Raw genomic sequence first — 113,513 nt, forward strand, 5'->3', positions numbered from 1 at the left:
TCGTCAAGGAAGCCCAGGCCGCCGTCGGCCGCTACTTCCCGACCATCAAGGACAATCCCGACTACACGGCCGTGGTCGCCCAGCGCCACTACGACCGGGTGAAGGGCTATGTCGATGACGCCCGGGCCAAGGGCGCGCGGATCGTCGAGATCAATCCCGGCGGCGAGGACCTGTCGCAGCAGGAGCATCGCAAGATCGCCCCGACCCTGATCCTGGACCCCACCGACGATATGACGGTGATGCAGGAAGAAATCTTCGGCCCGGTGCTGCCTGTGAAGGGCTACAAGACCGTCGACGAGGCCGTGGCCTATGTGAACGCCCACGACCGGCCGTTGGCCCTCTACTGGTTCGGCACCGACGAGGCCGAGAAGGATCGGGTGCTGGCGAACACCACCAGCGGCGGCGTCACGGTCAATGACGTGATCTTCCACGTCGCCCAGGAGGACCTGCCGTTCGGCGGCGTCGGTCCGGCCGGCATGGGCGCCTATCACGGCCACGACGGCTTCCGCGAGTTCAGCCACCGCAAGGCGGTGTTCCAGCAGCTGAAGAAGGACATCGCCCCGATGCTAGGCCTGCGTCCGCCCTACGGCGAGGGTATCCGCAAGTACTTGGCCGGGCAGATCAAGAAGTAGCTTCAACAGAACGGCGCGGCATGCTCCAAGCGGCGCATGACCGCGCCGCTTTCCCTGCGCCCCATCGTCGAGGCCAGCGACCTGCCGCCCATGCTGGCGGCGGAGCTGCGCGAGCGGTTCGCGCGGGGCGAGACGGGGGTGGCCTTCGCGCCGGAGCATGACGCCTCGGTCGGCGCGCCGTGGGGCGCTCTGGCCGGTCCGGAAACCACCGCTTGGCCTTACGACATCTCAGCGCCCCTGCCGGTCAACGTGCCGGCGCTGTGCGCGATCGGCGAGAGCTGGTGGTTCCCGCGCTTCGGCGGGCTGATCGGCACGGACGGGGCGCTCTACAACGCCACGATCGGCGAGGCGCGGCATGGGTCGCAGGACCTGTCGGCGATGCTCGGCGTGCAGGGCGACCGCTTCACCCCGCCGGCCTCCGCGCCCGAAATCGAGGCCGGGGCGGTGTTCCTGCCCTGGGGCGCGACCTTCAACTACGGCCACTTCGTCATCGACGCCCTGCCGTCGCTGCTGGCGTTGGAGCAGGCGGGGCTGCTGGACGGCGTCCCGGTCCTGGCCCCGAAGCTGACGGCCTGGCAACGCGACCTGATCGCCATGGCCTTCCCGGGGATCGATCTGCGCGAGGTCGAGGCGCCGGTCGTGCGGGTCAAGCGGGCGGTGTTCGCCACCAGCATGGACCACTTCCTGCACCACCCGGACGGCCTCGTCGCCGACGTGGCGGCGCGGGTGCTGGAGCGGGCGCCAGCGGGGCGCGGCGCAAAGCGCGTCTACCTCTCGCGGCGCGGCCAGTCGATGCGGGTGATGGTCGGCGAGGCGGCGTTCGAGAAGGCGCTGGCGGCGCGCGGCTTCGCGATCGTGCGGCCCGAGGCCCTGGGCGCGGCCGAGCAGGTCGCACTGATGCGCGAGGCAGAGGTGCTGGTCGGCGCCAGCGGCGCGGCGCTGGCTAACGCCGTCTTCCTGCCCAAGGGCGCGCGGGTCGTGGAGATTCAGCCGCTGAACTTCACCAGCCAGTGGGTGCGGGCGGCCTGTCGCCAGGTCGGTGTGGACTGGCGCGGCTATGTCTGCGCGTCACCAGCTCCGGCGCGGCAGGCGCCGGTGCTGGCCAGGCTTCGCAGAGGCTTCAAGTTCGCCTTCAAGCCGCCGCTGGACGACCTGCTGAAGGTCGTCGATCAGGCGCTCTAGAGGATGCCCTTGCGGCCCGGCGCCCAGGGATCGAGCGACTGCTCTTCCTCGCGCTTGACCATGCCGTAGTAGCCAGCGAACCAGACGACCAGGAAGGTGACGAGGCCACCCCAGAAGCCGCCGGGCGTGGCGAACCACACCGTCAGGGCGCTGATGCTGGAGGCCAGGCCCAGCATCGCCCAGCGCAGCAGCACGGCGAAGGCGTGGTAGGTCTTCTCGTGCGCGATCAGCACGGCTTGCTTGTCGAGTTCGGGTTCGATGGCGGCCATGTCTAAGTCCTCCCATTCTTGTTGGGCGCGACCGGCCTACTCGGCGCGATCGAGCCGAAAACGCCATGACGATAACAGCGTTCCGCGAGCTAGGCCATGGCCGCGGCCCCGTCGCGGACCGTGTCGATGAAGGCGCGCAGGGCCGGGCTCATCTGCCGCTGCTGGGGAAAGCACAGGTGGTGGCCCGGGAACGTCCCGCACCAGGGCTCCAGCATGGGGATAAGCCGGCCCTCGGCGATGGCCTGGCGCGCGGTGCGCTCGACCGGGAAGGCGATGCCGACGCCGTCGAGCGCGGCCTTCAACGCCATCGCCTTGCTGTTGACGATTAGCGGCCCGTCGACCTCGACCTCGAACCAGGCGCCGTCCTCGAGGAACTCCCAGCGATAGGGTTGGGTGCGGCCCGGCCAGCGCCAGCGGATGCAGTCGTGGCTGAGGAGATCGCGCGGATGGGCCGGCAGGCCGCGTTCGGCGACGTAGCTTGGTGCGGCGACGGGCACCTGCCGCAGCGGCGGCTCCAGCGACACGGCGATCATGTCGCGCTCGATTACCTCGCCGATGCGGATGGCGGCGTCGAAGCCGCCGGCCACGGTGTCGACCACCTCGTCGTCGATCGTCACATCCAGCACGACCTTGGGGAACGCGCGGCGGAACGCTGGCAGGATGGGCTGGATGAAGCGCTCGGCCGCGGAGTGGAAGGCGTGGACGCGGACCGTCCCTGAAGGAAGGTCCTGATGCAGGCGCGCCTGGCCGACGGCCTGGCTGAGTTCGGCCACGGCCGGCGCGACGCGGCGCAGCAGGGTCTCGCCGGCCTCGGTCAGGGAGACGCTGCGCGTGGTGCGGTTCAGCAGGCGGACGCCGATCCGATCCTCGAAGACGCGCACGATCTGGCTCAAGGCCGACGGCGTGACGCCCAGCGTCTCGGCCGCGCGCGTGAAGCTTAGCGCCTGAGCCACGGCCACGAAAGCGCGCAGGTGGGCGAAGTCGCCGCCCGTCAGCATCGCGTCCGCTGTCGCCTGGGTCATTCTTTAGCCAGTCTTACAAACTCGATCAGAATTGGCTGTATTCTGAAGGGCCTTGCGAGGGCGCACAAGACGCGCCGCACAAGGAGCATGCGATGACGAAGCATTGGTTCATCACGGGGATTTCGCGCGGGCTGGGTCTCGCGCTCGCCAAGGCGGCGCTGGCGCGGGGCGACACCGTGATCGGCACGGTCCGCTCGGGGACGCCGCCGATCGATACCGGACCGGGCGCGCTGCACGTCCTGACGCTGGACGTCACGGATGGCGCGGCGATCGACCGAGCGGTGGACGAGGCCTTCCGCCTGGCCGGCGGGCGGCTGGACGTCATCGTCAACAACGCAGGCTACGGCCTGCTGGGCGCGTTGGAGGACGCCACCGACGCCGAGGCCGAGCGTCTGTTCGCCACCGACGTCTTCGGCCCATTCAAGGTGATCCGCGCGGCTCTGCCCCGGCTGCGCACGCAAGGAGAGGCGCGCATCCTCAACATCACCTCGATCGCCGGCCGTGCGCCGGGGGCGGCCTCGGGCCTCTACGCGGCGGCCAAGTTCGCGCTGGAGGGCATGACGGTGTCACTGAGCCAGGAGGTCGCGCCGCTGGGGATCAAGCTGACCGCCGTCGCGCCGGGGGCCTTCCGGACGGACTTCCTGTCGGCCCATTCGATCCGCCTGAGCGAGACGCGCGCCGAGGACTACGAGGCGACGGTCGGCAAGGCGAGCGAGGCGTTCTCGTCGATGGCCGGTCAGCAGCTGGGCGATCCGGACCGCGCCGCCCAGGCCCTGCTGCGCATCGTCGATGCGCCGGATCCGCCGCTGCATCTGCTGCTCGGGTCCGACGCCCTGCGCCGGGCGCGCGCCAAGCTGGAGGCGGTCCAGGTCGAGATGGCGGCCTGGGAGGCGCTGACAGTCAGCACCGACTTCCCACAGACCTGAACGAAAAAACGCCGGACGAGCGATCGTCCGGCGCTTCTGCATTGTGGGTCGGTCGAGGCTTACTTGCCGCGCGGCGGGCGCACCAGGAAGGCCGGGACGTCGTTGCCGAAGCCGACCACGCGACGGTCGTCGTCGTCGCGGTCGCGGACCGGCTGGACGCCGCGCACCGGGCGCTCAGGGCGTTCCGGACGGTCGCTACGTTCAGGGCGATCAGCGCGCTCCGGACGGTCGGCGCGTTCGGCACGCTCCGGACGCTCGGCGCGAGCGGGGCGTTCCGCGCGTTCGGGACGCTCGGTTTCAGCAACCGGAGCGGCTTCGGCGCGGGGCGCGCGCTCACCACGGGGCTCGCGTTCGCGGCGCGGACGGCGTTCGCGGGCGGGACGTTCCTCGGCGACGGCGGCTTCAGGAGCCTCGGCGGCCACGACAGTTTCCGCCGGCGCTTCAGCAGCGGCTTCCTCGGTGCGACGGCCACGGGCGCGGGGCGACGGACGCTCGCTGCGCTCACCGCGTTCGCCACCACGATCGCGGTCACGGCTGCCGCGCTTGCGATCGCGATCGCCTTCGCGCTTCACCGTCACGGCGTTCGAGTAGTCGAGCTCGAGCTTCTCTTCGTCCGGGGTCGAGCCGATCAGCTTGACGACCTTGTCGAAGCCCTTGTCGTCGGCCGGGGTCACCAGCATGTAGGTGATGCCCGTGCGCCCGGCGCGGCCGGTGCGGCCGATGCGGTGGACATAGTCGTCGGCGTGGTGCGGGACGTCGTAGTTGAAGACGTGGCTGACAGCCGGGATGTCCAGGCCGCGCGCGGCGACGTCCGAGGCCACCAGGATCTTCAGCGAACCGTCGCGGAAGGCCGCCAGGGTCTTGGTGCGCTGGCTCTGGTCCAGGTCGCCGTGGATGGCGGCGGCGTCGAAGCCATGCACCTTCAGCGACTTGGCGACGATGTCGACTTCGGTCTTGCGGTTGCAGAACACGATGCCGGTTTCGATCTGGGCCTTCTCGATCAGCGCGCGCAGCGCCAGGCGCTTGGCCTTGGGATCGGAGGAGGGGACCTTGACCAGCAGCTGGGTGATGTTGGCGTTGGTCGTCGCCGGCTTGGCCACCTCGATCCGGACCGGATCCTTGAGGAACTGCTTGGTCAGGCGAGTGATTTCCGGCGGCATGGTCGCCGAGAAGAACAAGGTCTGCTTCTTGGGCGGCGTCATCTTGAAGATGCGCTCGATGTCCGGGATGAAGCCCATGTCCAGCATGCGGTCGGCTTCGTCGACGACCAGGAACTGCACGCCGGTCATCAGCAGCTTGCCGCGCTCGAAGTGGTCGAGCAGGCGGCCCGGCGTGGCGATCAGCACGTCGACGCCGCGGTCCAGCTTCTTCTCCTGGTCGCCGAACGACACGCCGCCGATCAGCAGCGCCCACGAGAGCTTGGTGCCCTTGGCGTACTTCTCGAAGCTGGAGGCGACCTGGTCGGCCAGCTCGCGGGTCGGGGCGATGACCAGGGCGCGCGGCATGCGGGCCTTGGCGCGGCCCGACTGCAGCTTGTCGATCAGCGGGAGGGTGAAGGCGGCGGTCTTGCCGGTGCCCGTCTGGGCGATGCCGAGGACGTCCTGGCCGGCGAGGGCGACGGGGATGGCCTGGGCTTGAATGGGGGTCGCAGTCGTGTAGCCGGTATCGGCGACAGCCTGCAGGGTCGTGGGCGAAAGCCCGAGGTCGGAAAATTCGGTCATTTACACGCTGGTCTGAAACCCGGAGCCGCCCGTGCTTGGGCGAGCGGGCAGCGCGGATTCGCCAGACCTGCTCCGAAGTTGGGGATAAATAGGCCGAAAGCCGGCAAAGTCAATGCTGACAAGGCGATAGGAAGTGTTCGGAAGATGAGCGACGGCGGTTGGAGACGTTCCGCGAAAGCCTGGATCGCCGACATGGGCGATACCGGTGACTATGGCCGCCAGTACGTGCTCGACGCGCCGATGATCGCGCGGCTGCGGCTGTTGACGCCCGGCAAGGCCCTGGATGTCGGCTGCGGGGAGGGGCGGTTCTGCCGGATCCTGCGCGCCGAAGGCTTCGAGCCCGTGGGCCTGGACCCGACGCCGGAGCTGCTGGACGCCGCGCGGGCCAAGGACCCGGACGGCGCCTATGTCGACGGTCGCGCCGAGGCGCTGGACTTCGCGGACGCCAGCTTCGACCTCGTGGTCAGCTATCTGTCCCTGATCGACATCGAGCCAGCCGGCGAAGCGATCGCCGAGATGGTCCGAGTGCTGAAGCCCGGCGGGACCTTGCTGGTCGCCAACCTGACCAGCTTCTCGACCGCTCGCGCGGGCGGCGGCTGGCAGCGGAACCTGCTGGGCCGGCGCACGCACTTCGCCATCGACCGCTATCTGGAGCCGCGCGCCAGCTGGGACGCGTGGCGCGGCATCCGGGTGCTCAACTGGCACCGTCCGCTCAAGGACTACATGCAGTGGTTCTTGATCCAGGGCCTGATCCTGACTCATTTCGACGAACCGGCGCCGAACGGCGGGCCACCCGACCGTGCTGACAGATACCGGCGCGCGCCTTGGTACGTCATCATGGAGTGGCGCAAGCCCTGAGGCCGCTCTATATCCGCGAACACATGACCATCGACCATGACTCCCGCCTTCGGCGCCTTCGTTTCCGCGCCTGGCATCGCGGCTTCCGGGAAGCGGACCTCATTCTGGGCCCGTTCGCGGACGTCCATGGCCCGAACCTGACCCCAGAGCAGATCGACACGCTGGAAACCCTGCTCGAAGAGTCGGACCGCGAGATCTACGCCTGGATCGTCGGCCAGGAGCCGACGCCGGAAAAGTTCGAGACCGACGTCCTGGCGATGATCCGCGCGTTCAGGTTCGAGGCGCACGCTTCGCGCCCGACGGGGGACGGCGCTTAACAGCATGGCCTACGACTTAAAGCAGATCGCCAAGGCCGCCGGCGGCCTGACTCTCGCCGGCGCGCCGGAAGGCTTCGACGCGCTGGTGATGGCCGATATCGCCCGGGCGCGCGGCGGCCTGACCGCCTTCGTGGCCCGCGACACCGCCCGTGCCGGCGCGTTCGTCGACGCCCTAAAGTTCTTCGCCCCCGAGATCGAGGCGGTGCTGCTGCCCTCGTGGGACTGCCTGCCCTACGACCGCATCGGTCCGTCCTCGGGCGTCTCGGCCACGCGGATGGCGACCCTGTCGCGCCTGGCCCGGGGCCTGGGCGACAAGAAGCCGGCCATCTTGGTCATCGCCGCGCCGGCCCTGCTACAGCGCGTGCCGACCAAGGACGTGCTGCTGCGCGCCAGCTACTCGGCCAAGGTCGGCAATGTCGTCGATATCAAGGACCTGGAGCGCTATTTCGCCGTCAACGGCTACGCCCGCGCCTCCACCGTCTCCGAGCGCGGCGAGTTCGCGATCCGAGGCGGCGTCATCGACGTCTATCCGCCGGCCGCCGAAGAGCCGGTGCGCCTCGATCTCTTCGGCGACACGCTGGAAAGCATCCGCGCCTTCGATCCCGAGACCCAACGCTCGACCAAGCAGCTGAAGGAGATCGATCTCCTGCCGGTCAGCGAGGCCTTGCTGGACGCCGAGGGCATCTCGCGGTTCCGCAAGGGCTATGTCGCCGAGTTTGGCGCGCCGGGCGATGACCCGCTCTACGCCGCCGTTAGCGAGGGCGGCCGCCGCGCGGGCCTGGAGCACTGGCTGCCGCTGTTCTACGAGCGGATGGCGACCCTGTTCGACTATCTGCCCGATGGCAGCCTGATCGGCGTGGACCACCAGGCCGCCGAGGCTCGCGACGAGCGCCTGGCGATGATCGCCGACGCCTATGACGCCCGCGCCAGCGCCGACCGCAAGTCAGCCTACCGCCCGCTGGCGCCGCAGGCCCTGTACCTGACCGCCGCCGAATGGGACCGCGAGCTCACCGACCGCACGCACCGCCTGTTCACGCCGTTCCAGCCCCAGGGCCTGGACGTCGTCGACATGGGCGCGAAGCTCGGTCGCGTCTTCGCCGCCGAGCGGGCCCAGGACAGCGTCAACCTGTTCGAGGCCACCGCCGACCACGCCAAGAAACTGGCCGCCGACGGCAAGCGCGTGCTGTTCGCCTCCTGGTCCGAGGGCTCGTCCGAGCGCCTGGGGACCATGCTGGCCGACCACGGCCTGAAGAGGGTCCCGTTCGCCGGCTACTGGCAGGCAGCCAAGGCCAATGATCCGAAGACCCCGCAGCGCGTCGTGCTGCCGCTGGACCACGGCTTCGAGACCGAAAACCTGGCGGTCATTTCCGAGACCGACATCCTGGGTGACCGTCTGGCTCGCCCGCGCAAGAAGCGTCGCGCCGCCAATTTCCTGGCCGAGGCGTCCGCGCTGACGCCGGGCGACCTGGTCGTCCACATCGACCACGGCATCGGCCGCTACGAGGGCCTCAAGACCCTCGACGTGCAGGGCGCGCCGCACGACTGCCTGGACCTGATGTACGGCGGCGAGGCCAAGCTCTATCTGCCGGTCGAGAACATCGACCTGCTGACCCGCTACGGCGCCTCGGATCCCGACAGCGTCCAGCTGGACAAGCTGGGCGGCGCGGCCTGGCAGGGTCGCAAGGCCAAGGCCAAGGAACGCCTACGGGTCATGGCCGAGGGCCTGATCCAGATCGCCGCCGCCCGTCAGTTGAAGTCCGTCGAGGAAACCGACGCGCCGCAGGGCGTGTTCGACGAGTTCTGCGCCCGCTTCCCCTACGAGGAGACGGACGACCAGCTCAGCGCCATCCACGACGTGCTGGAGGATCTGGCGTCCGGCAAGCCCATGGACCGCCTGATCTGCGGCGACGTCGGTTTCGGCAAGACCGAGGTCGCCCTGCGCGCGGCGTTCGTGGTGGCGATGAGCGGCAAGCAGGTGGCCATCGTCTGCCCGACGACGCTGTTGGCCCGCCAGCACTACAAGACCTTCAAGGAGCGCTTCCAGGGCTGGCCGATCAAGGTCACGCGCCTGTCGCGCCTGGTCACCGGCAAGGAAGCCGCCGAGGCCCGCGAGGGCCTGGCCGACGGCACGATCGAGATCGTGGTCGGCACCCACGCGGTGCTGTCCAAGCAGGTCTCGTTCAAGGACCTGGGCATGGTCATCGTCGACGAGGAGCAGCACTTCGGGGTCAAGCACAAGGAGAAGCTCAAGGAGCTTCGCGCCGACGTGCACATGCTGACCCTGACCGCCACGCCGATCCCGCGCACCCTGCAGATGGCGCTGTCGGGCATCCGCGAGATGTCGATCATCGCCACCCCGCCGGTCGATCGCCTGGCGGTGCGGACCTATATCAGTCCGTTCGATCCGGTGACCCTGCGCGAGGCCCTGCTGCGCGAGAAGTACCGCGGCGGCCAGTCCTACTATGTCGTGCCGCGCATCAAGGACCTGGAGGACATCGAGAAGTTCCTCCGCACCCAGGTGCCCGAGGTGAAGTACGTCGTCGGCCACGGCCAGATGGCGGCCACCCAGCTGGAAGACGTGATGACGGCCTTCTACGAGGGCCAGTACGACGTGCTGCTGGCGACGACGATCGTCGAGAGCGGCCTCGACATCCCGTCGGCCAACACCCTGATCGTCCACCGCGCCGACATGTTCGGCCTGGCCCAGCTCTATCAGATCCGGGGCCGCGTCGGCCGCTCCAAGGCCCGCGCCTACGCCTATCTGACCACGCCGGTCGAGAAGTCGCTGACCCTGTCGGCGGAGAAGCGCCTGCAGGTGCTGCAGTCGCTGGACAGCCTGGGGGCCGGCTTCCAGCTGGCCAGCCACGACCTGGACCAGCGCGGCGGCGGCAACCTGCTGGGCGACGAGCAGAGCGGCCACATCAAGGAGATCGGCGTCGAGCTCTACCAGCAGATGCTGGAGGACGCCGTCGCCGAGCTGCGCCAACGCCAGGGCCAGGAAGCCCTGCTGGAAGACCGGGGCTGGTCGCCGCAGATCAATACCGGCGCGGCCGTGATGATTCCGGACGAATACGTGCCGGACCTGAACGTGCGCCTGTCGCTCTATCGCCGCCTGTCCGACGCCGAGCAGGCCGCCGATCGCGAAGCCCTGGCCGCCGAGATGATCGACCGCTTCGGCCCGCTGCCGCCCGAGACCGGCAGCTTGCTCAAGGTCGTCGCCATCAAGGGCCTGTGCCGCGAAGCCAATGTCGCCAAGATCGACGTGGGGCCCAAGGGCGCGGTGGCCAGCTTCCGCAACGACACCTACGCCAACCCGCTGGGGCTGATGCAGTATGTCGGCAAGAACAGCGTGATCTGGAAGGTGCGGCCGGACCAGAAGGTCGTGGTCAAGGGCGAGTGGGACACCCCGGCTCAGCGCCTCGACGCGGCCGAAAAGATCCTCACCGTCCTGGCTAAGCTCGCCAAGGAGTAGGCCATTTCGGTCAGGCGCCGAGTAGGCTGGCGGCGGACGCGCTGACGCTCGGCGCGGCGCAGCTGGTGATGCGCGCTCTGCCGGGCGGTGATCAGCGTCGGTCAGTCGGCGAAATAGGCCACGTGGATGTGCATGTGGCCGATGTCCTTGCCCAGGAAGACCAGGCCGCGATCCGGCTTGGTCTTCACGTGCTCCACGATCTCGTCGCGTGAGCAGACGATGGTGTCGCCGTTGCGCGTGTCGGTCAGCTTGACGATCTCGGGCACGCTGGTGGCCGGCATCAGGGCGGAGATGCCGTTGGCGGTCATGACGCCGAACTGACGCCACTTCTGGGGGCGCGGTTCCTTGCCGTTCCAGTTCTCGCCCAGGCGGGTGCTGGCCAGGTGCCGCACGGGGATGTCGCTGATGCCGAACAGGTTGTCCCGGCGCCATTGCTGATAGAACCAGCTGTCGACGCTGCCGGCCGAGCAGAAGCTCTCGCTGACGATGTTGGGCCAGCTGTCGCGGATGGCCGAGGCGCGGGCGTTGAACAGCTGGAAATAGCCATTCGGTTCGAAGTTGGTCGCTTCGCTGTCCTTGCCCTCGACCTTCTGGCTGTCGATGCGGGCGGTGAAGTACAGGCACCCCGGGTTCCACGAGTGCGACATGAAGAGCTCGTAGAAGCCCTCGTGCATGGTGATGTCGGCGTCGGTGAAGACGATCCAGTCGGCGTCCTTCAGGACCTTCAGGCCGTCATTGAGCATCTTGCCCTTGTTGAAGGCGTGGTCGTCCTCGAAGCAGCGATCCGAGATCACCAGGGTCGCGCCGTTCTCCTTGACCACCTCCTGGGTGCGGCGATCGTCGGTCGAGGTGACGACGATGATCTCGTCGAATTCGCGCATGTTGATCGGCAAGGTCTGGGCCAGGTCATCGCCGTAGCCGACCGAGGTCAGGACGCAGGCCACCTTGCGGGGCTTGGTCGAGTTGTGGCCAATGCCGACACGGCGGCCCGAGCTGGCGTCGCCGACATAGTTGTCGCGCGTCTCGACCTGGCGCTTCTGCATGTGCAGATCGGGGTCGAACATCTCATAGGCGCGCTTGCGGATCGCCGGGCTGCCCAGCTTCTTGAGGATCTGCTTGTGCTCGGCCGAGATGATGTCGCGGTCCAGCAGGTCCAGCTGCGACGGACCCGGCTGGGCCAGGCCGCAATAGTTGCAGAGGTCCAGCTGGTCCTTGAAGTCTTCCGGCGTGCGCTGCCACCAGCCGTGCTCGATCGGCCAGGCGCGTTCGCCGTTGAAATAGAGCCGGTCGATCGCGCCGGCCACTTCGCAGAAATAGGCGCCCTTGTCGTTGATCGTCGCCGACCAGAGCTTCTGAACCCAGCAGTTGTCGCGGTTATATTCCCACTCGGCGTCCGACATGCCGGTGGCCTGGGTGTAGTCCTTGCGCGAGATCAGCAGCGCCTGGTGCTGGCCGGCCGTCTCGTGCGTGTTGGTGTTGAAGTGGCTGTAGACCTCCATGATGGTCTCGTAGTTCTTGTAGAACCCGTTCCCGAGGCTGGTCCAAAGCCCGCGGCCGTTCGAACGGTCGAACAGGCGCTGGGTGGCGAAGTCGTTGAAGTCCTTGATCGGCGCCTTGCCGTTCGAGGTGTTCTCACCACCCCACAGGTCGGCAAAGCGACGCGAGATCTGCTCGAAATTGCCGTGCAGGGTCGGCTCGCCGGCGATGACGCCGATCACCTTGTTGGGGGCGTTCCAGCCTTCCATGCTCCTGACCGAGCGCTCGAAGGTCTCCAGCTCCATGTCGCGGCGCTGTGTCTGGTGCGGGATCAGGCGCGTGCAGTTGCTGCAGGCCAGGTGGCACTTGGTGCTGATGTCGATCTGGACGATGTCCATGTCGGCGGGCGAGCGCATCGGGATCTCCGTTCCGGTCGCGGCCGATTCGAGGCGCGATGGTTAACAGGGAAGATGCCTGCGTTAACTTTCGCGGTCGATAATACTGATCGCCGCACCCCTTTATTTAAATCCGCATCTAGAGCTGAAGCCCGTAGAGCCGGCGATCGCGCCGCTCGCCGTCGCGGTGCACGGCGCCCTTCAGATAGCCCTCGGCCTTGAAGCCCAGCTTCTCCAGCAGGCGCTCGGCGCGATTGTCGCCGACGTGGATGCTGGCCACCAGGCTCTTGAGGCCCTTGGCGGCGGCGTGGGCGAGGAGGGCGCTGACGGCTTCCGCGCCGAAGCCCTGGCCCCAGCCCTTGCGGTCGACCACGAAGCGAATCTCGGCCCGCTCGTGGCGCTTGTCGATGTCGATGAAGTCGCAATAGCCCAGATACGCCCCGCTCAGCGTGTGGCGGATGCTCCAGTAGGCGGCGTCGCCAGCCGTCATCTCGTCGACCTGGGCGGCGACGCGGCTGGCCACCTCGTCCGGATCCTCGATCGGCTCCTGGTCGAGGTTGGACATCACCTCCGCGTCACTCAGGAACGGATAGATCAGGGGCGCGTCGTCGACCTTCAGCGGAGCGAGGGTCAGGCGTTCGGTCTCGAGGATCATACGGTCCGACGGTCTAGCTTCAGGGGTTGCGTTCGGGAGCACGCTTCCCAGCTATGGCGCGGAGCGCTCGCTAGTGGTAGAGGGGCCGCTTCGTTTTTAACGCGGCATTTCGCCCGCGCCCGGATCGAGAATACATTCCACATGCTTATCGGCGTCCTGCTGGCCATCAATATCGTCGTCTGCCTCGGTCTGATCGGGGTGGTGCTGCTGCAGCGCTCCGAAGGCGGCGCGCTGGGCATGGGCGGCGGCAACACCGGCTTCATGACCGCCCGCGGCGCCGGTGATTTGCTGACCCGCATCACCTGGATTCTGTTCTCGGTCTTCCTCCTGATCAGCCTGACGCTGACCATCCTGACGGGCCGCGCCAACAGCGGCGGTTCGGTGGCCGACCAGGTCAAGGGCCTGGACGCCAAGACCCTGAACGCGGCTCCCGCCCCGGTGGCTCCGGCGCCGGGTTCGCTGAACTCGCTGCCGGCTTCGCCTGACAGCCAGCCGGGCGCCATCCAGGCCCCGACCCCGCAGATCAACACGCCGGCCCCGGCCGCCGCGCAGCCTTCGCTGCTGGCGCCGACCCCGGCTCCGAAGACCGAAGCCAAGAAGCCGGCCCCCGCCGCCAAGGCTCCGGCGGCCGCCCCGACCCCGACGGTCGCGGCCCCGCCGGCGGAACAGCCCAAGCAATAACCGTCCCAAGACGGCCTTCCACTGACCCCCGAGGGCAACCTCGGGGGTTTAATCTTGTTGATGAACGCAGGTCTTTTTCCGGCGTCGTCGAATCACGGGTAAGCTGATCGCCCATGACGCGGTACATTTTCATCACCGGCGGCGTGGTTTCCTCGCTTGGCAAGGGTTTGGCCTCGGCGGCGCTCGGCGCGCTGCTGCAAGCGCGCGGCTACACGGTCCGTCTTCGTAAGCTCGATCCCTATCTCAACGTCGATCCGGGCACGATGAGCCCGTATCAGCACGGCGAGGTCTTCGTGACCGACGACGGGGCGGAAACCGACCTCGACCTGGGCCACTACGAGCGCTTCACCGGTGTCTCGGCCAAGAAGGCCGACAACATCACCACGGGCCAGATCTACAAGACGATCATCGAGAAGGAGCGCCGCGGCGACTATCTCGGCGCGACCGTCCAGGTGATTCCGCACGTCACCAACGAGATCAAGGACTTCGTCCTGTCGCCCGCCATGGACGAGACGGGCAAGAAGCCGGTCGACTTCGTGCTGGTCGAGATCGGCGGCACGGTCGGCGACATCGAGGGCCTTCCGTTCTTCGAGGCCATCCGCCAGCTGCGCCAGGACCTGCCGCGCGGCCAGAGCTGCTACCTGCACCTGACCTTGCTGCCGTTCATCAAGACGGCCGGCGAGATGAAGACCAAGCCGACCCAGCACTCGGTCAAGGAACTGCGCTCGATCGGCATCCAGCCGGACATCCTGCTGTGCCGCTGCGAGCAGGAAATTCCGGCCGAGGAAAAGCGCAAGATCGCCCAGTTCTGCAATGTCCGCCCCAGCGCGGTCATTCAGGCGATGGACTCGGCCTCGATCTACGCCGTGCCGATCGACTATCACGAGCAGGGCCTGGACGCTGAAGTGCTGGACGTCTTCGGCATGAACGATGCGCCGGCCCCGGACCTGACGCGCTGGAAGACCATCGACAACACCGTCCAGCACCCCGACGGCGAGGTCACCATCGCCGTCGTCGGCAAATACACCGTCCTGAAGGACGCCTATAAGTCGCTGATCGAGGCCCTTCACCACGGCGGCCTGGCCAACAAGGTCAAGGTCAACCTGGACTGGGTAGAGAGCGAGACCTTCGAGGGCGACGAGGGGGCCGCTGCCGCCCGTCTCGAGAACGCCCACGCCATCATGGTGCCCGGCGGCTTCGGCGAGCGGGGCGCGGAGGGCAAGATCCGCGCGGCCCAGTTCGCCCGCGAACGGAAGGTGCCGTACTTCGGCATCTGCTTCGGCATGCAGATGGCGGTTATCGAGACCCTGCGGAACGTCGCGGGGATCAAGGACGCCAGCTCGTCCGAATTCGGCCCCACGGAGCGTCCGGTGGTCGGCATCATGACCGAGTGGATCAAGGGCAACGAGACGGTCCAGCGCCGCTCCAACGACGATCTGGGCGGCACCATGCGCCTGGGGGCCTACGACGCCGTCCTGACCGCCGGTTCGAAGGTCGCGGAGATCTATGGCTCCACCGACATCAGCGAGCGCCACCGCCACCGCTACGAGGTCAATATCGGCTACGTCCACCTGATGGAGGACGCCGGCCTGAAACTGACCGGCCGCTCGCCCAACGGCGTGCTGCCCGAGATCGTCGAGCGGGACGACCATCCGTGGTTCATCGGGGTGCAATATCACCCGGAACTGAAGAGCCGCCCGTTCGCCCCGCACCCCTTGTTCGCCAGCTTTATCGCTGCGGCCAAGGAGCACGGACGCCTCGTCTAAAGCCCTTTTCCCCAGGTGCTTGCATCTGGGGAGAGATTCGGGCATAAGCCCCCGCTCACGCGGCGGCCTGGGTCGAACCCTAGTCGCCGCTTCCGATTTTCACGCTCAGCGAGCAGAGTCACTTCGATGGCCGTTCCCAAAAGAAAAACTTCGCCTTCTCGCCGGAACATGCGCCGGTCGCACCACGCCCTGGGCGCTAACTCGTTCATCGAGGACAAGGACACCGGCGAGCTGCGCCGTCCGCACCATGTCGATCTGAAGACCGGCATGTACAACGGCAAGCAGATCCTGACCCCGAAGGAAGACTAAGGTCTCCTTTCGTCAGTGACGATTTCGAAAACGCCGCCTGGGTATCCCGGGCGGCGTTTTTCGTCGTATTTTCGTCGTACGCTCAAAAAACGGTGTTAGCCTTCCGTACAGGGAGGTACGCCCATGCTCACACGCCGAAATCTAACGGCGGGACTGGGGATTTCACTGGCTGCGACATCGGCGATGGCCGAGGCCGTGACCCCCGTTTCCGTGAACCAGACGCCGCCGCTAACGGCCGCGACACCGCCGCCGCCTGACGAACCCGTCCTGATCCTGGATGCATCCATGGATGGCGACGACAGGCTCACGGTCGAGGTGGTGATCAACGGGCAGGGGCCCTTCAACTTCGTCGTGGATACGGGAGCAGGGCGCAGTGTTCTGACGCCCAGCATCGCCGAGAAGCTGAACCTGCCGGCCGGTCCGAACATCCTCATCCACGGTATTTCCAGCGCCATCACCAGCCCGACGGCTCGCATCGAGAGCATGCAGGCCGGAGAGGCGAGGCTGGGCAGCGCGACCCTGCCGGTGCTGCCGTACGAACGGGTCGGCGCCGACGGTCTGCTGGGCGTCGACATCTTGGATCGCCGCAACGTGGTCATGGACTTCAAGAAGCGCCAGCTTCTGATCCGCCGCAGCCGATACTTCTCGGAACTGAACCGCCGAGCGGACGAGATCTCGGTGCCCGCCGACGCCCGTTTCGGGCGGCTGACCCTGACGGACGTGCGCATCGGCGGCAGCCGCGCGACAGCCTTCATCGATTCCGGTGGCGGGGTGTCGATCGGCAACATGGCGCTTCAACGCGCGATCGCGGCCCGGCGGCGTCGCTCGGCCGACTTCGTCAAGCAGGCGCGGCTTTTGACCGCCGGCGGTGAAATCTATCTCGGCGAGTTCCGCGTCGTGCCGTCGATCAGCATGGGCAATCTGCAGCTGACCAACATCCCGATGGCTTTCGCCGACGTGCACATCTTCGACGTCTGGGGGCTGAACGACCGGCCCGCGGCGCTGATCGGAGCCGACGTGCTGAAGCTGTTCGCCAAGGTCGAGCTGGACTTCGGCTCGGACCGGGTCCTGTTCAAGCTGGGCCAGAAGAACGGACTGACGCCGATCTACAACGTCTGAGGCCTACTGGGAGCGGCCGCGCGCCATGACCTGGCGGCGGCGTTCCTCGACCTTCTCGGGCGTGACCTCGCGATTGTGGCCGCTGGACCGGGCGTGCTCGGTCTTCAGCCCGTCGCCGAAGGACTGGGCGTAGCCATCGTCGATCAGCGACTTGTAGAAGGCCAGGGTCTCGACCGGGATCGTCGCCATGTCCTGCGCCAGCTTCAGAGCGGTCGGCAGGAGGTCGGCCGCCGGGACGACGCGATTGACCAGGCCCCAGTCGGCGGCGGTGGCGGCGTCCAGGAAGTTGCCGGTCAGGGACAGCTCCTTGGCGCGGTAGAGACCGATGAGTCGCGACAACTTCTGCGACAGACCCCAGCCCGGCATGATCCCGACCCGGGCGTGGGTGTCGGCGAAGCGGGCGTTCTCCGAGGCGATCAGCACGTCGCAGGCCAGGGCCAGCTCGAAGCCGCCGGTGATGGCCACCCCGTTGATCGCGCCGATGACGGGCTTGCGGCAGGTCTCGACCGCACGGACCGGATTGGAGCGGGCGTCCTGATCATTGGCCGCGCCCATGGCGCTGGCGTCGCCGCCCAGTTCCTTCAAGTCCAGGCCCGCCGTGAAGGCCTTCTCGCCCGCGCCGGTCAGGATCACGACGCTGACGTCGGGATCGGCGTCCAGGGCGACCATGGTGTCGTACAGCGCCTTCCTCAGGGCCTTGGAGAGGGCGTTCATCGCCTCGGGGCGATTGAGGGTGACGATGGCGATCGGGCCGTGGCGTTCGACGTCCAGCATGGGATCCTCCCTTTGTGAGCGATGATCAGTCGGCCGCCCGAAGGGAAGTCAAGTTGCGCCCGAAGCGCATGGCGGCTAAAGCCACCGCGCCTTTTGGCCTTGAGGAGCAGTCCATGACCGAGATCGTCGACATCATCGCCCGCGAAATTCTCGACAGCCGGGGCAACCCGACCGTCGAAGTCGATGTGATCCTGGACGACGGCGCGTTCGGCCGCGCGGCAGTGCCGTCGGGCGCCTCGACGGGCGCCCACGAAGCCAACGAAAAGCGTGACGGCGACACGACCCGCTACGGCGGCAAGGGCGTTCTGCAGGCCGTGGACGCGGTCAATGGCGAGATCTTCGACGCCCTGTCGGGCGTGGACGCCGAGGACCAGCGCCGCGTCGACAACCTGCTGATCGAACTGGACGGCACGCCGAACAAGGCCCGCCTGGGCGCCAACGCCATCCTGGGCGTCTCGCTGGCCACCGCCAAGGCCGCCGCCGAGTCGGCCGGCCTGCCGCTCTACAAGTACGTCGGCGGCGTGAACGCCCGCGTGCTGCCGACCCCGATGATGAACATCATCAACGGCGGCGCCCACGCCGACAACCCGATCGACATCCAGGAATTCATGATCCTGCCGACCGGCGCGCTGAGCTTCCGCGAAGGCCTGCGCATGGGCGCCGAGATCTTCCACAGCCTGAAGAAGGCCCTGAAGGACGCTGGCCACAACACCAACGTCGGCGACGAGGGCGGCTTCGCCCCGAACCTGGCGTCGGCCGAAGCCGCGCTCGACTTCATCGTCAAGGCTGGCGAGAAGGCCGGCTACAAGGCCGGTGACGACTTCGTCCTGGGCCTGGACGTCGCCTCGACCGAGTTCTTCAAGAACGGCAAGTACGAGCTGGAAGGCGAAGGCAAGTCGCTGGATCCGGCCCAGATGGTCGACTACCTGGCCGGCCTGGCCGCCAAGTTCCCGATCCTGTCGATCGAGGACGGCATGGCCGAGGACGACTTCGAAGGCTGGAAGCTGCTGACCGACACCCTGGGCAAGAAGGTCCAGCTGGTCGGCGACGACCTGTTCGTCACCAACCCCAAGCGCCTGCAGCTGGGCCTGGACCAAGGCCTAGCCAACTCGATCCTGGTCAAGGTGAACCAGATCGGCACGCTGTCGGAAACCATCGACGCCGTCGATCTGGCCCACCGTCACGGCTACACCAGCGTCATGAGCCACCGCTCGGGCGAGACCGAGGACTCGACGATCGCCGACCTGGCCGTCGCCCTGAACTGCGGTCAGATCAAGACCGGCTCGCTGGCCCGCTCGGACCGTACGGCCAAGTACAACCAGCTGCTCCGCATCGAGGAAATGCTGGACGATCAAGGCGTCTATGCCGGCCGCAAGGCGCTGAAGGTCCGCTAGGACGCTTCAACCCCGCTGAACACGTCGAGGGCGCGGTTTCCGAAAGGGAGCCGCGCCCTTTGCTTTGCGCGCTGCGGGGAAGGCGAGGGGGCTCGGTGATGGCGATTCTGCGCCTCCCGAGACCTTGGATCGGGTCACCAGAAGGGTTAGCGCGCCGGTTAACCCACAAATTTTCTAAAAGCCTGGCAGTGGTTTCAAACGAGACCATTTCCGCGCTGTTCGCGGTCGCGAAATGGCTTCGCCCATGCAGTATCTAGATGCGCGTGAAACGATCTCACGTGAAAGCATCGCTCGCCTGACCGGCGAACTAGCAAAGACCCTTCTCAAAGCCCGGATTTAGAAGGCGTTAAGCACGATCGGCGATCCTGCGACTCCCTCTCTGGGACCCTGAGATGTTCGCCCGACTGCAACCCTTCCTGCCGACTGCGGCGATCTTTTTCCTGATTTTCTACTTCGCCTTTCACGCTTTGACGGGTGATCGAGGCCTGCTGTCCATTTCGCAGCGCAATGCGGACCTCGCAGCAAAAACAAAGGAACTCAGGAAGATACGCGCGGAGAGGATGGACCTTGAGGCCCGTGCTCGTCTATTACGCAGCGGCAGTCTGTCGGCTGATCTCCTGGAGGAGCGCGCGCGTTCCCTCCTAGGATATGCCGACCCGAGGGACTATGTGATCCGGGTCAAGCGTCCAAGCTGACGGGTCGCCTATTCCTGGAATCGGCTGCTGGTTGGTTCGCGGATCACCCCGATCCCGGATTGATCTTGGCAAGACACCAGGGCGTTTCCTACGCGGAACCGACGATTTTTCGGCGGGTGGCGCTCTCAGGACGAAGGCCGCGATGAAGATTGGCCAGGGAGATTTGAATGGCGCGTACGCGCAAGGCTGAGGCCTCTGAGGCGAAGGGCGTAGACACCGGTGTCAACGCTTTCGTCGGCAAGGACGAACTCCTGAAATTCTATCAGGACATGCTGCTGATCCGCCGCTTCGAGGAGCGCGCTGGCCAGCTGTACGGCATGGGCCTGATCGGCGGCTTCTGCCACCTGTACATCGGTCAGGAAGCCATCGCGGTCGGCATGCAGTCGATCTCGCAGAAGGGCGACCAGATCATCACGGGCTACCGTGACCACGGCCACATGCTGGCCGCCGGCATGGATCCCCGCGAAGTGATGGCCGAGCTGACCGGTCGCGCCGGCGGTTCGTCGCGCGGCAAGGGCGGCTCGATGCACATGTTCGACATCGAGACCGGCTTCTACGGCGGCCACGGCATCGTCGGCGCGCAAGTCGCGCTCGGCACCGGCCTGGCGCTGGCCAACAGCTACAAGGGCAATGGCAACGTCAGCTACGCCTATATGGGCGACGGTGCGGCCAACCAGGGCCAGGTCTACGAGAGCTTCAACATGGCCCAGCTGTGGAAGCTGCCGGTCGTGTACGTGATCGAGAACAACCAGTACGCCATGGGCACCAGCGTCGAGCGCGCCGCCTCGGAAACCGCGTTCCACAAGCGCGGCGTCTCGTTCCGGATCCCGGGCGAGGAAGTCGATGGCATGGACATCGTCGCCGTCCGTGAAGCCGGCGCGCGCGCCACCGAGCACGCCCGTAGCGGCGCGGGTCCGTACATCCTCGAGATGAAGACCTATCGCTATCGCGGTCACTCGATGTCTGACCCGGCCAAGTACCGCACCAAGGAAGAGGTCGACGAGGTCAAGACGACCCGCGACCCGATCGACCACATCAAGGAACGCCTGGCCAAGGCCGGCGTCACCGAAGACGACCTGAAGGGCGTCGACGCGGAAGTGAAGCGCATCGTCGCCGAGGCCGCCGAGTTCGCCCGCACGAGCCCCGAGCCTGATCCCTCGGAACTGTATACCGACGTCTACCTGGAGGCCGCCGAGTGACGGACATCCTGATGCCCGCGCTTTCCCCCACGATGGAGGAAGGCACCCTGGCCAAGTGGCTCGTCAAGGAAGGCGACACCATCAAGGCCGGCGACGTGATCGCCGAGATCGAGACCGACAAGGCGACGATGGAAGTCGAAGCCGTGGACGAAGGCGTGGTGGAAGCCATCCTGGTTCCGGCCGGCAGCGAGAACGTCAAGGTCAACACCCTGATCGCCCGCCTGAAGGGCGAGGGCGAAGCCGCGGCCCCGGCCGCTCCGGCTGCTGCTCCCGTCGCTGAAGCCGCTCCGGCTCCGGTCGCCGCTGCTCCGGCCGCGGCTGGCCCGATCTCGGCCGCCTCGACCTTCGCCGACCCGGAAATCCCGGCCGGCACGCCGATGAAGAAGATCACGGTCCGCGACGCCCTGCGCGACGCCATGGCCGAGGAAATGCGCAAGGACGATCGCGTCTTCCTGATGGGCGAGGAAGTCGCCCAGTACCAAGGCGCCTACAAGGTCAGCCGTGAGCTGCTGCAAGAGTTTGGCGACAAGCGCGTCATCGACACCCCGATCACCGAGCACGGCTTCGCCGGCATGGGCGTCGGCGCGGCGATGGCCGGCCTGAAGCCGATCGTCGAGTTCATGACCTGGAACTTCGCCATGCAGGCGATCGACCACATCATCAACTCGGCCGCCAAGACGCTGTACATGTCGGGCGGCCAGATCAAGTCGTCGATCGTGTTCCGCGGCCCGAACGGCGCGGCCTCGCGCGTCGGCGCCCAGCACAGCCAGGACTACGCCGCCTGGTACGGCAATGTCCCGGGCCTGAAGGTCGTCGCGCCGTATGACGCGGCCGACGCCAAGGGCCTGCTCAAGGCCGCCATCCGCGATCCGAACCCCGTCGTCTTCCTCGAACACGAGATGATGTACGGCCACGAGTTCGACATCCCGGACGTCGAGGACTGGGTCGTGCCGATCGGCAAGGCCAAGGTCCGTCGCGAAGGCACTGACGTCACCCTGGTGGCCTACAGCCGCATGGTGGGCTTCGCCCTGAAGGCGGCCGAAGAACTGGAAAAGGAAGGCATTTCGGCCGAGGTCGTCGACCTGCGCACGATCCGCCCGATGGACCACGCCACCGTCCTGGAAAGCGTCAAGAAGACCAACCGTCTGGTCACGGTCGAGGAAGGCTGGGGCCCGATGGGCATCGGCGCCGAGGTCGTTGCGCGCATCACGGAGTTCGGCTTCGACTATCTGGACGCCCCGCCGCTGCGGGTCCACCAGGAAGACGTGCCGCTCCCGTACGCGGCCAACCTGGAAGCCCTGTCGCTGCCCTCGGTCGAGAAGATCGTGAAAGCCGCCAAGACGGTCAGCTACCGCTAAGAACGGCGCGGCCCTTGCTCCCGACGAGCAGGGGCCGCATCGTCTCGGCCAACGAATTCATCCCGCTTCAAAGCGGGGTATCGCGGACAACGGCCCGGCCGATGCAGTCCCGAACGCTTGAGGAAATAGCTCAATGTCGATCGACATCCTTATGCCCGCCCTGTCGCCCACCATGGAGGAGGGGACCCTCGCCAAGTGGCACGTCAAGGTCGGCGACACCGTCAAGGCCGGCGACGTCATCGCCGAGATCGAGACCGACAAGGCGACGATGGAAGTCGAAGCCGTCGACGAAGGCGTGGTCGAGGCCATCCTGGTCGACGCCGGGACCGAGAACGTCAAGGTCAACGCCCTGATCGCCAAGCTGGCGGGCGAGGGCGAAAGCCCCGCGCCGGCCCCGAAGGCTGAAGCGCCCAAGGCCGCCGTCGCCGCGCCGGCCGCTGCTCCGGCTCCGGCCGCTGTGGCTCCGGCCGCGCCCGCGCCGGCCGCTCCGGTCGCCGCTGATGGCTCGCGCGTCTTCGCCTCGCCGCTGGCCCGCCGCCTGGCCTCGGCCGCCGGCCTGGACCTGAAGGCCATCAAGGGCACCGGCCCGCACGGCCGCGTGGTCAAGACCGACGTCGAAGCCGCCAAGTCGGGCGCTCCGGCTGCCAAGGCTGCTCCGGCTTCGGCGCCCGCCGCTGCCGCTCCGGCCGCCGCCGAGCCGCGCAAGGTCCAGTCGCTGGAGCACCAAGGCATCCCCGCCGGCTCGTACGACCTGATCCCGCTGGACGGCATGCGCAAGACCATCGCGCGTCGCCTGACCGACAGCTTCCGCGACGTGCCGCACTTCCCGCTGGTCATCGATCTGGAGATCGACGCCCTGTTGGCCGCGCGCGCCAAGATCAACCACCTGCTGGAAGGCCAGGGCGTGAAGGTGTCGGTCAACGACATCATCATCAAGGCCGTGGCCGTGGCCCTGAAGCGCGTGCCGGAGGCCAACGCCTCCTACACGCCGGAAGGCATCGCCATGCACAAGCATGCCGACATCGCCGTGGCCGTGGCCATCGATGGCGGCCTGATCACCCCGATCGTCCGCGCCGCCGAGACCAAGGGCCTGGCCCAGATCTCGGCCGAGGTGAAGGACCTGGCCGCCCGCGCCAAGTCCAAGAAGCTGAAGCCCGAGGAATTCCAGGGCGGCACCTTCTCGGTTTCCAACCTCGGCATGTTTGGCATCAAGCAGTTCGCCTCGATCATCAACGAGCCGCAGGGCGCGATCATGAGCGTGGGCGCCGGCGAGCAGCGTCCGGTGGTCAAGGACGGCCAACTGGCCGTGGCCACCGTGATGACCGTGACCCTGACCTGCGATCACCGCGTGGTCGACGGGGCCATCGGCGCCAAGTTCCTGGCGGCCTTCAAGCCGCTGATCGAAGAGCCGCTGACCCTGATCGTCTGATCAAGGCGCGGTAAGGGGACGGCTATGTCGGTCTACGACTATTCGGCCAAGACGCTGGACGGCCAGGACGTGAGCCTGGCCGACTATCGCGGCCAGGTGCTGCTGATCGTGAACACCGCCAGCAAGTGCGGGTTCACGCCTCAGTACGAAGGCCTCGAGGCGCTCTACAAGGCCCACAAGGATCGTGGCTTCACGGTCCTGGCCTTCCCCTGCAACCAGTTCGGCGCTCAGGAGCCGGGAAACGCCGAGGAGATCGCGAACTTCTGCTCGCTGACCTACGACGTGACCTTCCCGGTGATGAGCAAGATCGACGTCAACGGCGCCGACGCCCACCCGCTCTACAAGTTCCTCAAGAAGGAACAGAAGGGCCTGCTGGGCACCGAGGCGATCAAATGGAACTTCACCAAGTTCCTGATCGGCAAGGACGGCGAGGTCGTCGAACGTTTCGCGCCCACGGTTAAGCCCGAGGACCTCAAGGTCGCGGTCGAGGCGCTGCTTTAGTTTCTCCCGGATCGGCCCGCGGGCCGATCGATCTAGGCCGTCCGGCTCCTCCCGGGCGACGTCCAAGCTAGGGTTAGATGAACATGTCCACGGAATTCGATGTCGTCGTCGTCGGCGCCGGTCCTGGCGGCTATGTGGCCGCGATCCGCGCCAGCCAGCTGGGTTTGAAGACGGCCATCGTCGAGCGCGAGAACCTGGGCGGCATCTGCCTGAACTGGGGCTGCATCCCCACCAAGGCCCTGCTGAAGTCGGGCGAGATCTACGAGCAGCTGTCGCATCTCGCCGACTACGGCCTGTCGGTCGAGAAGCCCGGCTTCGACTTCCCCAAGATCGTCGAGCGTTCGCGCGGGATCGCCAAGCAGATGTCGTCGGGCATCGCGTTCCTGATGAAGAAGCACAAGATCGAAGTGATCGAGGGCGAAGCCAAGCTGGAGAAGGGCAATCCGGCTCCGAAGCTCGTCATCGCCCTTAAGGCCGGCGGCAGTCGCACGGTCCAGGCCAAGAACGTCATCCTGGCCAGCGGCGCCCGCGCCCGCGAGATCCCGGCCATCGGCGCGGTCTCGGACGGCGACAAGATCTGGACCTATCGTGACGCCTTGGCCCCCAAGACCATGCCCAAGTCGCTGGTCGTGATCGGCTCGGGCGCCATTGGCATCGAGTTCGCCAGCTTCTACCGCGCCCTGGGCGCCGAGGTGACCGTCGTCGAGGCCCTGGACCGCATCATGCCGGTCGAGGACGCCGAGGTCTCCAAGGCCGCTCAGAAGGCCTTCGAGAAGCGCGGCATCGCCTTCCGCATCGGCGCCAAGGTCAGCAAGGTCGAGAAGACCAAGGACGGCGTCTCGGTCACCGTCGACGTGGGCGGCAAGATCGAGCAGCTGACCGCCGAGAAGTGCATCGTCGCCGTCGGCATCGCCCCGAACAGCGAAGGCCTGGACGCCGTCGGCCTGAACCTGGACCGCGGCCACGCCGTGACCGACAAGCACTGCAAGACCAACGTCGCCGGCCTCTACGCCATCGGCGACATCGCCGGCGGCCCGTGGCTCGCCCACAAGGCCAGCCACGAGGGCATCCACGCCGCCGAGGCCATCGCCGGCTACAAGACCCCGAACGTCAACTCGCCGATCCCGGGCTGCACCTACGCCAACCCGCAGGTCGCCTCGGTCGGCTATACCGAGGCCGGCGCCAAGGCGGCGGGCATCGAGGTCAAGGCGGGCCGCTTCCCGTTCCGCGTCAACGGCAAGGCCGTGGCCGCGGGCGAGACCGAGGGCTTCGTGAAGACCGTGTTCGACGCCAAGACCGGCGCCCTGATCGGCGCCCACATGATCGGCCACGAAGTGACCGAGATGATCCAGGGCTTCGTCACCGCCATCACCCTGGAAGCCACCGAGGAAGACCTGCACGGCATCGTCTACGCTCACCCGACCATGTCGGAAGCCATGCACGAAGCCGCGCTGGACGCCTACGGACGAGTCCTGCACATCTAGGCCTCGTTGAGGACACTGGATGGCGCGCAAGGCCGCGACGACGACGGACGACGCCCTAAACGAGGCGGGGCCGGACAAGGTGAAGCCAGCCAAGGCGCGGAAAGGGTCCAAGACGACCCTTTCCGAGGCCAATCTGGTCGACCTGGGTCCCGAGCGCCTGGCCGCTATCCTGCTCGACCTCTCCAGCGACAGCCACGTCAAGCGCGTGCTGCGGCTGGAGCTGTTCGCCGAGTCCAACGCCGAAGGCCTGGCGGTGGAGATCAGCAAGCGCCTGGCGACGGTGGGAAAGTCCTCGTCGCGCATCAACTGGCGTAAGCGCGCCGCCTTCGCCAAGGACCTCGACCTGCATCGCGGGATGATCGAGCGGCTGGCGCAGGACGACGCCAACGCCGCCCTCGATCTCATGCTGGACCTGCTGGATCTGGCGACGCCGACCCTGGATCGCCTCAGCCAGGCCGAGGGGCCGATCGGCGACGTCTTCCTGGCCGCCCGCGACGGCATCGGCGCGATCGCCGCCGGAGCTCTGCCCGATCCCATCGCCCTGGCTGACCGGATCGCCAACCTGCTGCGCCGCGACGATTACGCCCAGTTCGGCCCCGTGGTGAACGCCCTGGGCCCCTTGCTTGGCAAGAAGGGACAGGCCCACCTCCGCGAGACGCTGGAGAAGCTGTTGGCGGCCCGCTCGATCCGCGACGCCCGCAGCGCGATCTATCGTGACGCCTTGCGCCGCCTGGCCGACGCCAGCGGCGATGTCGACGCCTTCGAAGCGACCTTCGCGCCGGAGCTGCGCAAGACGCCCCTGGTCTCGGCCGAGATCGCCCGCCGCCTGCTGGAGGCGGGACGCCCCGAGGACGCGCTGGCGACCCTGCACGCCGGTGCGCCGAGCGAGAAGGGCGGCCGCCACCAGAGCTCGCTGGAAGAGCGCTCGGCCTGGGAAGAGGCGATGCTGGAGGCTCTGGAGGCCACCGGCCATCACGACGAGGCTCAGAAGCGTCGCTGGGCGGAGTTCGAGCGGACGCTGTCGATCCCGCGCCTGCGGAGCTATCTCAAAGGCCTGCCGGACTTCGACGACGTCGAGGCCGAGGACCAGGCCAAGGCGGTCGCCAAGCGCTTCCCGCAGTTCGACACGGCCCTGGCGTTCCTGGTCTCCTGGCCCGACCTGCCGGCCGCCTCGCGCCTGGTGCGGGATCGCGCCGGCGAGATCAACGGCGCCGACGACACCCTGATGGCCGAGGCCGCCCGCCGGCTGGAAGGCGCCTATCCGATGGCCGCGACCCTGCTGCTGAGAGCCTCGATCCAGTACGTGCTGACTTACGGCGTCGCCACCCGCTACGCCGAGGCGGCGCGGCAGCTACTGGAGGCGGAGTCGCTGTCGGTGATGATCGGCGACTTCGGCGAATATCCCGACCACCAAGCCTTCGTGGCGGACTTACGCGCTATGCACAGCCGCAAGCAGGGCTTCCGCACCGAGCTGGAAGCCCTTGGTAGCGTGTTTTAGGGGCGCGACCTTCTAGGGACGCTTGCGGACCAGCGCGTCCACGCTCCATTCCCCGGGCCCTTCGAGCGCCAGGTACAGGAACACGAAGCTGAACAGGATCGCCGCCTCGCCGCCGTTCAGCGCGGGCCAGAAGCCCTTGCTGCCGTGGGCCAGGAAATAGGCCACCGCCATCTGGCCCGACAGGATGAAGGCGACCGGGCGCGTGAACAGCCCCACGACCAGCAGCGCGCCGCCGACCACCTCGAGCCACGCCGCCGCCATCAGGATCGGCGGGAGCGGGTCAGGCACGCCGGGTTGGGCGGCCGGGAAGTGAACCAGCTTCATCAGGCCGTGCTCCATGAAGAGCAGGGCGGTCATGATCCGGAGCAGGCTGAGCACGCGCGGCGCCCAGACATTGAGACGTTCCATTGTTCTTTCCCTCCTTGATGCGAACGCGGGTGAGCCCGGAAGCTCGACGCTTACTCAAAGACCTGAAAACAAGAACGTTCCGGCGAAGCTTGATCAGCTTCGCCGGATTTGGACCTACGCGGCGCGCGTGTCGGTCTCGGCCATCCGCTGGATGGCGACATAGTCGGTCTTACCGCTGCCCAGCACGGGCACCTCGGTGACCTTGAGGATCTTGCGCGGTACGGCCAGTTCGGGCGCTCCAATCGTCTGGGCGTGGGCGACCAGCGGACCGACATCGGCGTCGGGACGGTCTGTGACCAGGACCAGCTTCTCGCCCTTCTTCTTGTCAGGCATCGAGATCACGGCGTGACGGCCGTTGGGCCACACGGCCGAGGCCAGGTCCTCTGCGGCAGTCAGGGAGACCATCTCGCCGCCGATCTTGGCGAAGCGCTTCACGCGGCCCTTGATGGTGATCCACAGGTCGTCGGTGACCGTGACCACGTCGCCGGTGTCGTGCCAGCCGCCTTCAGGGGCGTCGACGCCGCCGTCCTCGCGTAGATAGCCGGCCATGATGTTGGGGCCGCGCACCAGCAGGCGACCGCCCTCGGGGATGCCCTCGACGGGCTCGACCTTCCAGTCCTGGCCCGGCAACAGGCCGCCGACCGTGCCGCGGCGGTTGTCGTCGGGCTTGTTGACCGCGATCACCGGCGAGGCCTCGGTCGCGCCGTAGCCTTCCAGCACCGGCACGCCGCCGAACTTCTCGCCGATCAGATTGTGCGTCTCCTCGCGGACCTTCTCGGCGCCGCAGACGATGAACCTCAGGCCCGACAGCTCGTCGCTCTCGGCCGAGCGGGCGTACTGGTTGACGAAGGTGTCGGTCGCCAGCAGCACCGACGCGCCCGTGTCCTTGATCAGCGGTGGGATCTGCTTGGTGTGCAGGGGCGAAGGGTACTGGAACGCCTTCATGCCGCTGAGGATGGGCAGGATCACACCGGCGGTCAGGCCAAAGCAGTGGAACACCGGCAGCGGGTTGAAGAACACCCAGGACGGGTCCAGTGCGATATGGGCGGCGATCTGCTGGGCGTTCGAGACCAGATTGGCCTGGGTCAGGACCACGCCGCGCGGCGCGCCGAAGCTGCCCGAGGTGAACAGCACCACGCCGGTGCTCGACGGCTTGGCCGGGGCGCGGAACTGACGCGGGAAGAGGCCGGCGGCGGCGGCGAACAGCTTGTCGCTGAGACCGATCGTGCCGCGCACGTCCTCAAGATAGGTGATCTCGGCCTGCGCGCTGATCGCATCGACGATGTCGTGCAACTTGCCCAGCTCGATGAACTTGTGGGCGGTCAGCACGCGCTTGACCTTGGCCAGCTTGCAGGCGGCCTTGATGTTCCGCAGGCCCGCCGTGAAGTTCAGCATGGTCGGCACGCGGCCGAAGGCGTGCAGGGCGAAGAAGGTCACCACCGAGCCCGCGCCCGACGGCAGCAGGACGCCGACGTTCTCGCCCGGCTTGGTCATGGCCGCGATCTTGCGGCCCAGCGCGAAGCTGGCCCGGATCAGGTCCGTATAGGACAACGGATTGCGGTCCTGGTCCTCCAGGATCGGTTTCTTGGCGCCGTACTTGTCGCGGGCGTCGATGAGGGCGTCGAAGATGGCCTTTTGACCAGCTTGCGCGTCGTAAGCTACCGCCATACCGGCGAAACCTCCCCGAAGAGCGAAAGCGCGCTCCCGTTCTTAAACGTCGAGTCTGCCGGGGAAGGTCCAGCTTTGCAAGAAAGAGTCACAAAGCGTGAGGCTCACCCCTTGCGGCGCAAGGCTTTGTCGGGCGCCCGAGCCTTGGTGAAATCGACGATCGCGGCCAGCCAGGGCTGGCGGACGGCTTCCGATTCCATGTGCAGGGCGTGTCCCGCATTCGGGTAGCGGGTCTCCTGGCAGTTGGTCATCGCCGCGCAGAGCTGGGTCTGGGGTGAGGCCGAGACGGTTTTGTCCTGGCCGGCGGTCAGCATCAGCGTCGGCACGTGCGTCCGGCGGATGTCCTGGGCGGCGGCCTCCGAGGCGTCGAAGAAGGCCGCGAACCAGCCCAGGCTCCGTCCGCCCATGCGTAGGTCCGGATTGGCCAGCATCCAGGCCGCCTGGACCTTGCCGCGCTCCGCATCGTGGGTCTGGGCGCTGTCGGACGCGTCGCGTCGCCAGCCGGCCTGGTCGGGGGTCTTGATCCAGCCCAGGCGCAGGAACCGCATAGCCGGCGTGAAGCGGGCGAAGTCCGAACGGGGGCGGGGCAGGGCGGTGAGGCCGAAGGCGGGCGAGGAGAGGACCAGGCCGTCCATGGCCAGGCCCTGCTCGGCGGCGCGCAGGGCGACGAGGCCGCCTTCGGACTGGCCCACCACCACCAGCGGCGTATAGGGGCTGGGCCGGATCACGCCCTTGACCAGGGCGCGGACGGCCGCGACGTCCGGATCGAAGCTGTCGACGTGTCCGAGATCGCGCCAAGGCGTCTCACGCTCTGAGCCACCTTGGCCCTGGCGCTCCAGCACCCAGACCGAGAAGCCCTGATTGGTCAGCTCCGTGACCGTCTCGAACCAGGCTTCGGCGCTTTCGCCATAGCCGGTCAGGATCAGGATCGAGGCCTTGGGCGCGACGGGCGGCGAGGCGACGCCGTAGCGCTGGACCAGGCCCTGGCCGCTGCGGACATAGCCCCAGGCCCAGCCTTGCGGCGGATAGAAACGCGAACTCAGCGACGGCGGCGTCCGGCTATCGGCGAAAGGCGCGCGCAAACCCCCGTCTCCGCAGGCGGAAACGGCCAGGATCGGGACCAACGCCAGGGCGATAGCGGTAAGGCGGCGACGCATATCCGGACACTCATTTCGCGCGTCGCCGACTTAAGCAAGATCAAGCGCTTGATCCGCGAGCCAAGAAGACCGATTTAGGCGCCATGGCCACGGTGATCGACACCCTCAAGGCTCGCGGCTCGGATGACCGAGCGGTGCGCCACCCCGAAAAGCAGAACCGCCCGGACACGCCGGTTCTCCGCAAACCGGACTGGCTGCGCGTGCGCGCCCCCGGCTCGGGTCAATACAACGAGACCAAGGGCATCGTGCGCGAGCACAAGCTGACCACGGTCTGCGAAGAGGCGGCCTGCCCGAACATCGGCGAGTGCTGGAGCCAGAAGCACGCGACCATGATGATCATGGGCGAGATCTGCACCCGCGCCTGCGCCTTCTGCAACGTCACCACCGGCCTGCCGACTCAGCTGGACCCCGACGAGCCGCGCCGCGTGGCCGAGGCCGTCGCCAAGATGGGCCTCAAGCACGTGGTCATCACCTCGGTGGACCGCGACGACCTGCTGGACGGCGGCGCCCGCCACTTCGCCGAGGTGGTCACCGCCATCCGCGCGGCGGCCCCGGGCACGACTATCGAGATCCTGACCCCGGACTTCCTGCGCAAGGACAGCGCCGAGAACGTGGTGATCGACTCCAAGCCTGACGTCTTCAACCACAATCTCGAGACCGTGCCGCGGCTCTATCTGAAGATCCGCCCGGGCGCCCGCTACTACAACTCGCTGCGCCTGCTGGACCGCGTGAAGCAGCGCGATCCCTCCCAGTTCACCAAGTCCGGCCTGATGGTCGGCCTGGGCGAGACCAAGGAGGAGGTCATGCAGGTGATGGACGACATGCGCTCGGCCGGCGTCGACTTCATCACCATCGGCCAGTACCTGCAGCCGACCCGCAAGCACGCCGCCATCGACCGCTTCGTGACGCCGGAAGAGTTCAAGGCCTATGAGGCGATCGCCCGGGCCAAGGGCTTCCTGATGGTGTCGTCCAGCCCGCTGACCCGCTCGTCGCACCACGCGGGCGAGGACTTCGCCAAGCTGCAGGCGGCCCGCCGGGCCCTCGACGCCCGGACCGCCTAAAGCCGTGCACCGACACGTCGTCACGCGCGTGCTGCCGTACGCGCCGGAGCAGCTGTTCGAGCTCGTCGGAGACGTCGAGGCCTATCCGAAGTTCGTGCCGTGGATCACCGGCATGCGCACCTGGAACGGTCGCGTCGATGGCGCGGTCAGCACGGTCGACGCCGAGGCCCAGGTCGGCTTCTCGTTCCTGAAAGAGAAGTTCGCTACACGCGTGCGCCGTGACCGCGACGCGTTGAGCATTGACGTCAGCCTGCTCTATGGCCCGTTCAAGCGCCTCTCGAACGGCTGGCGGTTCGTGCCGGAGGGCGAGGTCACGCGCGTCGAGTTCGTGATCGACTTCGCCTTCAAGGCCGCGCTCCTGGACGGCATGCTGGCAGCCAATATCGACAAGGCCGCCAACAAGCTAATCGCCTGCTTCGAGGATCGCGCCAGGCAGGTCTACGGCGAGAAGACCTAGTCCTTCTTCGCGACAGCCTCCTCGATCCGCTCCTCGAAGTCGCCGAGGTTGCCGAAGAGGTTCTCGATCGCGAAGACCAGGCCGAACACCCGCGCGGCGTCGTCGAACTCCAGCTCGCGGGTCAGGCCCTTTTCCCGCAGGCCTTCGACGCAAGCCTGGAAGCTCTGGTGGACCTCTGCGAAGGCAAGCCGATCCGGACGCGCACCGCCGGCCAGCAGATCGGCCGTGCCGCGTAGGAACTTGGCGCTGGCTTCCAGCATGTCGGCCGCCGCCGGGGCCAGGCCCTCGGCCGGCAAGGGCTCGCGCAGCGTGCGGCCGACCATCACCGTGTCGTTGCGCAGCCGCCAGAGCGTGCGGGGCAGGGCGTCGGACACCGAGCGCTCGCTGAGCTTGGTGGCGTTCTCGCGATCGGCCTCAGTCATCGAGGTCTGCAGCTTGGCCAGCGCCGCACGCAGATCGTCCTGAGCCTTGAGGTAGTCGGTCGGGCCCGGCGTGCCGCGCAGCATCAGGATGTAGCTGTCGAGGATATGCGCCTGCAGGCCGGCGATCTTCTGGACGCTGGTCACCACCGAGGCGTGGGCGCGTGCCGGGAAGATCAGCAGGGTGGCGGCGACGCCGACCAGGCTGCCGACGGTGATCTCGGCGACGCGCAGGCTGGCGGCGATCAGCGGGTCCATGTGGGTCGTCTGGCCGATCAGCATGATCACGGCCGTGACCGGCGCGACCTTCAGCGCCGGCCGCACCGAGACCACGAACGCCAGCAGCGCCACGGTCACGACGAGGATCAGCCCGCCGAACTCCGGCCACTTGCTGTGGAAATAGGCCGCGACGGCGCCGGTCAGCGCCCCGACCACCGTGCCCATGAAGCGCTCCATGGATGCGGTGATGGTCGCGCCCAAGCTGGACTGCACCACGATCACGGCGGTGAACACCGCCCAATAGCCCTGCGGCAGGCGCAGCAAGGTGGCCAGAGCGAAGGCCGCGCCGACGGCGGCCGAGACGCGGATGGCGTGGCGGATCTCGGTCTTGCGGGCGGCCGCGGCCTTCAGCGCCTTCTGCGAGAGGCCGACGCCGGCGAAGCGTCTCCAGTCGCTGGGCGCGGTCTCGGGCACTAGACCACCGCCTCGCGAAGCATTTCCAGCGCCGTCCGCACCGCCGCCAACTGCACGGCTTCGCGGGTCTCGCCGGCGAAGTGCTCGTGCCGGTGGACGACCGAACGGTTGGCGCGGGCGACGGCGAAGTGGACGGTGCCCACGGGCTTCATCGGTGTGCCGCCACCGGGGCCGGCGATGCCGGTGATGGCCACGGCGACATGGCCGTTGCTGGCCTCCAGCGCACCTTCGGCCATCATCCGCGCCACGGGCTCGGACACCGCGCCATTGTCGGCGATGAGGTCGCCCGGGACGCCCAGCATCTCGGACTTGGCCCGGTTGGTGTACGTGACGAAGCCGCGCTCGAAGACGTCGGAGGCGCCGGAGATCGCGCAGATCGCGCCGGCCACCAGGCCGCCGGTGCAGCTCTCGGCCGCGACCAGACGCAGCGACTTGGACCGCGCCTCGTCGATCAGCAGCCGGGCCAGGGTCTCGATTTCCAGCGGGAACATCGGCGTCTCCGGATTCGTCTTTGAGCTTAGCCCGTTCAGGCCGGGGTCTCGACCGCCACGACGGCGGAGGCGGCCAGACCCTCGCCGCGGCCGGTGAAGCCCATCTTCTCGGTCGTGGTCGCCTTGACGCTGACCCGGTCGAGCGGGAGGTCGAGGATCTCGGCCAGCTTCTCGCGCATGGCCAGGCGGTGCGGTTTGATCTTGGGCCGCTCGCAGATCAGGGTCACGTCGACATTGACGATGCTCCCGCCCTTGGCGGCAACCAAGTCGGCGGCGTGCTTGAGGAAGAGGTCCGAGGATGCGCCCTTCCACTTGTCGTCGGTCGGCGGGAAGTGGTCGCCGATGTCGCCTTCGCCGATCGCGCCGAGGATGGCGTCGGTCAGGGCGTGCAGGCCGGCGTCAGCGTCGGAGTGACCGATCAGAGTCTCGTCGTGCTTGATGGCCACGCCGCACAGCCAGACCTCTTCGCCTGGACCCCAGCGGTGAGCGTCGAAGCCTTGGCCGACTCGGGTGATGCGCGCGGCGCCGGCGAGCCGTTCGGCCATGGCGAAGTCCTCGGGATAGGTGAGTTTCATCAAGAGCGGATCGCCCGGCGCGATGGCCACGCGGCCGCCGGCGGCTTCCACCACCTGGGCGTCGTCGGTCGGCTCGCCCTCGGTCCAGGCGGCATAGGCGGCCAGCAGGGTGTCGCGGCGGGCGGCCTGAGGTGTCTGGGCGCGCCAGAGGTGCTCGCGCGAGGTCGTGGTCGGGTTCTGGCCCGGCTCGGCGCGCTTGAGCGTGTCGGCGACGGGCAGGGCAGGGAGCACGGCGTCGGCGGTCTCGAGCGCCTTGAGCACGCCCTCGATCGTCGCGCCGGTCAGGAAGGGGCGGGCGGCGTCGTGGATCAGCACAGGTTCGTCCGCCGGGCGATGGGCGAGGGCGGCCAGACCCGACTGCACCGACAGCGCCCGAGTCGCGCCGCCTGGGGCCGCGCGCCAATCCGGCAGGCCCGCGAGAACCTCGGCGAGCGCTTTTTCGCCGTCCTGTGTCGTTACGATGACAATGTCGCTGGCGCCGCCCGCTAAAAGGGCTTCGACGGACCAGCGCAGCACCGCCTTACCCGCCACGGGCCGCCACTGCTTGGCCTGGCCCGGGCCGGCTCGGCTTCCCGAACCGGCGGCGACGATCACGGCGGAAAAGGTCATGGCGGCTGTTTAGTCCGGTGGCCGCTCTTGTCCAGTCGATTGGGCTTTACTGCGCTGCACAATGTGCCTAAAAAGAATGCTGTGGGGATGATCAGAAAATGAGCAACAAGCTCGAGGTCGGCGGGGTCGCCGTTCCTGGTCGTGTGTGGATCGCACCCATGACCGGGGTGTCGGACCTGCCCTTCAGAGAAACGGCCACGGCGCTCGGCGCGCCTTATGTGGCGACGGAAATGGTGGCCTGCGCCGAGTTCGCGCGAGGACGGCCCGATGTCGTGCGCCGCGCGGCCGTCGGCGAGGGGCTGCCGCTGATGGTGGTCCAACTGGTCGGGCGCGATCCGGGCCTGATGGCCAAGGGCGCGCGCATGGCCGCCGACGCCGGCGCCCAGATCGTCGATCTGAACTTCGGTTGCCCCGCCAAGGAAGTGTCCGCCGGCCAGCAATCGGGATCGGCCATCATGCGCGAGCCTGACTTGGCCGAAGCCTTGGTCAGCGCGGCGGTCGAGGCCGTCGATGTTCCCGTCACCGTCAAGATGCGGCTGGGCTGGGACGACAATCTACGCAACGCCCCCGACATCGCGCGCCGCGCCGTGGCGGCTGGAGCCAAGGCGATCACGGTGCATGGCCGCACGCGCAGCCAGTTCTATAAGGGCGTCGCCGACTGGACCGCCGTCGCGGCGGTGAAGCAAGCCGTCTCGGTGCCGGTGCTGGTCAATGGCGACATCATCGACGGCGAGACTGCTCGCCAGGCTCTGGAGCAGTCCGGCGCCGACGGCGTGATGATCGGCCGGGGCGTCTACGGCCGTCCCTGGATCGCCGGCGCCATCGAGGCCGCGCTCGAGGGGCGGGGTTTCGTCGAGCCGCAGGCCGAGGAACGCCTGGCCATCGCGCTCACCCATTTCCGCCGCAGCCTCGACTTCTATGGCGAGCCGCTGGGCCTGAAGATGTTCCGCAAGCACCTGGCCTCGTACATCGAAGCCGCGCCCTGGCCGGAGACGGCCGAGGAACGCCGGGCCGCTCGCGCCACCCTGTGCCGACTTGAAGATCCCGCCGCCGTGGAGGTCGCCCTGGGCGACCTGTGGCTGGCGGGCGGGAGATTAGCCGCATGACCGACCGCGCCCGCGTCCTGGGTGGTGTCACCCCCGAAGCCTTGAAGGCCGCCGCCTTCGACCTCAGCCCCGAACCCGCGCTCGTCGTGGACCGCGAAGGCGGGCTGGTGGCCGTCAACGAGGCCGCCGAGGCGCTGTTCGGCCACGGCCTGTCGCTGTTGGCGCGCGGTCGCTTCCGCGCCGCCCTGCCGCCGGGCTCGGTGCTGGTCTCGCTGCTGGACCGGGCGATCTTCGAAGGCGCGCTGGTCCGCGAGCATGGCGTCGAGGTCAATCTGTTCGGTCAGCCGCCGTTCGAGGCCGACGGCGCCGCGGCGCCACTGGGTGATGGCTCGGTGCTGCTGACCCTGCACGTCAAGGGCGTGCTGGGCGTCGACAAGGCCGCCGACGCGGCCGGCCTGCGCTCGGTCGTGGGCCTGGGCAAGATGCTGGCCCACGAGATCAAAAACCCGCTGGCCGGCATCCGTGGCGCCGCCCAGCTGCTGAAGACCGGCGCCAGCGCCGTCGACCAGCCGCTGGCCCAGCTGATCGTCGACGAGACCGACCGCATCCGCCGCCTGGTCGACCGCATGGAGGCCTTCTCCGATCAGGCCCCGACCCCGCGTGAGCCGGTCAATATCCACCAGGTGCTGGACCGTATCCGGGCCCTGGTCGTCAACGGCGTCGCCGATGGCCTGACGCTGAAGGAGAGCTACGACCCGTCGCTGCCGCCGGTCTGGGGCGACGAGGACCACCTGATCCAGATCTTCCTGAACCTGACCAAGAACGCCGCCGAGGCCGCCCACATGCGCGGCGACGAGCGTGGCCAGATCTCGATCCACACCGCCTGGCGCCCTGGCGTCCGGGTGCGCGGGGCCGACGGCAAGACCGCCAGTGGCGCGCCGATCGAGGTCAAGATCATCGACAACGGCCCCGGCGTGCCGGCCAGCCTGCGCGACCACCTGTTCCAGCCCTTCGTGACCACCAAGGCCAACGGCACGGGCCTGGGCCTGGCCCTGGTCACCAAGCTCGTCACCGCCCACGGCGGCCTGATCGACTTCGAATCCGAGCCCGGGCGCACCGTGTTCCGCGTGCTGCTGCCCGTTGCGCCCGCCCTTGATACCGCACCCGGAGACGCCCGAGCATGAATGCCGCGAGCAAGAAGATCCTGATCGCCGACGACGACAGCTCGGTGCGGCTCGTCCTGAGCCAGGCCTTCACCCGTCTTGGCTACCAGGTCCGCGCCACCGGCAACGCCACGACCTTGCTGAAGTGGGTCACGGACGGCGAGGGCGACCTGGTCGTCACCGACGTGATGATGCCCGACGAGAACGTGTTCGACGTGCTGCCGCGCATCCGCAAGGAACGGCCAAAGCTGCCGATCATCGTTATGAGCGCGCAGAACACCCTGCTGACGGCGGTCAACGCCGCCGACGCGGGCGCCTTCGAGTACATTTCCAAGCCCTTCGATCTCGACGACGTCACCGCCGCCGCGCGTCGGGCCTTGTCGCGTCCGGCCGACGCCGAGGCCTCCAAGGCCCAGGCCCGCGCCATGCGCGATGAGCGCCTGCCGTTGATCGGCCGCTCGGCGCCGATGCAGGAGGTCTACCGCACCATCGCCCGCCTGGTCGGAGCCGACCTGACCGTCCTGATCCTGGGCGAGAGCGGCACCGGCAAGGAGCTGGTCGCCCGGGCCCTGCACGAGCTGGGTCGCCGCCGCGACGGCAAGTTCGTGGTCATCAACCTGGCCGCCGTGCCGCGCGAGCGGGTCGAGACCGAGCTGTTCGGGCGCGGAGAAGGTGACACCGGCCGCCTGATCGAGGCCGATGGCGGCACGCTCTTCCTGGACGAGATCGGCGACATGCCGTTGGACGCCCAGACCCGTCTGCTGCGCGTGATCGACGGCACCGAGCCGGTGATCAACCCCAAGACCGGCCGCCGTCCGAACGTGCGGATCATCGCCGCCACCAACCGCGACCTGCGCGGCCTGATCCAGCAGGGCCTGTTCCGCGAGGACTTGTTCTTCCGCCTGAACGTCGCCCCCGTGCGCCTGCCGCCGCTGCGCGACCGCGCCGAGGACATCCCGGACCTGGCCCGCACGTTCCTGCTGCGCGCCGCCCGCGAAGGCCTGCCGGCCAAGACCATCGACCAGAGCGCGCTCGATCGCCTGAAGACCCATCCTTGGCCCGGCAATGTCCGCGAGCTCGAGAACCTGATGCGCCGGATGTGCGCCCTCTATGCCGAGGAGCTGATCACCGCCCGCATCGTCGACCGCGAGCTGCAGGACCACACCCCGGCCGTCCGGTCGGAGGAGGGGCCGCTGACCCTGTCGATGCTGGTCGAGCGCCACCTGGCCTCGCACTTCGCCGACCAGCCCGACGGCGTGCCGCCGCCCGGCCTCTACGACCGGATTCTGGAGGAGGTGGAGCGTCCGCTGATCCAGCTGACCCTGTCGGCGACGCGCGGCAACCAGGTGCGGGCCGCCGAGATCCTCGGCCTTAACCGAAACACCCTGCGCAAGAAGATCCAGGACCTGGGCGTGGAGATGACCCGCGGCCGTCGCTAGAGCTCGGCGCTCGCCCTATGAGCGCTGAAGCTTTCTCGGCACATAGCTGTTGAATTTGGGACACACAGTCCTAAACTCGACGGCGATGTCTTCAGTGGCTTACGCGACAGGATCGGAAGACCCGCCGACCCGGTTCAGCCGGGCCTGGTGGCGGGAGCTCCTGCGGTCGCGCTACCTGACCGGCGGGGCCTATGCGCTGGCGGTGATCCTGACCGTCGCCAGCGTCGCCCTGGCCTCGTCGCCGCCCAAGACCGATTCGATCAGCACGGCTTCGACGGTCATTCTGGTCGTGCTGGGCTTCAACCTGGTGCTGATCCTGGGCGTGGCCACCGTGGTGGGCCTGCGCCTCTACGATCTGATCGACGCCCGGGCCAGCGACGCCGGCGCCCGCCTGCACCTGCGCTTCGTGGGCCTGTTCTCGCTGGCGGCCGTGGCCCCGGCGGTGATCGTGGCGCTGTTCTTCGGCGTGCTGGTCAATCGCGGCGTGGACGGCTGGTTCAGCCAGCGCGTCCAGACCGTGGTCGGCAACTCGGCCAAGGTCGCCAACTCGTACGTCGAGCAGCAGACCAAATACATTTCCGAGCATATCGGCCCGATGGCGGCCAACCTGAACGAGGCCGCGCCGGCCCTGGCCCATTCGCCGGTGGCCTTCGGTCACTTCCTGGCCGACGAGACCAAGAACAACGGCTTCGCCGCCGCCTACATCCTGGACCGTGACGGCCGCATCCTGGCGCGGGCCGAGCTGCGCGACGCGCCGCCGTTCCTGGCCCCGCCACCGTCGAGCTATGTCGCCACCGACAGCGGCGAGGTCACCGCCCAGCGCTTCGTCTCGGCGGACCTGTTCCGAGCGCTCTATCGCCTGAACGCCTTCCCGGACGCCTATCTCTATGTCGTCCGGCCGATCGAGAAGGGCATCCTGACCCACTTGATCGAGACCCAGGACGCCCTGGTCTCGTACCGCGACGCCGAGCGCAGCCGCGTGCGAATCCAGGCGATCTTCGGCCTCAGCTATCTGGAAACGGCGCTGCTGGTGCTGGTCGCCGCCATCTGGGTCGGCATCGCCGCCGCCAACTCGATCGCGGGTCCGGTGGCGGGCCTGGTCGAGGCGGCAGGTCGCGTCTCCAGCGGCGATCTCGACGCCCGGGTCGAGGCCGACACCGGCCCCGAGGAAATCCGGGCGCTGTCCAACGCCTTCAACATGATGACCAGCGAGCTGCAACTTCAGCAGGCCGCGCTGAAGGCCGCCAGCCTCGACGCCGAGGGGCGGCGCCAGTTCATCGAGACCGTGCTGTCGGGCGTCAGCGCCGGCGTCATCAGCCTGGACGAGCACGGCAAGGTCTCGGCGGTGAACCGCCGCGCCGTGACCCTGCTGGGCCTGCCCAGTGAGGCGCTGGGCGTCGACCTGATCCAGCTGGCCCCCGAGTTCGAGACGGTGATGGAGGCGCTGCAGGAGAGCCGACCCGACACCGATGTCGAGGTCGACATCCAGCGCGAGGGCGAGACGCGCCGCCTGCGGGTCCGCGCCGCCGGTCACGTGGCGGAGGGCCTGGTCCTGACCTTCGACGACATCACCCGCCTGATGGCCGCCCAGCGCAACGCCGCGTGGAAGGACGTCGCGCGCCGCATCGCCCACGAGATCAAGAACCCGCTGACCCCGATCCAGCTGTCGGCCGAGCGCCTGCGCCGCAAGTACCGCAAGGAGATCGCCAGCGACCTGGAGACCTTCGACCGCTGCACCGAGACCATCATCCGCCAGGTCGGCGACATCGGCCGGATGGTCGACGAGTTCTCCGCCTTCGCCCGGATGCCGGCGCCGCGCTTCGAGCCGGCCAACCTGACCGAGATGCTGCGCCAGGCGGTGTTCGCCCAACGGTTCCAGGACGGCGAGATCGAGGTCAAGCTGCAGGAAGCCAGCGGCGAGGACGTCTGGATCACCTGCGACGAGCGGATGATCGGCCAGGTGCTGACCAACATCCTGAAGAACGCCGGCGAAGCCGTTGGCGCGCGCCGGTTGGCCGCGCCCGACATGACGGGCCGGATCACGGCCAGCCTGAGCTCGGACGCCGACGACCTGTGCGTGACGATCGAGGACAACGGCGTCGGCTTGCCCGCCAAGGACCGCGATCGCCTGACCGAACCCTATGTGACCACCCGCGAGAAGGGCACGGGCCTCGGCCTGGCCATCGTCAAGCGGATCATGGAGGACCACGGCGGCAGCCTGGTCCTGACCGACGCCCGCGAGCTTCCCGGAGCCCGCGTGATCCTGAAATTCCCGACGACCGTACGACTGCACGCCGCTGCCCAAAGCGGTGTTGAGGAGATGATATGAGCGCCGACGTTCTTGTGGTCGATGACGAAGCCGATATCCGCGAGCTGGTGGCCGGCATCCTGGAGGATGAGGGCTATGCGGTGCGCACGGCCGCGGACTCCGACCAGGCCCTGGCCGCGATCCGGGCGCGAAAGCCAGCCCTGCTGGTCCTGGACATCTGGATGCAGGGCGGGGGCATGGACGGCCTCGAACTGCTGGACATGGTCAAGGCGCTGGACGCCGACCTGCCGGTGATCATGATCTCGGGCCACGGCAATATCGAGACCGCCGTCAGCGCCATCAAGCGCGGCGCCTACGAGTTCCTGGAAAAGCCGTTCAAGTCCGATCGCCTGCTGCTGGTTGTCGAGCGCGCGCTGGAGGCGGCCGGCCTGCGCCGCGAAAACCGTCGCCTGCGGACCCAGACCCTGGCTCCCGACGGCCTGATCGGCAAGTCGGCGCCGGCCCAGGCCCTGCGCCAGCTGATCCTGAAGGTGGCTCCGGCCAACAGCCGCATCCTGGTGTCGGGCCCGCCCGGCTCGGGCAAGGAGCTGGTGGCCCGCCTGATCCACGGCGCCAGCACCCGCACCAAGCAGGAGTTCGTCGCGGTCAGCGCCGCCGGCATGGCCCCCGAGCGCCTCGACGTCGAGCTGTTCGGTGAGGAGGGCGAGAACGGTCGTCCGCGCAAGATCGGCGTGTTCGAACGCGCCCACGGCGGCACGCTCTATCTCGACGAAGTGGCCGACATGCCGCGCGAGACCCAAGGCCGCATCCTGCGGGTGCTGGTCGAGCAGCGCTTCCGCCGGGTGGGCGGCGACAACGACGTCCAGGTCGATGTCCGGGTCATCTCGTCCAGCTCCCGCGACCTGCGTGACGAGATTACCAGCGGTCGCTTCCGCGAGGATCTGTTCCACCGGCTGAACGTGGTGCCGGTCCGCGTGCCGGGCTTGGCCGAGCGCCGCGAGGACATCCCCGAGCTGATCGCCTATTTCGTCGACAAGATCAGCGAAGCCACCGGCCTGGCGCGTCGCAAGCTGGGCGAGGACGCCCTGGCCACGCTGCAGGTCCAGACTTGGCCGGGCAATGTCCGCCAGCTGCGCAACAACGTCGAGCGGATGCTAATCCTGGCCTCGGGCGAACCGGGCGAGGTGATCACCGCCGAGATGCTGGCCGGCGCCGACCAGCCCAGCGCCGGCAATGCGGGCGCGATCGGGGCCGAGCGGATCATCGCCCTGCCGCTGCGCGAAGCCCGCGAGCTGTTCGAGCGCGAGTACCTCAATGCGCAGATCCTGCGGTTCGGCGGCAACATCTCGCGCACCGCCAATTTCATCGGCATGGAGCGCTCGGCGCTGCACAGGAAGCTGAAGTCCCTCGGCGTCGCCGGCGCCCGGGCCGAAGAGGAAGAGTAGATGTCGCGTTTCGCCTATGTGAACGGCCGCTTCGTGCGTCACGGCGAGGCCGCCGTCCATATCGAGGATCGCGGCTATCAGCTGGCCGACGGCGTCTACGAGGTCTGGGCCGTGTTCGACGGCAAGCTGGCCGACGCGGAAGGCCACTTCACCCGACTGTGGCGCAGCCTGGACGAGCTGCGCATCGCCCATCCGATGAGCCAGGCCGCGTTGCTGCTGGTCCTGCGCGAGGCCGTGCGTCGCAACAAGGTCAAGGAAGGGCTCTGCTACATCCAGGTCACTCGCGGCGTCGCCAAGCGCGACCACGCCTTCCCGAACCCGGAAGTGCCCCCCGCGATCGTGATCACCGCCAAGTCGCTGGACCGCGCCGCCACCGAGGCCAAGGCCGCCAAGGGCGCGTCGGTGATCTCCGTGCCTGAGAACCGCTGGGGCCGCTGCGACATCAAGTCGATCGGCCTGCTGCCGAACGCCCTGGCCAAGCAGGCCGCCCGCGAGCGCGGCGCGCTGGAGGCCTGGTTCGTCGATGACATGGGCCTGGTGACCGAAGGGGCCTCGTCCAACGCCTGGATCATCGACGCCGAGGGGACCCTTCGGACCCGCGACACCCAGGCCAACATCCTGCGCGGCATCACCCGCTCGACCCTGCTGGAAGTGATCCGCGAGACCGGCCTGCCGTTCAGCGAGAAGCCCTTCACGGTCGCCGAAGCTCAGGCCGCCAAGGAGGCCTTCATCACCGGGGCCGGCTCGCTGGTCACGCCGATCATCGAGGTCGACGGGGTCAAGTTGGGCGACGGCAAGCCGGGTCCGGTGGCGATCGGCCTGCGGCGTTCCTATATTGAGCGGGCGCGTCAAAAAGCCGTCTGAGATCGGAGCAATATTCGGCGAAGACGGCTTTGCACCGCGCGGCTTTGCGGAAATTTTCGCTGCGACCTTGTCGCTTTCAGCGAAAAATCCTCTAGCATGGCCTTGTTGTGTGTGGGGGGCGTGTTGCCCTCCGATAACAAAGAGGGGAACCCCCGATGTCTGCCGAGAAGAAACAAAACCTCCAGGACACGTTCCTGAACAGCGTGCGCAAGTCGAAGACGCCGCTCACCATTTTCCTCGTCAACGGCGTGAAGCTGCAAGGCGTGGTCAGCTGGTTCGACAATTTCTGCGTCCTCCTGCGTCGCGATGGCCAGTCGCAACTGGTCTACAAGCACGCCATTTCCACCATCATGCCGGCTCAGCCTGTCCAGCTCTACGAGCCCAGCGCTGACTCCGACGACTGATCCGAGACTACTTGTCCAAATCTACATCCAGGTCGATTGACCACGCCGCGCCGATCCTGAAGGCGCTTGTCATCCATCCGGCGCGGCAACTGCGCGGCCAGGCGGCCCTCGAAGCCCGGGATCCCAAAGCCCGGCTCGAGGAAGCCGTCGGCCTCGCCGTCGCGCTTGATCTCGAGGTCGTCGAGACGGTGATCGCGCCCCTGCGCGCCGTCACGCCCGCCACCTTGTTCGGCAAGGGCAAGATCGAGGAGTTCGCGGCGATCTGCGAGGTCGAGCACATCGACGTCGCCGTCTTCGACGATCAGCTCACGCCCATCCAGCAGCGCAACCTCGAAAAGGCGCTGAAGGTGAAGGTCGTGGACCGCACCGGGCTGATCCTCGAGATCTTCGCCCGTCGGGCCCGGACCCGTGAAGGCCGTCTGCAGGTCGAGCTGGCCAGGCTTGAGTACGAGCGCTCGCGCCTCGTCCGCACCTGGACCCACCTTGAGCGGCAACGCGGCGGCACCGGCAACACCGGCGGCCCCGGCGAAACCCAGATCGAGCTCGACCGCCGCCTGATCCGCGACAACATCCTGAAGCTCAAGAAAGAGCTGGAGGAAGTGCGTCGCACGCGGACCCTGCACCGCAGCGCCCGCAAGAAGGTGCCGTACCCGACGGTCGCCCTGGTCGGCTACACCAACGCCGGCAAGTCCACGCTGTTCAACCGCCTGACCGAGGCGGAGGTGCTGGCCAAGGACATGCTGTTCGCGACGCTGGACCCGACCCTGCGCACCGTGAAGCTGCCCGATGGGCGGCCGGCGATCATGTCCGACACCGTCGGCTTCATCTCCGACCTGCCGCACGAACTGGTCGAGGCCTTCCGCGCCACCCTCGAGGAGGTGCAGGAGGCCGACGTGGTGCTGCACGTCCGCGACGTGGCCAATCCCGACAGCGAGGCCCAGGCCCGCGACGTCGAGACGGTGCTGGCCGAGCTGGGCGTCACGCTCGACGAGGGCAAGACCGTCGTCGAGGTCTGGAACAAGATCGACCTGCTGGGCGAGGACGATCGCGAGGTCGTCGAGGGCCACGCCCGTCGCAAGGAGGCCTCGACGGTCTCGGCCGTCACTGGCGAGGGCTGCGAGGCCCTGTTGCGCCGAATCAGCGGCCTGATCGACGATTCCGCGCCGGTCGAGATCCAGCTGAAGGCCCAGGACGGCCAAGCGATCGCCTGGATCTACCGCAACGGCCGGGTGCTGAGCCGCTATGACGGTCCGGACGGCGACGTCACGATCGTCACCCGGCTGGACAGCCAGGCGCTGGGCCGGTTCGAGCGCCAGTATCCCGGCGCTCTGGTCGGCACTGTCGACTAGGCTTCTTTCTCCGCCGCCTTGGCGTCGTTCCACAGGCCATCCATTTCCGCCAGATCGGACTGGTCGGGCGTCTTGCCGCGCTCGGCCAGCTTTGCCTCGACGAAGCCGAAACGGCGGGCGAACTTGGCGTTGGTGGCGCGCAGGGCGTCTTCCGGATCGACGTCCAGCTTGCGGGCCAGGTTGGCGCAGACGAACAGGATGTCGCCCAGCTCCTCGCGAGCCTTGGCCATGTCGCCGGCCTCGATCTCGACCTCGATCTCGGCGGTCTCCTCGCGCAGCTTGTCCAGCACCTCGCGGGCCGAGGGCCAGTCGAAGCCGACGCGGGCCGCGCGCTTGGTCAGCTTGACGGCGCGCGTGAGGGCAGGGAGGCCAGCCGGCACGTCGTCCAGCACGCCGGTCTTGGCTTTGGCCTTGCGCTCCTGGGCCTTCAGTTCCTCCCAGCCGGCGACCTGCGCCGACAGGTCGTCATAGGCGTGGTCGCCGAACACGTGCGGATGGCGGCGGATCATCTTGTCCGAGATCGCCGCCGCCACGTCCTTCAGGTCGAACGCGCCCTGTTCCTCGGCCATGCGCGAGTGGAAGACCACCTGCAGCAGGAGGTCGCCCAGCTCGTCGCGCAGCTCCGGCAGGTCGTTGCGCTCGATGGCGTCGGCGACCTCGTAGGCCTCCTCGACCGTGTAGGGCGCGATCGTCGCGAAGGTCTGCTCCAGGTCCCAGGGGCAGCCGCCGTCCGGATCGCGCAGCTTGGCCATGATCTCGACCAGGCGGAAGATTGGATGTTGGTCTTCAGCCGGCAGGGCCAGGGGCGGGGACTTGCTCTGGGACGACATTCGGTTCCGGCTCCGCTGCGGGGGCGTCCGCTTGAGCCGCATCCCGCGCCGAAAGCTGGCGCTGGATCTCGGCGACGCGGGTCGCATCCAGCGGATAGCGCAACATGACGACGGCCACCACCAGTCCCATCGCCGCCGGCACCACGGCGTACATGGCGATCAGGGCGTTGTCGCCCGAGACGGTCGGGACCTTGGGGTCGAAACCCATCCATTGCAGCACGGGGAAGGCCCCGATCGCCAGGGCGTAGCCCAGCTTCACCGTGCCGGTGAGGATGGCGTAGAGCAGGCCGGTGCGGTCGACGCCGCTGGTCAGCCGCTCCTCGTCGCCGATGTCAGCCATCATGGCGCGCACCAGCACCGGGGCGGCCGTGTAGGGGATGCCGGCCAGGATCAGGATCAGCATGCCGACGCCCGAATTGCCCACCGGCGTGAAGACGGCGGCGATCTGGACGAAGGCGTAGATCACGGCGGCGACGGCCAGGGCCCGGTGCTTGCCGATCCGCTTGGCCAGCATCGGCCAGATCGGGGCGCTGACCAGGGCGGCCACGAAATAGACCAGCAGCAAGACGCCCGACTGGGTCTTGTCGAACTGCTTGATGCGCTCGAAGAAGAACAGGAACAGCGCCCCGGCGATGCCTGGGGCCAGACCCATCAGCAGGTCGGCGAACAGCAGCAGCCGCACCGAAGGCCGCCCCAGCAGCGCCAGATATTGCTTGAGGCCAGCCGCGTGCCGCACGAGCGGCGCGGCCGGCTCGCCGACGACGCGCACGGCCGTCAGGATGGTGATCGGCAACAGGGCGATGATGAACCAGCCCATGGCCCGCACGCCCTCGGCATGCTCGGTCTTGAACACGCCCACCAACAGCGGCGGCAGGCACAGCACCAGGATCATGCCGACGACATTGCCCGCTTGCCACCAGCCATAGACGCGCGAGCGCTGCTGATAGTCCGAGGACAGCACCCCGCCCCAGGCGGTATGCGACAACACGACCATGGAGTAGCCCGCATAGGTGACTAGCAGCCAGCCCCACAGATAGAAGGCGCTAGCGCCGGGCTGGCCCATGAACAGGGCCAGCGCCCCGATCCCAACCACCGGCATGCCGGCCAGCAGCCAGGGCCTAAATCGCCCGAGCTTGGTCCGTGTCCGGTCCATGACCCCGCCCAGGAACGGGTCCAGGGTGATGTCGATCAGCCGCACGAACAGGAAGGCCGCGCCGACCGCGGCCAGCGACAGCCCGATGGTGCTGACATAGAATTCCGGCAGATAGACCACCAGCGGCAGGCCCAGGGCCGCGATCGGGATGTTGGGCGAAGCGAAGGCCGCCAGGGCCCACGACGACACCCTCTGGGATGGATGGCGCTCGGACATCGATACTCCTCCCCGCGCTGTTGGTCGCGCTCGGACACTAAGGCCGCTGAACGGCCGTTTGAATGAGTGTGCGAGCATTGTCGGCTGAGCGCCAGCCTCTTCCTGAACCAGCGCGTGCGTTTGCACTTCACGCGGCCGGCCGCTGAAGAGATGGAAAGGGACGCGGAGCGCCGGACAGCGTCCGGAGTGTGAGGAGTGAATACCGTTTCGACGAAGCCTTAGCGCTCCGCGTAGTCCGTTATCCGGAAGCCTTCGCGAGCGCGGGGTCTTAACCCGCTCACGACGTTTGGGCCTCCGACGGGCGGGCCAGGGCGACGAGCCCCGGTCCCGGAATGCGCGGGCGATTTCAGCCCACGCCTGCCGCGTCCGCCAAGCCTTCGCCGCCAGGGCTTCGTCCCGATGTTTCAGGGAACCTGCCGCTGGAGCCGTCGCGAAGGCGAGCCTCCGAAGAGACCCGGCGAGCGCTTCCCGCTCGACCACTCCTGACGGCCGCCCAAGTCGTCGGCCGAACGCCCTTTCCACGCCGTCAGGTGAGATGAGGATAAGGCAGGTTTTGGAGCGGGGTATGGCGGGGCTTGAACGCTCGTAAGTCACCCTTCTCCCCCTGCGGGAGAAGGTGGCCGCCGAAGGCGGTCGGATGAGGGGTCGCGCACACCTAACCTCCTGCTCCGACACGCTAATCCAACAAGCCTATCAACCCCTCATCCGGCCCTGCGGGCCACCTTCTCCCGCAAGGGGAGAAGGAACAATCCCCGCACCCCGGCGGGATTTCGCCCCCTCCAACCCATTTGCCTTCCGCGCAACTTCCGCTATCAGCGTTCCGTCGCGGTGCCCCTAGGGCGTCGCGACAATGACCGTGCTGGCGCCCGAGAGGGCTTAATAGGGAATGCAGTGCGGGGCCTTCGGTCCCCAAATCTGCGGCTGTCCCTGCAACTGTAAGCGGCGAGTTCTAGCGTCACATGCCACTGGGGTTTTCGGACCCTGGGAAGGCGACGCCAAGAGCGATGACCCGTGAGCCAGGAGACCTGCCAGCATGGGTCGCTCTTGCCGTGGCCCAGGGGATGGTCAAGGCGCGGAACCCCGTCTGAGCGACGAGAAGCGGTGAAGAGCCGCCTCGACCGGTACGGCCGGCGCTTCAACGCGTCCGCGCCGCCGGACCATCGACCCGTGGGCGCCGCCTCGGGTGGCTCTTCGCCATGTCGCTTGGACGCACATGGGGGGCTGCATGCCCAGACTGATCTCTCACGCCGCCATCGCGGCCGCTCTGCTTTGCCCGTTCGCTGCCCAGGCGGCCGACAACGATCCGACCACCTCCGTCGACCAGGTGGTGATCACCGCCAAGAGCCTGGAAGAGACCCTGCCGCTGGAGCTGTCGCGCTACGGCAGCGACGTGGCCATTGTCACAGCCGCCCAGATCAAGGACGCCGGCTTCGTCGACACCGTCCAGGCGCTGCAGACCCTGACGCCGGGTCTCTACATCGCGCCCAGCGCCGGGCCGTTCAGCTATGTCGACCTGTCGCTGCAAGGCTCGCGCACCCAGGACGTGCTGTGGACCGTCGACGGCGTGCGGATCAACAACCGCCTCTACAACTCGACCACGCCCGTCGACACCCTGCCGGCCAGCATGATCGAACGGATCGAGGTGCTGAAGGGCGGGCAGGGGCTGTTCTACGGCACCCAGGCCTCGGCCGGCGTGATCAATGTCGTCACCCGCGCCTTCTCCGACACCCCCGGCGGCGAACTGACGATCGGCGGCGGCGAAAACAAGACCGTCCACGCCGACGGCTATGTCCGCGGCGCCTTCGGCCGCCACAAGGTCGTCGCCTACGCCTCCAAGGACGAAAGCGACGGCTTCGAGCAGTATGACGTCTTTCAGCCCAGCGCGACCGACCGCAAGCGCGGCTACGACGTCGTCACCCTGGGCGCCAAGTACGGCTTCGACTTCACCGAGGACCTGCGCCTGCAGGCCAGCTGGCAGCACACCGACGCGCGCCTGGACAACCTGTCGCCGCGCCTCGTCCGCAAGAGCTACAACGACCGAGACGAGGACATTCTCAGCGCCCGCCTGGACTACACCCCCGACGGCCCGGCCCAGTTCTTCCTGAAGGGCTATCTGCACGACTGGGACACGACCTACGAGAACGTCCAGAACGGCGCTGCCGGTCCGGTCGTGGTCTATCCGGCCGGCACGTACTGGGGTTATCGCGACTACGGCGCCAGCGCCCTGGTGAAGCTGAACCTGAACAAGGGCTTCGAGTACGAGCTCGGCTACGACTTCCAGAACTTCAAGGGCCGCGACGAGGTGCTGCTGATCGACGGCAAGACCGAGCAGGTCCACGCCCTGATCGCCCAGGTCCGCACCACGCCCGACCTGATCCAGAACGCCCTGTTCACCGCCGGCGTCCGCTACAACCACGGCCAGGGCTCGGACACCACGGTCTGGACGGTCAGCGGCCGCTATGACGTGACGCCCTCGCTCTATATCGAGGGCGTGGGCGGGACCTCGTTCCTGCTGCCCGACGCCGAGCAGCTGTTCGCCATCGATCCGGACTCCACCCACGGCAATCCGGACCTCAAGGCCGAGCGCAGCAAGAACCTCAACGTCTCGGCCGGCGGCGTGCTGGGCGAAGCGGTGAGCTGGAAGGTGACCGGCTTCGCGCGCCGGATCGATAACCTGATCAGCGACATCTACGACAACCCGGCCTATCCCGAAGGGCTCTATGTCAACGTCGCGGGCCAAGTGCGCGTCTCGGGCGCCGAGGCCGTCGTCCAGGCCCGGCTGAACGACGCCTTCAGCGTCAACGCCAGCTACACCCACACCAAGTCGCGCCAGCAGGGCTCGGACCTGCAACGCGACCGCACGCCGACCGACTTCGCCAAGGCCTCGCTGGATTTCGCCCCAACCGGCAAGCCCTACGGCGCGGACCTGTCGGCCACCTGGACCGGCGTTGTCTGGCAGACGGTCTCGGGCTTTGGCCGCATCAACTACGGCGATGTCGTCGTGGTCGACCTGGCCGGGCACGTGTTCCTGGACGGCGCGGCGCGTCACCATCGCCTGGGCCTGCGACTGCAGAACCTGTTCGACAAGGACTATGCCGCGCGCCTCGGCTCGGCGCCGAGGGACGGATCGACCAGCCGCTTCCTCTACCGGAACCTCGGCGTGCCGCGCACGGCGAGTGTCCGCTACAGCTACGCGTTCTGATCATGGGAGCGATGTTCAACTGGCGGCCCGCCTGGAAGGTCGGCAAGCGCTGGCTCTGGTTCGTCCACCGCTGGCTGGGCGTCGCCGCCTGCCTGCTGTTCGTACTGTGGTTCGTCTCTGGCCTGACCATGATGTACGTGCGCTTCCCGCATCTGGAGGAGGCCGAACGCGCAGCGCATAGCGCGCCGATCGACTGGGGCAGGGTGCGGCTCGATCCGCAGGCCGCTGTCGACAAGGCGGGGACCAAGGCGTTCCCGACCGACCTGACCCTGTCGATGTGGGGCGGCGAGCCGGTCTATCGGGTCGTCGAGGGCCGCAAGCGCGTTGGCGTCTCGGCGATCGATGGCCGGGTGCTCGGCGCGATCGACGCCGAACGGGCCAGGGCCGTGGTCGCGGCCGCTTGGCCGGACGCTTCGCCGCGTCTCCTGCGCACGCTCGAGCGCGACCAGTGGACGGTGGCCCAGAGCTTCAACGCCGCGCGGCCGCTGCACCTGTTCGCCCTGGACGACGCGGCCGGAAGGCAGGTCTATGTCGGCTCGAAGGGCGGCGAGATCGTGCTCGACACCAATCGGACCGAGCGGTTCTGGAACTGGCTGGGGGCGGTGCCGCACTGGCTCTACTTCACCGCCTTGAGGTCCATGCCTCAGGCCTGGACTCAGGTCGTGCTGTGGACCTCGGGCATCGGCATGGTCAGCGCCGTCACGGGGATCTGGATCGGCCTGCTGCGCGTGCGGCTCAAGCGCCGCTACGCCGGCGGGCGGATGTCGCCCTATCGCGGCTGGATGGCCTGGCACCACCTGACCGGCCTGGTCGGCGGGCTCTTCGTCCTGACCTGGGTGTTCAGCGGCTGGATGTCGATGAACCCCAACGACTGGGGCGGGCCGGGCGACGCGGTCATGCTGGGCCGCAAGGCCTGGATGACGGCGCCCGCTGCGACCTATCCGCGGGAGGCCGCGGCGTTGAAGGATCGCCACGGCGACCGGCTGGCGCGATTCTACTGGCTGGGCGAGCGGCCGCTGATGCTGGTCGATGACGGCAAGGCCAAGGCGGTACTGGATCCGGCCAGCGGACGCCGCGTGACCTTCACCGACGGCGAGCTCTTCACTCGCGCTTCGACGCTCGTGCCGGGCGCGCATCTGGTCATGCGCGATCGCCTGACCCAGGACGACGCCTACTGGTACTCGCACCACGACAAGGCGCCGCTGCCTGTGCTGCGCGCTGGCTTCGATGACCCCGCCCACAGCTGGTTCTATATCGACCCGACCAGCGGCCGGATGGTGGGCGTGGCCGACGACTCCCTGCGGCTCTATCGCTGGACGTTCTCGGCCCTGCACAGTCTGGACTTCGGGTTCCTGCTGGCTCACCGGCCGCTGTGGGACATCGTGGTCTGGCTGCTGAGCATCCTCGGCCTGATCGTCTCGGTCAGCGGCGTGGTGATCGGCTGGCGGCGGATCAAGGCCGACCTGACGCGCTCTAGGCCTGCGGCTTGAGGCGCAGCGGCAGGCCGGCGGCGATGAAATAGACCTCGTCCACGGCCTGGGCCAGCCGCTGGTGCAGCCGCCCCGCCTCGTCGCGGAAGCGGCGGCCCAGCGGCGTCTCGGGCACCAGGCCCAGCCCGACCTCGTTGCTGACCAGCCAGAGGCGGGCAGGGCAGGCGGCCACCGTCGCGACCAATTCGGTCGCGGCGGCCGCGACGTCGCGCTCGTCCAGCATCAGGTTCGACAGCCACAGGGTCAGGCAGTCCACGACCGCCACGGCGTCGGCGGGGAGGGCGGCGATGGCCTCGGGCAGCGCCAGCGGCGCCTCGACCGTGGTCCACGATTCGCCGCGCTCGGCCTGGTGACGGACGATGCGCTCGGCCATCTCGTCGTCGAAGGCCTGGCCGGTGGCGATCAGCACCAAACGCCCACCGGTGGCGCTTTCAGCCGCCTTCTGGGCGAAGGCGCTCTTGCCGGAACGGGCTCCGCCCAGCACCAGAGTCGACGTCATAAGAGCTCCACATTGACCGTGTGCGGCGCACCCTATAGGGCTGGCCGCGCGTCAGGCTCCTCGAAAGAGGATTAAAAGGGAACGAGGTTCAAGACCTCGGCTGCCCCCGCAACTGTAAGCGGCGAGTTCTAGCGTCACATGCCACTGGGGTCCTCGGATCCTGGGAAGGCGACGCCAAGAGCATAGACCCGTGAGCCAGGAGACCTGCCCGGCGCAGTCGTTCATCGCTCGGCCGGGGTGCGCCGAACGAACGGGATCTCCCGAGAAGCGACACTACCAAGGGCCGCGTGACGGTCCGGAGCGTACCCGTGGCTTAACCGAGCTTGCGAGTGCGTCCGGGCGTGGCGCGCGGGTCGTTTCAAGAAGGGGATAAGACCATGATCCGCACGTTCCTGTGCTCCACCGCACTCTCCACGCTCGTCGCGAGCGCCGCTCTGGCCGACGAGCAGAAGGCCCCCGAGGCCGACGTCGCCGGCAAGGCTGGCGCCAACGGCGTCGCCGAACTGGTGGTCACCGCCACCCGCACCGCCCAGCCGATCGAGAAGGTCGGCCAGTCGGTCACCGTCCTGACCCAGGCCGCCATCGAGGCCAGCCAGGCGATCTCGGTCACCGAGCTGCTGGCCCAGCAGCCGGGCGTCAGCTTCACCCGCAACGGTGGGCCAGGCACGACGACCAGCCTCAACATCCGCGGTTCCGAGAGCCAGCACACCGTCGTGCTGATCGACGGCGTCAAGCTCAACGACCCGTCCTCGACGCAAGGCGGCTTCAACAGCGGCAACCTGCTGGTCGGCGACATCTCGCGCATCGAGATCCTGCGCGGCGCGCAGTCGACCCTGTGGGGCAGCCAGGCCATCGGCGGCGTGGTCAACATCGTCACCGCCGACCCGACCACGCCGTTCGAGAGCTCGGTGGAAGCCGAAGCCGGCGCGCGCAAGACCGGCTACCTGCGGGCCGCCGCCGGCGGCGCCTCGGACAAGATCACCTGGCGCCTGGCCGGCGGCTACTACACCACCGACGGCTTCTCCTCGTACAAGGTCGGCAAGGAGAAGGACGGCTACCAGAACACCGGCGTCTCGGGCCGCGTGCGCGTGGCGCTGACCGACAACGTCTCGGCCGAGGTCCGCTCGGTCTACTCCAAGGGCAAGAACGACTTCGACGCCTTCAACGGCGACAGCGCCGAATTCGCCCGTACCGAGGAACTGGTCGTCTATACCGGCCTGAACTTCGCCCTGCTGGACGGCCGCTGGAACAACCGCCTCGGCTACGCCTACACCGACACCGATCGCGAGAACCTGAATCCCGCGCGTCCGACCGGCCCGATCACCTTCGACGCCGCCGGCAAGAACAAGCGCTTCGAATATCAGGGCGTGTTCGCGATCTCGGACATCTGGACCGCCACCTTCGGCGGTGAGAGCGAGAAGTCGCGCATGCGCACGCGCTCGCCGACCGCCACCACGCAGAACGCCCCGTTCCGCACGGGCCGCGTCGGCGTCGACAGCGTCTACGGCCAGCTGCAGGTCGAGCCGATCCAGGGCCTGACCCTGACGGGCGGCCTGCGCTACGAGGACCACGACACCTACGGTTCCCACACCCTGGGCCAGGTCGCGGCCGCCTATGCGCTGAACGACGGCGACACCGTCCTGCGCGCCAGCTTCGGCCAGGGCTTCCGCGCTCCGGGCCTCTACGAGCTCTACAGCGAATACGGCAACACCAACCTGGCGCCGGAAGAGTTCGACAGCTGGGACGCCGGGATCGAGCAGCGCTTCTTCGGCGGCAAGGCCCGCGCCTCGGCCACCTGGTTCCACCGCGAGGCCGACAACGAGATCCGCTTCTTCTCGTGCGCCTCGGGCTCGACCGCGGCGCTGTGCAATCCAGGCGGAACGTTCCGCTTCGGCTATTACGACAACGTCCAGAAGACCAAGGCCCAGGGCGTGGAGCTGATCGGCGAGGTCAAGCCGACGACCGCGCTGACGATCACCGCCAACTACACCTACACCGACGCGGAATCGAACTCCGGGACCACCAAGGGCAAGCAGCTGACCCGCCGTCCGAAGAACATGGGCAACCTGTCGGCGACCTATGTCTGGCCGGTGAAGTTGTCGACCACGGTGGCGGTGCGCTACGTGGGCAAGACCTACAACAACGACACCAACACCCAGGTCGTGAAGGACTACACCCTGGTCGACCTGCGGGCGTCCTATCCGATCAACGAGACCCTGGAGGTCTTCGGCCGGGTCGAGAACGCCTTCGACAAGGACTACCAGACCATCCTCAACTACGGCACGCCGGGCCGTGGGGCCTTCGTGGGCCTGCGGGCGCGCTTCTAGGCCGATGACGGCGTCGATACCCACCATCGGCGCCTTCCGGCACGGCGGCCGTCTCCGCGAGGCGATGGCCGCTTTTCCGGACGCGCCGCGTCCCTGGCTCGACCTCTCGACCGGGATCAATCCCGAGCCGTGGTCCGGCCAGCGGGCGCCGGCCGACGCCCTGCGGCGGCTGCCCGATCCGCATGAGCTGGCCGAGCTCGAGACCGTCGCCGCCCGCGCGTTCGGCGTCGCCGATCCCGGCCGCGTCGTCGCGACCTCGGGCGCGGAGGCGGCGCTGCGGCTGCTGCCCGGCCTGATCGGCGGCGGGGAGGTCGCACTGCTGGCTCCGATCTATGGCGGTCATAGTGAGAGCTGGCCGCACGCTCGCGCGATCACCTCCCTGGACGAGGCCGAACATGCCGACGTGCTGGTGCTGGTCAATCCGAACAACCCGGACGGCCGCCGGATCGACCGCGAGGCGCTCGCCGCCCTGGCCGCCGAACGCTCCGACGCGGGCCACTGGACGATCGTCGATGAGTCCTTCGGTGAGATCGCGCCCGAGCTCAGTATCGCCGACCTGGAGATCGACCGACTGGTGACCCTGCGCTCGTTCGGCAAGTTCTACGGCCTGCCCGGCGCGAGACTCGGTTTCCTGATTGGAAACAAGGTCTTCGCGCGGGAATTTCGTGTCCTGCTCGGCGACTGGCCAGTCGGCGCCGACGCGCTGACGATGGGTCTGGCGGCCTATGCCGACGACGCCTGGCGTGTGCGGACTAGGATCTGGCTGGCGACCCAAACCGCCGCCGTCGACGCCGCGCTGACCAATGCAGGCCTCAAGTCGCTCGGTGGCTGCGACCTCTTCCGCTGGGTCGAGGCGCCGGACGCCCACGACCTGTTCACCCGGCTCTGCGCCCAGGGCGTGCTGACCCGGCCGTACGCCGATCGACCGGACCGACTTCGCATCGGCCTGCCTTCGCGTAATGAATTCAAACGCTTCGAGCGTGCTCTTCAGGCGGTGACGTCATGAACCGCCGTGAAGCCATAGCCGGCGCCCTGGCCATGACGGCCGGCGCGCCTCTGCCGCCGCCCAAGCGTATCGTGTCGCTGAACAGCTGCCTGGACGCCATGCTGGTGCACCTGGCCGACCGCGGTCAGATCGCCGCCCTCAGCCACTACGCCCGCGAGGAGCACGGCTCGACCGTCGCGGCACAGGCCAAGACGCTGCCCTATACCTGGGAGAGCGCCGAGGAGGTCATCGACCTGACGCCCGACCTCGTCCTGGCCAGCCAGCACTCGGCTCTGGCGACCCGCAATGCGCTCAAGCGCCTGCACGTGCCGGTCCAGCGCTTCAAGGTGCCCAAGTCGGTCGACGAAAGCCTCGGCCAGGTCCGCAAGATGGCCAAGCTGATCGGCCATCCCGATCGCGGCGAGGCCCTGGTCGCCCGCATCGAGACGGCGATCGCGGCGTCCAAGCCCGCGCCCGGCGCGCGGCGGCTGACGGCGCTGATCTATCAGCCGAACGGCTTCGCGGCCGGTCCTGGCACCCTGGTCGACGAGATGATGGACCATGCCGGCTTCGACAATGTTGCCCGCCGCTTCGGCCTGCGGACCTGGGGCAATGTCGGCCTGGAACGCCTCTTGGCTGATCCGCCGCAGGTGCTGCTGGTCGGCGTCCCGGGACCGGGCGCGCGCAGCTGGGCCGACCGGGTCATGACCCATCCGGCTCTGAAGTCGGCGTCCGGGCGGATGCGTCAGGTGCGCCTGCCTGAAAAACTACTCTATTGCGGTGGCCCGGTCCTGATCGAGACCGCCGCCGCCATGGCCCGGGCGCGAGCCCAAGCGTTGAAGGAGGGAGCATGAAGCTCCGGTCTCCCTGGCTGATCTGTGGCGTCCTGTTGGCGCTGCTGGTCGTGCTGTTCGGCGTCAGCCTGTGCGCCGGACGTGTCTGGGCGCCGTGGAGCGCCTGGACCTCGGGCGGCTCTGATCCGCGCTGGGCCATCGTCTTTGGCCTGCGCCTGCCGCGCACCATCCTGGCCATCCTGGTCGGCGGGGCGCTGGGCCTCTCGGGCGCGGCGCTGCAGGGCTATACCCGCAATCCGCTGGCCGATCCCGCGGCGTTGGGCGTGTCGACCTCGGCGGCGCTGGGCGCGGTGCTGACCCTCTACCTAGGCACGGCGGGGGAAGCGACCTGGATCCTGCCGGTCGCCGCCATGATCGGGGCGGGCCTGGGCGTCGCGGCCCTGATGAGCTTGGCGGGCATCACCTCCAGCATCGTCACCTTCATCCTGGCTGGCTTCGTCATCCAGACCGTCTGCGGCTCGGCCATCGCCCTGGCCCTGAACCTGGCCCCCAACCCGTGGGCGGTGAACGAGATCGTCAACTGGCTGATGGGCTCGCTGGCCGACCGCAGCGTCGACGAGGTCAAGCTGGCCGCGCCGGGCATCCTTCTCGGCGGCCTGCTGCTGCTGACCCTGGGCCGGTCGCTGGACGCCCTGACCCTGGGCGAGCAGGGCGCGCGATCGCTGGGCGTGGATCTGTCGCGCACGCGCTGGCTGATGCTGATCGGCGTCGCCGTGGCGGTCGGGTCCAGCGTGGCGGTGACGGGCGTCATCAGCTTCGTCGGCCTGATCACCCCGCACCTGCTGCGGCCGCTGCTGGGCTCCAAGCCCAGCGCGGTGCTGCTGCCGTCGTTCGTGGGCGGGGCGGTCATGACCCTGGCCGCCGACATCCTGGTGCGCATGACCCCGGCCGCCAGCGAGATCAAGCTGAGCGTCGCCATGGCCATACTGGGCGGGCCGTTCTTCCTGGCCATGCTGATCTCGATGCGACGGAGGCTGGCATGAGCCTGCACGCTGACAACGTCACCCTGGCGCTGGGCGGCCGCCCGGTGCTGGCCGGGATCACCGCCGACTTCGCCAAGGGCGGCGTCATCGCCATCGTCGGTCCCAACGGCGCCGGCAAGTCGACCCTGCTGTCGTGCCTCGCCGGCCTGCTCAAGCCTAACGGCGGCGCGGTCACTCTGGACGGCGCGGCGGTCGCGGCCATGCCCGGTCGTCAGCGCGCCGGCCGCATCGCCTTCCTGGCCCAGACGCCGGAGATCGCCTGGGACGTCGATGTCCGCACCTTCGTGGGCCTGGGGCGTACGCCACACATCGGCGCCTTCGGTCCCAGCGCCGAGGACCATGTGGCCATCAAGGCGGCCATCGCCGCCGCCAGCCTGGAGACGTTCGTCGATCGCCCGGTCACCCGCCTGTCGGGCGGCGAGCGGGCGCGCGCCCTGATCGCCCGGGGCCTGGCCGGCCAGACCGACTGGCTGCTGGCCGACGAGCCGCTGACCGGCCTCGATCCCGGCCACGCCCTGGATGCCCTAGCGCTGTTCCGGCGCATGGCCCACGACGAGGGCAAGGGCGTGATCGTCACCCTGCACGACCTGAACCTGGCCGCGCGCTTCGCCGACCGGGTGCTGGTGCTGAACGAGGGCCGCCTGGTGGTCGACGACGCGCCGGATACGGCCCTGACGCCGGAGACCCTGTCGGACGTCTATGGCGTCGTCGTCCGCCGTCACGCGGGCGAGGGCGGGCCGCTGATCGAAGTGCTGGGCCGTGCCGGCTAGTTCCTGGTCCGCCAGTCCCTGGATCGTCCTGGCCGCGGCCGGGGTCGAGGCCGTCGTCGGTTATCCCGACGCGCTGCATCGGCGCGTGCCGCATCCGGTGGTCTGGGCCGGGGCGCTGATCTCCGTGCTGGAGCGGATGCTGAACCAGTCCGCGTTCGGTGAGCTGCTGCGGCGACTGCTGGGCATCTTCACCCTGCTGAGCCTGGTGGCGGTCAGCGCCGCCGCCGGCTGGCTGATCACGCGCTATGGCGGGCCGTGGGCCGTCGTCGCGGTCGGCTGGCTGGGCCTGGCGCAGCGTAACCTCTGGGACCACGTCCAGGTGGTGGCCAAGCCGCTGGCCGTCGGCGACCTGGAAGGCGCGCGGGCCGCCGTCGGCATGATCGTCGGCCGCGACGTCGATAGTCTCACCGAAAGCGACATCGCCACGGCCGCCATCGAGAGCCTGGCCGAGAGCTTCTGCGACGGCGTCGTCGCGCCGCTATTCTGGTTCGTGGTCGGCGGGCTGCCGGGCCTCTTCGTCTACAAGGCCGTCAACACCGCCGACAGCATGATCGGCCACCGCGAGGCGCGCTGGCGGTCGTTCGGCTGGGCCTCGGCGCGGTTCGACGACCTCTTGAACCTGATCCCGGCGCGGCTGGCGGGCTTGGTCGTCGCCTTGGCGGGCGGCGGAGGCTGGAAGATCATGCTGCGCGACGCCGGCAAGCACGCTTCGCCCAACGCCGGCTGGCCCGAGGCGGCCATGGCTGGGGCGCTGGGCGTAAAGTTGGGCGGTCCGGCCTGGTACGACGGGGCGCTGTCGCAACGTCCGGCGCTGGGCGAGGGCAGGGCGCCGACGCCGGCCGATCTGGCCCGCGCGATGCGGGTCTATCTGGTCGCCTGCGGGATCCTCTGGGCGATACTGGCCGTGGGAGGATTCGCATGGCCGCGTTGATGATCCAGGGCTGCGGCTCCGATGTCGGCAAGTCGGTGCTGGTCGCGGGGCTTTGCCGGCTGTTCGCCAATCGCGGCCTGCGCGTGCGGCCGTTCAAGCCGCAGAACATGTCCAACAACGCCGCCGTAACCGCCGACGGCGGCGAGATCGGCCGCGCCCAGGCCCTGCAGGCCATCGCCTGCCGCGTGGCCCCGACCGTCGACATGAACCCGGTGCTGCTGAAGCCCCAGAGCGATGTCGGCGCCCAGCTGGTGGTGCGCGGCCAGATGGCCGGCACCTGGAAGGCGCGCGGCTATCAAGAGCGCAAGGCGGCGCTGCTGGGCACGGTGCTTGAGAGCTTCCGGACGCTGCAGGCCGAAAGCGATCTCGTCATCGTCGAGGGCGCCGGCAGTCCGGCCGAGATCAACCTGCGGGCCAACGATATCGCCAATATGGGCTTCGCGATCCCAGCCGATGTCCCCGTGGTGCTGGTCGGCGACATCGATCGCGGCCATGTCATCGCCGCCCTGGTTGGAGCCCACGCGGTGCTGAATGAGGTCGACCGGGCGATGATCCGGGGCTTCCTGATCAACAAGTTCCGGGGCGATCCCAGCCTGTTCCAGGACGGCCGCGCCGAGATCGTCCGCCGCACGGGCTGGTCGGACCTGGGCATGGCCCCCTGGCTGGCGGCGGCGCGACGCCTGCCGGCCGAGGACGCCGTGGTGCTGGACCGCGCCGCCTCCGCCGACGGCCGCAAGGTGCGGATCGTGGTGCCAATGCTGTCGCGGATCGCCAATTTCGACGAGTTCGACGCCCTGCGCACCGAGCCGGAAGTCGAGTTCGCCTTCGTCCCGCCGGGGACGCCGCTGCCGGGTGACGCCGACCTCGTGATCCTCCCCGGGACCAAAGCGACGCTGGCCGATCTCGCCTTCCTGCGCGCCCAGGGCTGGGACATCGATCTCGCCGCTCACGTCCGGCGTGGCGGCCGGGTGCTGGGCGTCTGTGGCGGCTATCAGATGCTGGGACGGCGAGTGTCGGATCCGGACGGCATCGAGGGACCGCCGGACTCGGTCGAGGGGCTGGGCCTGCTCGACGTCGAGACCGTGATGACCGGCGACAAGACCCTGCGGCCGGTGACCGGGCAGCTTGCGGGCGGCGCGCGGTTCGAGGGCTACGAAATGCATGTCGGCCGCACGACCGGCGCGGTTTCGCCGATGCTGACGTTCGACGGCGGCGTCACGGACGGCGCGGTGTCGGCCAACGGCCTGGTGCGCGGCTGCTATGTCCATGGGCTGTTCGATCGGGGCGAGGCGAGGGCGGCGCTGCTGGCCGAGCTGGGCGCGGTGTCCGACGCAATCGACCAGGCTGTCCGTGTCGATCAGGCGCTGGACGAGATCGCCGCCGTCCTGGAGCAGGCCTTCGACATCCCCGCCCTGGCCGCCATCGCCGGCCTGGAGAATTTCCAATGAACTTGCCGACCGTCCCGCCGATCGACCTCGCCCATGCAGCCGGCTTGCGCGCCCAGATCGATGGCAAGGCCAAGCCGCCTGGCGCCCTGGGCCGGGTCGAGGACCTGGCCGTGCGCCTGGGGCTGATCGCCGAGGGTACGCCGCCGGCCTTCGACCGCGCGATGCTGCTGGTCTTCGCCGGCGACCATGGCCTGACCGCCGAGGGCGTCTCGGCCTATCCGTCCAGCGTCACCCAGGCCATGGTCGCGACCTTCCTGGCCGGCAAGGCCAGCGCCAACGCCTTCGCCCGCGCGGTCGGGGCCGAGCTGCGCGTGGTGGACGCCGGGGTCGACGCCGAGCTGCCGGCCCATCCGAACCTGCTGGCCGAGAAGGTCCGTCGCGGCACCCGCAACGCCGCCGTCGAGCCGGCCCTGACGGCCGACGAGGTTGCCCTGGCCCTGGAGACCGGCGCGCGCATCGCTCGCGACGCCGTCGCCGAGGGCTTCGAGATCCTGGCCTTGGGCGAGATGGGCATCGGCAACACCGCTTCGGCGGCGCTGCTGATGCACCGCCTGGCCCCCGCGCCGCTGGCCGAATGCGTCGGGCGAGGAACCGGTCATGACGACGCCGGCCTGGCCCGCAAGCTGGCGACGCTGGAGCGCGCGGCGGCGCGGTCCGACGCGACCGAGGCCGCTGACGTCCTCGCCGAATTCGGCGGGCTGGAGATCGCCATGATGGCTGGCGCTGTGATCGGCGCGGCTTCGGTGCGGGTCCCGGTGCTGGTCGACGGCTTCATCGCCTCGGCGGCGGCGCTGGCGGCGATCCGGCTGCTCCCGGCGGTGCAGGACTACTGCATCTTCTGCCATCGCTCGGCCGAACAAGGACATCAGCGGATGCTGGCGGCGCTGGACGCCGAGCCGCTGCTGGACATGGGCCTGCGCCTGGGCGAGGGCACCGGCGCCCTGCTGACCCTGCCGGTCGTCCGCGCCGCCTCGCGCTTGCTCAGCGACGTCGCCAGCCTGGACGACGTCCTGAACGGACGGCTCTAGCGCATGGGTTGGCTCGCGCATCAGGTCCGGCTGCTGGTCTGTGCGGTCCAGTTCCTGACGCGTGTGCCGACGCCGACGCTGAAGACCTTCGAGCCCGACTGGATCACCCGCTCGGCCCGCTATTTCCCGCTGGTCGGGCAGGGCGTCGGCGCGGTCTGCGCCGGGGTGCTGCTGGTCGGCGAGCGGCTGTGGAGCGCGCCGGTCGGGGCGATCCTGGCGCTTGCCATAGGCCTGCTGATCACCGGCGCCTTCCACGAGGACGGCTTGGCCGACACCGCCGACGGCCTGGGCGGCGGCCAGACGCCGGCGCGGCGGCTGGAGATCATGAAGGACAGCCGCATCGGGACTTACGGCGCCTGCGCCCTGGTCGCGGTGCTCGCCCTGAAGGGTGCGGTGTTAGCCTCGACGCCAATTGCCGCTGTCCTACTGCTGGCCGCCCACGGCCTGGGCCGCGCCGCCGCCGTGACGGTCATGCGCCTGACGCCCTACGCGCCCAGCGGCGAGGCGGGCAAGTGGAAGCCTGTGCCGCAGGGGGTGCGGACCGGCGAGGTGCTGGTCGCCCTGCTGATTGCCGCCTGGCCGCTGACCCTGCTGCCACCGGGGGCGATCCTGGTTGGCCTCGCGGGCGGCGCCCTGCTGGCCGCCTTCGTCGCGCTGACCGCCAAGCGCCTGATCGGCGGGCACACCGGCGACGTGCTGGGCGCGGTCGAGCAGGTGTTCGAGGTCGGCTTTCTGCTCGGCGCGGCGGCCCTGGCATGAGGCTGCTGGTCGGACCGATCACGGCGGTCGAACGGCTGGCGGGCGAGGCTGACCACGTCCTGTCGCTGATCTCGCCGGACGCCACGCCGCCGGTCGTCGCGCAGCCGAGAACCCTTCTGCGATTCAACGACATCGTCGAGGAACGTGAAGGCCTCATTGTCCCCTCGACGGCGATGATCGAGACGATCCTGGCGCTACGCGAAACGCCCACGCTGCTAATCCACTGCTTCGCCGGCGTCAGCCGCTCGACAGCGGCCGCCTATGTCCTGGCTTGCGCGACCCAGTCGGGCGAGGAACAGGCGCTGGCCGCCGAGCTCCGCGCGCTCTGCCCGGAAGCCACGCCGAACCCGCTGATGGTCGCCCTGGCCGACACGATTCTGCAGCGCGACGGCGCCATAACCCGCGCCATCGCCGGCATCGGCCGGGGCTGTGACGCCTACGAAGGAACCGTGATCGACTGGCGGCTAGCCTAGTCGAGGCCCGGCAGTTCGATCTTCACCAGCTTCCAGCCGAACACGCCGTGGCGCTTCAGCACGAGGCCGAATGGCTCCTGGTCGCCATTCTTGCGGTCGCGATAGGTAGCGCGGAAGTGGTCGAGGTCCTGGTAGCCGTATTTGACCTCGACATCGGACTTGGCCTTGGGCGTCTTCACCTCGGGCTGCGGCTGCTCGATGACCGGGCCGCCCGGCGTGGCGGTGATGCTCTTGGGCGGCTCGCTGGTCGCGACCATGGTGGCGATGGCGTCCGGGGTCGCATAGGTGTCGACCGCCTTGTCGACCACGCCGACCAGCAGCATCTGGCCGAAGGCGGCGAACGGGTTGTCGCGCAGCTTGGGATCTTCCTCGAACTTGCGGGTCATGCTGGCCTTGAGCTGCAGCTTCAGGCTCTCGCGCACGGCCGGGAAGTCGACGGCGCGCTCCAGCCTGGCCCTGTCGCTGGCCTTGGCCGCCTCGGTCAGGCTCTTCAGGGCGAAGACCGGCGAGGCCAGATAGGCCCCGACCAACACCGCCACGAGCACGAAAACGCCGGCGCCAGTCAGGATACGGTTCGAGCGAGTCATCAAGTCCTCCAGCCCGCGATCAAGGCAGGCGGGAGGACCTGGGTCAACTTATGGCCGCGAGGACCGCAGGATCTCGGCCCACGGCGCCGGTTTCTTGCCGGTGCGCTTCACCAGGTCGTCGCGCAGGGGCAGGTACCTGGCGTCCAGCAGACTGGCCAAGGTGTAGGTGCCGACGCCGTTGGAGACGTCCCAGTCGTGGGCGGCGTATTCCTTCTGGCCGGAATTGGCGCGGTCGCGGTCGAACTGGATCTTGGAATTGACGAACTCGCTGTGCGTCTTCTCGCCCTTCGCATAGGCGGCCAGCCAGTCCAGCGAGTTCGGCAGGCTGGAGCCGCTGGCGCTCTTGAACCCAAACCAGTCCTCGCCGTGCGCCTGGGCCGACAGGGCGGCCATCATCAGCGGATCGAGGTTGTAGGTGACGTAGTGCAGGGCGTCGCGCTCGTGGAAGTCGAAGGTCGAGCCGTCGGCATAGAGATTGACGCCGATCTGCTTGCGGAAGGCCTCACGAGCCCGGGCGATCAGCTTGGCATCGCCGGTCTGGAAGGCGGCCATGGTCGCCATCTTGATGCGGTGGCTCTGCCAGTTGGTCTGGGCGTTCTTCGGCCCCGCATCCATGGCGTCCAGATAGCCGACGGCCATCTTGCGCCAGAAGGCGTCGACCTTGGCGCGGATCGGGGCGGGGAGGTCGGCGTCGGTCAGGTCGGTGGCCATGACCAGGGTGTCGAAGCCCGTCTCGTCGATCGGGTTGAACGAGATCTGGTAGATGTCGGCCCAGTTCTCGAGATAGCGGCCCGTGGCCTCCAGGAACTTGCGATCCCCGGTCAGGCGGTAGGCGAGAGCGAAATTCAGCACGATCGGCTGGTCCTCGCGGGCCTTGATGCTGATCTCGCGGATGCCCTTGCCGGGCAGGGTGCCTTCGGTGTGGGCGTGGGGGATGGCGCCGGGCGGGCGGTCCAGCGTGGCCGTGGCTCGCGCGACGATCGCGTCCTTGAGGGCAGGGGAGACGGCGCCCTTGCCGAAGGTCGGGCCCAGCAGGCCGTAGTCGGCGGCGTGCGCGGCGGGCGCGATGGCGATCAGGACGCCGGCGGCGAGCCATGCGGTCTTCATAGAAGCCTCCCAAGCTTTACTCTTGGGAACGAGATATCTGGCCAGTCCAATTATTGGTCAAGCCACTTTCGGTCTTTTGGTCGGACCGAAACGGGCGGCGCCGAGGGGAGCGACGCCGCCCGACCAGGCTAGAACGAGGCGTCGAGCTTCAGGAAGAAGTAGCGACCGATCGCGTCGTAATAGGCCGGACCGATGTTGCGGCCGTCACCCGTGCCGTGCGGCGAGATCGCGGTGTCCTGGATCGCCGGCGGCACGCCGTAGTCGTCGATGTTCTTCACGCCCAGGGCGATGTCGAAGTTCTTCTTCGCATGCCAGGTGATGTTGATGTCCTTGTAGATGAAGGCCCGAACGTTCGGGAACTCGTTGTACTCGTCCGTCGAGTTGATCGCGTACTTGCTCTTGCTGACGTAGCGGTTGTTCAGACCGAAGGTGAACCGGCCGAGATCATAGCTGGTGGTCAGCGTGGCCTTGTAGGTCGGGTAGTTCCACTGGCCGGCATAGTCGATGCCCGCCTTGCCCTTCTCCGAGATTGTCGTCTGCTCCAGCAGCTTGGTGCCCGCGAAGGTCAGGCGCAGCATGCCGGGGCCGACTTCGGTGCGGTAGCGGGCCGACAGATCGATGCCGCGCACGCGCTGGCCGGCCAGGTTGGCGAACTGGGTGCGGACTTCCTTGACCGAGCCCTCGATCAGCGTGCCGTCGGTGTCGCGCGTCCCGGCCGGGTTGCGGATCACGTACTGGCAGTAGGCCATGTCCGGGCCGCCGGCGGAGTCCACGCAGTTGTTCATCAGCGTGGTGTAGGCCAGCGAGGTGATGACGTTGCCGACCTTGATGTCCCAATAGTCGATCGTCATGTCGAAGTTGCGCAGGAAGCGCGGCTGGATCACGACGCCGTAGGTCAGCGAGTTCGAGGTCTCCGGCTCCAGGTCCGGATTGCCGCCGCTATAGACGATCGGCACGTTGAGGTTGGGGTAGGGGACCGGGAACTTCACGCCCGGCAGGGTCGCCTGGCAGTTGGCCTGACGGTTCGGCTTCAGCGCGATGTAGACGCTGGAGCAGGGGTCATCGATCTTGCCGTAGCTGGAGAAGCTGATCGGCGTGTAGAGCTCGCCGAAGTTGGGCACGCGGATCGAGTGCGACTTGGTCCCGCGGAAGGTCAGGTCGCGAACCGGCTGCCAGGTCAGGCCGGCCTTCCAGGTATCGGTGCTGTCGTTGTCGCTGTAATCGGAATAGCGGTAGGCGCCTTCGACCTGCAGCTTGCGGGCGAAGGGCAGGTTGGCCAGCACCGGCACGACCACTTCGGCGAAAGCTTCGGTCGTCTCGCGCTTGTGGTGGAAGTCGGGGTGCAGGGCGAAGTCGTTGCCCGGCGTGTAGACGATGGTCGACAGCTTGGCCTTGTCCGGATCGTCCTGGGTGTCCAGCTTCTCCTGACGCCATTCGGCGCCGACCGAAGCCTTCACCGCGCCAGCCGGCAGGTTGAAGAGCTCGCCATCGACGCTGACGCCGGCGTTCATCATCGAATTGCGGGTCTTCTCGAAGCGATCGAACATCAGGTAGTCGAGCACGTCCTGCGACGGCCGGGCGGTCGCGAAGAAGTCCAGCGGCTTGCAGCCGGCGGCGCGGGCGGTCGCGTCGCGGCAGACGATGGCGCCGCTGGCGTCCTTGATGCTGTCGCGGGCGAACAGCCACTGGTCGCGGCCGACCATGTTGGTCGTGGTCCAGTCGTCGTCCACCTGGCCGTAGCGGGCGAAGGCGGTCCAGTTCAGCTTGCGCGTCAGCTTGCCGGTGATGTCGCTGCCGATCAGGAAGTTGCGACGGTCGTGGTTCTCCATCGTCTGGGGCAGGTTGTTGTAGCTGCGATCCAGGCCCAGCGAGGTCAGGCCGTTGGCGACCATGTAGTCGCGCATGGCGGCCGGCAGGTACGGGTTGGTCAGGGTGGCGATCTCACCGGTGTTGGCGACGCCGTCCTTGCCCCACCAGATCTTGCCCGTTCGGGCGTCCGAGCGGTACTCGGGGAACTCGCCGGCGCCGCGCGTGGTGCTGCGCGTGAAGCTCAGCGTGCCGTTCCACACCAGGTCGTCGGTGAACTTGTAGTTGGCGTTGGCGTAGACCGACTGGCGGTTGGAGCCGTTGCGGATGAAGTGGTTCTCGTTGCCGTTCAGGCCCGGACCGCCGTTCTGGCCGCCGGTCTCGCCGGCGGTGACGATGCCGTAGCTGTCCTTCGGCACGGCCACGACCTGGCCGTTGACGTACTGGTACCACTGGCCGTTGTTGTTCCCGCAGGCGTTCTTGCCGTTGTACATGCACCAGGTCGGGACCAGCGAGCGGTACATGACGCGGTAGTCGCGATAGAGTAGGCGGTCGGGGATGCCGTCGTTCGGACCGGTATTGGCCGGGTTGGCGCTGTAGACGTCGCGATTGATCCAACGCTCGGTGCTGCGCAGCTTGTCGGTGGTCGAGATGTTGCCGCCGACCACGACGTGGCCGCGCCCTTCGGCGAAGTCGAAGCCGGTCGCCGCCGTGAAGTCCGACTGGCGCGCGTCGCTGTGCGAGGAAATGCCGGTGGTGGCGCTGAGGTGCAGCCCCTTCATCTGCTTCTTCATCACCACGTTGACCGCGCCGGTCACCGCGTCGGCGCCGTAGACAGCCGCGGCGCCGCCGGTGACCACTTCGAAGCGGTCGATCAGGGCCGTGGGAATGGTGTTGACGTCGACGGCCGAGGTGCGCGCGCCGCCCGACACCCAGCGATGGCCGTCGACCAGCACCAGCGAGCGGTTGTTACCCATGTTGCGCAGATTGATGTTGGCGACGCCGGCGTCATATTCCTGGCCCAGCGAGCTGGCTTCGCCCAGGCCCGGGCCCATGGCCGGGTTCTGCATCAGGGCGTCATAGACGGTGATGCGGCCGTAATCCTTGATCTGCTCCATGCTCATCACCGAGATCGGCATGGCCGACTCCAGCTCCGGGCGGGCGATGCGTGAGCCGGTGACGACCACGGTGTCGACCGAGGTGTCGTCCTGGGCGGCGCTGGCCTGTTGGGCGAAGGCGCAAGGCGCGATGAACAGCGGCGCGATGATGGTGCTGGCCAGCGCCAGTTTCTTGATGGTCACGTCGATCCCCCGACCTGGATGGTTGAAACCTGCGGCGACGCCTTGGCGCCGCTAGAGGAGGGGGTCATAACTTTGTCATCCGCCATTTTATTTACGGATATATGAAAGAATAGCGACGCCGGATAACGATCGTACGGCGGAGGAATTATCCGAAATTAGACGAAGTCATTCTGCGATTTGGTGAGAATCGTCGTCAGGACGTGGAAATTAGTCAGAATAATAATTGAGCGTACGATCGTTATTGCACATTGGTACGATCGTTTTCTTTGAAGTCGCGAAAGTAACGCTCCGGCGCAATCAACGTTCAGATCGAGTTGCGCGAGATTGGTCGGGCTGCTTCGAACGGATGGCCGTCGCCGTGCTCGCGGATCAGGCGCCAGGCGCCGCGACACCGTCCACTGACGGCGAGCTCCCACTCACGCCAAACAAGGACCGCTCACGGGCTGGCGCATCACAGCGCCACGATCCGCCGCTGTCGACGCAGGGGCGGCTCCCAATTCCGGCCCACCTGGCCGCGCTGAGATATTTATCGTCTAAGATATATTATCGGAAATATCGATTAGCACTATGAACGGTCCGGTGGTCTTTCTAATATTACAGCTTCGTAATTCGGCACGGCTCATGACCGACACACTGACCCAGAAAGCCTGGTTTCTCATCGACAACGGCGACGCCGCCGAAGCTTCGAGTCTGACACAATTCGCGGCGCAGGCCAGCGGCGCGACGCCGAGCCTGCTGATGGCGCACGCCGCCGCGCTAAAGGCCCTGGGCCGCGTCAGCGACGCCGTGGCGTTCAATCGCCGCGCCGTGATGCGTTCGCCGTCGGATCGCTTCGCCTGGTACAATTTGGCCGCCACGCTGGGCGATCTGAACATCGACGCCGAGGCCGAAGCCGCCGCGCGCCGGACGCTGGCGCTGGGCCTGGACGCGCCCGAGGTCTGGCTGGTGCTGGGCAAGGCGCTGCAAGGCCTGCGGCGGTACGACGACGCCGAAAAGGCCTTCACAACCGCCCTGGCGCGCCGTCCCAACTACGCGGCCGCGCATCTGGACCTGGCCCAACTGCGCTGGATGCGCTCGGGACGCCAGGATCAGGCGCTGGCCGTGCTGGAGGCCGCGCTGCGACAGCATCCAGGCGATGCCGGGCTGTGGCTGATCAAGAGCACGGTGCTGACCTTCGCCGGCGATCACACGGCCGCCGATACGGCGCTGGAAGACGCGCTGCAACGCGCGCCGAACGACGTCCTGCTGCTCCTGGCCGCCGCCCGCGCGGCCGGCGCAGTCGGCGACGCCCAGCGGATGCTGACCCACGTCCAGGTGGCCGAGCGCATGGCGCCCGCCGCGCCCGAGGTGCACGCCGTGCTCTGCGAGGCCCTGCTGGCCACCGGCCAAGCGCAGGCTGCCGCGCAGATCGCCGAGCGGCTGCTCGCGGCCACGCCGCTGGACCAGTACGCTTTGGCGCTGCGCAACACCGCCTGGCGGTTGACGCAGGATCCGCGCCTGGCGCCGTTCAGCGATCACGACCAGCTGGTCCGCGCCTATCGCCTGGAGACGCCGGACGGCTGGCCCGATCTGGAGGCCTTCCTGGAGGCGCTGCGCACGCGGCTGCTGGAGCTGCACGACCTGAAGACCCATCCGCTGCAGCAGTCGCTGCGCGGCGGCACCCAGGTGCCGTCACTGGATCGGTCCGAGGACCCGCTGGTGCGGGCGTTCTTCGCTTCGGCCCGCAAGGCGGTGGCGCGCTACGTCGAGGACCTGGGTCCCGGCGATGATCCGATCCGCGCGCGGCGCTCGGCCGATTTCGAGTTCGCCGGCGGCTGGTCGGTGCGCCTGCGGTCGGACGGCTTCCACGCCGATCACGTCCACCCGAAGGGCTGGATCTCGTCGGCCTTCTATCTGGACCTGCCGCCGGCGGTCGACGACGGCGAGGCCCGTGAGGGCTGGCTGCAGTTCGGTCGGCCGGGGGCGCCGACATCCCCTGCCCTGGCCGCCGAGCACATGGTCAAGCCCGAGCGCGGGACGCTGGTGCTTTTTCCGTCGTGCTTCTGGCACGGCACGCGACCGTTCTCCGACCCCGGCCACCGGTTGACCATGGCCTTCGACATCGTGCCGCGCTGAGCTTCAAGCGGCAAAGAGCTGAAATCAAACACAAAAAGGCCCGCCTCGAGTGATCGAGGCGGGCCTTCTCGCGAGAGGTCCCCTCCCCGGCGCGAACGCCGGAGAGGGTCGTATCTCCTAGTAGCGCAGGCGGGCGTTGATGAAGAACATCCGGCCCAGGACGTCGTAAGCGGCGGGATAACCGCTGTTCGACGGCGAGGCGTTGCCGCCCAGGATCGGATAGGACTCTTGCGTCAGGTTGCGCACGCCGGCCGTGAAGGCGACGTTGTCGTTGATGCTCCAGTCGCCCGACAGATCCCAGTAGTTCTTCGCGCCGATACGCTCGACGGTGTAGACCGTGCCCGGAGCGTCGTCGTTGACGTCGTCCAGGTGGCTCCAAACCAGGTTCACGCCGAACTGGTCCTTGGTCCAGTTCATGGTCGAACGCAGCTTGTGGCGCGGGGTCGGGTTGCCGCAGCGCGTGCCGAACTTGTCGGCGCACTTCACCGGGGCCGAGATCTCGTCCGGCGTCGTGGTCGAGTCCCAGGTGTTGGTGTACAGCGAGCGGAAGGTCAGCGAGCCCCAATCCGGCAGACCCAGGTTTTCCATGGTCGTGCGATAGGTCACGCCGACGTCGAAGCCGGCCGTGGTGATCGTGGCGACGTTCTGCGCGGTGAGCGAAACGAAGTCGATCGAGCCGTTGGCGAGGCGACGGATCGCCTGGCAGTACGGCGAGCTCGGGTTACCGTTGACCAGCGTGCCGTAGCACACGTTCATCACGTTCGACGCGCTGCCGCCGAAGGAGGCGATAGCGTCGTTGATCTTGATGTCGAAGTAGTCGGCGGTCATCGAGAAGCCCGGCAGCCACGACGGCGTGTAGGCGAAGCCGGCCGTGAAGGTCTTGCCTTCTTCCGGACGCAGGTTCGGGTTGCCGCCCGACAGGGTCTGGGTCTGCTGGTTGGCGTTGATCAGACCGACGACGCTGGCCGCGACGCCCGAGTTGATACAGGCCTGACGGATCTGGGCGTTAGGAGCGCCACGGGCCGAGCAGGGGTCGGTAGCGGTCGGGAAGCCGTTCGATTGCGGAGCGTACAGGTCGCCGATCGACGGAGCGCGGATCGCCTTGTTGTACGAAGCGCGCAGCATCAGGTCGTCGAACACCTTCCACGAACCGGCGACCTTCCAGGTCTTAACCGGGTGCGGTTGGCCCGTGTAGTCCGACGTACGGCCGGCCAGTTCCAGGTCCAGCGCCTTGATCAGCGGCAGGTCCTTCAGCAGCGGAACCAGGACTTCGGCGTAGCCTTCGTAGACGTCGAAGCGACCCGAGACCGGCGGGCTGGCGTTGAAGCCCGTCAGGTTGCCGGTGGCCAGATCCTGGCTGGGCAGGAAGGCGAACTCTTCCGCACGGTATTCAGCGCCGACGGCGAAGCCGATCGGGCCGGCCGGCAGCGAGAACATGTTCGCCGTGTCGCCGTTGATGTTAAAGCCGGCGTACTGCTGCTCATAGTCTTGCGACGAGTTGATGCGGGTCTTGATGAATTCCGCAGCAGCCTTCGAGATGTTGCCTTGGCCGAACAGGTTGATCGGCACGCAGCCGCCCGACGGATCCAAGCAGCCGGTGCCGGCGGCGTTCAGCAGCAGGGCTTGCTGGATGCGAGCCAGGCTGGTGTCGCCGATCAGCGAGTTGCTGCCGTGCGTGTTGCCGTACTGGTAGTAGACGTCGAAGCCACCGTTGATGGCCGAGATGTCACCCTTCACGCCCAGCTGCATCTGGTAGCCGAAGAAGTTGAACTTCGAGATACGCGGGCCGACTTCGCTCAGGCGGCGGTTGAACACGCCGGTGACGGTGTCGAAGATGCCGTTGCCGTTCGCGTCGAGGTCGGTGAACGTGCCGGCCGTCCACGAGCTCGAGGCCGGGATGGTGTAGGCGGTCGACGAACCCAGGCTGTTCAGAGCTTGCTTAGCAGCCGCGGTCAGGAAGGGGTTGTTGTCCAGCGAGAAGCGGAACGTACGGCTGCCGACCGGGGTCGCCGCCAGCTGGGTCACGACCTGGCTGTTGACGAAGTTGCCCTTGGCGTAGGCCGTCAGGCCCGGCTTGATTTCGTAGCTAGCCATCGACGTGACCGAGAAGCGCTCTTGCGGCGTCTGGACGTAGTTGGTCGGCGCGAAGTTGTAGGTGTCGGTGGCCGAGTTGTAGAGGCGGACGTTGCCGTCCGTCAGGAACAGCGCGGCGTTGGCGGCGTTGTTGGCCACGCCCGGCAGGGTGATGAACTTGCCGGCGACGAAGGCGCCGACTTGACCCGGCTCGTTCGAACCCGAACCCGACGGCACGAGGCCAGTCTTGGTCGCGTTGTCACCCCAGGCCGTGCTCAGCATGCCGCCGCGCTTGGCTTGGGTCAGGGCTTCACGCTTGTTGTAGCCCAGGCTCAGGACGACGTTGCCCTTACGATCGGCGAAGTTGGCGCCGATGGTCAGGTCCGACGAATAGATCGGGGCTTCGCCCTTGTCGGTGTCCTGATAGCCGGCCGTGAATTCCAGGCCTTCGAAGTCGTTCTTCAGCACGAAGTTCACAACGCCGGCGACGGCGTCCGAACCGTAAACGGCCGAACCGCCGCCCGACACGACGTCGATGCGCTTGATCAGGGCCGGCGGGATCAGGTTCAGGTCGACGCTGCCGCCCTGGGTGGTCGGGGTCTGGCGCTTGCCATCCACCAGCACCAGGGTGCGGTTCGAGCCGAGGCCGCGCAGGTTGACCGTGGCGGTGCCGTTGCTGCCGTTGTTGACGGTCGAGGTGATGCCCGGAACGGCCTGCGGCAGGGTGTTCAGCAGGTTTTCGGTGTTCACCACGCCCGATTGCTTGAGCTCCTGGGCGCCAACCTGGGCGACCGGGCTCGAGGAGGTCAGGTCGGGACGCGCGATGCGCGAACCAGTGACGACGATTTCTTCGACCTGAGCCGACTCATCCGGAGTCGCTTGTTGCGCCCAGGCGCCAGCCGCCGGCAGCATGAAACCGCAAAGGATCGAGGACGCCAGCAGGCGCTTTCTACGGGTCGCTACACTAAACAAATTCCACCTCCAAAACTTATACGCCGCGCCCTGCGGATGGGCATGCGACGCTCCCCCGTCCCCCCTGGAACCGGGATTTGCGAGCAAGAGTGGAATTCGACGACCCTTGGTCAATTAGTCCCAGGGGCGAAATGCCCAGGAAATTTCCACCTGTGACCCAAATGTGACGCACCTGACACAGGGCCAGATGGCCGGTTGGTCAAGTTTGTGTATTTTCAACGAGATGGAGGTGGGTGACTTCGTTGCGACATCGCAATGTCGTATAAAATCTACGAAGTAATCGACCGGTAATCGACGTTTTCGCCCTAATCAAACGACGTTGCCGATACAGATCACCCCCCATGAACAGGCCGGAAAAAGTTACTTCCGAAACTCATTTCGAGGCGATGGTATGCTACGAAGCGCGACCTGAGAACGTCGTTTTGCCGACAATATTCGTCTTTCGACTTGAGACGCACGCATACCTGCGACAAGTCGCCCCAGGTAAATGGCGATTGCGCCACAGGGGCAGTTGCACGGGGACGAAAAGCACCTCTTGAATAAAATCCGAGCAAATCCATGCTCGCGAAGCAGTACCGACGAGTCCGACATGCCCACGCACCCTCCCCTCAGAATCAACGGCGACCTGGCGGTCGAGACGTTCGCGACGCGGTTCGCGCGCGATGGGTTCGTGCAGATCCCGGTCTTCCTGACGCCAGCCGACGCCGAGGATGTCGCCAGGACCATGGAGGGCCTGACCTGGAGCATCGTCGCGCCGGACGAGACCCTGGAAACGCTGGTCATCACGCCTGAGGTCATCAAGAAATTCGGCGAGGCCCAGGTCCGTCAGTTCCTGCAAAGTGCGCTCAAGCGCGCGGCGAAGGGCTTTTCCTTCGTGCACATGTCCTATGCCTTGCAGGACGAATATCTGCGCAGCACCGAGGCGCCGATCCATCGCGCGACGCAGTTTCTGCAGAGCGAGGACTTCCTGGACTTCGGCCGCCGGGTGATCGGCGCGCCGGACGTGATGGGCGTGCGGGCCCAGGCGTCCTATTATCGCGCTGGCGACTTCCTCACCCTGCACGACGACAGCCACCGCAAGGACACGCGTCTGGCCGCCTTCACCCTGGGCTTCACCCGCCAGTGGCGCGCCGACTGGGGCGGCCAGCTGCTGTTCCACGACGCCGAGGGCAACGTGACGCGCGGCTTCAAGCCGGAGTTCAACGTGCTGACCCTGTTCAAGGTGCCCACGGCCCACTCGGTGGCCCAGGTCGCCTCCTATGCCGACGCCAAGCGACTGTCGCTGACCGGATGGCTGCTGGGCGACGCGCCAAAAGCCGCCTAAGCTCGGCCGCGTAAGGAGTCCCGATGACCAAGCTGCTGCTCGCCGCCGCCATGACCCTGATGGCCGCCCCCGCCTTCGCCGCCGAACCCGCCGAGCCGGCGGTGATCGCCGCGCTGAAGGCCTGCCGCGCCATCACCGCCGACGCCGAGCGGCTGGCCTGCTACGACAAGGCCACGCAGTCGGTGACCAAGGCCCAGGAGAGCGGCGAGGTCATCATCATCGACAAGCAGACCGCCCGCGCCGCCCGGCGCCAGGCGTTCGGCCTGGAACTGCCGACGCTGTCGATCCTGGAAAAGGGCGTCGACAAGGCCGAGACCGAGAAGCTGCAGTCCGTGGTCAAGAGCGCCCGCGTCGACGCCGAGCAGCGGCTGGTCGTCACGCTGGAAGACGGCGCGGTCTGGCGCCAGATCGACGATACGCCGGTGGGCAAGCCGCCCAAGGCCGGCGACACGATCGAGGTCAAGAAGGCGTCGATGGGCAGCTACATGATGAAGATCGGCAGCCAGCCAGCCATCCGCGTCCGCCGCAGCTAGGCCCCGTCGTCCACGAAGCGGTAGCCGACGCCCGGCTCGGTCTGCAGCAGCTTGGGCGAGGCCGGGTCGGCCTCCAGCTTCTGACGCAGCTGGCCGACGAAGACGCGCAGGTACTGGGTGTCCTGCGCGTGGGCGGGACCCCAGACGGCCGTCAGCAGCTCCTTGTGGGTCAGCACCTTGCCGTGCCCCTGGGCCAGGCGCACCAGCACGTCGTATTCGCGCGGCGACAGCTTCACGGCCTCGCCGGCGCGGGTGACGCGGCGCTTTTCCAGATCGATCTCGACATCGCCGGCGCGGATCGGACCGCTGGGCGCCTGGGCGCGGCCGGCCTGGCGCATGGCGGCGCGCAGGCGGGCCAGCAGTTCGCCGACCCCGAACGGCTTCTCGACATAGTCGTTGGCGCCCCGGTCTAGAGCCTCGATCTTCTCGATCTCGCGGTCGCGGGCCGACAGGATCAGGATCGGGCCGTCGTAGAACGCCCTCGCCTTCTCCAGCACCTCCTTGCCGTCCATGTCGGGCAGGCCAAGGTCCAGCACCACGGCGTCTGGCGACCACAGAGCGATGCCGCGCAGGCCCTCCTGGCCGCCGTCCGCGCGCAGCGGCTCGTAGCCGGCCGCGTCCAGAGCGGGACCCAGGAAGCGATGGATCTGCGGCTCGTCGTCGATGACGAGGATGCGCTGTCGCGAACTCATGGCGCTGGTCATAGCAGATCACGCGGCGTGGCGATGGTCTTGGGCAGGCTGATCAGCATCCGGGTGCCGCGTCCGTCGTGGATCGGGCTGGCGGCGGCGATCCGGCCGCCCATGGCGTCGACGAAGCCTTTGGCGATGGCCAAGCCCAGGCCGGCGCCCTGGTGGCGGTCGCTAGGCTCCTCCATGCGGCGGAACTTGTCGAAGATCCGCTCCAGCTCGGCGGGCGGCACGCCCCTGCCCTCGTCCTCGACGCTGATCACGACATTGCCGCGATCCTCATAGGCCGCCAGTTCGATCCGACTGCCCGCCTCGCTGTAGGTGATGGCGTTTTCCAGAATATTGACAATGACTTGCTCCAGAAGGCTCGCGTCAGCCTGGACCAAGGTCAGGGAGGTCGGATAGTCCCGCGCCAGGGTCCGCCCGCCGAGGCGACGGGTCACCCGCTCGCCGGCGGCGTTGAGCACGTCGCGCACGTCGACCCAGTCGGTGCGCAGCTTCAAGCCCCCGCCTTCCAGCCGGGTCATGTCCAGCAGGTTGGCGACGTAGCGGCTGAGCCGCTCGGCCTCCTCGCGGATGCTGACCAGCAGGTCGTCGCGCACGGCCTTCTTCATCTTGTCGCCGTAGTCGAGCAGCGTGCTGGACGCGCCCAATACCGTGGACAGCGGCGTGCGTAGGTCGTGGCTGACCGAGTTCATCAGGGCCGAACGGAAGCGGTCGGCGCGGCGCAAAGTCTCCGTCTCCAGCGCCTCGGAGGCCAGTTGCGAGCGCTCCAGCGCCACGGCGCCCTGCTCCAGCAGCGCCAGGACTAGCCGCTCCAGCTCCGAGCCCGGCGGAGCCGCTCCAGCCTCGATCCCCGCCACGCCGGTGCGAGCGCGCACGCCCTGCAGCGGCCAGAAGGTCCAGCGGGCTTGAGGCAGGGTGCCGGTGCCGAAGCCGGCGGCCTCCCCCTTCTCCCAGGCCCAGCGGGCGGCGGCCATCTGGGCGGCGTCGAGCGCCTCCAGGTTGGGCGCGCCGGCGACGGGCGCGAGCTCTTCGCCCTGCGGCAGTAGCACCAGCGAGCGCCCGCCGGCCGCGGCGGCGACCTGCTCGGCCAGGGCCCGCGCGACGGCGTCTTTGCCAGAGGCCGCCGAAAGCGTGCGGCTAGCGGCCAGCAAGGTGGCGACGGCGGCGGCGCGACGCTGCGAGCCCAGGGCCTGGTCGCGGACCCGGCCCGCCAGGCCGCCGGACGCCAGGGCCACGGCCCAGAACACCACTAAGGTGATGAAGTCGGTCGGAGCGCCGATCGCCAGGCTGTAGCGCGGCTCCAGGAACAGGTAGTTGTAGATGAAGAACGCCACGGTCGCGGCGACCAGCGCCGGCCGTAGGCCGTGCAGCACCCCAGCGGCCAGCACGGCGGCCAGGAAGATCATTCCCAGATCGACGTGGTCGAAGACGACGTCCAGGCCCCAGGCGCTCAGCGTGGCGGCCAGGACGAACAGCGCCCCGACCGCATAGCCCTGCCAGGCGCCCAGCCCGAACGGCTTGGCCGGTTTCGGCTCGCGCTCGTGGCTGGCCTCGGTGACCACGTGCACCGCCACGCCGCGCGCCTCGCGCAGCAGGGCCGAGGCCAGCGACCGGCCCAGGCGCTCGCGCCAATAGCTCTCGACCGTCTTGCCGATGACGATCTGGGTGACGTTGCTGCGCCGGGCATAGGCCATGACGGTCGCGACGATGTCGCCGCCGGTCAGGGCCACGGTCGTGCCGCCCAGTTGCTCGGCCAGCCTATAAGCCTCGCCAAGCCGCGCGGCGCTGCCCGCCCCGGCCACCGGCCGGTCGGTGCGCTCGACGTGGGCCACGATCCACGGCGCGTCCATCATCATGTCCGACAGCCGGCGGCCCGCGCGAACCAGCGAGCCAGCCATGGCGTCGCCGCTGACCAGGACGAGGATCCGCTCGCCGGCCGCCCAGGGACCTTCGACACCCTTCTCGCGCATGGCGGCGACCAGCTGGTCATCGACCGTCTGGGCCGCGCGACGCAGGGCCAGTTCGCGCAGGGCGGTGAGGTTCTCGACCTTGAAGAAATTGTCCGCCGCCAGCCGCGCGGTCTCGGGGACATAGACCTTGCCGGCCGCCATCCGCTCGCGCAGTTCCTCGGGCGTGATGTCCACCAGTTCGATGGAGTCGGCGCGCGACAGGGCGCTGTCGGGCACGGTCTCGCGCTGGCGCACGCCGGTGATGCGCAGGATGACCTCGACCAGGCTCTCCAGGTGCTGGACGTTCAGGGTGGTCCAGACATCGACGCCGGCGTCCAGCAACTCCTCGACGTCCTGCCAGCGCTTGGGATGGCGCGAGCCGGGGGCGTTGGAGTGAGCGTACTCATCGACCAGCAGCACCTTGGGCTTGCGCGCCAGGGCCTCGTCGATGTCGAACTCCATCAGCACGTTGCCGCGATGCTCGATCGACTTGCGCGGCAGGACCTCCATGCCGCGCAGCAGGCTCTCGGTCTCGCGGCGGCCGTGGGTCTCGACGACACCGATCAGGACATCGACGCCCTCGGCCTTCCGACGGCGGGCGGCGCGCAGCATCTCGTAGGTCTTGCCCACGCCCGGGGCCATGCCCAGAAACACCTTGAGGCGCCCCCGGCGCGCCTTGTTGGCGGCGGCCAGGAGCGCCTCGGGATCGGGACGCCCAGGTTCGGTTTGGGAGCGATCCTCGGTTGGCAACTAGCCGTCCTTCGGGAAACGCGCGTCGAGCGCCCGGTTGACGGCCAGGACGTTCACCGCCGGCTGGCCGATGAAGCCCAGTAGCGGCGCTTTGGTCTGGGCGTCAATCACGGCCTGGACCTCGCCCACAGGGACCTGACGGGCCTTGGCGATGCGCGGCGCCTGGAAGCGGGCGTTGGCCGGCGAGACGTCCGGATCCAGGCCCGAGCCCGAGGTGGTGACCGCGTCGGCCGGAATGGCCACGCCGGGGTTTTCGGCCCGCAGCGCCTTGGCGTCGGTGGTCTCGCGCTCGATCAGCTTGTCGTTCAGCGGACCCATGTTCGAGCCGCTGGAGGCCGAGGCGTCGTAGCCGTTGCCGGCCGCCGACGGACGCGGATGCAGGTACTCAGGCTTGCTGAAGCCCTGGGCGATCAGGGACGAGCCGATGACCGTCCCCTTGGCGTCGCGGACCAGGCTGCCGTTGGCCTGGGCCGGGAACGCCGCCTGGGCGACGCCGGTCACGGCCAGCGGATAGGCCAGGCCCAGCAGCGCGGTGAAGAGGCCCATGGAAACCAGGGCCGGACGAAGATGCGAAAGCATGGCGGCGTCTCCTTAGAAGGCGGCCTTGAGCGAGATGACGCCGCGGCTGCCGTACAGCTTGCCGAAGGTGTGTTCGCCGGTGTCGTGGTAGCGCAGGTCCAGGGTCAGCTTGTCGCTGATGGCGTAGGCCGCGCCGAGGTTCCAGGTCGTGTAGTCGCCGGTTCCCTTGTAGGTCTGGCGACCGACGGCGGCGGAGACCGACAGCTTGTCCACGATCGGATAGCTGCCGTTCAGCTCGTAATAGACGGCCTCGTCGGCGGCGCCGAAGCTGTCGGGGCTGTAGAACACCGCAGCCCCCAGGGCGCCCTTGCCGGCCGGGATCGAGCCGGCGGCCTTGAACTCGACATTGCCGTAGTCGGCGCCCTTCGGCGCACCGGCATAGCCGTAATAGATCACGCCGAAGTCCAGCGAGGCCGGGCCCAGGGTCGGCTTGTAGCCGGCATAGAGGTCGATCTCCGCATCGGTCTTGTCGCCGAAGTCGACGTTCGAGGCCCAGGTCCCGGCGTAGAACTTGCCGGCGGCCAGGTCGACGCCGCCGAACAGCTGGGCGTTCTCGTTGGTCTGCGAAACACCGCGGAACACGTAGTCCGAGGCGACGCCGACATTGTAGCTCAGCTTCGGGGCGTCCTGAGCCTGCGCGACGCCGGCCGAGAGGGCCAGGGCCGAGGCGGCGGCGAGAACACGGAAAGCGAACTGGGAGGTCATTGGAGGGGTTCTTTCAGAGGAAGATAGTTAGGCGGACCAGGCCGCCAGGAAGAGGATCCCGATCGCGACGACGCCGAAGATCAGGTCTTTCACGATCGGGTCCCGCATCAGGCCAGGCCCAGGGCCGAGATGACCATGTCGATCAGCTTGATGCCGACGAACGGGGCGATCAGGCCGCCCAGGCCGTAGACGGTCAGGTTGCGCGACAGGAGCTTGCCGGCGCCGATGGCGCGGTACTTCACGCCTTTGAGGGCCAGCGGGATCAGCGCCGCGATGATCAGGGCGTTGAAGATCACCGCCGACAGGATGGCGCTCTGCGGGCTGTGCAGATGCATCACGTTCAGCGCGCCCAGGGCCGGCAGCGCCACCACGAACATCGCCGGGATGATGGCGAAGTACTTGGCCACGTCGTTGGCGATCGAGAAGGTCGTCAGCGCGCCGCGGGTGATCAGCATCTGCTTGCCGACCTCGACAATCTCGATGACCTTGGTGGGATCGCTGTCCAGATCGACCATGTTGCCGGCCTCGCGGGCGGCCTGGGCGCCGGTCTGCATGGCCACGCCGACATCGGCCTGAGCCAGGGCCGGGGCGTCGTTGGCGCCGTCGCCGCACATGGCGACCAGACGGCCTTTCGCCTGCTCGTCGCGCATCAGGCGCAGCTTGTCCTCCGGCGTGGCCTCGGCGAGGAAGTCGTCGACGCCGGCTTCCGAAGCAATGGCCGCGGCGGTCACCGGGTTGTCGCCGGTGATCATCACGGTGCGCAGGCCCATGCGGCGCAGGTCGGCGAAGCGGGCCTTCACGCCGGGCTTCACGACGTCCTTCAGGTGGATGACGCCGACCAGGGCGCCGTCCTCGCTGACGGCCAGGGGCGTGCCGCCCGAGCGGGCGATACGATCCACGGCGGCGGCGACCTCGGCCGGGACGGCCTTGGGATCCAGGGCCAGCGAACGGTAGACGGCGTCGACCGCGCCCTTGCGCCAGCTACGGCCATCGGCGTCCAGGCCCGACTGGCGGGTCGTGGCGCTGAAGGCGATGGCGGTGGCGCCGGCCGGAGCCTCGACCACGACGCCCTGGTTGCGGCCCAGCTCGATGATCGAGCGGCCTTCCGGGGTCTCGTCGGCCATGGAGGCCATCAGGGCGGCGCGCAGGGCGACGTCGGGACGGACGCCGGGAGCCGGGATCACTTCGGTGGCCATGCGGTTGCCGAAGGTGATGGTGCCGGTCTTGTCCAGCAGCAGGGTGTCGACGTCGCCGGCCGCTTCCACGGCCCGGCCCGAGGTGGCCAGGACGTTGACCTTCAGCAGGCGGTCCATGCCGGCGATGCCGACTGCGGACAGGAGTCCGCCAATGGTCGTTGGAATAAGCGTGATGAACAGCGCGCCCAGCACGATCGGGTCCAGGTTGACGCCCGAGAACTTACCCAGGCCCAGCAGGGTGACGACCGCGATCAGGAAGATCAGGGTCAGACCCGCCAGCAGCACGGCCAGGGCGATCTCGTTCGGCGTCTTGCGACGGTCCGCGCCCTCGACCATGGCGATCATGCGGTCGAGGAAGGTCGAGCCCGGCGCGGCGGTGACGCGGATCTTCAGCCAGTCCGAGACCACCGTGGTGCCGCCGGTGACGGCCGAGCGGTCGCCGCCGCTTTCGCGGATGACCGGGGCGCTCTCACCGGTGATGGCGGCTTCGTTGACGCTGGCCACGCCCTCGATGATCTCGCCGTCGGTCGGGATGACGTCGCCGGCCTCGACCAGGACGATCTCCCCTACCCCCAGCTTGTGGGCCGGGGTCGGGACCCAGGTCCCGGTCTTCGGGTCGACGATCAGCTTGGCCTTGGTGGTGACGCGGGCGGCGCGCAGGCTGTCGGCCGCGGCCTTGCCCCGCCCTTCGGCGACGCTCTCGGCTAGGTTGGCGAACAGCACCGTGGCCCAGAGCCACAGGGCGACCTGGATGGCGAAGCCCGCCGACTGGTGGGCGGCGATGGCCGCGACCGCCGAGACGGTCGACAGCAGGGCCACGATCCAGGTGGCGAAGATCACCGGGTTGCTGGTCAGCTTGCGCGGATCCAGCTTCACGAAGCTGTCCTTGGCCGCGCGGGCCAGGACCGCCCCGGAGAGGCCGCCGGCGATGGAGCGACGCCCCTCGCCGGCATGGGTTTCAACGGTTGTCATAGGAGTGATCCCTTTGGATCAGTGGCCGGCCACGAAGGCGAGCGCTTGGAAGTGCTCGACGATCGGACCCAGGGCCAGAGCGGGGAAGAATTGCAGGCCGCCGAGGATCAGGATCACCCCGATCAGGAGGCCGACGAAGAGACCGCCGTGCGTGGGCAGCGTGCCGGCCGACGGGGCCAGCTTGGGCTTGGCCGCCAGGGCGCCGGCGATGGCCAGCACCGCGATGATCGGCGGGAAGCGGCCCAGCATCATGGAGACGCCCAGGGTCGTGTCCCACCACGGCGCGTTGGCGGTCAGACCAGCGAACGCCGAGCCGTTGTTGGCCGTGGCCGAGGTGTAGGCGTAGAGGATCTCCGACAGGCCGTGCGGCCCCGAGTGCATCAGGCCCTTCAAGGCTTCCGGCAACACCGCGGCGATGGCGGCGAAGCCCAGGGTCGAGACCGGGATGGCCAGGACCGCCAAGATCGATAGCTTCACTTCGCGAGCCTCGATCTTCTTGCCCATGTATTCGGGCGTGCGGCCCACCATCAGACCGGCGACGAACACGGCCAGGATGGCCATGACCACCATGACGGCGATGCCCGAGCCGATGCCGCCGGGCAGGATCTCGCCCAGGTGCATCAGGAACATCGCCATGCCGCCGCCCAGCGGCATCAGGCTGGAGTGCATGCCGTTGACCGAACCGTTCGAGGCGCCGGTCGTCGCGGCGGCCCAAGCGGCCGTGGCGGGCGCGCCGAAGCGGACCTCCTTGCCTTCCATGTTGACCGTCGTCTCGACACCGGCGGCCAGTTGGGCCGGAGGCGTACGGGTCTCGGTGGCGTAGATCGTCGCCGCGCCAGCGAACAGCAGTACGGAGGCGGCGATCACGAGGGCGCGGATGTCCTTCTTGGCGAAGGCGCTACGACCGAAAGCGAAGAAGGCGGCCCAGCCCAGCACGTTGATCGAGATCGCGGTGATCAGGTTAGTCAGCGCCGTCGGGTTCTCGAACGGGTGCGCGGAGTTGGCGTTGAAGATGCCGCCGCCGTTGATGCCCAGCATCTTGACCGCTTCCTGCGAAGCCACGGCGTAGAGCGAGATCTTCTGCTCGGCGCCTTCCATCGTATGGGCCAGGACACCCGCTGACAGGGTCTGGGGAATGCCCAGGGCGACCAGCAGCACGGCCACGACGAACGAGACCGGCAGCAGCACGTAGAGCGTGGTGCGGATCAGATCGGCCCAGAAGTTGCCGACGCCTTCGCCCTTGTTGGCCGTGAAGGCCCGCGCCAGGGCGGCCGCCACCGTCGCGCCGGTCGCGGCCGAGACGAAGTTCTGGGTGGTCAGCACCAGCATCTGGCTGAGCGTCGACATGGTCGTCTCGCCCGCATAGCTTTGCCAGTTGGTGTTGGTGACGAAGCTGATGGCGGTGTTGAACGCCAGGTGGCCCGACAGGCCCGGGAAGCCTTGCGGGTTCAGCGGCAGTACGCCCTGCAGGCGCAGGACGGCGTAGGTGATGATGAAGCCGATCAGGTTGAAGGCCAGCAGCGCGGCGGCATAGCCGTGCCAGGTCTGGCTCTTCTTCGGATCAATGCCGCAGGCGGTGTAGAAGAAGGCCTCGAACGGCTTCATCACCGGATCGAGCCAGGTGCGTTCGCCATTCCAGACGCGCGACATGAAAACGCCCAGCGGCCAGCCAATCGCGACCGCCAGGCCAAGCGTGAGGGCGATCTCCGCCCACCCTTGCCAATTCATAGGAGTATGTCCGTCAGAACTTGTCGGGTCGCAGCATCGCCGCGACCATGTAGCCGGCGACGACGATCGCCCCGGCGGCCCACAGGAAGTTCACGAGCATGGTCACACGCGCCTCAGCGCGGCGGCGAAAGCGCCGAACAGGGCGAACAGGCCAAGCGCCAGCGCCCCAAAGATAAGATCAGCCATAAGGGCCTCCTTTGTTGGAGGCCTTGGACCATGTGCGAGCGTAAGGGCTCTATGTCGAAGCTGGGCCGCCCCATAAGGGCGGCATAAAGATCGCCGGCGGCGCTAGGTTTCCGACGGCTTGTCAGGCGTCACGTCCGGATCCGGCGGGTCCGCCGATGGATCCTCTGGCGGCTCGATCGGTTCATCGCGCGCGGCCAGGACCAACGTCGCGTTCCATGAGAAATAGCCCAGCGTCGTCAGCGTCGAGTGCTGGCGGTCGACGATGTAGAAGTCCAGCCGGGTGATCTGCTCTCCCAAGGCCCTGATCGGCGTGGTCAGGTGATAGTCGTACTGCGGTTCGACTGAATATTCCGTCGGCGACTGGCTGTCCGGAACGGGCTGAGGCACCTCGTTCGAGACCGCCAGGGCCGGGCCGGTGGAACGGACGCCGTCGGCGTGGTCGATCCGGTAGATGATCACGCTCTGGTCGGCGTCGCCGGACAGGGTCAGGCCGCGCCAGGCCAGGGCGTCTTCGCGCTCGCAAGGCAGGACCAGGCGGCGTCCGCCCATCGGGCCGAGGGCGTTGGCGGCGATCAGATAGACCGCCTTTTCCGGCGCCGGGGTCGGCTGCTCGGGGTCTTGGCTGGGGTCTTGGGTCTCGGTCAGGATGAACTGGGTGTCGAAGACGGCGGTCACGTTCAGGGGCGAGCGCATGGCTGACGATCCGTTCGGAGGCGGCGCGCGAGGCGCCAAGGCCCGCCGTCGCCGGAGCGACGGCGGGAACAGGACAGGCTTCAGGACACCGTCAGGGTCGGATCCCAGTAGTAGTAGCCGATGGTCGTCAGGGTCGAGTGGTTGCGCTGCACGATGTAGAACCAGACCTGATAGCCCTCGGTCCCGTTCGTCGTGACGTTGGCGTTCAGGTAGTAGTCGTACTGCGAGGTCGGCGTGTACTGCACCGGATTGGCCGAATTCGGGATCGGCATGGTCGGGCTGGCGGTGATCGGCTGGATCGGCCCGGTCACCGCGGTGCCCGAGAACTTCACGATATTGTAGATGACCACGCTCTGATCGGAATTGCCCGACAGCGACTCCGAGCGCCAGCGGACGACGTCGCCGATGCTGGCCGAGACGTTCAGGTCGGCCGTGGCCTGGCCGCCCAGCACGTCGGAGGCCTGGGCGATCATGTACGCGTCCTGGTGGGCGATGCCGGTCGGAGCGTTCGAGTTCTGGCTGGGGTTAGGATACTTCGAGACGAGGGTCTCGGTGTCGAAAACAACATTGATGTCGATGATCTGGCTCATGGTTGTTCCCTTTGTCGCGCGGGGCGGCGCGCACGAGGGGGTCGTGCGGCCAACGTGCAAGGCGCGATCAATGCACGCTTAAGGGGACAATCATTCAAATACATCCATAGGTATGTGCCGATTCGCACATTGCACTCGGAACATGAGAAAAGACGGGTGGGCGATCGCGACACGAAAAAGCCCTCCCCGTTTCCGGAGAGGGCGTTGAACGTGCTTGCGCGACAGCGGCTCAAGCCGCTGCCGCCTAATGGCCTCGGGACTTCAGGCCGCGACGCTCTTGGCGGCCGTCCGGGCGTCCAGCGCCGCGAGCTTGGCCAGGATGCGGTCCAGCGTCGAGCGCTTCACCGGCTTGCCGTCACGCAGCTTGGTCCAGGTGGTCTCGCTGATCGCATAGCAGTCGAACAGATGCTCGCGCGTCACCGCCGGCAGGCGCGAGCGGAGGCGCTGGAAGACATCGCGGGAAATGGTGACGGTTTCAGCCATGGGATGGTCTGGTCAGTGACGCTCGGGAAGGAGACCCTACCGCGTCCCTATGACGGTGTTGTTGAACGAGCTTATTTCAACGCTGTTACGTAGAGCCAAGTTTTCGCCAAACTCGGCAAAAGTTGCGACGAAGGGCACAAGTCGGCGCCCAAAACGCGCACGGGACTTCGAAGCGACGCAGTGGGAGAACTCCGGAGTGGTCCGGAAAGTTGCCTAGAGCGTGAAGCGCAGACCGTCGTAGCCCGCCTCGACGCCGGCCGGCAGGCGAGCGGTCAGGGCATTGTAATCCAGGTCGATGTGCAGGTTGGTCAGGATGGCGCGCTTGGGCTTGGCCTTGGCGATCCACTCCAGGGCCAGTTCGACGTGGGCGTGGGTCGGGTGCGGCGTCCAGCGCAACGCGTCGACGATCCAGACGTCGAGATCGGCCAGGTCCGCCCAGCTGCCGTCCGGGATGGCGCGGACGTCGGGGGTGTAGGCGACGCCGCCGAAGCGGTAGCCGACCGCGCGGATCTCGCCGTGGTCGACGTCGAAGGTGTGGACCGGGATCGCTCCCGAGGGGCCGTCGATCTCGAAGTCCTCGCCCAGCGGCGGGATCAGGCGCGGCTCCATGATCGCTGGATAGCCGCCGCGCGTCTTGAAGATGTACTCGAACCGCGTCAGCAGGCCGTCGTGCGTGGCCTGGTCCATCCAGGTCGGGATGCGCTGGCGCTGGTTCAGGAAGAACGGCCGCAGGTCGTCGATGCCGTGCGCCTGGTCGGCGTGGTCGTGGGTGTAGAGCGCCGCGTCGACCCGCTTCACGCCGGCCGTGGCGGTCTGCAGGCGCAGGTCCGGCGAGGTGTCGACGACGACGGTGGTCTCGTGCTGAGGCCCCTGCCCTAGTCTCCGCACCAGCAGCGAACAGCGCGAGCGGTGGTTCTTGGGCTCGGCCGGATCGCAGTCGCCCCAATTGCCGTCGGCGCGCGGGACCCCGCCTGAGGAGCCGGAGCCCAGGATCGTGAACTCCAGCGGTCCGGTCATGGACGAGGGATCCGGTCGAACAGGTTGAAGAAGGCGTCCTCGGTCCGCTGTTCGGTGTCGGCCCGGCTCCAGCCTCGAATCTCAGCCAGCTTGTCGTAGATATGCGGCAGATATGACGGCTCGTTGCGGCGGCCGCGCATCGGGATCGGGGCCAGGTACGGGCAGTCGGTCTCGACGATGATCTTGTCGGCCGGCATGTCGCGGATGACCTCGCGCACGTCCTCGGCCTGCTTGAACGTGGCGATGCCCGAGACCGAGAACCAGGCGCCCAAGGCCATGGCGCGGGCGGCGAGAGCCGGACCGCTGGTGTAGCAGTGCATCAGGATCTTGAACGGCCCGGCCGCGTGCTCCTCCTCCAGGATCTGGCCCATGACGTCGTCGGCCTCGCGGGTGTGGACCACCAGCGGCAGGCCGCTTTCACGCGCGGCGATGCAGTGCTGGCGGAACACGGCCGCCTGCACGTCGCGCGGCGACAGGTCGTAGTGGAAGTCCAGGCCGCACTCGCCGATGCCGATGACGCGCGGGCGCTGGGCCAGCTCGACCAGGCGGGCGGCGGTCAGCTCGGGGTCTTCCTTGGACTCGTGCGGGTGGGTGCCGACGGTGCACCAGATGTCCGGCTCGGCCATGGCGATGGCGTGCACCGCTTCGAACGAGCTGACCTTGTCGCAGATGGTGACCATCAGGCCGATGCCGGCCTCGCGAGCGCGGGCGATGACGGCGTCCTTGTCCTCGGCGAACTGGGGCGCGTGGAGATTCACATGGCTGTCGATGAGCATGCCGCTCAAATCGCCGTCTTGGCCGCCGCGCGCAAGTCCGAGATGACGCTCCAGAACACATCGGCGCGGTCGAGGTTCACGGCCTCGGCCTCGCCCGGCGCGTTGGTGAGGCGCTCCCACACCGTCGCCCAGCGGTCCAGGCCGGGCGAGTTCTTGCCGTCGCCGGCGACCTGGGTGGCGAAGATCCGCACCTGGTCGGCCATGCGCTCCATCAGGAGCTCGAACCGGGCCGCGCCCTCCGCGCCCCGGAAGGTGTCGGTCAGGGCCAGGACCGCGCCCTCGTCGATCTTGGGCAGGCCGCGCAGGATTTCGTTGGCCGCGTCATCCATCTCGATGGCCTTGGCGGCGGCCAGTTGCAGCGCCTTGCCCGGCGCGCCGTGGGCCATGCGGGCCAGGCGCTCGGCGTCGCGGCCGGACACATCGGCCATGCGCTCGACCATCTCGGCGGCGGCCGGCACGCCCGGCGCGGGCACCATCAGGCGCCGGCAACGCGAGCGGATAGTCGGCAGCAGCTTACCCGGCGCGTGGCTGATCAGCAGGATCACTCCGCGTGGCGGCGGCTCCTCCAGCGTCTTCAGCACGGCGTTGGCGGCGTTGACGTTCAGATCGTCGGCCGCGTCGATGATCGCCACGCGATAGGGCGAGACAGCCGGCGTGGTGGAAAAGAACTCCGGCAGCTGGCGGGCCTCGTCCACGGGGATCGACTTTCGCGCCTTGCCGTCGTCGGTCAGGCGCTCCAGCACCATCAGGTCGGGATGCGAGCGGGCGGCGACCTGGCGGCTGACAACATCCGACGGCGCCGCGCCCAGCAGGCCCATCGACGGATCGGGCCGCGCACCCAGCAGGCGGCGGGCCATGCGGTAGGCCAGGGTCGCCTTGCCCACGCCCTCGGGCCCGGTCAGCAGCCAGGCGTGGTGCAGCCGGCCGCGATCCAGCGCGTCGAGGAACGAGGCCTCGGCGGCCGATTGGCCTTCCAGGCCGTAGACGTCGCGCGGATGGGCCGGCATCAGAGCGCCAGCCGTTCGGCCACGGCGTCGGCGATGGCGGCGGTCACCGCGTCCAGCTCAGCGTCGGCGTCGATGACGACGCAGCGCTCGGGCTCGCGGCGGGCGATCTCCAGATAGCCGGCGCGCAGGCGCTGGTGGAAGTCCAGGCCCTTGGACTCGAACCGCGCCGCCCCGCCGCGCGCTTCGGCGCGGCTCAGGCCGACCTCGGCGGGCAGGTCCAGGATCAGGGTCAGGGTCGGGATCGTGCCGTTCAGCACGTGCTCTTCCATGGCCGCGATCAGGCTGGCCGGCGTTCCGCCGCCCGCCCCCTGATAGGCCCGGGTGGAATCGGCGAAGCGGTCGCACAGCACGACCTTGCCCTGCGCCAGCGCCGGACGGATCACCCGCTCCAGGTGGTCGCGGCGCGAGGCGTACATCAGCAGGGTCTCGGTGACCGGCGACCAGCGGTCGGCCGAACCGTTGACCAGCAGCTCGCGGATAGCCTCGGCGCCCGGGCTGCCGCCCGGCTCGCGAGTGACGACGACGTCATGGCCGGCCGCGCTCAGGCGCTCGGCTAGGCGGCGGATCTGGGTGGACTTGCCCGCCCCCTCCCCGCCTTCGAAACTGATGAAAGAACCCTGGGTCACCCGGCCTCATTCGACCGGTTTCCGAGGCTTGTCCAGAGGTGCTTACGGACGAAGAACCGTCGCGCCCTGATAGCCCAACGACTCGACCCGCTGGCGCAGGCTCCAGGCCTCGCCCTCGCTCTGGCCGGCCGAGACCGTGACGCGATAGAGCGTGCCGCTGGCCCGTTCGATGGCGTCGATCTTGGCGTCACCCGCGCCGGACAGCGCGCGCACGGCCTTCTCGGCGTTCTCGCGGCTGGAGAACGAGCCGGCCTGGACCCGGAAACCGGACTTGGCGGCCGAGGCGTAGATGCGGTCGGGCGGATTGATCGGCGGGGCCGAGCCCCAGTCAGGAGCCGGCTCGCGCGACGGGATGATCTGCACCCGCTGCGTCGGCTCCTTGATGTCGTCGAAGCTGCGCTCGCGCGGCGGCGCGGGCGGAGGCGGTGGAACCGCGGTCTGCTGCACGGCATATTGGCGCGGACCGTCGAAGGCGTTCTTCGGGGCCGGGCCGACATACTTCACCCGCACGCGGGCCACGCCATTGCGATAGTAGCCCAGCTGCTGGGCGGCGGCCTTGGACAGGTCGATGATGCGGCCTTCAACAAACGGCCCGCGGTCGTTGACCCGCACGATCATCTTCTTGCCGTTGTCGAGGTTGGTCACCTCGACCAGGCTGGGCAGCGGCAAGGTCTTATGGGCCGCCGACGGGATGTCCATGTCGAAGACTTCGCCATTGGACGTGCGACGGTTGTGGAACTGCTCGCCGTACCACGAGCCGACGCCGACGACGTTGTAGTCCTTGTCCTGACGCGGATAGTACCAGATACCATTGATCTGATAGGGCTTTTCGGTGCCGCGCAGCGGCTTGCCGTCGCGACCGACCGTCGAGCCGCTACGCGGGGCCGAGCCTCGCGTGGTCTCGTTGCGCGCCGTGGCCGTGTAGCCGGACTTGCCGACGTCGTACTTGGGCGTGGCGCAGGCGGCGAGGCTCGCGGCGGCCAGGGCCATCAAGCCGAGGTTACGCGCAATCCGCCAAACCTGTTCGATGCGCTGGTTCATACGATGGTCGTCCAGACGGGCCCACACCCCTTCCGAGCTCACATCGTCACCTGTTTGTTTTGAAGTCTGGTTAAGGCCGTGACGCGCTGATATAGCCGCCTGCTCCGGACAGATGGCCGAGTGGTTTAAGGCAGCGGTCTTGAAAACCGCCGTAGGTGAAAGCCTACCGTGGGTTCGAATCCCACTCTGTCCGCCAGAGCTCTTGGCGACCGGAAAACCCTTTCAGGACAAGCATGTCGGCTTCCAATACCGCGATCTATGGCCAGGCCGATCATGACCTGGCGCCGTCCGCGGCGGACGCCGTGCAGCTGTCGCCGTTGATCGTCGGCGCGAGCGACATCGCCTCGGTTGCGGACGAATCCTTTACCGCCGTGACCGTCCGCGCCCCTGCCGGCGCGGTGGAGCGACGATATGTCCTCGCCCAGGCGTTGCGCGTTCTGGCGCCGGGCGGCCGCATGACCGCCTTCGCCCCGAAGGATCGCGGCGGCCTCCGCCTGAAGAAGGAGCTCGAGGCCCTGGGCTGCGAGGTCGGCGAGAGCGCCCGCCGCCACAACCGCATCTGCCTGGTCGTTCGTCCGGCCGTGATCAAGGGTCTGGACGAGGCGATCAAGGCCGGCGCGCCGCGCCAGATCTCCGAGAACGGCCTGTGGACCCAGCCCGGCGTGTTCAGCTGGGATCGCCTGGACGCCGGCACCAACGCCCTGCTGCAGGTCCTGCCCGAGTTCTCAGGCGCCGGCGCCGATTTCGGCGGCGGCATTGGTCTGCTGGCGCTGAACGTCCTGACCGCGCCCAAGGTGACCAAGCTGACCTTGGTCGAGCTGGATCGCCGCGCCCTGGATGTCTCCAAACGCAACGTTACCGATCCCCGCGCCGACTTCGTCTGGGGCGATGTTCGCCAGACCGAGCTGAAAGACCTGGACTTCATCGTCAGCAACCCGCCGTTCCACGAAGGCGGCGGCGAGGACAAGACCCTGGGCCAGGCCTTCATCGCCTCGGCCGCCGGCGCCCTGCGCAAGAGCGGCGTGCTGTGGATGGTGGCCAACCGCCACCTGCCCTACGAGGCGATCCTGGGCGAGAGCTTCAGCAAGGTCCGGCTGGCCGCCGAGGGCGGCGGCTACAAGGTCTTTGAGGCCCGCAAGTAATGGCCAAGGCCCTGATGGCGCGGCTGGACCGGCTGTTGGCCAACCTCGGCTACGGCAGCCGCAAGGACGTCCAGGCGCTGGTCGCCAACGGCAAGGTCGTGCTGGATGGCAAGGTGTTGAAGGACTCCGGGACCAAGGTCGCCGTCGACGCCACCCTGCCCGAGCGCATGACCATCCGCGGCGTCGCCGTCGATCCACCCGCCCCGCTGGTGCTGCTGATGCACAAGCCGCTGGGCGTGACCTGCTCGCACAAGGAAGACGGCCAGAAGATCTACGACCTGCTGCCGCGTCGTTGGCAGATCCGGGATCCGGGGCTGTCCACGGTCGGCCGACTGGACAAGGACACCAGCGGCCTGATCCTGATCACCGACGATGGCGACTTTCTGCATCGGGTGATCTCGCCCAAGCGCCACGTGCCCAAGACCTATCTGGCCACGCTGGATCGGACGCTGAAGGGTTCGGAGGGCGAGACCTTCGCCGCTGGGGCGCTGATGCTGGAGGGCGAGGAAAAGCCGCTGCTGCCGGCCCAGCTGGAGGTGGTCGACGAGAAGACCGCGCGGCTGACCATCACCGAGGGTCGCTATCATCAGGTCCGCCGGATGTTCGCCGCCGTCGGCAACCACGTGGTCACGCTGCATCGCGAGCGGATTGGTGGCCTCACCCTGCCCGCCGATCTCGAGCCCGGCCAGTATCGCATCCTGCCGGCCGCCGAGGCCGAGACGGTGTTCGATGTCTGAGCCGATCCTCATCGACGCGCGCGGCCATCACTGTCCGGTCCCGACCCTGAAGCTGCGCAAGGCCCACGAGGCCGCGCCGGCCGGCGCGGAGCTCGTCTTGCTCGCCACCGACCCGATGGCCCGGATCGACGTCCCGCACTTCGTCGGTCAGATCGGCGCCAGCGTGCTGGAGATCGCCGACCAGGACGGCGGCGTCATCCGTTTTCGTATTCGGAAGGCGCCTTAAGCGGGATCGCGCGGGGGCCCTCCAGCAGGGCCCGGGGCCGTTCGTCCAAGGCGATCTCGACCTCGGTGGCCAGGGCGCCGCCGAAGAAGATGGCGTTCACGCTCCACGACAGCCAGATCAGGAAGATAATCACGGCCGAGATCGAACCGTAGGTCGCGCCCAGGTGGACGATGCGCTCGACATAGAAGGCGCTGGCCCACGACATGAACACGCAGAGCGCCGCCGCCGCGACGCCGCCCGAGATCGAGGCGCGCCAGCCGACGATCTCGCGCGACATGGCATAGCGGTAGACCAGACTCATGCCGACCACGATGCCGAAGCTGGCCCAAGTCCATTCCGACTGGATCCACGACACGCCGGCCAGCGGCTTCAGGTCCATGGCCGCGCCCAGCAGGCGCAGGGTCAGGAACACGCCCGACATGAAGAACAACAGACCGAAGGCGGCGATCAGCACCAGCAGGGCCATCAGGTTGAAGCCGAAGAAGCCGCGCTGGTCCTCCTCGTCATGGATGAACGACAGCCCGGCCAGCAGCGCCTTGAAGCCGCGATGGGCGGCATAGGCGCCGACGATCAGCACCACGCCGCTCTGCAGCGAAATGGTCTGGCCCGGCGCATGGGCCAGGCGCGACAGCTCGTCCTGGAACATCGAGCGGGCGCCGGAGGGAATCAGCTCGGCCAGCTTGGTCGCCTGGCGCGCGGCGCTCTCGGGCGTCAGAAAGAAGCTGTAGAGACCGATCAGAATCGCCAGGCCTGGGAACACGGCCAGAAGGGCGAAAAACGAGACGCCGCCGACGTACAGCATGACGTCGCGGCCCCACAGGCGCGACAGGGCCAGGCCCAGAACGCGGAGGATTTCGCGAGCCCAATGGATCGGATCAAGCTGGAGGTCGCGCCAACGAATGTGGTGCTGGGGGTCTTGCATCCGGCGGACCATGGCGACCGGAGACCCCAGAGTCAAAGACGCGCCGCCTTTGGGAAGGCGACGCGTCTCCGCAGGAAGTACCTGTGAACCGGACGCCGCATCGAGGGACGGATGGCGCGACGGCCGGTCGACACACGCAACCTAGGAGCCCGCGCCTGAACCGTACCTGAACGCGATCAGCAGGTTTCAGAGAGCTCCGGCCGCCTTCAATCCTGCGATCGCATCGGCCGAGAAACCCCAGTCGGCCAGGGCCTCGTCATTGTGCGCGCCGATCTTCGGCGGCGGGCCCTGGATGACGCCCGGCGTGGCGGAGAAGCGCGGCGCGGGCGCGGGCTGCATGACGCCGGCCACCTCGACGAAGGTCTCGCGGGCGGCGTTGTGGGCGTGCTTGGGGGCCTCGTCCATGCTGAGGACCGGCGCGAAGCAGACGTCGGTGGCGTCCATGATCTCGCACCACTCGTCGCGGGACTTGGTCTTGATGACGGCGGCCAGCTTCTCGCGCAGCTCCGGCCACTCCTCGCGGCTCATCTGGTGCTGGAACTGTGGGTCGGTGATGCCGGTCTTCTCCAGCAGCAGCAGGTAGAACTGCGGCTCGATCGAGCCGATCGAGATCCACTCGCCGTCGGCGCATTCGTAGGTGTCGTAGAAGTGCGCCCCGCCATCGAGCAGGTTGGTGCGTCGCCGCTCGTTCCACATGCCGCCGGCCTTGAAGCCGTAGAACATCGCCATCAGCGAAGCCGCGCCGTCGCTCATGGCGCAGTCGATGACCTGGCCCTGCCCCGTCTCGCGGGCGTGGATCACCCCGGCCAGCAGGCCGAACGCCAGATAGAGCGCCCCGCCCCCGAAATCGCCAACCAGGTTCAAGGGTGGCGTCGGCTTGTCGTGGGCGCCGATCGCGTGCAGCGCCCCGGTGATGGCGATGTAGTTCATGTCGTGGCCGGCCGCCTTGGCGTAGGGCCCGGTCTGCCCCCAGCCGGTCATGCGGCCGTAGACGAGCTTGGGATTGCGGGCCAGGGCGATGTCGGGACCTAGGCCCAGCCGCTCCATGACGCCCGGCCGGAAGCCCTCGATCAGCCCATCGGCGCTTTCCAGCAGCTTCAGGCAGGTTTCGATCGCTTCGGGGTGCTTCAGGTCCAGCGCCACCGAGCGGCGGCCGCGCGCCGTGACGTCGGCCGGCGAGCCGCGCCCCTGGCCCTTGCGGTCGATGCGCACGACGTCGGCGCCGAGGTCCGAAAGCAGCATGCCGCAGAACGGTCCCGGGCCGATGCCGGCGAACTCGACGATCTTCAGTCCCGAAAGCGGCCCCTGGCCCATGACGCGTCTCCCATTCGGCGCTCTTTCGACGCCGGTTTCGACCACTAGAACGGCCCTGACGTTCGGTCAGGCAAGCCCTGATCGGATTACCCTTGAGCCTGCGGCGTTCCGTACCTTTGACCGCGCAAAGCCTCTGCTATGTTGCAGCGTCGAATCTCAGGGGCCGTTGTGGGCGGCCGCGCGGGATTTCGGGCGGAGGTTGGTTTGGCGGTTGACGCCCGGATCCTGATCGTGGCGCGCGACGATGTTCGCGCCGGACCGCTGGCCGAAGGGCTGGACCGGTTGGGCTGGCGCACGATCACCGCTCGCGGCCCCTATGCCGCCCTCGCCGCCTTGGGCGATCTGCCGATCGAGGCGGTCATCGTCGACCTGGCCAGCGCCGGTCCCGAAACCCAGACCCTGGCCCGCCGGCTCAAGGCCGCCGTGGCCCCGCGCCGTCTGCCGGTCATCGCCATCGGCGAGCCGGACGGCGACTATCGCAACCAGGCCTTCGATCTCACCCTCTCGCCGCCGCTGCACCCGTCCCAGGCGGCCCTCCGCCTGGAAAGCCTGGTGCGCACGGCCATCGCCGAGGAAGAGTTCGAGCTGCGGCTGGAGACCTTCGGCGAGCGCGGTCGACGCCTGGACCTGCCCGAGCCGCCGGACACCCCGTTCCGCATCCTGGCGGTCGGCGAGCCGGCCCCTCAGTTCCTGGCCCTGTCCAACGCCCTGCAAGCCAGCGGCGCGGAAGTGGTCGGCGCCTTCACCGCCTATACGGCCTTCGACTACCTGCACGAGCGGGCCTTCGACTCCGTGGTGCTGTGGGCCGGCGACAGCCAGCAGGAAGCCCTGTCGATCGCGGCCGGCATGCGCCGCAACACCCGCCTTTTCCATATCCCGGCCCTGCTCTATCTGAAGGCCGAGAGCTATGTGACCATGTCCGAGGCGTTCCATCGCGGCGTGTCCGACGTGGCGTCGCCCGAAACGCCCGAGGTCGAGACGGCCATGCGCGTCATGGAGCTGGCCCGCAGCTTCCGGCGCGGCGAATCCATTCGTGGCGCGCTGGAGAAGGCCCGCAGCTCGGGCCTTATGGACGCCGCTACCGGCCTGTTCACCCGCGACCTGTTCGCCGCCCACCTGGCGCGTCTGGCCAAGGCGGCCACCGAGCGCGCCCGGCCGCTGTCGATCTGCGTGCTGCGCGTCGCCGACAAGCCCGAGACCGTCTGGGCCCGCCAGAACGGCTGGCTGGACCGCGCCATCCCGCAGATCGGCTCGATGATCGGCCGCCTGGTCCGCGTCGAGGACACTTCGGCGCGTTTGTCGACCGAAGTCTTCGCCCTGGCCCTGCCCGCGACCAATCTCGGAGCCGCCAAGGCCGCCGCCGAGCGGATCGCCGCCGTGATCGGCTGCACCGCCTTCGACGCCGGCGAAGACCGTCCGCCGTTCGTCTGCGAATTCGACATCGGCGTCGCCGAGGTCCAGCGCGGCGAAGGCGCCGTCCGGGCCCTGGAACGCGCCGCCGCCAGCGCCCTGAAGCGCGACGCCAGCTAAGCTTCGAGCTTGGGCGCCGTAACGGCAACTCCTATATGGAACCTGTCCTGTAGCGGACAAAAGTTCCCGAGGAGTACGCCGTGGCCCAACCGCTGATCATCGACGTCGTCGCCGACGTGGTCTGCCCCTGGTGCTATCTCGGCTGGCGACGCCTGAAGTCGGCCCTGGCCCTGCGTCCCGATGTCGAGGCCACGTTGATCTGGCGCCCGTACCAGTTGGACCCGACGCTTCCCGAGGAAGGCGTCGACCGCAAGCAGTACATGGCCAACAAGTTCAAGGATCCCGAGAAGCTGAAGGCGGCCCACGCGGCCCTGGTCGAGGGCGGCGCCGAGGAAGGTATCGCCTTCGATTTCGACGCCATCGAATTTTCGCCCAACACCAACGCCGCGCATCGCCTGATCCGCTGGGCCCTGACGGCCGGCGCCCAGGACGAGGTCGTCGAGGCGCTGTTCAAGGCCTACTTCACCGACGGTCTCGATATCGGCGACCCGATGGTGCTGGGCGACATCGCCGAGACCGCCGGCATGGAGCGCCTGGTGGTGCTGCAACTGCTGTCGGAAGGGGCCGACAAGGAAGCCGTGGCCCGCGAGCACGCCATGGCCGTCCAGGGCGGCGTCACCGGCGTGCCGTTCGCTATCTTCGCTGGCAAGGTCGCCGTGGTCGGCGCCGAGTCCCCCGAACGCATCACCCAGGCGATTGACCAGGCGCTGGCTTCGGTTTCCTGATCTGCTCAGTCAGAGTCGGGGAAGGCGTCATGGACCACCACAATCAAAAGCTCATCAGCTACGGCATCGGCGGCGCGGTGATCGCCCTGGTGCTGTTCTTCCGCGCCCGCCGCCTGACCCAGGAGCGGCGTCTGAAGCTGGAACTGATGTGGATCATGCCGGCCATCATGGTCGCGGCCACGGTCGCGCTGTTCCTGCAGTTCCCGCCGCACGGCATGGACTGGCTGTGGCTGACGGCCGTCTTCGCGGTCGGCTCCTTCATCGGCTGGTGGCGCGGCAAGCTGGTGCCGATCGCCATCGATCCCGAGACCCATCTGCTCAACACCAAGCCCTCGCCAGCCGCCCTGCTCTTCCTGCTGGGCCTGTTCGTCGTCCGCTTCGGTCTGCGCGCCTACCTGGAGAGCAACGCCGGCGCCTTGCACATCGGCTTCGCCCTGCTGACCGACGGTTTCGTCGTGCTGGCCGTGGGCCTGTTCGGCGTCTCGCGCCTGGAAATGGCCCTGCGCGCCTGGGGTCTGCTGAAGGCGGCGCGGGCCAGCAAAGTCACGGCCTGAAGGCGGATCGCTTCACCGCGCTTGCTTTTTGCAGCGCAACAAGCGCATAAGGACCCTCGTCGAGCCCCCATCCCGTCGCGGAGGGGGCTATTTTCGTTGGAATTCGACCAATAAGCGGTCCGAGGGAAGCGTTACTGGCTTCAAGGGGGCCCGATTTGGTCATTGGCGCGAGCCGCGCGTTTTTGTGTGCGCGGCCGCAAATGAACTGGACCGAAATGCCCTTCCCCGCCTCCCACCCCGCTCTTGAGCGGGCTCTCGCCGCTCAAGGTTATCTCGAGCCCACCCCCGTCCAGGCCGCTGTGCTGGAAGCCGACGCCGAAGGCCGCGACCTGCTGGTCAGCGCCCAGACCGGCTCGGGCAAGACCGTCGCGTTCGGCCTCGCCGCCGCCCCCACCCTGCTGGGTGAGGAAGAGATCTTCGGCCGCGCCGGCGCCCCGCTGGCCCTGGTGATCGCCCCGACCCGCGAACTGGCCATCCAGGTCAATCGCGAGCTGACCTGGCTGTACGCCCAGGCCATGGCCGTGGTCGTCAACTGCGTCGGCGGCATGGATGCTCGCCGCGAGCAGCGCGCCCTGAACTACGGCGCCCACATCGTCGTCGGCACCCCGGGCCGCCTGCGCGACCACATCGAGCGCGGCCACCTGGACCTGTCGGAGCTGAAGGTCGCCGTCCTCGACGAGGCCGACGAGATGCTCGACATGGGCTTCCGCGAGGACCTGGAGTTCATCCTCGACGCCGCCCCGGCCGAACGCCGCACCCTGCTGTTCTCGGCCACCCTGGCGCGCGACATCGTACAGCTGGCCAAGAGCTACCAGAACGACGCCATCCGCATCGACACGATCGGCCGCAACGAGCCGCACCGCGACATCGAATACCGCGCCGTCCGCGTCGCGCCGAACGAGGTCGAGCACGCGGTCGTCAACCTGCTGCGCTATTTCGAGAGCCCCGGCGCCCTGGTGTTCGCCAACACCCGTGAAAGCGTCCGGTCGCTGCACTCCAAGCTGCGCGAGCGCGGCTTCGACGTCGTCGGCCTGTCGGGCGAGCTGAGCCAGCGCGAACGCGCCGACGCCCTGCAAGCCCTGCGCGACGGCCACGCTCGCGTCTGCGTCGCCACCGACGTCGCCGCGCGCGGCCTCGACCTGCCCGACCTGGGCCTGGTCATCCACGCCGAACTGCCGGTCAACAAGGCGACTCTCCTGCACCGTTCGGGCCGTACCGGCCGCGCGGGCAAGAAGGGCGTCTCGGCCCTGGTCGTCCCCTACACCCGCCGCCGCAAGGCCGAGCAGCTGCTGATGGCCGCCGGCGTCGAAGGCCAGTGGGGCGGCGCACCGACCGCCGACGAGATCCGCGTCAAGGACACCGAGCGCCTGCTGGACGATCCGATCTTCTCCGAGCCCGCCAACGAGGACGACGCCGGCCTGGTCGCCGCCATGCTGGAAAAGCGCACGCCGGAAGAACTGGCCGCCGCCCTGATCCGCGCCCGCCGCGCCAAGCTGCCGGCCCCGGAAGAAATCTACGACGACCCGCGCCACGGCGCCGATCCGGGCCCGCGCTCGCGCGAGCCGCGTGAGCCCCGCGAATTCGGCGGCGAGCGCGACTTCGGCGAGCGTCCCGAGCGCGTCAGCATGGACGGCTCGGAGTGGTTCCGCCTCAACACCGGCCGCCGCAACAACGCCGACCCCAAGTGGCTGATCCCGCTGATCTGCCGCCTGGGCCACATCACCAAGAAGGACATCGGGTCGATCCGGATCTTCGACTACGACACCAAGTTCGAGATCTCGGCCGAAGCGGCCGTGAAGTTCGGCGCTGCGGTCCAGCAAACGGTGCGTGAAGACGTCTCGATCACCCCGACGGCGGCTCCGGCCGCCCGCGAAGCCGGTCCGCGTCGCGAATTCACGCCGCGTCCGCCGCGCGACAACGATGCGCCGCGCGAGTTCAAGCCGCGCCCCCCTCGTGAAGATCGGGTCCGTGACGACGCTCCGCGTGCGCCGCGCGCCAACGCTCCGGGCTCGCGCGATCACACTCCGCGTCCGTCCAGCTATGGCGACGACGGTGTCAGCACCGCCAAGCCGTACGGCCGTGGCGAAGAGCCGAAGGGCGACTACAAGCCCCGTGAGTTCAAGCCGCGCGCCCCGCGTGACAACGACGCGCCGCGTCCGTACTCGCCGCAGGACTCCGAAGGCGCTCCCAAGCGCGCCTTCAAGCCGCGCCACGAAGCCGGCGCCGACGCTCCTCGCGAGTTCAAGCCCCGCGCTCCGCGTGCGGACGGCGACGGCCCGAAGAAGCCCTTCAAGAAGGCCTTCGCCGACAACGCCGCTGGCCCCAAGCCGTACACGCCCAAGCCCTACGCCGGTAAGCGCGACGACGCTGGTCCGGGCAAGCCGTTCAAGGGCCCCAAGCCCTTCAAGGCCAAGAGCTTCGACGCCAAGCCCGGCGGCAAGCCGGCGGGTAAGCCGTTCAAGAAGAAGTAGTTAGACGAAGAGCCCCTCCCTCACCGGAGGGGCTTTTTTCTTAGGCGCCCATTCTAAGCGCTCTGCCCCGCCGACCAGCCGGACGCCCAGGCCCACTGGAAGTTATAGCCGCCCAGCCAGCCGGTGACGTCGACCACCTCGCCGATGAAGAACAGCCCCGGGACGGCCTTGGCCTCCAGGGTGCGCGAGTCCAGGGCGTCGGTATCGACCCCGCCCAGCGTCACTTCCGCCGTGCGATAGCCTTCCGAGCCGACCGGCTTGAAGGTCCAGGCGTTGACCGCAGCGGCCAACGGTCCCAACACCTTGTCCGAACAGTCGGCGATGTTCCCCTTGCCGGGTGCCTCCTCGTCCGCGATCAGCTGGGCCACGCGCTTGGGAACCAGGGTCGACAGCACCGTCGCCACCGCCTGACGCGGCGAGGCCGTGCGGGCCGATTTCAGCGCCGCCAGAGCGTCGACACCCGGGGCCATGTCGACCCGGATCTCGTCGCCTTCCCGCCAATAGGACGAGATCTGCAGGATCGAAGGGCCCGATAGGCCCCGGTGGGTGAACAGCATGCCTTCGCGGAACTTGGTCTTGCCGTGCGCGACCACGGCGTCCAGCGCCACGCCTGACAGCGGGGTCAGCCAGGCCAGCATGCCGGCTTCGAACGTCAGCGGCACCAGCGCCGGGCGGGTCTCGACCAGGCCGATGTCGAACTGCTTGGCGATCTCGTAGCCCAGGCCCGTGGCGCCCATCTTCGGGATCGACTTGCCGCCGCTGGCGACCACGAGCGAGGCGCAGCGCACCTTGCCGTACGACAGTTCGACCTCGAAGCCGGCCTCGGTCTTGGCCACGTCCTGGAAGCTCGTCTCCAGCCGCAGCTTGACGCCGGCCGCCTTCATCTCGGTCAGCAGCATGTCGATGATCTGCTTGGCCGAGCCGTCGCAGAAGAGCTGCCCCAGGGTCTTCTCGTGGTAGGCGATGCCGTACCGCTCGACCAAGGCGATGAAGTCCTTCGGCCGATAGCGGCGCAGGGCCGACAGCGCGAACTTCGGGTTGGCCGACAGGAAGTTATGGATCGACGCGCCGGTGTTGGTGAAGTTGCACCGCCCGCCGCCGCTGATGCGGATCTTCTCGCCCGGGGCCTTGGCGTGATCGACGATCAACACCGAGCGCCCGCGCTTGCCGGCCTCGATGGCGCACATCATGCCGGCCGCGCCCGCGCCGATCACCAGGACGTCGAAGTTTTCCAAGGTCTTCCTACGATTTGCTCAAGGCCTCTTCGACCGGAGCAGACCGTGGAAGTCAATCAGCCCGCGTGGCGATAGCCTGGCCGCGACGCCGGCTGGCGCTGGGCGGGAGCCTTCGCGCTGACCTCGAAGCGGCCGATCATGCGGACCAGGCCACTGATGTCGGACTTCAGGGCGTGGCTGACGGCCGTGGCCTGCTCGACCATGGCGGCGTTCTGCTGCACGCCCTGGTCCATCTGGTTGACGGCGGCGTTGACCTCGTTGAGGCCCGTCGCCTGTTCCTGGGCCGAGGCCGCCAGTTCCGACACCAGGGCGTCGATCTCGCCGACCTTCAGCACGATGCCGTCCAGGGCCTCGCCAGTCTGGCCGACCAGGCGCACGCCTTCCTCGACCTGGGCCGTCGAGGCGCTGATCAGGCCCTTGATCTCCTTGGCCGCCTGAGCCGAGCGCTGGGCCAGGGCCCGCACTTCCTGGGCGACGACCGCGAAGCCACGACCGCTCTCGCCGGCCCGGGCCGCTTCCACGCCGGCGTTCAGCGCCAGCAGATTGGTCTGGAAGGCGATCTCGTCGATGACGCCAACGATATTGCCGATCTGGGCCGAGGACTGTTCGATGCCGGTCATGGCCGCGACGGCGCCGCGCACGACCTCGCCCGAGCGCTCGGCGTCCGAGCGGGTCGAGGTGACGACACGGCTAGCCTCGCCCGCGCCCTGCGAGGCGCGGCGGACGGTGGCGGTGATCTCATCGAGGGCCGCGGCGGTCTCTTCCAGGCTGGCGGCCTGCTGCTCGCTGCGGCGGGCGGTGTTGTCGGCGGCGGCGGCGATCTCGTCGGCGCTGGAGCCTACGGTCCCGGCCACGGCGACGATGCCGCCGACGGCCTCGTCCAGCTGGGCGATGGCGGCGTTGAAGTCGTCGCGGATGGCCTCATAGCCGCGCGGGAAGGCGTCGGTCAGCCGCACGGTCAGGTCGCCGTTCGACAGGCGAGACAGGGCGTTGGCCAGCCGCTCCATGGCGAAGGCCTGGTCCTTGGCGGCGGCCGAGGACGACGCCTCGTTGCGCGCCCGCTCGCTCTCATTGGCGGCAGAAGCGCGGGCCTGTTCGGTTTCGGCCGAGCGCAGGGCCACGGCGTTGTCCTTGAACACCTGGACGGCGCGGGCCATCAGCCCGACCTCGTCCTTGCGGCCGGCGCCGATCACGTCGACGTCCAGCTTGCCGTCGGCCAGGTCGGTCATGCTGCGCGACAGCGAGCGCACCGGGCGCGAGATCTTCGACGAGCCGATCCACAGGGCGAACAGCATGCCGCAGGCGGCCGCGCCCAGGCCGAACAGCAGGGTCAGCCACGAGCCGGCGGCGGCCGACTTGCTGGCGCTGGCGACCATGGTCGCCGTCTCCTTGTTGTAGACGTCGCCCCAGGCCTTGCCTTCCTTGGCCATGGCGTCGATGGCTGGATCGACCCTGGTCAGGCCGGCGACGGCGCCGGGGTCGTCGTTCTTCAAGGCGAGATCGGCGGCCGAGCGGGCGTCGGCATAGGCCGCGTCCAGCTTGGTCTTCATGCCGGCCGTGTAGTCGGCGGTGGCCGGATCGGCGGCGGTGATCTTGTCCAGGCTCTCCTTGCCCTCGCCATAGACCTTGTCGAGCTCCTTGGAAGCCGAGGCGGCCTGGTCGGAGGCGCCTTCATAGGTCGCCGTGCGGTGGGCCGCGTAGCCCATCATGCTGATCCGGCGCAGGAAGCGGGCCGACTGGACCTCGGCGGGCGAGCGGTGCTTGACCAGCACCTCGGTCGCCGCGTCGGCGCGCTTCTGCTGCCAGACGCCCAAGCCCGCGCAGGCCACGGTGGCGACCGCCAGCACGGCGGCGGGCAGCAGGACCTTGGTCGAGACCTTCAGATCGTCGAGCTTCACGGCGTTCCCCCAAATGCACGCGGCGCCGATACTGGACGCCCGTAGAGTTTTCCCGTTGGCGACACCGGTGTCAGACGAATCGTCATGCGCCGGGTTCAATTGTGCGAGAGGGTCCGGCGCCGACCGTAAACGAGCACTTAAAAGTGGCCTGACCGCTTGACCTTCTCACAAGAGGCGTTACGACGCACGCCCCTCCCCGTTTCAAATCCCCGAGCCATTCCATGACGGCCGCCTCCCCCGCGCCGACTGCTGGCGCGCCGACCATTGGCGTCGACTTCGGCACCACCAACACGGTCATCTCGCTGACGCACGGCGACGATCACGCGCACCTGGTCCGCTTCTCGATCGACAACCGCGAGCTGTTCGCCTTCCGCTCGGCTCTGAGCTTCCACAGCGTCCAGGGCCAGAACGGCGCCGTGAACGAGCGCGTGGTCGAGGCCGGCCCGTGGGCGATCGAGTCCTATCTGGAAGATCCGCTGGAGACGCGGTTCATCCAGTCGTTCAAGACCTTCGCCGCCTCGCAGGCCTTCACCGAGACCCGGATTCTCAACAAGCGCTATCTGTTCGAAGACCTGCTGGCCGCCTTCCTGCTGCGCCTGCAGGAGCACGCCGGGACCCAGCTGGACGCCCTGCCCCCGCGCGTCATCGTCGGCCGCCCGGTGACCTTCGCTGGCTCCTCGCCGAACGAGACCCTGGCCCTGACCCGCTATGAAGAGGCCTTCAAGCGCCTGGGCTTCACGGACATCCGCTACGCCTACGAGCCCGTTGGCGCGGCCTTCTTCTTCGCCCGCCAGCTGAAGCAGGACGCCACCGTGCTGGTGGCGGACTTCGGCGGCGGCACCTCCGACTTCTCGCTGGTCCGCTTCGAGCGCGATCCCGACGGCACCTTGCGCTCGACGCCGCTGTCGCGCTCGGGCGTCGGCATCGCCGGCGACGCCTTCGACTACCGGATCATCGACCAGCTGGTCTCGCCCGAGCTGGGCAAGGGTTCGGACTACAAGTCGTTCTCCAACAAGCTGCCGATCCCGCAACGCTACTACGCCGCCTTCGCCCGCTGGGACCAGCTGGCCCTGCTGCGCGCGTCCAAGGACATGCGCGACATCCGCGCCCTGGAGCGCACGGCGGTCGAGCCCGAGAAGATCGCGGCTCTGATCGAGGTGCTGGACGGCAACCACGGCTACGCGCTCTACAAGTCGGTCTCGGCGCTGAAGGAGGCGCTGTCTGCCCAGACGGAAGCGACGTTCCACTTCGCCGCCGGCTCGGTCGAGATCGAGAAACAGGTCCAGCGCAGCGAGTTCGAGGCCTGGATCAATCCCGAACTGACCGCCATTGAGACCGCCGTCGGCGAGGCCCTGGAACGCGCCAACCTGACCGAAGCCGGCGTCGACCGCGTCTTCCTGACCGGCGGCAGCTCGTTCGTGCCGGCCGTGCGCGAGATCTTCCTGCGCCGCTTCGGCGCGGAGAAGATCGAGAGCGGCGGCGAGTTCGAGTCCATCGCCTCGGGCCTGGCCCTGATTGGCCGCGAGCGCGACCTCGACCTGTGGACCATGCGGGCCGAATAGGTCCTTTCGGTCGCATGGCCCCGCTCTGGGTTTTTGCATAAGGTTAACGCGAGCGATTCGCGTCGAGACCTTGTGGGGCAACGAGTCCAGTGCCGATTTCGTACCTGTCCGCCGCCCAGATCGCCGCGCTGGCGCCGGAAACGATCACCAACCTTTCGACGACCAAGCTGGCCACCCTGGCCAGCACCCAGGTCGGCGCCCTGTCCAACACGGCGCTGGGCGCCCTGTCGGCCACCCAGGTCTCGGCCCTGACCAACACCGCCGTGAAGGGGCTGACGACCACCCAGATCCCGGCCTTCGCCCCGAACCTGATCTTCGACGCCACCCAGCTGTCGGCTTTCAGCGGCGGACAGCTGAACGCCCTGACCTCGACCCAGCTGGCCAAGCTGGACGCCGATCGCCTGGAGAAGCTCAGCGCCGCCCAGATCGGCGCGCTGGACGCCACCCACTTCACGGGCCTGAACGGCGCCCAGATCACCGCCCTGACCACCACCCAGGTCAAGAGCCTCACGGCCGCCCAGATCGGCGCCATGAGCACCGAAGACCTGGGCGAGATGTGGCCCGAGCAGTTGCAGGTCCTGTCGCCGACCCAGCTCGCCGCCCTGCCCGCCACGCTGATCCCGGCCCTGGACGACCTGCAGTTCGCGGCGATCTCCACCACCCAGCTCAAGGGCCTGACCGCCACACAGGTCGGGTCGCTGTCCCTGGATCAGCTGACGGATCTCGACACCGACTTCAACGTGTTCTCGGCCGCGCAGCTGGCCGGCCTGACCAGCACCCAGACCAACGGCCTGTCCGACACCCAGTTCACGGCCCTGACGGCGACTCAGCTGGGAGGGCTGTCCAGCAACGGCTTCGCGGGCCTGTCGGCGACCAAGGTCGCCAGCCTGACCGCGACCCAGATCGGCGGCTTGAGCGCGGCTCAGGTCCGGACGCTGAGCGCCACCGACTTCACCAAGCTGACCCCGACCCAGGTGGCCGGCTTCACCGCCGCCCAGCTGGCGGCCCTGTCGACCGACAACTTCAACGCCCTGTCGTCCAGCCAGATCGCGGCCCTGACCTCGACCCAGCTGGCGGGCCTGGCCGCGACCCAGATCGGCGGCCTGACCCGGACCGACTTCGCCGAGCTGTCGGCCACCCAGTTCAGAGGCCTCAGCTCCAGCCAGATCGGCGGCCTGTCGACCGAGAACCTGTCGGGACTGGACGCCACCGCCTTCCAGGCGCTGACCACCACCCAGATCGCCGGCCTGACGGCCACCCAGCTGGCCGGCCTGACGACCACGGACATGGCCGAGTTCTCCACGACCCAGATCGGCGCCTTGAGCAGCGCCCAGCTCGGCGCGATCTCGATCACGGACGTGGCGGCCCTGTCGGCCACCCAGGTCACCGCCTTGACCACCAGCGCGCTGCGGGGCCTGTCGCCCTATCAGATGCGCGCCTTCTCGCACGTCGAGTTCAGCCAGTTCACCGCCACGCAGATCCAGTCCTTGAGTTCGACCCAGGTCGGCTCGCTGGCCACCTCGGTGATCGCCAGCCTGACCACGACCCAGGTCAGCTATCTGCTGCCGGCCCAGATCCCGGGCCTGACCGTGACCCAGCTGGACTGGCTGTCGTCGACAAGCCTCAGCGCCATGACGCCCCTGCAGGTCGGCGCCCTGACCCCGACCCAGGTCGCCAGCCTCTAGGTGAGAAAGCTTCTAGACGGCGCGGGCCTGGCGGGCGTCTGATAGCCTCGCCGCAAGGAGCCGCCGCATGATCCGATCCGCTCTCGTCGCCCTCTGCCTGATCAGCGCCACGCCCGCCCTCGCCCAGAGCGGTCCGCTGGGCGCGGCCGGCCTCTGGAAGATCGATCTCGCCGCCTCGCGCTTCAACGAGGCCCTGACCGGTCCCGCGCCGCTGAGCGCCGAGGTCGACATCACCAAGGACGACGGCAAGAGCCTGGCCTGGACGCTGATCGAGGAGGACGAGAGCGGCCTGGCCGCCATCCAGTTCGCCGACGCGCCGCTGGACGGCACGCCGACCAAGGCCGTGGTCAACACCCAGATCGTGATGATCAGCGTCCATCGCGACGGCCAGAGCGGCATCACCGCCGTGACCAGCAACAAGACGGGCCGCAAGCAGTCGATGAAGGTCTGGCTGGCCGATCCCAACACCCTGAAGGTCGAACAGGACGTCGACGGCCAACCCGGCCCGCCGGACCAGAGCCTGGTCTTCAAGCGGGTCCGTTAGGTGCTGGAGCGTCAGCCCAGCCGCACCGCCTTCGCCGCCGCCGCGCACCGGGCGGCCCATCAGGTCCTGGAGAAGGGCGCGATCTTCGCCGATCCGCTGGCCCTGGCGATCCTGGGCCAGGACGCCGAGACGGTCGCGCAGGACGCTCGTGATCATCCCGAACGACGCGGCATGCGGTTCTTCATCGCCGCCCGCTCGAACCTGGCCGAGACCTGGCTGGCGCAAGGCGTCGTCGAGCGCGGCGTCTCGCAGGTCGTGGTGCTGGGCGCGGGCCTGGACACCTTTGCCTATCGCCACCCGCTGGCGTCGAGCCTCAAGGTGTTCGAGGTCGATCATCCCGAAACCCAGGCCTGGAAGCGCCGGCGCCTGGCCGAGGCCGGCGTCGCCAAGCCCGACAGCCTGTCCTTCGCGCCGGTCGATTTCGAGCGCGACCAGCTGCTGGCCGGCCTCGCGGATGCCGGCTTCGATCCGAATGCCCGCAGCGTCTTCGTCTGGCTGGGCGTCGTGCCCTATCTGACCGAGGCGGCGATCCGTGCGACCCTGGCCACGATCGCGGCCCTGCCGGGCGGTGGCGAGGTGGTGTTCGATTACGCCGATCCACCCGAGGCGCTGGTGCCGGACGACCGAGCCCGTCACGCCGCCCGCGCCGAACGTGTGGCCGCCATGGGCGAGCCCTGGTTGTCCTACTTCGAGCCAGCCGTCCTGGAGGCGCTGTTGCGGGAACTGGGCTTCGCGGCAGTCGAGGATCTAGGTCCGCCCGAACTGGCCGAGCGTTACTGGCCCGGCGCCGCCAAGCTGGCGCCCCGCCGGGGCGGCCATGTCATCTTCGCGCGGACCTAGGCCCGGCCCAAGGTCTTGGCCAGGTAGTTCGCCAGCGCCTCGACCCGCGCGGGACGCGGACCGCCGGGCGGCATGACCAGGTGCAGGGCGATCGGGGCGGCGGTCCAGTCGACCAGGATCTCCTCCAGCCGACCGTCGGCCACGGCCGGGCCGACGATGAAGTCCGGCAGCACCGCCACGCCGACGCCGCCGATCAGCGACGGGACCAGCACGTCGCCGTTGTTGGCGCGGATCACCGAGCGTGGGCGCACCGAGGCCTCCTCCGCGCCCTTCTGGAAGCGCCAGGTCTCCGGCGCGGCCTGATGGCCGTAGGTCAGGCCGCGATGCTCGGCCAGGCCCGCCGGGTGACTGGGTCGGCCATGCTTGTCCCAATAGGCCGGCGAGGCCACGACGTGGCGCTTCACCGCCCGCAGGCGGCGCGCGACCAGCGAGCTGTCCGGCAGGGACGCGACGCGCAAGGCCAGGTCGAAGCCCATGCCGACCAAATCGACCGTGGCATCGGACAGGTGGAGGTCGACCGATACATCCGGATAGGCCTCGAAGAAGCCCGGCAGGACGGGGCCCAGGGTGGTGATGCCCAGCGACATCGGCACGGCCATCCGCACGGTGCCGCGCGGGGCCAGGGACTGGCTGGAGGCCTCCTCCTCCGCGGCTTCGGCCTCGGCCAGCACGCGGGTGGCGCGCTCGACCAGGGACTGGCCGGCGTCGGTCAGGGCCAGGCGTCGCGAGGTGCGATTGAAGAGGCGCGCGCCCAGACGTTCCTCCAGCCGGGTGACGGCCTTGGAGACCGTGGCCTTGGACATGGCCAGCTCCTCGGCGGCGGCGGCGAACGAGCGCAGCTCCACCACCTTGGCGAACACGGCGAGGCCTTCGAGGTCGGGAAGCTTGGACATGTCGAGAGCTTAGTTTTGGAAACGATGAGTTTCAACAGTTTCCATTTCGGATCCCGCCGAGAAGCCTATCTTCTCCTCAACAGGAAGCGCCGACGCGGCGCACCAGAGGGTACAGAAAGGTTAGAGCCATGATCGACCGCAGACCGTTCGACAAGCTTGGCGGCGCCAACCACGGTTGGCTCAATGCCAAGCACCACTTCTCGTTCGCCAGCTACTACGACCCCAAGAACATGAACTGGGGTGCGCTGCGGGTCTGGAACGACGACGAGATCGCCCCCAACACCGGCTTCCCGCCGCACCCGCATAGCGACATGGAGATCATCACCTATGTCCGCGACGGCGCGATCACCCACCAGGACAACCTGGGCAACAAGGGCCGCACCGAGGCCGGCGACGTCCAGGTGATGAGCGCGGGCACGGGCATCCGTCACTCGGAATACAACCTCGAGCCGGAAACCACCCGGATCTTCCAGATCTGGATCGAGCCCAAGACCTTCGGCGCGGCTCCCTCGTGGGGCGCCAAGCCGTTCCCGAAGGGCGACCGCTCGGGCAAGTTCGTGACCCTGGCTTCGGGCTTCGCCGATGACGCCGACGCCCTGCCGATCCGCACCGACGCCCGCGTCCTGGGCGCGACGCTGAAGGCCGGCGAAAGCACCACCTACGCCCTGGGCAAGGACCGCAGCGGTTACCTGGTCCCGGCCGTGGGCACGGTTGAAGTCAACGGCGTCAAGCTGAACGCCCGTGACGGCGCCGGCATCAAGGACGAGGACGTGATCACCGTCACGGCCCTGGAAGACGCCGAACTGGTCCTGGTCGACGCCGCCTAACCGCGACGGGACCGTTCAAGAAACCGGCGCGAGGAACCGCGATACCTCGCGCCGACCTTCTACTTCCACAACCATTCCCAAGGAGGCCGTGATGGCCAAGGTTCTCGTCCTCTACTACTCGTCGTACGGCCACATCGAGACCATGGCCAAGGCCGTGGCCGAAGGCGCCCGCGACGCCGGCGCGACCGTCGACATCAAGCGCGTGCCGGAAACCGCCCCGCTTGAGGTGGCCAAGAACGCCCACTTCAAGCTCGACCAGGAAGCCCCGGTGGCTTCCATCGCCGATCTGGCCGACTACGACGCGATCATCGTCGGCACGGGCACGCGCTTTGGCCGCATGAGCTCGCAGCTGGCGGCGTTCCTCGACCAGGCCGGCGGCCTGTGGGCCCGCGGCGCCCTGCACGGCAAGGTCGGCGGCGCGTTCACCTCGACCGCCACCCAGCATGGTGGCCAGGAGACCACCCTGTTCTCGATCATCACCAACCTGCTGCACTTCGGCATGGTGATCGTCGGCATGGACTACGGTCACGCCGGTCAGATGACCCTGGATGAAGTCACCGGCGGCAGCCCCTACGGCGCCACCACCATCGCCGGCGGCGACGGCTCGCGTCAGCCCAGCGAGAACGAGCTGGTCGGCGCCCGCTACCAGGGCCGCAAGGTCGCCGAGACCGCCATCAAACTGCACGGCTGATCCTCTCCCCCAAGGATCCAAAGCCGCAGCCGGTCGCCCGCACCCTCCCCCCAGGCGGGCGACCCACGAACCGCTCCGAGGCTCCCCTCCGCCTCGGGGCGGTTTTTCGTTTGGAGGCTAGTGCGTCGGGTCGAAGTCGGCCTTCGCGCCCGTGACATAGGCGTCCCACTCGGCCGGCGAGTGGAAGTCCAGGCCCTTATCCCAGGCCGCGCCCATATAGTAGACGAACGGCTTGCCGGGCTCGACCTTGATCAGGACCAGGTAGTTGTCGAAGTCCTGGCGCACCTCGACGACCGACTTGGGGTCGACCATCAGGGCGATGGCCATCGAGCCCTTTTCCGGATCGGCCGGCTCCCAGAAGGTCACGCGGCCGGGGGCCAGGTCCTTCTTGAATACGCCCGAGCTATTGCCGCGCTTGCGCTTGGTGATGCCGATGCCGACCACCAGCGGGCCGGGCTTGTCGGAGCTGATAGTCGAGACCATCCGCGTGAAGTTGGTGCCCAGCGGCAGGGTGAAGGTCCGCGTCTCCCAGACCTTGCGATCCACATCGACCGGCCACGGCGCGTAGTCGACGCTGAACTTGGCCACGTCCGGGCCGTTCTGGATCAGCTTCCAGGCGGACCAGTTGCGCGAAGTCCACAGCTTGTTGTCCTGCCAGATCCCGAGACCGCCGGCGCCGCGGCCGGTGCCGACGTCGTAGAAATCCAGGCCCTCGCCGTGGTTCTGGTGCTGGTCGCCGGTCTTCAGCTGTCGATCCATATAGGGCCAGCGCTCGCTCTTGCCCCAGGCGTCGATGCCCGAGGTCGAGGGCGGCTCGGCCTTCTCCAGGTCGCGGCTGTAGATCCGGTGCGCCGTGCGATCGTTTTCCCAGAGGATGTCGTTGAAGCGATACGGGGCCAGGACGACGGCGGCGCGCGGCTTCTGGCCCTCGGCGTCGGGCTTATCCAGCGGCTTGGCGGGGCCATGCTCCTGGGCGTAGGCCGCGCTCAGCGACAGCGTCAGGGCGGCGGCGAGGACCAGGGTCTTCTTCATGTCAGACGCTCTCTGCACTCAGTGGAAATGGGGGAACTTGGCTAGGGCCGCGCGAGCGCACAGGTCGGCGGTCTCGTGCGTGGTGTCGGCGATCGCCAAGCCGCCGATGACCGTGGTCCCGACGTGCAGCGGCAGCGAGCCGGCGTGCGGGTTCAGGTGGTCGGGATCGGCCTTGATCTTGGCGGCGAAGTCCGGATCGGCCTTCTCGCGCGGCTCCATGACGCTGCCGGGCTGGTCGAAGACCACGGCGGCGTTGGCCTTGCGCGGCGCGGCGATCGGCGGCTTGGGGCTCTGCTCGTCGCGCAGGACGACCAGCGGATTACCCTGGGCATCGACGACAGCGGCGGAAACATGCGCGCCCTTGGCGGCGCAGGCGTCGATCGCGGCCTTGGCCAGATCGATCGCTGTGGGAAGGCTCAGGGGCTGCGCCGCTACGCTCGCCGTGAAAGCCAGGATCGCCAACATCGTGCTTCCTCCCAGAAGTCTCTCTTCCGGATATAGCGCGCGCCGAAAATTGGTCTAGCCAAAATATCGAATTGGATAATGCGGATTATGAACCCTTCGTCCGCACCACGGCGACCAGCCAGCCGCCGCCCCACGGGGTGTTGATCACCGCCTCGTCCAGGACCTCGCCCATCGCTTTCAGGCGATGCCACAGCCGCAGCGGCTTCAGGGCTAGCCACATGGTCAGGCCAACCGCGCCGCCGACCTTGAGGTTCGGCGCGTAGTGGGCGACAAGGTCCTCGACCTCGCCCAGATGCTCGATGCACTCGGAAAAGACCACGATGTCGAAAGTCTCGTCGGTCTGGAACGTGCGGCCGTCGCCCAGCAGCATCTTGACCTCGCCGATGGCGATCTCGGGCGCCAGACGCATCTCGCCGCGCTCGATCGCTGGCTTGGAGAAGTCGACCCCGACATAGCGGGCCGGCCGGTGGGCGCGCAGGGCCTCGAAGAACACCCCCTCGCCCGCCCCGATCTCCAGCACGCGCGGATTGGGCCAGCGGTCGGCAATCATGGCGGCCAACAGGCGGTGATGGTGGCGCTGCTCGGAGCGGTTCAGGCGGTCGTAGATACCGTCCTGGTACTCGGCGTCCCACTTCTCGACCGGCGCGGCGACGATCGGCTTGTGCCGCTTGCGCATGAACAGCTCGCCCAGCGCGGGACGATCCAGCGAGAGCAGCTCCGTGAACCGGCGCCAGCGCATGTAGGCCATTGAAATTCCCCCGAGTCCCCACACCCCGGATAGGAAAAGGGCCCGGCGCTGTCCAGCGCCGAGCCCCTCAAATCAGGCCTTGTTGGCTGATCCCTACTTCCTGTTGGCCAGCGCCGCCTGCGCCGCCGCCAGACGCGCGATCGGCACGCGGTAGGGCGAGCACGACACGTAGTCGAGACCGACCTTCTCGCAGAAGCTGATCGAGGCCGGATCGCCGCCGTGTTCGCCGCAGATGCCCAGCTTGACGTCCGGACGTTCGGCGCGGCCACGCTCGGCGGCGATGCGGATCAGGTCGCCCACGCCTTCCTGGTCGAGGCTGACGAAGGGGTCCTTTTCGAAGATGCCCTTGTCGATATAGGCGCCCAGGAACTTGCCGGCGTCGTCGCGGCTGATGCCGAACGTCGTCTGGGTCAGGTCGTTGGTGCCGAAGCTGAAGAACTCGGCGTTCTGGGCCAGATCGCCGGCGCGCAGGGCGGCGCGCGGCAGCTCGATCATGGTGCCGACCGTGTACTTGAGGTCCACGCCTTGCTCTTCCAGCACCGCCTTGGCGACGCGGTCGGTCAGGTCGCGCAGGTACTTCATCTCCTCGCCCTTGGCGACCAGCGGGTGCATGATCTCGGGGACGGGAGCAGCCTTGCCCGACTTGGCGATCTCGCAGGCCGCTTCCAGGATGGCGCGGACCTGCATCTCGTAGATCTCGGGATACGAGACGCCCAGACGGCAGCCGCGGTGGCCCAGCATCGGGTTGGTCTCGTGCAGCTCCTTGGCGCGGCGCAGCAGCTTGGCGGCGTCCAGCCCCGTGGCCTCGGCCACGGCTTCGACGTCTTCCTCGGTGTGCGGCAGGAACTCGTGCAGCGGCGGATCCAGCAGGCGGATCGTGACCGGCAGGCCTTCCATGATCGTGAAGAGCTCGACGAAGTCGGCCTTCTGGAACGGAGCGATCTTGGCCAGCGCGGTGCGGCGGCCCTTCTCGTCGTCGGCCAGGATCATTTCGCGCACGGCGGCGATCCGGGTGTCGTCGAAGAACATGTGCTCGGTGCGGCACAGGCCGATGCCCTCCGCGCCGAACTGGCGGGCGGTCTTGGCGTCCAGCGGCGTCTCGGCGTTGGCGCGCACCTTCAGGCGGCGGACCTCGTCGGCCCAACCCATCAGCGTGGCGAAGTCGCCGGTCAGCTCGGGCTCGATCATCTTCGGCGCGCCGGCCAGGATCTCGCCGGTCGAGCCGTCGATGGTGATGATCTCACCGGCCTTGAACTCACGCCCACGGACCCGGAACAGGCCTTCCTTGGGGAAGATCGACACGTCGCCGGCGCCGGAGACGCAGGGACGACCCATGCCGCGCGCCACGACGGCGGCGTGGCTGGTCATGCCGCCCCGGGCCGTGATGATGCCGCGCGCGGCGTGCATGCCGTGGATGTCCTCGGGCGAGGTCTCTTCACGCACCAGGATGACGGCTTCGTTGTTGGCGTTGGCCTTCTCGGCCGCGTCGCTGTCAAAGACGATCTTGCCGGTCGCCGCGCCGGGCGAGGCCGGCAGGCCCGTGGTGATCACGTCGCGATGGGCGGTCGGGTCGATGGTCGGGTGCAGCAACTGGTCCAGCGAAGCAGGTTCGACGCGGCCGACGGCCTCTTCCTTGCTGATCACGCCCTCGGCGGCCATGTCCACGGCCGTCTTCAGCGCGGCCTTGGCGGTACGCTTACCGTTGCGGGTCTGCAGCATGTAGAGCACGCCGCGCTCGACGGTGAACTCGATGTCCTGCATGTCGCGATAGTGACGCTCCAGCGTCTCCACGACCGACTTGAACTGACCGAACACCTCCGGCATCGCCTCTTCCATCGAGGGAGCGACGTCGCCCATTTCCTCGCGGGCGGCCTTTGTCAGGGACTGCGGCGTGCGGATGCCCGCCACCACGTCCTCGCCCTGGGCGTTGATCAGGAACTCGCCGTACAGGCGGTTGTCGCCGTTCGACGGGTTGCGGGTGAAGGCCACGCCCGTCGCCGAGGTGTCGCCCATATTGCCGAACACCATCGACTGGATGTTCACGGCCGTGCCCCAGCTCTCGGG

99 protein-coding genes, 1 tRNA gene and 2 riboswitches (2 of these 102 running past the window's edge) are annotated in these 113,513 nt (G+C 68.2%); of the genes, 57 read left to right on the plus strand and 43 right to left on the minus strand.

Annotated features, from left to right (window positions below; genetic code table 11):
• Window positions 1-632 carry the final stretch of a coniferyl aldehyde dehydrogenase gene (locus AC07NI_RS06150; RefSeq protein WP_494616810.1) on the plus strand. The gene continues 826 nt to the left of window position 1, outside the view, so 632 of the gene's 1,458 nt are visible here — the last part of the coding sequence; its start codon lies beyond the left edge, outside the window; the stop codon is at window positions 630-632.
• 36 nt (window positions 633-668) lie between these two features.
• Window positions 669-1,814, plus strand: coding sequence for a glycosyltransferase family 61 protein (locus AC07NI_RS06155; protein ID WP_494616811.1), 1,146 nt, complete (start codon window positions 669-671; stop codon window positions 1,812-1,814).
• On the opposite strand, the gene AC07NI_RS06160 is transcribed toward AC07NI_RS06155, so the two are convergent.
• Entirely contained in the window at window positions 1,811-2,083 is a 273-nt protein-coding gene (locus tag AC07NI_RS06160) for a hypothetical protein (protein ID WP_494616812.1), read from the minus strand. The two genes, AC07NI_RS06155 and AC07NI_RS06160, sit on opposite strands and share 4 nt — an antisense overlap.
• 89 nt (window positions 2,084-2,172) lie before the next feature.
• Entirely contained in the window at window positions 2,173-3,105 is a 933-nt protein-coding gene (locus AC07NI_RS06165) for a LysR family transcriptional regulator (RefSeq protein ID WP_494616813.1), read from the minus strand.
• 92 nt (window positions 3,106-3,197) lie between these two features.
• Between AC07NI_RS06165 and AC07NI_RS06170 the strand changes: the two genes are divergently transcribed.
• Window positions 3,198-4,031: an oxidoreductase gene (locus tag AC07NI_RS06170; protein WP_494616814.1), complete on the plus strand. Its 834-nt coding sequence runs from the start codon at window positions 3,198-3,200 to the stop codon at window positions 4,029-4,031.
• A gap of 59 nt (window positions 4,032-4,090) precedes the next feature.
• Here AC07NI_RS06170 and AC07NI_RS06175 read toward each other — a convergent pair whose 3' ends face one another.
• Complete coding sequence (locus AC07NI_RS06175; protein WP_494616815.1) at window positions 4,091-5,752, minus strand: DEAD/DEAH box helicase; 1,662 nt, start codon at window positions 5,750-5,752, stop codon at window positions 4,091-4,093.
• Between the two features lie 126 nt (window positions 5,753-5,878).
• On the opposite strand from AC07NI_RS06175, the gene AC07NI_RS06180 reads away from it, so the two are divergent.
• From AC07NI_RS06180 to mfd, 3 genes are read left to right on the plus strand one after another with little or no spacing between them, the layout of a single operon-like run.
• Window positions 5,879-6,610, plus strand: a complete 732-nt coding sequence (locus AC07NI_RS06180) for a class I SAM-dependent methyltransferase (protein WP_494618294.1) — start codon at window positions 5,879-5,881, stop codon at window positions 6,608-6,610.
• Window positions 6,611-6,633: 23 nt separating this feature from the next.
• Window positions 6,634-6,927, plus strand: coding sequence for an FAD assembly factor SdhE (locus AC07NI_RS06185; RefSeq protein WP_125158468.1), 294 nt, complete (start codon window positions 6,634-6,636; stop codon window positions 6,925-6,927).
• A gap of 4 nt (window positions 6,928-6,931) precedes the next feature.
• Window positions 6,932-10,399, plus strand: coding sequence for a transcription-repair coupling factor (gene mfd / locus AC07NI_RS06190; protein WP_494616816.1), 3,468 nt, complete (start codon window positions 6,932-6,934; stop codon window positions 10,397-10,399).
• Window positions 10,400-10,500: 101 nt separating this feature from the next.
• Here the strand turns inward: mfd and AC07NI_RS06195 are convergent, their stop codons facing one another.
• The gene (locus AC07NI_RS06195; RefSeq protein WP_494616817.1) at window positions 10,501-12,291 is read right to left on the minus strand and encodes a hypothetical protein; all 1,791 of its coding nucleotides are present in this window, start codon (window positions 12,289-12,291) and stop codon (window positions 10,501-10,503) included.
• A gap of 118 nt (window positions 12,292-12,409) precedes the next feature.
• Window positions 12,410-12,925: a GNAT family N-acetyltransferase gene (locus AC07NI_RS06200; protein WP_494616818.1), complete on the minus strand. Its 516-nt coding sequence runs from the start codon at window positions 12,923-12,925 to the stop codon at window positions 12,410-12,412.
• A gap of 141 nt (window positions 12,926-13,066) precedes the next feature.
• Here AC07NI_RS06200 and secG point away from each other — a divergent pair, with 141 nt between their 5' ends.
• From secG to AC07NI_RS06220, 4 genes are all read left to right on the plus strand, one after another.
• Complete coding sequence (gene secG / locus AC07NI_RS06205) at window positions 13,067-13,606, plus strand: preprotein translocase subunit SecG (protein ID WP_494616819.1); 540 nt, start codon at window positions 13,067-13,069, stop codon at window positions 13,604-13,606.
• A 113-nt stretch (window positions 13,607-13,719) separates the two neighbouring features.
• A complete protein-coding gene (gene pyrG, locus AC07NI_RS06210) occupies window positions 13,720-15,372 on the plus strand; it encodes a CTP synthase (RefSeq protein ID WP_494616820.1) in 1,653 nt (550 codons plus the stop codon).
• 126 nt (window positions 15,373-15,498) lie between these two features.
• Entirely contained in the window at window positions 15,499-15,681 is a 183-nt protein-coding gene (gene rpmF / locus AC07NI_RS06215) for a 50S ribosomal protein L32 (protein WP_010919589.1), read from the plus strand.
• A gap of 183 nt (window positions 15,682-15,864) precedes the next feature.
• Entirely contained in the window at window positions 15,865-16,800 is a 936-nt protein-coding gene (locus tag AC07NI_RS06220) for a retropepsin-like aspartic protease (RefSeq protein WP_494616821.1), read from the plus strand.
• A 3-nt stretch (window positions 16,801-16,803) separates the two neighbouring features.
• Here AC07NI_RS06220 and AC07NI_RS06225 read toward each other — a convergent pair whose 3' ends face one another.
• Window positions 16,804-17,574: an enoyl-CoA hydratase gene (locus AC07NI_RS06225; protein WP_494616822.1), complete on the minus strand. Its 771-nt coding sequence runs from the start codon at window positions 17,572-17,574 to the stop codon at window positions 16,804-16,806.
• Between the two features lie 113 nt (window positions 17,575-17,687).
• Here AC07NI_RS06225 and eno point away from each other — a divergent pair, with 113 nt between their 5' ends.
• From eno to AC07NI_RS06265, 8 genes are all read left to right on the plus strand, one after another.
• A complete protein-coding gene (eno, locus tag AC07NI_RS06230) occupies window positions 17,688-18,968 on the plus strand; it encodes a phosphopyruvate hydratase (protein WP_494616823.1) in 1,281 nt (426 codons plus the stop codon).
• 392 nt (window positions 18,969-19,360) lie between these two features.
• Window positions 19,361-19,663: an FtsB family cell division protein gene (locus AC07NI_RS06235; RefSeq protein ID WP_047405705.1), complete on the plus strand. Its 303-nt coding sequence runs from the start codon at window positions 19,361-19,363 to the stop codon at window positions 19,661-19,663.
• Between the two features lie 167 nt (window positions 19,664-19,830).
• Complete coding sequence (gene pdhA / locus AC07NI_RS06240; protein ID WP_494616824.1) at window positions 19,831-20,862, plus strand: pyruvate dehydrogenase (acetyl-transferring) E1 component subunit alpha; 1,032 nt, start codon at window positions 19,831-19,833, stop codon at window positions 20,860-20,862.
• A complete protein-coding gene (locus AC07NI_RS06245; protein ID WP_494616825.1) occupies window positions 20,859-22,220 on the plus strand; it encodes a pyruvate dehydrogenase complex E1 component subunit beta in 1,362 nt (453 codons plus the stop codon). The genes pdhA and AC07NI_RS06245 overlap by 4 nt, the downstream gene beginning before the upstream one ends.
• A 133-nt stretch (window positions 22,221-22,353) precedes the next feature.
• Window positions 22,354-23,649, plus strand: a complete 1,296-nt coding sequence (locus AC07NI_RS06250) for a pyruvate dehydrogenase complex dihydrolipoamide acetyltransferase (RefSeq protein WP_494616826.1) — start codon at window positions 22,354-22,356, stop codon at window positions 23,647-23,649.
• Between the two features lie 24 nt (window positions 23,650-23,673).
• Window positions 23,674-24,150 (plus strand): glutathione peroxidase, encoded by a 477-nt coding sequence (locus AC07NI_RS06255; RefSeq protein WP_492810752.1) that lies wholly within the window; start codon window positions 23,674-23,676, stop codon window positions 24,148-24,150.
• A gap of 83 nt (window positions 24,151-24,233) precedes the next feature.
• Complete coding sequence (gene lpdA, locus AC07NI_RS06260) at window positions 24,234-25,634, plus strand: dihydrolipoyl dehydrogenase (protein ID WP_494616827.1); 1,401 nt, start codon at window positions 24,234-24,236, stop codon at window positions 25,632-25,634.
• A gap of 19 nt (window positions 25,635-25,653) precedes the next feature.
• Window positions 25,654-27,132, plus strand: coding sequence for a DUF6880 family protein (locus tag AC07NI_RS06265; protein ID WP_494616828.1), 1,479 nt, complete (start codon window positions 25,654-25,656; stop codon window positions 27,130-27,132).
• 12 nt (window positions 27,133-27,144) lie between these two features.
• Here the strand turns inward: AC07NI_RS06265 and AC07NI_RS06270 are convergent, their stop codons facing one another.
• From AC07NI_RS06270 to AC07NI_RS06280, 3 genes are all read right to left on the minus strand, one after another.
• The gene (locus tag AC07NI_RS06270) at window positions 27,145-27,540 is read right to left on the minus strand and encodes a DoxX family protein (protein WP_494616829.1); all 396 of its coding nucleotides are present in this window, start codon (window positions 27,538-27,540) and stop codon (window positions 27,145-27,147) included.
• 114 nt (window positions 27,541-27,654) lie between these two features.
• Window positions 27,655-29,208 carry an AMP-binding protein gene (locus AC07NI_RS06275; RefSeq protein ID WP_494616830.1) on the minus strand — a complete coding sequence of 518 codons (1,554 nt, stop codon included), beginning with the start codon at window positions 29,206-29,208 and terminating at the stop codon, window positions 27,655-27,657.
• Between the two features lie 104 nt (window positions 29,209-29,312).
• Window positions 29,313-30,290: an alpha/beta fold hydrolase gene (locus tag AC07NI_RS06280; RefSeq protein ID WP_494616831.1), complete on the minus strand. Its 978-nt coding sequence runs from the start codon at window positions 30,288-30,290 to the stop codon at window positions 29,313-29,315.
• Between the two features lie 158 nt (window positions 30,291-30,448).
• Between AC07NI_RS06280 and lipA the strand changes: the two genes are divergently transcribed.
• Together lipA and AC07NI_RS06290 are read left to right on the plus strand one after the other, a co-directional pair.
• Window positions 30,449-31,426: a lipoyl synthase gene (gene lipA, locus AC07NI_RS06285; protein WP_494616832.1), complete on the plus strand. Its 978-nt coding sequence runs from the start codon at window positions 30,449-30,451 to the stop codon at window positions 31,424-31,426.
• A gap of 4 nt (window positions 31,427-31,430) precedes the next feature.
• Window positions 31,431-31,883 (plus strand): type II toxin-antitoxin system RatA family toxin, encoded by a 453-nt coding sequence (locus AC07NI_RS06290; RefSeq protein ID WP_494616833.1) that lies wholly within the window; start codon window positions 31,431-31,433, stop codon window positions 31,881-31,883.
• On the opposite strand, the gene AC07NI_RS06295 is transcribed toward AC07NI_RS06290, so the two are convergent.
• Genes AC07NI_RS06295 through AC07NI_RS06305 form a run of 3 tightly spaced genes read right to left on the minus strand, consistent with a single transcriptional unit; the run spans window position 31,880 to window position 34,670 of the window.
• A complete protein-coding gene (locus AC07NI_RS06295) occupies window positions 31,880-32,995 on the minus strand; it encodes an FUSC family protein (protein ID WP_494616834.1) in 1,116 nt (371 codons plus the stop codon). The genes AC07NI_RS06290 and AC07NI_RS06295 overlap by 4 nt on opposite strands.
• A complete protein-coding gene (locus AC07NI_RS06300; RefSeq protein WP_494616835.1) occupies window positions 32,995-33,486 on the minus strand; it encodes a CinA family protein in 492 nt (163 codons plus the stop codon). The genes AC07NI_RS06295 and AC07NI_RS06300 overlap by 1 nt, the downstream gene beginning before the upstream one ends.
• Window positions 33,487-33,521: 35 nt before the next feature.
• Complete coding sequence (locus tag AC07NI_RS06305; RefSeq protein ID WP_494616836.1) at window positions 33,522-34,670, minus strand: bifunctional 2-C-methyl-D-erythritol 4-phosphate cytidylyltransferase/2-C-methyl-D-erythritol 2,4-cyclodiphosphate synthase; 1,149 nt, start codon at window positions 34,668-34,670, stop codon at window positions 33,522-33,524.
• 98 nt (window positions 34,671-34,768) lie between these two features.
• Between AC07NI_RS06305 and dusB the strand changes: the two genes are divergently transcribed.
• The 8 genes from dusB (at window position 34,769) to hflX (ending at window position 44,649) form a co-directional block, all read left to right on the plus strand.
• Window positions 34,769-35,776, plus strand: coding sequence for a tRNA dihydrouridine synthase DusB (gene dusB, locus AC07NI_RS06310; protein WP_494616837.1), 1,008 nt, complete (start codon window positions 34,769-34,771; stop codon window positions 35,774-35,776).
• On the plus strand, window positions 35,773-36,900 hold the full coding sequence (locus AC07NI_RS06315) for a two-component system sensor histidine kinase NtrB (protein WP_494616838.1): 1,128 nt from the start codon (window positions 35,773-35,775) through the stop codon (window positions 36,898-36,900). The genes dusB and AC07NI_RS06315 overlap by 4 nt, the downstream gene beginning before the upstream one ends.
• Window positions 36,897-38,318 (plus strand): sigma 54-interacting transcriptional regulator, encoded by a 1,422-nt coding sequence (locus AC07NI_RS06320; protein WP_494616839.1) that lies wholly within the window; start codon window positions 36,897-36,899, stop codon window positions 38,316-38,318. The genes AC07NI_RS06315 and AC07NI_RS06320 overlap by 4 nt, the downstream gene beginning before the upstream one ends.
• Window positions 38,319-38,403: 85 nt before the next feature.
• Window positions 38,404-40,647 carry a sensor histidine kinase NtrY-like gene (locus AC07NI_RS06325; protein ID WP_494616840.1) on the plus strand — a complete coding sequence of 748 codons (2,244 nt, stop codon included), beginning with the start codon at window positions 38,404-38,406 and terminating at the stop codon, window positions 40,645-40,647.
• Window positions 40,644-42,032: a nitrogen assimilation response regulator NtrX gene (ntrX, locus tag AC07NI_RS06330; protein WP_494616841.1), complete on the plus strand. Its 1,389-nt coding sequence runs from the start codon at window positions 40,644-40,646 to the stop codon at window positions 42,030-42,032. Before AC07NI_RS06325 ends, ntrX begins: the two co-directional genes overlap by 4 nt.
• Window positions 42,033-42,896 (plus strand): D-amino-acid transaminase, encoded by an 864-nt coding sequence (locus tag AC07NI_RS06335; protein WP_494616842.1) that lies wholly within the window; start codon window positions 42,033-42,035, stop codon window positions 42,894-42,896.
• A gap of 155 nt (window positions 42,897-43,051) precedes the next feature.
• Window positions 43,052-43,300, plus strand: a complete 249-nt coding sequence (gene hfq / locus AC07NI_RS06340) for an RNA chaperone Hfq (RefSeq protein WP_013079113.1) — start codon at window positions 43,052-43,054, stop codon at window positions 43,298-43,300.
• Between the two features lie 11 nt (window positions 43,301-43,311).
• The gene (gene hflX, locus AC07NI_RS06345) at window positions 43,312-44,649 is read left to right on the plus strand and encodes a GTPase HflX (RefSeq protein WP_494616843.1); all 1,338 of its coding nucleotides are present in this window, start codon (window positions 43,312-43,314) and stop codon (window positions 44,647-44,649) included.
• Here hflX and mazG read toward each other — a convergent pair.
• Window positions 44,646-45,479 (minus strand): nucleoside triphosphate pyrophosphohydrolase, encoded by an 834-nt coding sequence (gene mazG, locus AC07NI_RS06350; protein WP_494616844.1) that lies wholly within the window; start codon window positions 45,477-45,479, stop codon window positions 44,646-44,648. The genes hflX and mazG overlap by 4 nt on opposite strands.
• On the minus strand, window positions 45,436-46,848 hold the full coding sequence (locus AC07NI_RS06355) for an MFS transporter (RefSeq protein WP_494616845.1): 1,413 nt from the start codon (window positions 46,846-46,848) through the stop codon (window positions 45,436-45,438). The genes mazG and AC07NI_RS06355 overlap by 44 nt, the downstream gene beginning before the upstream one ends.
• Before the next feature lie 844 nt (window positions 46,849-47,692).
• Window positions 47,693-47,895, plus strand: a riboswitch (cobalamin riboswitch).
• A 178-nt stretch (window positions 47,896-48,073) separates the two neighbouring features.
• Here AC07NI_RS06355 and AC07NI_RS06360 point away from each other — a divergent pair.
• Both AC07NI_RS06360 and AC07NI_RS06365 read left to right on the plus strand, forming a co-directional pair.
• Entirely contained in the window at window positions 48,074-50,050 is a 1,977-nt protein-coding gene (locus AC07NI_RS06360; RefSeq protein WP_494616846.1) for a TonB-dependent receptor plug domain-containing protein, read from the plus strand.
• A 2-nt stretch (window positions 50,051-50,052) separates the two neighbouring features.
• A complete protein-coding gene (locus AC07NI_RS06365) occupies window positions 50,053-51,540 on the plus strand; it encodes a PepSY domain-containing protein (RefSeq protein ID WP_494616847.1) in 1,488 nt (495 codons plus the stop codon).
• Here AC07NI_RS06365 and cobU read toward each other — a convergent pair.
• Complete coding sequence (cobU, locus tag AC07NI_RS06370; RefSeq protein ID WP_494616848.1) at window positions 51,524-52,039, minus strand: bifunctional adenosylcobinamide kinase/adenosylcobinamide-phosphate guanylyltransferase; 516 nt, start codon at window positions 52,037-52,039, stop codon at window positions 51,524-51,526. The two genes, AC07NI_RS06365 and cobU, sit on opposite strands and share 17 nt — an antisense overlap.
• 36 nt (window positions 52,040-52,075) lie before the next feature.
• A riboswitch (cobalamin riboswitch) is annotated at window positions 52,076-52,265 on the plus strand.
• A 151-nt stretch (window positions 52,266-52,416) separates the two neighbouring features.
• On the opposite strand from cobU, the gene AC07NI_RS06375 reads away from it, so the two are divergent.
• From AC07NI_RS06375 to AC07NI_RS06420, 10 genes are read left to right on the plus strand one after another with little or no spacing between them, the layout of a single operon-like run.
• Complete coding sequence (locus AC07NI_RS06375) at window positions 52,417-54,366, plus strand: TonB-dependent receptor plug domain-containing protein (RefSeq protein ID WP_494616849.1); 1,950 nt, start codon at window positions 52,417-52,419, stop codon at window positions 54,364-54,366.
• Window positions 54,367-54,370: 4 nt separating this feature from the next.
• Window positions 54,371-55,372, plus strand: a complete 1,002-nt coding sequence (locus tag AC07NI_RS06380) for a threonine-phosphate decarboxylase (RefSeq protein ID WP_494616850.1) — start codon at window positions 54,371-54,373, stop codon at window positions 55,370-55,372.
• On the plus strand, window positions 55,369-56,205 hold the full coding sequence (locus tag AC07NI_RS06385; RefSeq protein ID WP_494616851.1) for an ABC transporter substrate-binding protein: 837 nt from the start codon (window positions 55,369-55,371) through the stop codon (window positions 56,203-56,205). The genes AC07NI_RS06380 and AC07NI_RS06385 overlap by 4 nt, the downstream gene beginning before the upstream one ends.
• The gene (locus AC07NI_RS06390; protein WP_494616852.1) at window positions 56,202-57,188 is read left to right on the plus strand and encodes a FecCD family ABC transporter permease; all 987 of its coding nucleotides are present in this window, start codon (window positions 56,202-56,204) and stop codon (window positions 57,186-57,188) included. The genes AC07NI_RS06385 and AC07NI_RS06390 overlap by 4 nt, the downstream gene beginning before the upstream one ends.
• A complete protein-coding gene (locus tag AC07NI_RS06395; protein ID WP_494616853.1) occupies window positions 57,185-57,958 on the plus strand; it encodes an ABC transporter ATP-binding protein in 774 nt (257 codons plus the stop codon). The genes AC07NI_RS06390 and AC07NI_RS06395 overlap by 4 nt, the downstream gene beginning before the upstream one ends.
• Window positions 57,948-58,889 (plus strand): adenosylcobinamide-phosphate synthase CbiB, encoded by a 942-nt coding sequence (gene cbiB / locus AC07NI_RS06400; RefSeq protein WP_494616854.1) that lies wholly within the window; start codon window positions 57,948-57,950, stop codon window positions 58,887-58,889. Before AC07NI_RS06395 ends, cbiB begins: the two co-directional genes overlap by 11 nt.
• Window positions 58,877-60,337: a cobyric acid synthase gene (locus AC07NI_RS06405; protein ID WP_494616855.1), complete on the plus strand. Its 1,461-nt coding sequence runs from the start codon at window positions 58,877-58,879 to the stop codon at window positions 60,335-60,337. The genes cbiB and AC07NI_RS06405 overlap by 13 nt, the downstream gene beginning before the upstream one ends.
• On the plus strand, window positions 60,334-61,365 hold the full coding sequence (cobT, locus tag AC07NI_RS06410) for a nicotinate-nucleotide--dimethylbenzimidazole phosphoribosyltransferase (RefSeq protein ID WP_494616856.1): 1,032 nt from the start codon (window positions 60,334-60,336) through the stop codon (window positions 61,363-61,365). Before AC07NI_RS06405 ends, cobT begins: the two co-directional genes overlap by 4 nt.
• Window positions 61,366-61,368: 3 nt before the next feature.
• Window positions 61,369-62,124, plus strand: coding sequence for an adenosylcobinamide-GDP ribazoletransferase (cobS, locus tag AC07NI_RS06415; protein WP_494616857.1), 756 nt, complete (start codon window positions 61,369-61,371; stop codon window positions 62,122-62,124).
• The gene (locus tag AC07NI_RS06420; protein WP_494616858.1) at window positions 62,121-62,597 is read left to right on the plus strand and encodes a tyrosine phosphatase family protein; all 477 of its coding nucleotides are present in this window, start codon (window positions 62,121-62,123) and stop codon (window positions 62,595-62,597) included. Before cobS ends, AC07NI_RS06420 begins: the two co-directional genes overlap by 4 nt.
• Here the strand turns inward: AC07NI_RS06420 and AC07NI_RS06425 are convergent.
• From AC07NI_RS06425 to AC07NI_RS06435, 3 genes are all read right to left on the minus strand, one after another.
• A complete protein-coding gene (locus tag AC07NI_RS06425; protein WP_494616859.1) occupies window positions 62,594-63,184 on the minus strand; it encodes a DUF2939 domain-containing protein in 591 nt (196 codons plus the stop codon). The genes AC07NI_RS06420 and AC07NI_RS06425 overlap by 4 nt on opposite strands.
• A gap of 48 nt (window positions 63,185-63,232) precedes the next feature.
• Window positions 63,233-64,291 carry an alginate lyase family protein gene (locus AC07NI_RS06430; protein WP_494616860.1) on the minus strand — a complete coding sequence of 353 codons (1,059 nt, stop codon included), beginning with the start codon at window positions 64,289-64,291 and terminating at the stop codon, window positions 63,233-63,235.
• 128 nt (window positions 64,292-64,419) lie between these two features.
• Complete coding sequence (locus tag AC07NI_RS06435; RefSeq protein WP_494616862.1) at window positions 64,420-67,398, minus strand: TonB-dependent receptor plug domain-containing protein; 2,979 nt, start codon at window positions 67,396-67,398, stop codon at window positions 64,420-64,422.
• 621 nt (window positions 67,399-68,019) lie between these two features.
• On the opposite strand from AC07NI_RS06435, the gene AC07NI_RS06440 reads away from it, so the two are divergent.
• On the plus strand, window positions 68,020-69,513 hold the full coding sequence (locus AC07NI_RS06440; protein ID WP_494616866.1) for a putative 2OG-Fe(II) oxygenase: 1,494 nt from the start codon (window positions 68,020-68,022) through the stop codon (window positions 69,511-69,513).
• 117 nt (window positions 69,514-69,630) lie between these two features.
• Here AC07NI_RS06440 and AC07NI_RS06445 read toward each other — a convergent pair whose 3' ends face one another.
• Window positions 69,631-72,498, minus strand: coding sequence for a TonB-dependent receptor domain-containing protein (locus AC07NI_RS06445; protein ID WP_494616869.1), 2,868 nt, complete (start codon window positions 72,496-72,498; stop codon window positions 69,631-69,633).
• Between the two features lie 649 nt (window positions 72,499-73,147).
• On the opposite strand from AC07NI_RS06445, the gene AC07NI_RS06450 reads away from it, so the two are divergent.
• Both AC07NI_RS06450 and AC07NI_RS06455 read left to right on the plus strand, forming a co-directional pair.
• A complete protein-coding gene (locus AC07NI_RS06450) occupies window positions 73,148-73,882 on the plus strand; it encodes a 2OG-Fe(II) oxygenase family protein (RefSeq protein ID WP_494616870.1) in 735 nt (244 codons plus the stop codon).
• Between the two features lie 23 nt (window positions 73,883-73,905).
• On the plus strand, window positions 73,906-74,415 hold the full coding sequence (locus AC07NI_RS06455) for a hypothetical protein (RefSeq protein ID WP_494616874.1): 510 nt from the start codon (window positions 73,906-73,908) through the stop codon (window positions 74,413-74,415).
• On the opposite strand, the gene AC07NI_RS06460 is transcribed toward AC07NI_RS06455, so the two are convergent.
• From AC07NI_RS06460 to AC07NI_RS06530, 15 genes are all read right to left on the minus strand, one after another.
• Window positions 74,412-75,107, minus strand: a complete 696-nt coding sequence (locus AC07NI_RS06460) for a winged helix-turn-helix domain-containing protein (RefSeq protein ID WP_494616878.1) — start codon at window positions 75,105-75,107, stop codon at window positions 74,412-74,414. The genes AC07NI_RS06455 and AC07NI_RS06460 overlap by 4 nt on opposite strands.
• Before the next feature lie 8 nt (window positions 75,108-75,115).
• Window positions 75,116-77,701, minus strand: a complete 2,586-nt coding sequence (locus tag AC07NI_RS06465; RefSeq protein ID WP_494618296.1) for a DUF4118 domain-containing protein — start codon at window positions 77,699-77,701, stop codon at window positions 75,116-75,118.
• Between the two features lie 108 nt (window positions 77,702-77,809).
• Complete coding sequence (gene kdpC, locus AC07NI_RS06470) at window positions 77,810-78,388, minus strand: potassium-transporting ATPase subunit KdpC (RefSeq protein ID WP_494616881.1); 579 nt, start codon at window positions 78,386-78,388, stop codon at window positions 77,810-77,812.
• Between the two features lie 12 nt (window positions 78,389-78,400).
• Entirely contained in the window at window positions 78,401-79,093 is a 693-nt protein-coding gene (locus tag AC07NI_RS06475) for a TorF family putative porin (RefSeq protein WP_494616883.1), read from the minus strand.
• Between the two features lie 107 nt (window positions 79,094-79,200).
• Complete coding sequence (gene kdpB, locus AC07NI_RS06480) at window positions 79,201-81,261, minus strand: potassium-transporting ATPase subunit KdpB (protein ID WP_494616888.1); 2,061 nt, start codon at window positions 81,259-81,261, stop codon at window positions 79,201-79,203.
• An 18-nt stretch (window positions 81,262-81,279) separates the two neighbouring features.
• Window positions 81,280-82,989 (minus strand): potassium-transporting ATPase subunit KdpA, encoded by a 1,710-nt coding sequence (gene kdpA, locus AC07NI_RS06485; RefSeq protein WP_494616893.1) that lies wholly within the window; start codon window positions 82,987-82,989, stop codon window positions 81,280-81,282.
• Between the two features lie 13 nt (window positions 82,990-83,002).
• Window positions 83,003-83,095: a potassium-transporting ATPase subunit F gene (locus tag AC07NI_RS06490; RefSeq protein WP_143324376.1), complete on the minus strand. Its 93-nt coding sequence runs from the start codon at window positions 83,093-83,095 to the stop codon at window positions 83,003-83,005.
• Between the two features lie 182 nt (window positions 83,096-83,277).
• Window positions 83,278-83,868 carry an AidA/PixA family protein gene (locus AC07NI_RS06495; RefSeq protein ID WP_494616898.1) on the minus strand — a complete coding sequence of 197 codons (591 nt, stop codon included), beginning with the start codon at window positions 83,866-83,868 and terminating at the stop codon, window positions 83,278-83,280.
• An 80-nt stretch (window positions 83,869-83,948) separates the two neighbouring features.
• Window positions 83,949-84,458 (minus strand): inclusion body family protein, encoded by a 510-nt coding sequence (locus AC07NI_RS06500; protein ID WP_494616902.1) that lies wholly within the window; start codon window positions 84,456-84,458, stop codon window positions 83,949-83,951.
• Window positions 84,459-84,719: 261 nt separating this feature from the next.
• Window positions 84,720-84,941, minus strand: a complete 222-nt coding sequence (locus tag AC07NI_RS06505; RefSeq protein ID WP_494616908.1) for a hypothetical protein — start codon at window positions 84,939-84,941, stop codon at window positions 84,720-84,722.
• Window positions 84,942-85,154: 213 nt separating this feature from the next.
• Complete coding sequence (locus AC07NI_RS06510; protein WP_494616911.1) at window positions 85,155-85,958, minus strand: MBL fold metallo-hydrolase; 804 nt, start codon at window positions 85,956-85,958, stop codon at window positions 85,155-85,157.
• Window positions 85,955-86,743, minus strand: a complete 789-nt coding sequence (locus AC07NI_RS06515) for a TatD family hydrolase (protein ID WP_494616913.1) — start codon at window positions 86,741-86,743, stop codon at window positions 85,955-85,957. The genes AC07NI_RS06510 and AC07NI_RS06515 overlap by 4 nt, the downstream gene beginning before the upstream one ends.
• Window positions 86,740-87,741 (minus strand): DNA polymerase III subunit delta', encoded by a 1,002-nt coding sequence (locus AC07NI_RS06520; protein ID WP_494616916.1) that lies wholly within the window; start codon window positions 87,739-87,741, stop codon window positions 86,740-86,742. Before AC07NI_RS06520 ends, AC07NI_RS06515 begins: the two co-directional genes overlap by 4 nt.
• Window positions 87,741-88,367 carry a dTMP kinase gene (tmk, locus tag AC07NI_RS06525; RefSeq protein WP_494616920.1) on the minus strand — a complete coding sequence of 209 codons (627 nt, stop codon included), beginning with the start codon at window positions 88,365-88,367 and terminating at the stop codon, window positions 87,741-87,743. Before tmk ends, AC07NI_RS06520 begins: the two co-directional genes overlap by 1 nt.
• 42 nt (window positions 88,368-88,409) lie before the next feature.
• The gene (locus tag AC07NI_RS06530) at window positions 88,410-89,408 is read right to left on the minus strand and encodes a septal ring lytic transglycosylase RlpA family protein (RefSeq protein WP_494616922.1); all 999 of its coding nucleotides are present in this window, start codon (window positions 89,406-89,408) and stop codon (window positions 88,410-88,412) included.
• Window positions 89,409-89,514: 106 nt separating this feature from the next.
• Here AC07NI_RS06530 and AC07NI_RS06535 point away from each other — a divergent pair.
• The 4 genes from AC07NI_RS06535 (at window position 89,515) to AC07NI_RS06550 (ending at window position 91,513) form a co-directional block, all read left to right on the plus strand.
• Window positions 89,515-89,604: transfer RNA gene (locus AC07NI_RS06535), tRNA-Ser, on the plus strand.
• 37 nt (window positions 89,605-89,641) lie between these two features.
• Window positions 89,642-90,550, plus strand: a complete 909-nt coding sequence (locus tag AC07NI_RS06540) for a class I SAM-dependent methyltransferase (RefSeq protein WP_494616924.1) — start codon at window positions 89,642-89,644, stop codon at window positions 90,548-90,550.
• Window positions 90,550-91,287, plus strand: a complete 738-nt coding sequence (locus AC07NI_RS06545; protein WP_494616926.1) for a pseudouridine synthase — start codon at window positions 90,550-90,552, stop codon at window positions 91,285-91,287. The genes AC07NI_RS06540 and AC07NI_RS06545 overlap by 1 nt, the downstream gene beginning before the upstream one ends.
• The gene (locus AC07NI_RS06550; protein WP_494616927.1) at window positions 91,280-91,513 is read left to right on the plus strand and encodes a sulfurtransferase TusA family protein; all 234 of its coding nucleotides are present in this window, start codon (window positions 91,280-91,282) and stop codon (window positions 91,511-91,513) included. Before AC07NI_RS06545 ends, AC07NI_RS06550 begins: the two co-directional genes overlap by 8 nt.
• On the opposite strand, the gene AC07NI_RS06555 is transcribed toward AC07NI_RS06550, so the two are convergent.
• A complete protein-coding gene (locus AC07NI_RS06555) occupies window positions 91,482-92,447 on the minus strand; it encodes a YihY/virulence factor BrkB family protein (protein WP_494618297.1) in 966 nt (321 codons plus the stop codon). The genes AC07NI_RS06550 and AC07NI_RS06555 overlap by 32 nt on opposite strands.
• A 174-nt stretch (window positions 92,448-92,621) precedes the next feature.
• On the minus strand, window positions 92,622-93,749 hold the full coding sequence (locus tag AC07NI_RS06560; RefSeq protein WP_494616929.1) for a CaiB/BaiF CoA transferase family protein: 1,128 nt from the start codon (window positions 93,747-93,749) through the stop codon (window positions 92,622-92,624).
• Between the two features lie 204 nt (window positions 93,750-93,953).
• On the opposite strand from AC07NI_RS06560, the gene AC07NI_RS06565 reads away from it, so the two are divergent.
• The 4 genes from AC07NI_RS06565 to AC07NI_RS06580 all read left to right on the plus strand — a co-directional run bounded on the left by AC07NI_RS06565 (window position 93,954) and on the right by AC07NI_RS06580 (window position 99,029).
• Window positions 93,954-95,279: a diguanylate cyclase domain-containing protein gene (locus tag AC07NI_RS06565; RefSeq protein ID WP_494616931.1), complete on the plus strand. Its 1,326-nt coding sequence runs from the start codon at window positions 93,954-93,956 to the stop codon at window positions 95,277-95,279.
• An 80-nt stretch (window positions 95,280-95,359) separates the two neighbouring features.
• Complete coding sequence (locus AC07NI_RS06570; protein ID WP_494616933.1) at window positions 95,360-96,004, plus strand: DsbA family oxidoreductase; 645 nt, start codon at window positions 95,360-95,362, stop codon at window positions 96,002-96,004.
• A gap of 29 nt (window positions 96,005-96,033) precedes the next feature.
• The gene (locus AC07NI_RS06575) at window positions 96,034-96,558 is read left to right on the plus strand and encodes a CcdC protein domain-containing protein (protein ID WP_494616936.1); all 525 of its coding nucleotides are present in this window, start codon (window positions 96,034-96,036) and stop codon (window positions 96,556-96,558) included.
• A 215-nt stretch (window positions 96,559-96,773) separates the two neighbouring features.
• The gene (locus AC07NI_RS06580) at window positions 96,774-99,029 is read left to right on the plus strand and encodes a DEAD/DEAH box helicase (RefSeq protein ID WP_494618300.1); all 2,256 of its coding nucleotides are present in this window, start codon (window positions 96,774-96,776) and stop codon (window positions 99,027-99,029) included.
• A 53-nt stretch (window positions 99,030-99,082) separates the two neighbouring features.
• On the opposite strand, the gene AC07NI_RS06585 is transcribed toward AC07NI_RS06580, so the two are convergent.
• Together AC07NI_RS06585 and AC07NI_RS06590 are read right to left on the minus strand one after the other, a co-directional pair.
• On the minus strand, window positions 99,083-100,264 hold the full coding sequence (locus AC07NI_RS06585; RefSeq protein ID WP_494616938.1) for a BaiN/RdsA family NAD(P)/FAD-dependent oxidoreductase: 1,182 nt from the start codon (window positions 100,262-100,264) through the stop codon (window positions 99,083-99,085).
• Between the two features lie 56 nt (window positions 100,265-100,320).
• Window positions 100,321-102,162: a methyl-accepting chemotaxis protein gene (locus AC07NI_RS06590; RefSeq protein ID WP_494616940.1), complete on the minus strand. Its 1,842-nt coding sequence runs from the start codon at window positions 102,160-102,162 to the stop codon at window positions 100,321-100,323.
• 221 nt (window positions 102,163-102,383) lie between these two features.
• Between AC07NI_RS06590 and AC07NI_RS06595 the strand changes: the two genes are divergently transcribed.
• The 4 genes from AC07NI_RS06595 to AC07NI_RS06610 all read left to right on the plus strand — a co-directional run bounded on the left by AC07NI_RS06595 (window position 102,384) and on the right by AC07NI_RS06610 (window position 106,793).
• The gene (locus AC07NI_RS06595) at window positions 102,384-103,724 is read left to right on the plus strand and encodes an Hsp70 family protein (protein WP_494616943.1); all 1,341 of its coding nucleotides are present in this window, start codon (window positions 102,384-102,386) and stop codon (window positions 103,722-103,724) included.
• An 89-nt stretch (window positions 103,725-103,813) separates the two neighbouring features.
• The gene (locus tag AC07NI_RS06600; protein WP_494616945.1) at window positions 103,814-105,409 is read left to right on the plus strand and encodes an ice nucleation protein; all 1,596 of its coding nucleotides are present in this window, start codon (window positions 103,814-103,816) and stop codon (window positions 105,407-105,409) included.
• Window positions 105,410-105,476: 67 nt separating this feature from the next.
• Complete coding sequence (locus AC07NI_RS06605; RefSeq protein ID WP_494616954.1) at window positions 105,477-105,953, plus strand: hypothetical protein; 477 nt, start codon at window positions 105,477-105,479, stop codon at window positions 105,951-105,953.
• Window positions 105,954-106,793, plus strand: a complete 840-nt coding sequence (locus AC07NI_RS06610; protein WP_494616963.1) for a class I SAM-dependent methyltransferase — start codon at window positions 105,954-105,956, stop codon at window positions 106,791-106,793.
• Here AC07NI_RS06610 and AC07NI_RS06615 read toward each other — a convergent pair.
• A complete protein-coding gene (locus AC07NI_RS06615) occupies window positions 106,790-107,686 on the minus strand; it encodes a LysR family transcriptional regulator (protein WP_494616967.1) in 897 nt (298 codons plus the stop codon). The two genes, AC07NI_RS06610 and AC07NI_RS06615, sit on opposite strands and share 4 nt — an antisense overlap.
• 128 nt (window positions 107,687-107,814) lie before the next feature.
• Between AC07NI_RS06615 and AC07NI_RS06620 the strand changes: the two genes are divergently transcribed.
• Window positions 107,815-108,513, plus strand: a complete 699-nt coding sequence (locus AC07NI_RS06620; RefSeq protein WP_494616970.1) for a pirin family protein — start codon at window positions 107,815-107,817, stop codon at window positions 108,511-108,513.
• 91 nt (window positions 108,514-108,604) lie between these two features.
• Window positions 108,605-109,204, plus strand: coding sequence for an NAD(P)H:quinone oxidoreductase (gene wrbA / locus AC07NI_RS06625; protein WP_494616973.1), 600 nt, complete (start codon window positions 108,605-108,607; stop codon window positions 109,202-109,204).
• Window positions 109,205-109,321: 117 nt separating this feature from the next.
• On the opposite strand, the gene AC07NI_RS06630 is transcribed toward wrbA, so the two are convergent.
• The 4 genes from AC07NI_RS06630 to ppdK form a co-directional block, all read right to left on the minus strand.
• Window positions 109,322-110,236, minus strand: a complete 915-nt coding sequence (locus AC07NI_RS06630) for a DUF4861 family protein (RefSeq protein WP_494616976.1) — start codon at window positions 110,234-110,236, stop codon at window positions 109,322-109,324.
• An 18-nt stretch (window positions 110,237-110,254) separates the two neighbouring features.
• Window positions 110,255-110,701 carry a heme-binding protein gene (locus tag AC07NI_RS06635; RefSeq protein WP_494616978.1) on the minus strand — a complete coding sequence of 149 codons (447 nt, stop codon included), beginning with the start codon at window positions 110,699-110,701 and terminating at the stop codon, window positions 110,255-110,257.
• Between the two features lie 85 nt (window positions 110,702-110,786).
• Window positions 110,787-111,449: an SAM-dependent methyltransferase gene (locus AC07NI_RS06640; protein ID WP_494616982.1), complete on the minus strand. Its 663-nt coding sequence runs from the start codon at window positions 111,447-111,449 to the stop codon at window positions 110,787-110,789.
• A gap of 93 nt (window positions 111,450-111,542) precedes the next feature.
• Window positions 111,543-113,513 carry the 3' portion of a pyruvate, phosphate dikinase gene (gene ppdK / locus AC07NI_RS06645; protein WP_494616985.1) on the minus strand. It continues 717 nt past the right edge of the window, so the window shows 1,971 of its 2,688 coding nt (coding positions 718-2,688); the start codon falls outside the window, past its right edge; it ends in the stop codon at window positions 111,543-111,545.

The organism is Caulobacter sp. GW821-FHT10E02 (genome assembly GCF_059415225.1).

Excerpts from the sequence above, each read along its gene's own strand:
- AC07NI_RS06155 (WP_494616811.1), top strand. The coding sequence starts at position 669 with ATGACCGCGCCGCTTTCCCTGCGCCCCATCGTCGAGGCCAGCGACCTG.
- AC07NI_RS06160 (WP_494616812.1), bottom strand. The coding sequence starts at position 2,083 with ATGGCCGCCATCGAACCCGAACTCGACAAGCAAGCCGTGCTGATCGCG.
- AC07NI_RS06165 (WP_494616813.1), bottom strand. The coding sequence starts at position 3,105 with ATGACCCAGGCGACAGCGGACGCGATGCTGACGGGCGGCGACTTCGCC.
- AC07NI_RS06170 (WP_494616814.1), top strand. The coding sequence starts at position 3,198 with ATGACGAAGCATTGGTTCATCACGGGGATTTCGCGCGGGCTGGGTCTC.
- AC07NI_RS06175 (WP_494616815.1), bottom strand. The coding sequence starts at position 5,752 with ATGACCGAATTTTCCGACCTCGGGCTTTCGCCCACGACCCTGCAGGCT.
- AC07NI_RS06185 (WP_125158468.1), top strand. The coding sequence starts at position 6,634 with ATGACCATCGACCATGACTCCCGCCTTCGGCGCCTTCGTTTCCGCGCC.
- mfd (WP_494616816.1), top strand. The coding sequence starts at position 6,932 with ATGGCCTACGACTTAAAGCAGATCGCCAAGGCCGCCGGCGGCCTGACT.
- AC07NI_RS06195 (WP_494616817.1), bottom strand. The coding sequence starts at position 12,291 with ATGCGCTCGCCCGCCGACATGGACATCGTCCAGATCGACATCAGCACC.
- AC07NI_RS06200 (WP_494616818.1), bottom strand. The coding sequence starts at position 12,925 with ATGATCCTCGAGACCGAACGCCTGACCCTCGCTCCGCTGAAGGTCGAC.
- secG (WP_494616819.1), top strand. The coding sequence starts at position 13,067 with ATGCTTATCGGCGTCCTGCTGGCCATCAATATCGTCGTCTGCCTCGGT.
- pyrG (WP_494616820.1), top strand. The coding sequence starts at position 13,720 with ATGACGCGGTACATTTTCATCACCGGCGGCGTGGTTTCCTCGCTTGGC.
- rpmF (WP_010919589.1), top strand. The coding sequence starts at position 15,499 with ATGGCCGTTCCCAAAAGAAAAACTTCGCCTTCTCGCCGGAACATGCGC.
- AC07NI_RS06220 (WP_494616821.1), top strand. The coding sequence starts at position 15,865 with ATGGCCGAGGCCGTGACCCCCGTTTCCGTGAACCAGACGCCGCCGCTA.
- AC07NI_RS06225 (WP_494616822.1), bottom strand. The coding sequence starts at position 17,574 with ATGCTGGACGTCGAACGCCACGGCCCGATCGCCATCGTCACCCTCAAT.
- eno (WP_494616823.1), top strand. The coding sequence starts at position 17,688 with ATGACCGAGATCGTCGACATCATCGCCCGCGAAATTCTCGACAGCCGG.
- AC07NI_RS06235 (WP_047405705.1), top strand. The coding sequence starts at position 19,361 with ATGTTCGCCCGACTGCAACCCTTCCTGCCGACTGCGGCGATCTTTTTC.
- pdhA (WP_494616824.1), top strand. The coding sequence starts at position 19,831 with ATGGCGCGTACGCGCAAGGCTGAGGCCTCTGAGGCGAAGGGCGTAGAC.
- AC07NI_RS06250 (WP_494616826.1), top strand. The coding sequence starts at position 22,354 with ATGTCGATCGACATCCTTATGCCCGCCCTGTCGCCCACCATGGAGGAG.
- AC07NI_RS06255 (WP_492810752.1), top strand. The coding sequence starts at position 23,674 with ATGTCGGTCTACGACTATTCGGCCAAGACGCTGGACGGCCAGGACGTG.
- lpdA (WP_494616827.1), top strand. The coding sequence starts at position 24,234 with ATGTCCACGGAATTCGATGTCGTCGTCGTCGGCGCCGGTCCTGGCGGC.
- AC07NI_RS06265 (WP_494616828.1), top strand. The coding sequence starts at position 25,654 with ATGGCGCGCAAGGCCGCGACGACGACGGACGACGCCCTAAACGAGGCG.
- AC07NI_RS06270 (WP_494616829.1), bottom strand. The coding sequence starts at position 27,540 with ATGGAACGTCTCAATGTCTGGGCGCCGCGCGTGCTCAGCCTGCTCCGG.
- AC07NI_RS06275 (WP_494616830.1), bottom strand. The coding sequence starts at position 29,208 with ATGGCGGTAGCTTACGACGCGCAAGCTGGTCAAAAGGCCATCTTCGAC.
- lipA (WP_494616832.1), top strand. The coding sequence starts at position 30,449 with ATGGCCACGGTGATCGACACCCTCAAGGCTCGCGGCTCGGATGACCGA.
- AC07NI_RS06300 (WP_494616835.1), bottom strand. The coding sequence starts at position 33,486 with ATGTTCCCGCTGGAAATCGAGACCCTGGCCCGGCTGCTGATCGACGAG.
- AC07NI_RS06305 (WP_494616836.1), bottom strand. The coding sequence starts at position 34,670 with ATGACCTTTTCCGCCGTGATCGTCGCCGCCGGTTCGGGAAGCCGAGCC.
- dusB (WP_494616837.1), top strand. The coding sequence starts at position 34,769 with ATGAGCAACAAGCTCGAGGTCGGCGGGGTCGCCGTTCCTGGTCGTGTG.
- AC07NI_RS06315 (WP_494616838.1), top strand. The coding sequence starts at position 35,773 with ATGACCGACCGCGCCCGCGTCCTGGGTGGTGTCACCCCCGAAGCCTTG.
- AC07NI_RS06320 (WP_494616839.1), top strand. The coding sequence starts at position 36,897 with ATGAATGCCGCGAGCAAGAAGATCCTGATCGCCGACGACGACAGCTCG.
- AC07NI_RS06325 (WP_494616840.1), top strand. The coding sequence starts at position 38,404 with ATGTCTTCAGTGGCTTACGCGACAGGATCGGAAGACCCGCCGACCCGG.
- ntrX (WP_494616841.1), top strand. The coding sequence starts at position 40,644 with ATGAGCGCCGACGTTCTTGTGGTCGATGACGAAGCCGATATCCGCGAG.
- AC07NI_RS06335 (WP_494616842.1), top strand. The coding sequence starts at position 42,033 with ATGTCGCGTTTCGCCTATGTGAACGGCCGCTTCGTGCGTCACGGCGAG.
- hfq (WP_013079113.1), top strand. The coding sequence starts at position 43,052 with ATGTCTGCCGAGAAGAAACAAAACCTCCAGGACACGTTCCTGAACAGC.
- mazG (WP_494616844.1), bottom strand. The coding sequence starts at position 45,479 with ATGTCGTCCCAGAGCAAGTCCCCGCCCCTGGCCCTGCCGGCTGAAGAC.
- AC07NI_RS06355 (WP_494616845.1), bottom strand. The coding sequence starts at position 46,848 with ATGTCCGAGCGCCATCCATCCCAGAGGGTGTCGTCGTGGGCCCTGGCG.
- AC07NI_RS06360 (WP_494616846.1), top strand. The coding sequence starts at position 48,074 with ATGCCCAGACTGATCTCTCACGCCGCCATCGCGGCCGCTCTGCTTTGC.
- AC07NI_RS06365 (WP_494616847.1), top strand. The coding sequence starts at position 50,053 with ATGGGAGCGATGTTCAACTGGCGGCCCGCCTGGAAGGTCGGCAAGCGC.
- cobU (WP_494616848.1), bottom strand. The coding sequence starts at position 52,039 with ATGACGTCGACTCTGGTGCTGGGCGGAGCCCGTTCCGGCAAGAGCGCC.
- AC07NI_RS06375 (WP_494616849.1), top strand. The coding sequence starts at position 52,417 with ATGATCCGCACGTTCCTGTGCTCCACCGCACTCTCCACGCTCGTCGCG.
- AC07NI_RS06380 (WP_494616850.1), top strand. The coding sequence starts at position 54,371 with ATGACGGCGTCGATACCCACCATCGGCGCCTTCCGGCACGGCGGCCGT.
- AC07NI_RS06385 (WP_494616851.1), top strand. The coding sequence starts at position 55,369 with ATGAACCGCCGTGAAGCCATAGCCGGCGCCCTGGCCATGACGGCCGGC.
- AC07NI_RS06390 (WP_494616852.1), top strand. The coding sequence starts at position 56,202 with ATGAAGCTCCGGTCTCCCTGGCTGATCTGTGGCGTCCTGTTGGCGCTG.
- AC07NI_RS06395 (WP_494616853.1), top strand. The coding sequence starts at position 57,185 with ATGAGCCTGCACGCTGACAACGTCACCCTGGCGCTGGGCGGCCGCCCG.
- AC07NI_RS06405 (WP_494616855.1), top strand. The coding sequence starts at position 58,877 with ATGGCCGCGTTGATGATCCAGGGCTGCGGCTCCGATGTCGGCAAGTCG.
- cobT (WP_494616856.1), top strand. The coding sequence starts at position 60,334 with ATGAACTTGCCGACCGTCCCGCCGATCGACCTCGCCCATGCAGCCGGC.
- cobS (WP_494616857.1), top strand. The coding sequence starts at position 61,369 with ATGGGTTGGCTCGCGCATCAGGTCCGGCTGCTGGTCTGTGCGGTCCAG.
- AC07NI_RS06420 (WP_494616858.1), top strand. The coding sequence starts at position 62,121 with ATGAGGCTGCTGGTCGGACCGATCACGGCGGTCGAACGGCTGGCGGGC.
- AC07NI_RS06425 (WP_494616859.1), bottom strand. The coding sequence starts at position 63,184 with ATGACTCGCTCGAACCGTATCCTGACTGGCGCCGGCGTTTTCGTGCTC.
- AC07NI_RS06430 (WP_494616860.1), bottom strand. The coding sequence starts at position 64,291 with ATGAAGACCGCATGGCTCGCCGCCGGCGTCCTGATCGCCATCGCGCCC.
- AC07NI_RS06440 (WP_494616866.1), top strand. The coding sequence starts at position 68,020 with ATGACCGACACACTGACCCAGAAAGCCTGGTTTCTCATCGACAACGGC.
- AC07NI_RS06445 (WP_494616869.1), bottom strand. The coding sequence starts at position 72,498 with ATGCTGCCGGCGGCTGGCGCCTGGGCGCAACAAGCGACTCCGGATGAG.
- AC07NI_RS06450 (WP_494616870.1), top strand. The coding sequence starts at position 73,148 with ATGCCCACGCACCCTCCCCTCAGAATCAACGGCGACCTGGCGGTCGAG.
- AC07NI_RS06455 (WP_494616874.1), top strand. The coding sequence starts at position 73,906 with ATGACCAAGCTGCTGCTCGCCGCCGCCATGACCCTGATGGCCGCCCCC.
- AC07NI_RS06460 (WP_494616878.1), bottom strand. The coding sequence starts at position 75,107 with ATGAGTTCGCGACAGCGCATCCTCGTCATCGACGACGAGCCGCAGATC.
- AC07NI_RS06465 (WP_494618296.1), bottom strand. The coding sequence starts at position 77,701 with ATGGCCCCGGGCGTGGGCAAGACCTACGAGATGCTGCGCGCCGCCCGC.
- kdpC (WP_494616881.1), bottom strand. The coding sequence starts at position 78,388 with ATGCTTTCGCATCTTCGTCCGGCCCTGGTTTCCATGGGCCTCTTCACC.
- AC07NI_RS06475 (WP_494616883.1), bottom strand. The coding sequence starts at position 79,093 with ATGACCTCCCAGTTCGCTTTCCGTGTTCTCGCCGCCGCCTCGGCCCTG.
- kdpB (WP_494616888.1), bottom strand. The coding sequence starts at position 81,261 with ATGACAACCGTTGAAACCCATGCCGGCGAGGGGCGTCGCTCCATCGCC.
- kdpA (WP_494616893.1), bottom strand. The coding sequence starts at position 82,989 with ATGAATTGGCAAGGGTGGGCGGAGATCGCCCTCACGCTTGGCCTGGCG.
- AC07NI_RS06495 (WP_494616898.1), bottom strand. The coding sequence starts at position 83,868 with ATGCGCTCGCCCCTGAACGTGACCGCCGTCTTCGACACCCAGTTCATC.
- AC07NI_RS06500 (WP_494616902.1), bottom strand. The coding sequence starts at position 84,458 with ATGAGCCAGATCATCGACATCAATGTTGTTTTCGACACCGAGACCCTC.
- AC07NI_RS06505 (WP_494616908.1), bottom strand. The coding sequence starts at position 84,941 with ATGGCTGAAACCGTCACCATTTCCCGCGATGTCTTCCAGCGCCTCCGC.
- AC07NI_RS06510 (WP_494616911.1), bottom strand. The coding sequence starts at position 85,958 with ATGACCGGACCGCTGGAGTTCACGATCCTGGGCTCCGGCTCCTCAGGC.
- AC07NI_RS06520 (WP_494616916.1), bottom strand. The coding sequence starts at position 87,741 with ATGCCGGCCCATCCGCGCGACGTCTACGGCCTGGAAGGCCAATCGGCC.
- AC07NI_RS06530 (WP_494616922.1), bottom strand. The coding sequence starts at position 89,408 with ATGAACCAGCGCATCGAACAGGTTTGGCGGATTGCGCGTAACCTCGGC.
- AC07NI_RS06540 (WP_494616924.1), top strand. The coding sequence starts at position 89,642 with ATGTCGGCTTCCAATACCGCGATCTATGGCCAGGCCGATCATGACCTG.
- AC07NI_RS06545 (WP_494616926.1), top strand. The coding sequence starts at position 90,550 with ATGGCCAAGGCCCTGATGGCGCGGCTGGACCGGCTGTTGGCCAACCTC.
- AC07NI_RS06550 (WP_494616927.1), top strand. The coding sequence starts at position 91,280 with ATGTCTGAGCCGATCCTCATCGACGCGCGCGGCCATCACTGTCCGGTC.
- AC07NI_RS06555 (WP_494618297.1), bottom strand. The coding sequence starts at position 92,447 with ATGGTCCGCCGGATGCAAGACCCCCAGCACCACATTCGTTGGCGCGAC.
- AC07NI_RS06560 (WP_494616929.1), bottom strand. The coding sequence starts at position 93,749 with ATGGGCCAGGGGCCGCTTTCGGGACTGAAGATCGTCGAGTTCGCCGGC.
- AC07NI_RS06575 (WP_494616936.1), top strand. The coding sequence starts at position 96,034 with ATGGACCACCACAATCAAAAGCTCATCAGCTACGGCATCGGCGGCGCG.
- AC07NI_RS06580 (WP_494618300.1), top strand. The coding sequence starts at position 96,774 with ATGCCCTTCCCCGCCTCCCACCCCGCTCTTGAGCGGGCTCTCGCCGCT.
- AC07NI_RS06595 (WP_494616943.1), top strand. The coding sequence starts at position 102,384 with ATGACGGCCGCCTCCCCCGCGCCGACTGCTGGCGCGCCGACCATTGGC.
- AC07NI_RS06605 (WP_494616954.1), top strand. The coding sequence starts at position 105,477 with ATGATCCGATCCGCTCTCGTCGCCCTCTGCCTGATCAGCGCCACGCCC.
- AC07NI_RS06615 (WP_494616967.1), bottom strand. The coding sequence starts at position 107,686 with ATGTCCAAGCTTCCCGACCTCGAAGGCCTCGCCGTGTTCGCCAAGGTG.
- AC07NI_RS06620 (WP_494616970.1), top strand. The coding sequence starts at position 107,815 with ATGATCGACCGCAGACCGTTCGACAAGCTTGGCGGCGCCAACCACGGT.
- wrbA (WP_494616973.1), top strand. The coding sequence starts at position 108,605 with ATGGCCAAGGTTCTCGTCCTCTACTACTCGTCGTACGGCCACATCGAG.
- AC07NI_RS06630 (WP_494616976.1), bottom strand. The coding sequence starts at position 110,236 with ATGAAGAAGACCCTGGTCCTCGCCGCCGCCCTGACGCTGTCGCTGAGC.
- AC07NI_RS06635 (WP_494616978.1), bottom strand. The coding sequence starts at position 110,701 with ATGTTGGCGATCCTGGCTTTCACGGCGAGCGTAGCGGCGCAGCCCCTG.
- AC07NI_RS06640 (WP_494616982.1), bottom strand. The coding sequence starts at position 111,449 with ATGGCCTACATGCGCTGGCGCCGGTTCACGGAGCTGCTCTCGCTGGAT.